General features: G+C 45.3%; 89 protein-coding genes, 1 tRNA gene, 1 pseudogene, 1 CRISPR repeat array and 1 other annotated feature (1 of these 93 cut by a window edge). Of the genes and pseudogenes, 69 read left to right on the top strand and 22 right to left on the bottom strand.

What is annotated here, in order from left to right:
* Positions 1-59: 59 nt before the first annotated feature.
* Positions 60-1,246: a CRISPR direct-repeat array (repeat unit 33 nt; unit sequence GTCACTCTCTGTATAGAGAGTGTGGATTGAAAT).
* 441 nt (positions 1,247-1,687) lie between these two features.
* The 3 genes from GDZ68_RS02325 to GDZ68_RS02315 form a co-directional block, all read right to left on the bottom strand.
* Positions 1,688-1,993 carry a hypothetical protein gene (locus GDZ68_RS02325; protein WP_153720654.1) on the bottom strand — a complete coding sequence of 102 codons (306 nt, stop codon included), beginning with the start codon at positions 1,991-1,993 and terminating at the stop codon, positions 1,688-1,690.
* 347 nt (positions 1,994-2,340) lie between these two features.
* Positions 2,341-2,475 (bottom strand): YjcZ family sporulation protein, encoded by a 135-nt coding sequence (locus GDZ68_RS02320; RefSeq protein ID WP_153720653.1) that lies wholly within the window; start codon positions 2,473-2,475, stop codon positions 2,341-2,343.
* Between the two features lie 35 nt (positions 2,476-2,510).
* On the bottom strand, positions 2,511-2,621 hold the full coding sequence (locus tag GDZ68_RS02315) for a YjcZ family sporulation protein (protein ID WP_153720652.1): 111 nt from the start codon (positions 2,619-2,621) through the stop codon (positions 2,511-2,513).
* Between the two features lie 264 nt (positions 2,622-2,885).
* On the opposite strand from GDZ68_RS02315, the gene GDZ68_RS02310 reads away from it, so the two are divergent.
* Positions 2,886-4,358 carry a methyl-accepting chemotaxis protein gene (locus GDZ68_RS02310; RefSeq protein ID WP_153720651.1) on the top strand — a complete coding sequence of 491 codons (1,473 nt, stop codon included), beginning with the start codon at positions 2,886-2,888 and terminating at the stop codon, positions 4,356-4,358.
* A gap of 389 nt (positions 4,359-4,747) precedes the next feature.
* Here the strand turns inward: GDZ68_RS02310 and GDZ68_RS02305 are convergent, their stop codons facing one another.
* On the bottom strand, positions 4,748-6,643 hold the full coding sequence (locus GDZ68_RS02305) for a methyl-accepting chemotaxis protein (RefSeq protein WP_194841023.1): 1,896 nt from the start codon (positions 6,641-6,643) through the stop codon (positions 4,748-4,750).
* Between the two features lie 315 nt (positions 6,644-6,958).
* On the opposite strand from GDZ68_RS02305, the gene flaG reads away from it, so the two are divergent.
* The 15 genes from flaG to GDZ68_RS02230 all read left to right on the top strand — a co-directional run bounded on the left by flaG (position 6,959) and on the right by GDZ68_RS02230 (position 22,408).
* Positions 6,959-7,333, top strand: coding sequence for a flagellar protein FlaG (gene flaG / locus GDZ68_RS02300; RefSeq protein WP_153720649.1), 375 nt, complete (start codon positions 6,959-6,961; stop codon positions 7,331-7,333).
* A gap of 19 nt (positions 7,334-7,352) precedes the next feature.
* Complete coding sequence (locus GDZ68_RS02295) at positions 7,353-8,918, top strand: flagellar hook-associated protein 2 (protein ID WP_153720648.1); 1,566 nt, start codon at positions 7,353-7,355, stop codon at positions 8,916-8,918.
* A 33-nt stretch (positions 8,919-8,951) separates the two neighbouring features.
* Positions 8,952-9,353 carry a flagellar export chaperone FliS gene (gene fliS / locus GDZ68_RS02290; RefSeq protein ID WP_153720647.1) on the top strand — a complete coding sequence of 134 codons (402 nt, stop codon included), beginning with the start codon at positions 8,952-8,954 and terminating at the stop codon, positions 9,351-9,353.
* Positions 9,350-9,703, top strand: a complete 354-nt coding sequence (locus GDZ68_RS02285) for a hypothetical protein (protein ID WP_153720646.1) — start codon at positions 9,350-9,352, stop codon at positions 9,701-9,703. Before fliS ends, GDZ68_RS02285 begins: the two co-directional genes overlap by 4 nt.
* A 68-nt stretch (positions 9,704-9,771) precedes the next feature.
* Positions 9,772-10,155 (top strand): PilZ domain-containing protein, encoded by a 384-nt coding sequence (locus tag GDZ68_RS02280; RefSeq protein WP_153720645.1) that lies wholly within the window; start codon positions 9,772-9,774, stop codon positions 10,153-10,155.
* A gap of 119 nt (positions 10,156-10,274) precedes the next feature.
* Entirely contained in the window at positions 10,275-10,832 is a 558-nt protein-coding gene (gene hpf, locus GDZ68_RS02275; RefSeq protein WP_153720644.1) for a ribosome hibernation-promoting factor, HPF/YfiA family, read from the top strand.
* Between the two features lie 492 nt (positions 10,833-11,324).
* The gene (gene secA, locus GDZ68_RS02270; protein ID WP_153720643.1) at positions 11,325-13,823 is read left to right on the top strand and encodes a preprotein translocase subunit SecA; all 2,499 of its coding nucleotides are present in this window, start codon (positions 11,325-11,327) and stop codon (positions 13,821-13,823) included.
* A gap of 270 nt (positions 13,824-14,093) precedes the next feature.
* Positions 14,094-15,195, top strand: a protein-coding gene (gene prfB / locus GDZ68_RS02265) for a peptide chain release factor 2 (RefSeq protein ID WP_194841030.1) whose coding sequence is annotated in 2 segments (ribosomal slippage) — positions 14,094-14,165 and positions 14,167-15,195 — 1,101 coding nt in all. Because the reading frame shifts where the segments join, the coding sequence is not laid out codon by codon here.
* A gap of 950 nt (positions 15,196-16,145) precedes the next feature.
* Positions 16,146-16,487, top strand: coding sequence for a cytochrome c551 (cccB, locus tag GDZ68_RS02260; RefSeq protein WP_153720642.1), 342 nt, complete (start codon positions 16,146-16,148; stop codon positions 16,485-16,487).
* A gap of 196 nt (positions 16,488-16,683) precedes the next feature.
* Complete coding sequence (gene ftsE, locus GDZ68_RS02255; protein ID WP_153720641.1) at positions 16,684-17,370, top strand: cell division ATP-binding protein FtsE; 687 nt, start codon at positions 16,684-16,686, stop codon at positions 17,368-17,370.
* The gene (gene ftsX / locus GDZ68_RS02250; protein ID WP_153720640.1) at positions 17,360-18,244 is read left to right on the top strand and encodes a permease-like cell division protein FtsX; all 885 of its coding nucleotides are present in this window, start codon (positions 17,360-17,362) and stop codon (positions 18,242-18,244) included. Before ftsE ends, ftsX begins: the two co-directional genes overlap by 11 nt.
* A 19-nt stretch (positions 18,245-18,263) precedes the next feature.
* Positions 18,264-19,589: a murein hydrolase activator EnvC family protein gene (locus GDZ68_RS02245; protein ID WP_228550970.1), complete on the top strand. Its 1,326-nt coding sequence runs from the start codon at positions 18,264-18,266 to the stop codon at positions 19,587-19,589.
* Between the two features lie 74 nt (positions 19,590-19,663).
* Entirely contained in the window at positions 19,664-20,320 is a 657-nt protein-coding gene (locus GDZ68_RS02240) for a hypothetical protein (protein WP_153720639.1), read from the top strand.
* Positions 20,317-20,907: a redoxin domain-containing protein gene (locus GDZ68_RS02235; protein ID WP_153720638.1), complete on the top strand. Its 591-nt coding sequence runs from the start codon at positions 20,317-20,319 to the stop codon at positions 20,905-20,907. The genes GDZ68_RS02240 and GDZ68_RS02235 overlap by 4 nt, the downstream gene beginning before the upstream one ends.
* 100 nt (positions 20,908-21,007) lie before the next feature.
* Positions 21,008-22,408: a S41 family peptidase gene (locus GDZ68_RS02230; protein WP_228550974.1), complete on the top strand. Its 1,401-nt coding sequence runs from the start codon at positions 21,008-21,010 to the stop codon at positions 22,406-22,408.
* Between the two features lie 197 nt (positions 22,409-22,605).
* On the opposite strand, the gene GDZ68_RS02225 is transcribed toward GDZ68_RS02230, so the two are convergent.
* Entirely contained in the window at positions 22,606-22,764 is a 159-nt protein-coding gene (locus GDZ68_RS02225) for a hypothetical protein (protein ID WP_153720636.1), read from the bottom strand.
* 151 nt (positions 22,765-22,915) lie between these two features.
* On the opposite strand from GDZ68_RS02225, the gene GDZ68_RS02220 reads away from it, so the two are divergent.
* Both GDZ68_RS02220 and GDZ68_RS02215 read left to right on the top strand, forming a co-directional pair.
* Positions 22,916-24,088 (top strand): PDZ domain-containing protein, encoded by a 1,173-nt coding sequence (locus GDZ68_RS02220; protein WP_194841022.1) that lies wholly within the window; start codon positions 22,916-22,918, stop codon positions 24,086-24,088.
* A gap of 14 nt (positions 24,089-24,102) precedes the next feature.
* Positions 24,103-24,354 (top strand): CsbA family protein, encoded by a 252-nt coding sequence (locus GDZ68_RS02215; RefSeq protein ID WP_153720634.1) that lies wholly within the window; start codon positions 24,103-24,105, stop codon positions 24,352-24,354.
* Between the two features lie 112 nt (positions 24,355-24,466).
* Here GDZ68_RS02215 and GDZ68_RS02210 read toward each other — a convergent pair whose 3' ends face one another.
* A complete protein-coding gene (locus tag GDZ68_RS02210; RefSeq protein ID WP_153720633.1) occupies positions 24,467-24,769 on the bottom strand; it encodes an AzlD domain-containing protein in 303 nt (100 codons plus the stop codon).
* Positions 24,769-25,494 (bottom strand): AzlC family ABC transporter permease, encoded by a 726-nt coding sequence (locus GDZ68_RS02205; protein ID WP_153720632.1) that lies wholly within the window; start codon positions 25,492-25,494, stop codon positions 24,769-24,771. The genes GDZ68_RS02210 and GDZ68_RS02205 overlap by 1 nt, the downstream gene beginning before the upstream one ends.
* A gap of 76 nt (positions 25,495-25,570) precedes the next feature.
* Here GDZ68_RS02205 and GDZ68_RS02200 point away from each other — a divergent pair, with 76 nt between their 5' ends.
* The 8 genes from GDZ68_RS02200 (at position 25,571) to GDZ68_RS02170 (ending at position 39,896) form a co-directional block, all read left to right on the top strand.
* Entirely contained in the window at positions 25,571-26,203 is a 633-nt protein-coding gene (locus GDZ68_RS02200) for a TVP38/TMEM64 family protein (RefSeq protein WP_153720631.1), read from the top strand.
* A 758-nt stretch (positions 26,204-26,961) separates the two neighbouring features.
* Entirely contained in the window at positions 26,962-30,450 is a 3,489-nt protein-coding gene (gene addB, locus GDZ68_RS02195) for a helicase-exonuclease AddAB subunit AddB (protein WP_153720630.1), read from the top strand.
* On the top strand, positions 30,437-34,144 hold the full coding sequence (gene addA / locus GDZ68_RS02190; protein WP_153720629.1) for a helicase-exonuclease AddAB subunit AddA: 3,708 nt from the start codon (positions 30,437-30,439) through the stop codon (positions 34,142-34,144). The genes addB and addA overlap by 14 nt, the downstream gene beginning before the upstream one ends.
* Entirely contained in the window at positions 34,141-35,328 is a 1,188-nt protein-coding gene (locus GDZ68_RS02185; protein WP_153720628.1) for a DUF418 domain-containing protein, read from the top strand. The genes addA and GDZ68_RS02185 overlap by 4 nt, the downstream gene beginning before the upstream one ends.
* A gap of 55 nt (positions 35,329-35,383) precedes the next feature.
* Positions 35,384-36,283, top strand: coding sequence for a fumarylacetoacetate hydrolase family protein (locus GDZ68_RS02180; RefSeq protein WP_153720627.1), 900 nt, complete (start codon positions 35,384-35,386; stop codon positions 36,281-36,283).
* A gap of 92 nt (positions 36,284-36,375) precedes the next feature.
* Complete coding sequence (locus GDZ68_RS02175; protein ID WP_153720626.1) at positions 36,376-36,750, top strand: YisL family protein; 375 nt, start codon at positions 36,376-36,378, stop codon at positions 36,748-36,750.
* 33 nt (positions 36,751-36,783) lie between these two features.
* Positions 36,784-36,912 (top strand): hypothetical protein, encoded by a 129-nt coding sequence (locus GDZ68_RS18285; protein WP_255425122.1) that lies wholly within the window; start codon positions 36,784-36,786, stop codon positions 36,910-36,912.
* A 1,532-nt stretch (positions 36,913-38,444) separates the two neighbouring features.
* Positions 38,445-39,896, top strand: coding sequence for an alpha-amylase family glycosyl hydrolase (locus tag GDZ68_RS02170; protein WP_153720625.1), 1,452 nt, complete (start codon positions 38,445-38,447; stop codon positions 39,894-39,896).
* A gap of 45 nt (positions 39,897-39,941) precedes the next feature.
* Here GDZ68_RS02170 and GDZ68_RS02165 read toward each other — a convergent pair whose 3' ends face one another.
* Together GDZ68_RS02165 and GDZ68_RS02160 are read right to left on the bottom strand one after the other, a co-directional pair.
* On the bottom strand, positions 39,942-40,796 hold the full coding sequence (locus GDZ68_RS02165; protein WP_153720624.1) for a DegV family protein: 855 nt from the start codon (positions 40,794-40,796) through the stop codon (positions 39,942-39,944).
* 25 nt (positions 40,797-40,821) lie between these two features.
* A complete protein-coding gene (locus GDZ68_RS02160) occupies positions 40,822-41,649 on the bottom strand; it encodes a Cof-type HAD-IIB family hydrolase (RefSeq protein WP_153720623.1) in 828 nt (275 codons plus the stop codon).
* A 176-nt stretch (positions 41,650-41,825) separates the two neighbouring features.
* Between GDZ68_RS02160 and GDZ68_RS02155 the strand changes: the two genes are divergently transcribed.
* The 4 genes from GDZ68_RS02155 to GDZ68_RS02140 all read left to right on the top strand — a co-directional run bounded on the left by GDZ68_RS02155 (position 41,826) and on the right by GDZ68_RS02140 (position 46,873).
* Entirely contained in the window at positions 41,826-42,605 is a 780-nt protein-coding gene (locus tag GDZ68_RS02155; RefSeq protein WP_153720622.1) for a prolyl oligopeptidase family serine peptidase, read from the top strand.
* A 43-nt stretch (positions 42,606-42,648) separates the two neighbouring features.
* Positions 42,649-42,960: a metal-sulfur cluster assembly factor gene (locus GDZ68_RS02150; RefSeq protein ID WP_153720621.1), complete on the top strand. Its 312-nt coding sequence runs from the start codon at positions 42,649-42,651 to the stop codon at positions 42,958-42,960.
* Positions 42,961-44,095: 1,135 nt separating this feature from the next.
* On the top strand, positions 44,096-44,575 hold the full coding sequence (gene rraA, locus GDZ68_RS02145) for a ribonuclease E activity regulator RraA (RefSeq protein WP_153720620.1): 480 nt from the start codon (positions 44,096-44,098) through the stop codon (positions 44,573-44,575).
* Positions 44,576-44,731: 156 nt separating this feature from the next.
* On the top strand, positions 44,732-46,873 hold the full coding sequence (locus GDZ68_RS02140) for an ATP-dependent Clp protease ATP-binding subunit (RefSeq protein WP_194841029.1): 2,142 nt from the start codon (positions 44,732-44,734) through the stop codon (positions 46,871-46,873).
* 50 nt (positions 46,874-46,923) lie between these two features.
* Here GDZ68_RS02140 and GDZ68_RS02135 read toward each other — a convergent pair whose 3' ends face one another.
* Positions 46,924-47,106, bottom strand: a complete 183-nt coding sequence (locus tag GDZ68_RS02135; protein ID WP_153720618.1) for a YjzD family protein — start codon at positions 47,104-47,106, stop codon at positions 46,924-46,926.
* Positions 47,107-47,284: 178 nt separating this feature from the next.
* On the opposite strand from GDZ68_RS02135, the gene GDZ68_RS02130 reads away from it, so the two are divergent.
* Together GDZ68_RS02130 and fabF are read left to right on the top strand one after the other, a co-directional pair.
* Positions 47,285-48,217: a beta-ketoacyl-ACP synthase III gene (locus GDZ68_RS02130; protein WP_153720617.1), complete on the top strand. Its 933-nt coding sequence runs from the start codon at positions 47,285-47,287 to the stop codon at positions 48,215-48,217.
* Positions 48,218-48,261: 44 nt separating this feature from the next.
* The gene (gene fabF, locus GDZ68_RS02125; RefSeq protein WP_153720616.1) at positions 48,262-49,497 is read left to right on the top strand and encodes a beta-ketoacyl-ACP synthase II; all 1,236 of its coding nucleotides are present in this window, start codon (positions 48,262-48,264) and stop codon (positions 49,495-49,497) included.
* 283 nt (positions 49,498-49,780) lie between these two features.
* On the opposite strand, the gene trpS is transcribed toward fabF, so the two are convergent.
* A complete protein-coding gene (gene trpS / locus GDZ68_RS02120; RefSeq protein WP_153720615.1) occupies positions 49,781-50,767 on the bottom strand; it encodes a tryptophan--tRNA ligase in 987 nt (328 codons plus the stop codon).
* A 716-nt stretch (positions 50,768-51,483) separates the two neighbouring features.
* Positions 51,484-51,698 (bottom strand) — a binding site (T-box leader).
* Positions 51,699-52,112: 414 nt separating this feature from the next.
* Here trpS and spxA point away from each other — a divergent pair.
* The 4 genes from spxA to pepF all read left to right on the top strand — a co-directional run bounded on the left by spxA (position 52,113) and on the right by pepF (position 57,182).
* Positions 52,113-52,511, top strand: a complete 399-nt coding sequence (gene spxA / locus GDZ68_RS02115) for a transcriptional regulator SpxA (protein WP_009765721.1) — start codon at positions 52,113-52,115, stop codon at positions 52,509-52,511.
* A gap of 227 nt (positions 52,512-52,738) precedes the next feature.
* Entirely contained in the window at positions 52,739-53,386 is a 648-nt protein-coding gene (gene mecA / locus GDZ68_RS02110; protein WP_153720614.1) for an adaptor protein MecA, read from the top strand.
* 781 nt (positions 53,387-54,167) lie between these two features.
* Positions 54,168-55,313 carry a competence protein CoiA gene (locus tag GDZ68_RS02105; RefSeq protein ID WP_194841021.1) on the top strand — a complete coding sequence of 382 codons (1,146 nt, stop codon included), beginning with the start codon at positions 54,168-54,170 and terminating at the stop codon, positions 55,311-55,313.
* A 51-nt stretch (positions 55,314-55,364) separates the two neighbouring features.
* Positions 55,365-57,182: an oligoendopeptidase F gene (gene pepF / locus GDZ68_RS02100; protein ID WP_153720612.1), complete on the top strand. Its 1,818-nt coding sequence runs from the start codon at positions 55,365-55,367 to the stop codon at positions 57,180-57,182.
* Between the two features lie 1,129 nt (positions 57,183-58,311).
* Here pepF and GDZ68_RS02095 read toward each other — a convergent pair.
* The 3 genes from GDZ68_RS02095 to GDZ68_RS02085 form a co-directional block, all read right to left on the bottom strand.
* Entirely contained in the window at positions 58,312-59,136 is an 825-nt protein-coding gene (locus GDZ68_RS02095; RefSeq protein WP_153720611.1) for a DsbA family protein, read from the bottom strand.
* The gene (locus GDZ68_RS02090) at positions 59,133-59,525 is read right to left on the bottom strand and encodes a globin domain-containing protein (RefSeq protein WP_153720610.1); all 393 of its coding nucleotides are present in this window, start codon (positions 59,523-59,525) and stop codon (positions 59,133-59,135) included. The genes GDZ68_RS02095 and GDZ68_RS02090 overlap by 4 nt, the downstream gene beginning before the upstream one ends.
* 129 nt (positions 59,526-59,654) lie before the next feature.
* Positions 59,655-60,326, bottom strand: a complete 672-nt coding sequence (locus tag GDZ68_RS02085) for a lytic transglycosylase domain-containing protein (protein WP_228550973.1) — start codon at positions 60,324-60,326, stop codon at positions 59,655-59,657.
* Positions 60,327-60,486: 160 nt separating this feature from the next.
* Between GDZ68_RS02085 and GDZ68_RS02080 the strand changes: the two genes are divergently transcribed.
* From GDZ68_RS02080 to GDZ68_RS02060, 5 genes are all read left to right on the top strand, one after another.
* On the top strand, positions 60,487-60,873 hold the full coding sequence (locus tag GDZ68_RS02080; protein WP_153720608.1) for a UPF0738 family protein: 387 nt from the start codon (positions 60,487-60,489) through the stop codon (positions 60,871-60,873).
* A 54-nt stretch (positions 60,874-60,927) separates the two neighbouring features.
* On the top strand, positions 60,928-61,761 hold the full coding sequence (locus tag GDZ68_RS02075) for an NAD kinase (RefSeq protein ID WP_153720607.1): 834 nt from the start codon (positions 60,928-60,930) through the stop codon (positions 61,759-61,761).
* Entirely contained in the window at positions 61,700-62,671 is a 972-nt protein-coding gene (locus tag GDZ68_RS02070; protein ID WP_330583157.1) for an RluA family pseudouridine synthase, read from the top strand. The genes GDZ68_RS02075 and GDZ68_RS02070 overlap by 62 nt, the downstream gene beginning before the upstream one ends.
* A 73-nt stretch (positions 62,672-62,744) precedes the next feature.
* The gene (gene mgtE, locus GDZ68_RS02065) at positions 62,745-64,121 is read left to right on the top strand and encodes a magnesium transporter (RefSeq protein ID WP_153720605.1); all 1,377 of its coding nucleotides are present in this window, start codon (positions 62,745-62,747) and stop codon (positions 64,119-64,121) included.
* Between the two features lie 91 nt (positions 64,122-64,212).
* Positions 64,213-64,611: a hypothetical protein gene (locus tag GDZ68_RS02060; RefSeq protein WP_153720604.1), complete on the top strand. Its 399-nt coding sequence runs from the start codon at positions 64,213-64,215 to the stop codon at positions 64,609-64,611.
* Between the two features lie 67 nt (positions 64,612-64,678).
* Here GDZ68_RS02060 and GDZ68_RS02055 read toward each other — a convergent pair whose 3' ends face one another.
* A complete protein-coding gene (locus GDZ68_RS02055; protein ID WP_153720603.1) occupies positions 64,679-65,275 on the bottom strand; it encodes a CotY/CotZ family spore coat protein in 597 nt (198 codons plus the stop codon).
* 127 nt (positions 65,276-65,402) lie between these two features.
* On the opposite strand from GDZ68_RS02055, the gene GDZ68_RS02050 reads away from it, so the two are divergent.
* The 7 genes from GDZ68_RS02050 (at position 65,403) to GDZ68_RS02020 (ending at position 68,529) form a co-directional block, all read left to right on the top strand.
* On the top strand, positions 65,403-65,795 hold the full coding sequence (locus GDZ68_RS02050; RefSeq protein ID WP_194841020.1) for a YhcN/YlaJ family sporulation lipoprotein: 393 nt from the start codon (positions 65,403-65,405) through the stop codon (positions 65,793-65,795).
* Positions 65,795-66,250, top strand: a complete 456-nt coding sequence (spoVAC, locus tag GDZ68_RS02045; RefSeq protein ID WP_153720601.1) for a stage V sporulation protein AC — start codon at positions 65,795-65,797, stop codon at positions 66,248-66,250. The genes GDZ68_RS02050 and spoVAC overlap by 1 nt, the downstream gene beginning before the upstream one ends.
* Positions 66,244-67,260 carry a beta-ketoacyl-[acyl-carrier-protein] synthase family protein gene (locus GDZ68_RS02040; protein WP_153720600.1) on the top strand — a complete coding sequence of 339 codons (1,017 nt, stop codon included), beginning with the start codon at positions 66,244-66,246 and terminating at the stop codon, positions 67,258-67,260. The genes spoVAC and GDZ68_RS02040 overlap by 7 nt, the downstream gene beginning before the upstream one ends.
* Complete coding sequence (spoVAE, locus tag GDZ68_RS02035) at positions 67,257-67,619, top strand: stage V sporulation protein AE (protein ID WP_153720599.1); 363 nt, start codon at positions 67,257-67,259, stop codon at positions 67,617-67,619. The genes GDZ68_RS02040 and spoVAE overlap by 4 nt, the downstream gene beginning before the upstream one ends.
* Before the next feature lie 67 nt (positions 67,620-67,686).
* Entirely contained in the window at positions 67,687-67,836 is a 150-nt protein-coding gene (locus tag GDZ68_RS02030) for a YjcZ family sporulation protein (RefSeq protein WP_153720598.1), read from the top strand.
* Between the two features lie 41 nt (positions 67,837-67,877).
* Complete coding sequence (locus GDZ68_RS02025) at positions 67,878-68,132, top strand: stage VI sporulation protein F (RefSeq protein WP_153720597.1); 255 nt, start codon at positions 67,878-67,880, stop codon at positions 68,130-68,132.
* An 82-nt stretch (positions 68,133-68,214) separates the two neighbouring features.
* On the top strand, positions 68,215-68,529 hold the full coding sequence (locus GDZ68_RS02020; protein ID WP_153720596.1) for a hypothetical protein: 315 nt from the start codon (positions 68,215-68,217) through the stop codon (positions 68,527-68,529).
* Between the two features lie 55 nt (positions 68,530-68,584).
* Here GDZ68_RS02020 and GDZ68_RS02015 read toward each other — a convergent pair whose 3' ends face one another.
* From GDZ68_RS02015 to GDZ68_RS02005, 3 genes are all read right to left on the bottom strand, one after another.
* Positions 68,585-69,025 (bottom strand): GNAT family N-acetyltransferase, encoded by a 441-nt coding sequence (locus tag GDZ68_RS02015; RefSeq protein WP_153720678.1) that lies wholly within the window; start codon positions 69,023-69,025, stop codon positions 68,585-68,587.
* 4 nt (positions 69,026-69,029) lie between these two features.
* Complete coding sequence (locus GDZ68_RS02010; RefSeq protein WP_153720595.1) at positions 69,030-69,545, bottom strand: YjcG family protein; 516 nt, start codon at positions 69,543-69,545, stop codon at positions 69,030-69,032.
* Positions 69,546-69,631: 86 nt separating this feature from the next.
* On the bottom strand, positions 69,632-70,354 hold the full coding sequence (locus GDZ68_RS02005) for an alpha/beta hydrolase (RefSeq protein ID WP_153720594.1): 723 nt from the start codon (positions 70,352-70,354) through the stop codon (positions 69,632-69,634).
* A 107-nt stretch (positions 70,355-70,461) separates the two neighbouring features.
* Here GDZ68_RS02005 and GDZ68_RS02000 point away from each other — a divergent pair, with 107 nt between their 5' ends.
* The 9 genes from GDZ68_RS02000 (at position 70,462) to GDZ68_RS01965 (ending at position 81,691) form a co-directional block, all read left to right on the top strand.
* Positions 70,462-71,016: a phosphatidylglycerophosphatase A family protein gene (locus GDZ68_RS02000; RefSeq protein WP_153720593.1), complete on the top strand. Its 555-nt coding sequence runs from the start codon at positions 70,462-70,464 to the stop codon at positions 71,014-71,016.
* 362 nt (positions 71,017-71,378) lie between these two features.
* Entirely contained in the window at positions 71,379-72,389 is a 1,011-nt protein-coding gene (locus GDZ68_RS01995) for a TAXI family TRAP transporter solute-binding subunit (RefSeq protein ID WP_153720592.1), read from the top strand.
* A 105-nt stretch (positions 72,390-72,494) separates the two neighbouring features.
* Positions 72,495-73,028, top strand: coding sequence for a DUF1850 domain-containing protein (locus GDZ68_RS01990; RefSeq protein WP_194841019.1), 534 nt, complete (start codon positions 72,495-72,497; stop codon positions 73,026-73,028).
* A complete protein-coding gene (locus tag GDZ68_RS01985) occupies positions 73,009-75,045 on the top strand; it encodes a TRAP transporter permease (RefSeq protein WP_228550969.1) in 2,037 nt (678 codons plus the stop codon). Before GDZ68_RS01990 ends, GDZ68_RS01985 begins: the two co-directional genes overlap by 20 nt.
* 371 nt (positions 75,046-75,416) lie before the next feature.
* Complete coding sequence (locus tag GDZ68_RS18035; protein WP_194841018.1) at positions 75,417-75,566, top strand: hypothetical protein; 150 nt, start codon at positions 75,417-75,419, stop codon at positions 75,564-75,566.
* 189 nt (positions 75,567-75,755) lie between these two features.
* A tRNA-Val gene (locus GDZ68_RS01980) sits at positions 75,756-75,828 on the top strand.
* Positions 75,829-76,359: 531 nt separating this feature from the next.
* Positions 76,360-77,256: an RluA family pseudouridine synthase gene (locus GDZ68_RS01975; protein ID WP_153720590.1), complete on the top strand. Its 897-nt coding sequence runs from the start codon at positions 76,360-76,362 to the stop codon at positions 77,254-77,256.
* Positions 77,257-77,442: 186 nt separating this feature from the next.
* A complete protein-coding gene (locus GDZ68_RS01970; RefSeq protein ID WP_153720589.1) occupies positions 77,443-79,545 on the top strand; it encodes a heavy metal translocating P-type ATPase in 2,103 nt (700 codons plus the stop codon).
* Between the two features lie 757 nt (positions 79,546-80,302).
* Positions 80,303-81,691 carry an aldehyde dehydrogenase gene (locus GDZ68_RS01965; RefSeq protein WP_153720676.1) on the top strand — a complete coding sequence of 463 codons (1,389 nt, stop codon included), beginning with the start codon at positions 80,303-80,305 and terminating at the stop codon, positions 81,689-81,691.
* Here the strand turns inward: GDZ68_RS01965 and GDZ68_RS01960 are convergent.
* Positions 81,668-82,741, bottom strand: coding sequence for a two-component system sensor histidine kinase NtrB (locus tag GDZ68_RS01960; RefSeq protein WP_153720588.1), 1,074 nt, complete (start codon positions 82,739-82,741; stop codon positions 81,668-81,670). The genes GDZ68_RS01965 and GDZ68_RS01960 overlap by 24 nt on opposite strands.
* Positions 82,742-82,912: 171 nt before the next feature.
* Between GDZ68_RS01960 and GDZ68_RS01955 the strand changes: the two genes are divergently transcribed.
* The 5 genes from GDZ68_RS01955 (at position 82,913) to GDZ68_RS01935 (ending at position 92,881) form a co-directional block, all read left to right on the top strand.
* Positions 82,913-84,403: a UDP-N-acetylmuramoyl-L-alanyl-D-glutamate--2,6-diaminopimelate ligase gene (locus GDZ68_RS01955; RefSeq protein ID WP_153720587.1), complete on the top strand. Its 1,491-nt coding sequence runs from the start codon at positions 82,913-82,915 to the stop codon at positions 84,401-84,403.
* 104 nt (positions 84,404-84,507) lie between these two features.
* Positions 84,508-86,082, top strand: coding sequence for a peptide chain release factor 3 (locus GDZ68_RS01950; protein WP_153720586.1), 1,575 nt, complete (start codon positions 84,508-84,510; stop codon positions 86,080-86,082).
* Positions 86,083-87,160: 1,078 nt separating this feature from the next.
* The gene (locus GDZ68_RS01945; protein ID WP_153720585.1) at positions 87,161-90,232 is read left to right on the top strand and encodes an efflux RND transporter permease subunit; all 3,072 of its coding nucleotides are present in this window, start codon (positions 87,161-87,163) and stop codon (positions 90,230-90,232) included.
* A gap of 396 nt (positions 90,233-90,628) precedes the next feature.
* Positions 90,629-91,387 (top strand): TerC family protein, encoded by a 759-nt coding sequence (locus tag GDZ68_RS01940; protein WP_153720584.1) that lies wholly within the window; start codon positions 90,629-90,631, stop codon positions 91,385-91,387.
* Positions 91,388-91,531: 144 nt separating this feature from the next.
* A complete protein-coding gene (locus GDZ68_RS01935; RefSeq protein WP_153720583.1) occupies positions 91,532-92,881 on the top strand; it encodes a TrkH family potassium uptake protein in 1,350 nt (449 codons plus the stop codon).
* 46 nt (positions 92,882-92,927) lie between these two features.
* On the opposite strand, the gene GDZ68_RS01930 is transcribed toward GDZ68_RS01935, so the two are convergent.
* A complete protein-coding gene (locus GDZ68_RS01930) occupies positions 92,928-94,691 on the bottom strand; it encodes a B12-binding domain-containing radical SAM protein (protein ID WP_153720582.1) in 1,764 nt (587 codons plus the stop codon).
* 198 nt (positions 94,692-94,889) lie between these two features.
* Here GDZ68_RS01930 and GDZ68_RS01925 point away from each other — a divergent pair, with 198 nt between their 5' ends.
* Entirely contained in the window at positions 94,890-96,296 is a 1,407-nt protein-coding gene (locus GDZ68_RS01925; protein ID WP_228550972.1) for an ATP-binding protein, read from the top strand.
* A gap of 44 nt (positions 96,297-96,340) precedes the next feature.
* On the opposite strand, the gene GDZ68_RS01920 is transcribed toward GDZ68_RS01925, so the two are convergent.
* Entirely contained in the window at positions 96,341-96,994 is a 654-nt protein-coding gene (locus GDZ68_RS01920) for a hypothetical protein (protein ID WP_153720580.1), read from the bottom strand.
* Positions 96,995-97,053: 59 nt separating this feature from the next.
* Positions 97,054-97,236 (bottom strand): annotated as a pseudogene (locus GDZ68_RS01915) (YkvS family protein); the annotation flags it as partial.
* 814 nt (positions 97,237-98,050) lie between these two features.
* Here GDZ68_RS01915 and GDZ68_RS18380 point away from each other — a divergent pair.
* The 6 genes from GDZ68_RS18380 to GDZ68_RS01885 form a co-directional block, all read left to right on the top strand.
* Positions 98,051-98,224 carry a Spo0E family sporulation regulatory protein-aspartic acid phosphatase gene (locus GDZ68_RS18380; RefSeq protein WP_153720579.1) on the top strand — a complete coding sequence of 58 codons (174 nt, stop codon included), beginning with the start codon at positions 98,051-98,053 and terminating at the stop codon, positions 98,222-98,224.
* A 181-nt stretch (positions 98,225-98,405) separates the two neighbouring features.
* Positions 98,406-99,275, top strand: a complete 870-nt coding sequence (locus GDZ68_RS01905) for an NAD(P)-dependent oxidoreductase (protein WP_153720578.1) — start codon at positions 98,406-98,408, stop codon at positions 99,273-99,275.
* A 105-nt stretch (positions 99,276-99,380) separates the two neighbouring features.
* Positions 99,381-99,611: a hypothetical protein gene (locus GDZ68_RS01900; protein ID WP_153720577.1), complete on the top strand. Its 231-nt coding sequence runs from the start codon at positions 99,381-99,383 to the stop codon at positions 99,609-99,611.
* Positions 99,612-99,749: 138 nt separating this feature from the next.
* The gene (gene cbpB / locus GDZ68_RS01895) at positions 99,750-100,190 is read left to right on the top strand and encodes a cyclic-di-AMP-binding protein CbpB (RefSeq protein WP_153720576.1); all 441 of its coding nucleotides are present in this window, start codon (positions 99,750-99,752) and stop codon (positions 100,188-100,190) included.
* A 139-nt stretch (positions 100,191-100,329) separates the two neighbouring features.
* Entirely contained in the window at positions 100,330-101,769 is a 1,440-nt protein-coding gene (locus GDZ68_RS01890) for an MDR family MFS transporter (RefSeq protein WP_194841028.1), read from the top strand.
* On the top strand, positions 101,756-101,863 hold the 5' portion of the coding sequence (locus GDZ68_RS01885) for a LysR family transcriptional regulator (RefSeq protein ID WP_153720674.1). Its footprint extends 780 nt past the window's final position; the window shows 108 of its 888 coding nt (coding positions 1-108); it begins with the start codon at positions 101,756-101,758; its stop codon lies off the right edge, out of view. The genes GDZ68_RS01890 and GDZ68_RS01885 overlap by 14 nt, the downstream gene beginning before the upstream one ends.

Raw genomic sequence — 101,863 nt, 5'->3', positions numbered from 1 at the left:
TGTATAGAGAGTGTGGATTGAAATCCCGAGAGCTTGCTCTCCGAGATTACTCAGCAGCGGTCACTCTCTGTATAGAGAGTGTGGATTGAAATAATATCAATAGTTATGTTACTATTTACGATTGTTGTCACTCTCTGTATAGAGAGTGTGGATTGAAATTCGAAATCGCGGTCAACAAGGTTATCGAGCATGAGGTCACTCTCTGTATAGAGAGTGTGGATTGAAATTTTTATAAACTTGGTTAAACAAGATTGGCCAGTTACGTCACTCTCTGTATAGAGAGTGTGGATTGAAATAATATGGCGACAGGCGTTTCACGGGGCGCTGCAAGGTCACTCTCTGTATAGAGAGTGTGGATTGAAATGGCATATCGCCGATGTCTGCGTCTTTGTCCCACTGGTCACTCTCTGTATAGAGAGTGTGGATTGAAATGATGTGCGCCGCTACTGCGTCGATAATGTCCGCTGCGTCACTCTCTGTATAGAGAGTGTGGAATGAAATAGACGATACTGCGCCATGCCGGCGTGGAAGAAGGTGAGTCACTCTCTGTATAGAGAGTGTGGATTGAAATCCTGCTGCTCTAATGAAAGAGCTACATGCCTATTGTCACTCTCTGTATAGAGAGTGTGGATTGAAATCATACCCTTAACAGATACAACGTGTCTGAGGCCGATTGTCACTCTCTGTATAGAGAGTGTGGATTGAAATCAGGAACTTACGGACAGTTTGTGCTGCTACTTTCGTCACTCTCTGTATAGAGAGTGTGGATTGAAATAATGTAATCTCTCCTTTAAATTTAGTTTAGGCTAGTCACTCTCTGTATAGAGAGTGTGGATTGAAATTGGTGAACGTTCGCTTGGGAATCGATCGTTTTATCGTCACTCTCTGTATAGAGAGTGTGGATTGAAATTTACCGACTCTAACAATATTTTTGCTGATACGAGTCACTCTCTGTATAGAGAGTGTGGATTGAAATTCCTGAAGTAGAGCAATGGAGAGCGCTAGTTGAAGTCACTCTCTGTATAGAGAGTGTGGATTGAAATTCCCCAGATCCGCATATAACTGATCGCCCTTTCTTCGTCACTCTCTGTATAGAGAGTGTGGATTGAAATAAAAAAAAGTGGAGAGACTTGTTACCTGAATATAGTCACTCTCTGTATAGAGAGTGTGGATTGAAATATAATAACTCAAGAGTTCACGACTGATAGACCTAGTCACTCTCTGTATAGAGAGTGTGGATTGAAATATTTTCGGAATTACAAATACCCATTCACGATTCGGTCACTCTCTGTATAGAGTGTGAATTGAAATCACGCACAGATGGGACAGAAACGATTTTTATATGTAGTCTCTCTATGCAGAGAGTGCGGGGCGATATAATTTATCTATATACTCAATATGCAAGAAAGCATCCAGTCTTAGACAAAGAAAGAAGAATTCTGCTATTAGGTGATTAACTATTGAGGAGTTTTACTACTAATCAATAGGTTGGTTTCTTTGAGTGGTTTTTAAGTCGTAGTGTAAAAGAACGTTTTACTGCTGCGGAAATAAAAAAATCTATCAAACCAAAAGAATTAGTTAAGATAAATAACTGGGATTAGGCTACGAAAAGCATTCCACTACGGCGAAATGCTTTTTAGCTCATATGGAAACTGCAAAATGGGGATTCGCCGAAAAAGAGAAGAAATTAATGTACGTGCTTTAGAAGTGCTTCATGCTCGATAGAACGTGAAGAGAGGACTGTGATGATTGCGTGCTGGCTGGTTTGTTTTTCTGACAGGTCTTTGACGTATTCATTTGTTTCTAAAACAGCTTGTTTAATTTGTGACTGCTCGTCCTGAAGGTTCTGGATATCTTGTTTCATTCCTGCGATATCCTGCTTCATTCCTGTCATTTCTTGTTTCATTCCCTGGATATCTTGTTTCATTTCTACAATGTCTTGTTTGATGCCACCGAGTTCTGATAAAATTTTCTTCAATAATTCTTCATTCATTTGTTTTACACCTCCTCTGTATTTCAACTATTATAGCATGTGATTCTTCATTCGCGAAGCAAATTTATATTGGAAACTTTATAAGACAAGAATTAAGAAATGAGGGGGAATAGGGAGAGTTGAGAAAGTGGAGAGAGAACGTTATGTGATGTGCCTTTTTATATGGATTCCTTAATAGACCATGGCCGTCAGCATAATTTTTGCTTTGATGGATTTGCACAAGTGGATTTCATTCTTTCCTGTATTATATGAGATAAATATTATTGGTTTAATAGCTTTTTTCTGAATATGAATGTCATACAAATACAAAAACCTGTCGAATTGCTCGACAGGTTTTTTCATGCTTTTTATAAGCAGGCTGCGCCTACGATGATCAGCAGGATGAATAATACGACGATCAAGGCAAAAACGTTGCCTGTGCCGCTGCATGGCCTTTCACACCCGGCTCCGCCACCGTGTCCGTATCCGCCGAATCCGAACATTTTGCCACCTCCTTTTCAATGAGTGCAAATCAATATCAGTATCCTAAGAATCCTGCTCCTACAATGATTAACAAGATAAACAATACAACAATCATTGCAAAACCAAATCCTCCGTTGTAACCTGCTCCGCCAACTGCTTCACCCATAGTTACTTCACCTCCAAATGTGGAACTACCCTTATCTTATGCAAGTATTTTCAGATTGCCTTGGCTTTAGGAAAAAAACCTTAGACTATTTTCATGTATCTTTGAGGATCACTCCTCTATATAAACTTTTGTACTTTGTAATCCTAATAAGAATAAATATGGAAAATAAGTTAGGTAAATGAAACTATATGAATGGTGATTCATTCATGATACCTTATGTATAGCAGATTGGAAATTATGTCAATATAGTTAGGGGGATGGAAGATGGATATTGTGAAACTAAAACAAGATGACTGGATACAGAAGAATAAAATCATGGGATTGGCTTTCGGAATTGCCGCGGGCCTCGGACTGCTGGCACAGTTTATTCAGGGGTCTTCATTGGAAATAATTTTAGCAGTTGCCATTCCTTTTGGGATCGCACTTGTCCTGTATTTCTACTTTTTACTGACAAAGCAAAAATTCATCACAAATGCTTTGCCGGTATTCTTGCTGCTCATGAATTTTGCGATTGCGATAGGTGTAATCCTTTTCTCTGAAGCGAATTTGGGATCAATCGGGATCATCATTCTGCTGCTCGTGCTGGGCGGAATCCACGGTAAAATGTCGATTATGGCATTCGGCTATGTGCTCAGTCTGATTGCGCTGCTGTTGAATAATGCCTATTTTGTCGAGCCTGAGTTAGTGGCGGCGAGCGGCAAGAATTTGGTTTTGCTTCATTTTCTCGGAGGAGTCGTGCTGTTTCTGGTCGTCCGGCAAAATGCCCGGAACTTCATGCAAGTGGAAGAGTATGCAGCGTTGACTACAGAAAAAATGCAGAAAGAGGAACAGATTGCACAAAAATTGGATCAGGCAGTTGAAAAAATCACGAGTAACTTAAGCCATCTGCAAGTGAGTTCGGAAACGTCCGTATCTTCGCAGCGTGAAATGCTTGTGGCCATCAATGAAGTGAGCAGCGCGAGTCAAAACCAGGCAGATCATATTATGGAAATTGCAGAAAGCACCGAGGAGACGCACAGTTCTGTCACACGGATTTCGAAACAGATGGGGGATCTGGCTGTTCAGGCAGACGAAGCCGGTTTGAAGGCAGAAAAAGGTACACGCCAAATCAATGAGTTGAAAGAGCAAATTGACCGTTTCTCGGCATTCTTTGAAGAACTGGATAAAACTTTCGCGATCTTGTCCAATAAAATTAAAGAAACCAATACCTTCGCGGGCACGATCAAAGAAATTACGGAGCAGACTAATTTATTGGCATTAAATGCAAGTATTGAAGCAGCCCGTGCAGGAGAAAAAGGCAAAGGCTTCGCGGTCGTTGCGGATGAAATTCGTAAACTGGCAGGTCTGACAGATGAAACACTGAAGAAAATCGATAGAAATTTATCGGAAGTAAACGCATTCAATGAATTGTCGGTCGGCAAACTGTCGGACGGCTTGAAGCAAGTGGCAGAGCAGGTAAAAGTCGCGGACGATTCGAATAAATCCTTCAACGATTTATTCGGCACGATGATCACGCTGCAGAATGCGCTGCATGCATTCATGGATGATTTCGAATCCATTGCCGCAAGCAGTGAAACTGTTTCAGAGCGCACTATCGAATTCGCATCGATCATTCAGCAAAGCACGGCAGCAGTCGAAGAAATGAACGCGACGCTGACGGAACTGACGAATGAACAGGAGCAGATTGCGCAGTATATTAATGAAACGCATGAAGAGGCTGTGCAGCTGAGAATGTAATGCTGGCGGTGGCTCGACCGGCGCAATGATCGCTTGTCTTGCGGTTATGATCACTTGGCAAGCCCGCATGATCACTCCGCAATGGTGAATGAGCGGCTGAAGTCAGCGTATGAGCGGTCAGCCGGGGTGTATGATCGCCTGCCGGTAACAAATGAGCATGGACAGAAGAACTGGGATGAAACTTCGGTTTTGTCACAGTTCTTTCTTGCGGCCGCGCGAAAAAGGCGGCTGAGCGAACCAAAAGAGGCGGTTGCCGCGCGTAACGTCAGCGCCAGTCAACCAAACTGCGCAACGAACGAACCAAACTCGCCCATGTCAAAACTGCCTGATGAAAAAAAGCCGTTCGACAAGCCGCAACATAACGTTGTGACTTGCCGGACGGCTATTCATTATACTTTAAATCGCTCAACTGCCAGACTTAAATCTTCACTCAGCTGTGTCAGTGTTTCAGCGGCATCTGCCACTGCTCCAATTGCCTGCAACTGTTCATCGGTTGAAGCATTCACTTGTTCACATGCTGCAGCCGATTCTTCTGTCGTCGACAGCAAGTTTTGAATTTGATCGGAGACGTCATTTTTATGGCTGTCCATTGCACGGAGATCGTCGCTTACAATGGTGATGCGGGACTGCATATCGCCCATGAATCCGGAAATCTTTTCGAAAATACCTTCCGTGTCCAGCACAACACCGCTTTGACGTTCAAACGTATCGCGGGTCCCGTTCATTTGCTGAATGACTTGCTGTGTATCTTCCTGTAATTCATGCACAGTCGAACGGACCTGATCGGCTGAACGGGCGGACTGTTCCGCCAGCTTGCGAACTTCCTCCGCCACGACCGCAAAGCCTTTGCCGTGTTCGCCGGCCCTGGCCGCTTCGATGCTCGCGTTCAATGCCAGTAAATTCGTCTGCGATGAAATATCCGTTATCGCATCAATAACTGAACTGATGGCCTTCACTTTATCCTCCAGTGTACCGATTACGCCGCCCATCTGCTGCAAATCCCGGTTCCAGTCGTTGAATGAATGTTTCAGGACGCCCATTTGCTTGCGTCCGTCTGCGTTGGCAGATACCGCTTCCGTTGCCAGTTTATCCATTTCCTCCGCCGTTTCATTGGCTTCGACGATCTGCTGATTCAGCAGGTCCGCACGGGTGGCGGCCGTTTCTGCATTTTCGGCTGATTTCGCGGAGCCCAATGTTATCTCCTGCAGGGCATGCGCAATTTCTTCACTCGAGGCATTTGTTTCTTCCGAGACGGCGCTCAGGTTTTGCGAACTCGCCAGCACGTTTGCTGCAGAGTGAGTGACGGTCGTAATCAGCGCGTTCATATGCTCCAGCATCTGATCAAACCCTTTGCCGAGTGCGCCGATTTCATCTGTCGATTGGATATTCGCACGGACTGTCAAATCGCCGTTCGAAACTTCCTCGATTTTTTCCTGCAGACGGAATATTGGTTTCAGCATACGGCTGATGAATCCGAACATGGCGGCCGCCAGAATGATCAGTGTGATGATTGCTGCAATGATCATCACGTTTCGCAGACCGGCTGCGAGCGCGTTCATTTCGGACACTTCATACACGACGCCGAGCTTCCAGCCGAGTTCAGGAATCGTGGTGTACATATCGACCTTTTCGGATCCCTCATTCTTGAAATTAAAATGGCCTTTTTCATCTTTGTACATCTTGGCGACATATGCCTGATCCATCAAATTTTCACCGACAGATTCAGGGTGCGCAATCACTGTACCTTCTGTATCCAGGAGGAAAGCATAGCCGTTATACGGAATTTCACTCGCTGAAATTTCGGCGGACATCGTAGCTAATTGGATATCGAGACCTGCAACACCAATCACATCGCCATTATTTCGAATAGCTTTGGAAGCGCTGATGACAGGTTCCCCGGTCGCTTCATCAATATACGGCTTCGTCCAATGAACCATGTCGGGATCTTCTACAGCGTTTTGATACCATTCACGGGTCGTCGGATCAAAGTCCGATAAATCGAGATAAGGACGAATGGTTGTTTCTTTCGTGGTAAAGGCCATATAGTTTCCTGATACGTTTGGATAGGTTTTCAGAACATTATCCAGCGCTTCCACAAGTTCAGACTGATCTTCAACAGTAGCCTGTGTGTAATTCCGGGACTCTGTCAGAATCTCCAGCCCTTTTTCATACTGCTGCAGTTCTTTCTCTATAGAAAGACGCATCTCATGCAGAATGAAATCGCTTGTTTCGATAATATTCTCTTCGGTCCGCTCTTTGACCAGCCAGCTGCTGACTCCTGTCATAGTTAGTATTCCTAGGGCTGCGAGAAAGATGACGAGTAGTGTGAGTTTAGTTTTAATTGAATGAAACATCAGGATTTTATGCTCCTTTTCTCTTATGTTTCATCTATCTTACAATACTTTTGGCCGAAGCGATATGTAATTAGTGTGAGAAAGGGAGTTTAATTATTCGGAATGATATATTTACTTCGTGGTATTTTCACTTCTAATTCTCTGTAATGAGTAAAAGAGAAGAAAATTGTATGACAACCTTAACATCCGCTGTTTAATTCCGATACTAGAAGTATAAATGTAGATAAAAAGACGGGGGGTTCCATTATGGTGAGCCGAATAGGCAGTGGTTCCGCGCCGCAACCAGTACAGACATCCTTTGACAGTGCGCCCATTGAAAACGAAAGACCAGTTGCAGAAGTGCAGGCAATCAAAGACCCGAGGCAGCAGCCGTCGCCTGAGGAACGCAAAGAACTGACGAAGAGCGAAGCAAAAAAGCTGACTGAAGGTATGAACAAGTTCCTCGAAAGTGTCAGTACACAGCTGCGTTTTAAATTTCATGATAAGCTGAATGAATACTATGTAGCGATCGTAGATTCAGAGACTGATGAAGTCGTACGCGAAATCCCGCCAAAGAAGCTGATGGATATGTACGCCTCTATGAAAGAATTTGTCGGACTATTAATCGATCGAAAAATTTAAGGAAAAGGTGTGAAGCCCTATGAGAATTGGTGGACTAGCATCCGGTATGGATACAGATCAAATCATCAGAGATATGATGAAAGCGCACCGGATCCCGCTTGACAAGATTACGCAAAAGAAAGCCTATACTACGTGGCAGATGGAAGATTACCGCAGCATCAACCGCGACTTCCGCAAAACGAGTGATAAGCTGTTTGATACGGTCATTAAGCAGGGGACGTATTTGCAGAAGAATGTTAACGTTTCGGATGACAAGGCGGTTAGTATTAAGTCTTTGAATGCTTCGAATGATTTTTCGGGGACTTTGAAGGTGACGCAGTTGGCTACTCAGGCTACCTTGCAGGGGGCCAGTATTAAGAATAAAGTGGAAGGTCTAGATCCTGCAATCACTAAACTTAGCCAATTAGGCGATATAAAATTTGTTGATGGCAAAGCTGTTTTAAAGATTAAAGTAGGCGAGACTGGATCGGAAAAAAGTATTGAGTTACTTCAGGATGACACAATTGAATCAGCTCTTAAAAAAATAAATAAGGATTCTGACGTGAATGCTTTTTATGATTCCTTCTCCGGTAGAGTTGCTCTTACAGCTAAAAATAGCGGTTACCATGAAATAAGTGTTTCTGATAGCTTGGACACGAATGTAGGGTCTTTATTGGGGTTGACAGCTACAAAAGCAGATCCAGGTGTTAATCCGGAAAAAAATCCAGACTTGGTGTTTTCAAGTGGCGGCCAAAATGCAATATTCACTTTCAATGGCCTTGAAACCCAGCGCGAATCCAATACCTTCCAAATTAACGGTTTTGAAGTAACACTAAAACAAGTAACCGATTCACCTGTCACATTTAGTTCTTCCGCCGACTCTGACAAAATCCTCGACTCTATCGTAGGATTCGTCAATGATTACAACGAAATGATTGAAAAACTCAATAGCCAAATAAAAGAAAAAAAATATCGTGATTTCCATCCGTTATCTGCTGAGGAAAAAGCAGATATGAAAGAAAAGGAAATCGAATTGTGGGAAGAAAAAGCAAAAAGTGGTACATTGCGCAACGACCCTGCAATTTCCAGTATGCTTACGAATCTCCGCGGGATAATGACTAAAAGTGTAAACACAACTGATGCCGACGGAAAACCAATGAAAATTAGTTTAAAAGACATTGGAATTGAACCATCAAAAAGCTATTCAGATAACGGTAAGTTAATCATTAATGAAGATAAATTACGCGAAAAAATCGCAGAAAATCCTAATGCTATATATGATTTGATCGGCCGTGATGCCAAAGATGAAGTCGGTGTAAATGATAAGCCAGGCTTAAACTCGGGTATCGCCCAAGACTTCCGAAAAGAGCTTACAGCAGCTCAAACAACAATCTCAGCAAAAGCTGGCTCATCAACAGCTGTCAACGACACTTTCGCCCTGGGACGTTCTCTGAAAAGCATGGACAAACAAATCGATCGCTTTGAAGATAAATTACAAATGATGGAAACGCGTTACTACAAACAATTCGCGGCGATGGAACGTGCAATCCAGAAAGCAAATGCACAATCCGCTCAGCTGATGCAGTCACTTGGCGGCGGAATGTAAATAAACTCGCAAGAAAAAAGGAGATTGACAGAAATGGCTAGTAACAATCCTTATGCAGCATATCAAAACAACTCGGTGACGACTTCTACGCCTGGCGAATTGACTTTGATGCTTTACAACGGATGCCTCAAGTTCATTCAGCAGGGGAAAATGGCGCTGGAAGAAGGTAAGCTTGAAGAAAAGAATACGGCAATCCAAAAAGCTCAGGCGATTGTGACAGAATTGATGTTGACGCTGGATACCTCCTATCCAGTTTCCAAGAATATGTTGGTGCTGTATGAGTTTGTCAACAGCCGTTTGATTGATGGCAACATCCAGAATGATCCGGCGCTGTTTGATGAAGCATCCGGCATCATTAAGGAATTCCGTGATACATGGAAGCAGGTTATCCAGGTCAACCGCACAAAACAGTATGCCAATGTGAGTGAAATATGATCCGGGCTGCCATGGCCATGTGGCGTGAACGTTCTCAGCAATTGATCGGGCTGACGAAACAGGTGGATGAAGAAGAGCGCGAAAAGGTGATCGAGCAAATCGAGCAACTGCTGGATGACCGCGATAAATTGCAGGCTCACATCGTTCAGCCATTCACGGCGGAAGAGGAAGAGGCGGGCAGAGAACTGGTTCAGCTTGAAAAAGAAGTGCAGTTGAATCTTGCGCGTTTTATGAAAGATATCCGCGTGAATATTGTGGAGGCTCAGGCAAAAAAAGAGAACATGAGCAGCTACGTGAATCCTTACGGGAATATAAATCAAGACGGCGCTTATTACGATACAAAGCAATAATGACCGGAAGAGAGCGCATCTCTTTCGGTTTTTTTACATAAAATTTTCATTAGAAGGGAGAATAGCATATGCGCTATAACCGGCATGATTATTTCCGGTATGAATTCGAGCCGCGTCTTCCTGCGAAGTTTCGCATTCAACTCGATGGAGAAGAAAAGAAATTATCGAATGAAGGGGAATGTGAACTGCTGGACATTAGTACGGGCGGCGTGAAATTTTTCACGTTCCTTGATTTGCCGCAGCAGTCGCAAAAAATTGAACTGCAATTAGAGTTCACTCTTCATCAGCATCCGTTTGAGCTGGCAGGTGTGGTGGTCTGGAAGCAAGAAGCGGAGCATGGTTTCCAGTACGGCTTTGATTTCGGTGAAGAACAGCAGGCGGATGCGCTGATTATTGAAGAATTGAAGCTGCGTAAACGTGCTGAAATCCAGACGAGGGAAAAAACTGAGTGAATTTCATTCAGCAGGCAAAGATTCTTGGTGTTTCAGCAAATTTCTCAAGTTTGTAAAAGGGTTTTACGGGTACTATGAAGAAGTATAGTAGTGAAGGTTCAATTAAAGGAGGAGTTCATATGTTAGACTTTAATATCCGCGGTGAAAACGTCGAGGTAACTCCGACGATCAGAGAGTACGTTGAAAAGAAAGTTGGGAAACTGGAGCGGTATTTCTCAGAAGAAGTAAACGCGTCAGCTCATGTAAATTTGAAAGTCTACAATGATAAGCAAACAAAAGTGGAAATTACGATTCCAATGAAAAATTTGACACTCCGCGCAGAAGAGCGTCATAACGATATGTATGCGGCAATTGACTTAATCGTCGATAAGCTGGAGCGTCAAATCCGTAAATATAAAACACGTGTCAACCGAAAATCACGCGAACGCGAAGGCGTAGCAGCTTACTTCCAATCAGTGGAAGACACGAACAACACAGTGGAAGAAGCAAATGACGAGGATTTCAACGTCGTGCGCACAAAGCAGTTCGACCTGAAGCCGATGGATCAAGAAGAAGCCATCCTTCAAATGAACATGCTCGGCCACAACTTCTTCATCTTCACTGACTCAGAATCAGACGGCACACACATCGTCTACAAGCGTAAAGACGGCAAATATGGCCTGATTGAAACAAACTAATTTAGTCAAGCAAGTGATGGAAGCCTTTTTGGTTTTCGTCACTTGTTTTATTTTCTTACATATGGATTTTAAGTTACTTTGTTCAATTAAAGAGAAATATGAGTGATGTTCTACATACTAAGGAACCAAAGCGGAAGACGGGCGACTCCGGGAGGATCAGACCGATAGGATGAGACAACTAAAGGGAGTGAAGCGAAATTAGCATGTAGAAGGAACCCTGTATTGCCTTAATTTCTGCAAAGGACGCAGAAATACGGCAAAGCGAACCCTTCGTTGTTCGCTTGGCTCACCAAGGTCCCTCCGGAAAGCGTCCCGTCTGCAGCGCCGGTTCCGCCCAAAACCACAAAACTATTCAGCAGACCATTTGCACCAGCCTATTGACAATGTTAAAATGGAGTGTGACTCAAAAATTACTGATACTTGCTGAAAAAGCCCCAACAACTTGCAGGAAACTGCTGCTTGATTGATGAAGTTAATGAGGATGTGACATAAATGCTTGGCGTATTGAATAAAATGTTTGATCCGAACAAACGGGACCTGAAACGTCTCGAAAAAATAGCAGACCAGGTCGAAGCATTGGCGACCGACATGGAACAGCTGTCAGATGAACAACTTACTTCGAAAACTGACGAGCTCAAAGCACGTTACCAAGAAGGCGAAACCATCGAGGACCTGCAAACCGAAGCATTCGCGGTCGTTCGAGAAGCCGCTAAACGCGTACTCGGTCTATATCCGTTCCGCGTACAGATCATGGGCGCAGCTGCACTAAATGAAGGCAACATCGCAGAGATGAAAACCGGTGAAGGTAAAACACTGACTTCCACACTTGCCGTTTATTTGAATGCACTGACTGGCAAAGGCGTCCACGTCGTAACAGTCAACGAATACCTGGCGAGCCGTGACGCTGAAGAAATGGGCCGTCTCTATGAATTCCTTGGCATGCGTGTCGGTCTGAACCTGAACAGCATGGGTAAAGACGAAAAGCGGGAAGCGTATGAGTGTGACGTGACGTACAGCACAAATAACGAACTGGGCTTCGACTATCTGCGTGACAATATGGTTCTTTACAATGAACACAAAGTACAGAAGCCGCTTCATTTCGCCGTCATTGACGAAGTGGACAGCATTTTAGTCGACGAAGCGCGAACACCGCTGATTATTTCCGGTCAGGCTGCGAAATCGCAGGAACTGTACCGCCTGGCGAACCGCTTCATCATTACATTGAAAAAAGAAGAAGACTATTCATTCGATGAGTCAACGAAAGGCGTTGTATTGACGGAGTCGGGGATTGAGGCGGCGGAGAAGGCGTTCAGCATCGACAACTTGTTCGATTTGCAGCACGTCTCACTCAACCACGCGATCAATCAGTCATTGAAAGCGCATGTCAGCATGCATAATGACGTAGATTATGTCGTCGAAGAAGGCGAAGTCGTCATCGTCGACTCCTTCACGGGACGTCTGATGAAAGGCCGCCGCTACAGTGACGGTCTGCACCAGGCGATTGAGGCGAAGGAAGGTCTTGAAGTCCAGAACGAGTCGATGACGCTCGCGACGATTACATTCCAGAACTATTTCCGTATGTACGAAAAACTGGCCGGCATGACCGGTACAGCGAAGACGGAAGAAGAAGAATTCCGTAATATTTACAATATGAACGTTATCGCGATTCCGACGAATAAACCGATTGCGCGTGACGACCGTCCGGACTTGATCTATGCATCGATGGACGGGAAATATAAAGCAGTTGCGGAAGACATTAAAGAACGTCATGAAAAAGGCCAGCCGGTATTGGTCGGTACGGTCGCTATTGAGACATCTGAAATTATTTCAGCATTCTTGAAGAAATACGGCATTCCGCATAACGTACTGAACGCGAAAAATCATGAACACGAAGCGGAAATCATTTTGGATGCCGGTAAAAAAGGCGCCGTGACGATTGCGACGAATATGGCGGGACGCGGTACCGATATTAAACTCGGCGATCATATTCAGGAAGTCGGCGGCCTTGCGGTCATCGGTACCGAGCGTCATGAGTCCAGACGTATCGATAATCAGCTCCGCGGACGTTCCGGACGTCAGGGAGACCCGGGTGTCACACAGTTTTACCTTTCATTGGAAGATGAATTGATGCGCCGTTTCGGTTCCGAACAAATGAAATCGATGATGACGAAGCTTGGTATGGACGATACGACGCCGATCCAGTCAAAAATGGTGTCACGTTCTGTAGAATCTGCGCAAAAACGTGTGGAAGGTAATAACTTTGATTCGCGGAAGCGTCTATTACAGTATGATGACGTGCTCCGCCAGCAGCGTGAAGTCATCTATAAAGAACGTAACGAAGTATTGAGTTCCGATAATATCCGTCCTATATTGGAAGGCATGCTCGAGTCGGCCATCGAACGCGTGGTAGCGCTCCATACCGATGAGAAGCAAGTGTTTGCAAAAGGATTGAAAGACTATCTCGAAGCAAACTTACTGCCGGAAGATTCAGTGACAGTTGAGGAGCTGGAAAATAAATCTCCTGAAGAACTGCAATCATTCATTCACGGATTGGTCATTGACCGCTATAATGAAAAAGAGCAGGAAATGTCCGAAGAACGTATGCGTGAGTTTGAAAAAGTTGTCCTGCTGCGCGCGATCGATACGAAATGGATGGACCACATCGACGCGATGGATCAGCTGCGCAACGGAATTCACCTGCGTGCATACGGACAGAACGATCCGCTCCGTGAGTACCAGGCAGAAGGATTTGCGATGTTCGAAGACATGCTCATGGCCATCGAAAACGATGCGACCAAGTACGTCATGAAAGCAGAAATCCGCAATAACTTGGAACGCGAAGAAGTAGCAAAAGGCCAGGCCAACAATCCGAAAGAAGGCAGCGAACCTGCAGCAAAAAAACCAATCCGCCGCACAGTCAACATCGGCCGCAACGACCCTTGCCCATGCGGCAGCGGCAAGAAGTACAAAAATTGCCACGGCAAAGCGTAAAAGGATTATATTCAGGTTACCAATTTAATACAGTCGGTTCCTTTGATAGTGAGAGGGAACCGTGTTGATCGGAGTGCAAGGCGGCGACTCTGGGAGGATCAGCCCGACAGGTGAGACAACTTAGGGGAGCGCAGCGACCAAGTTGGCTCACCGCGGGCCCTCCAGAAAGCGTCCGTCTGGAACGTAGATCAACACTGCCTTAACTGCAGACTGTTTTTAATTTGCTAATGCAAACACTTAGAAACAACAACCCAGGAGGAAACAATTATGATGGAATTATCCGATGTTCGGAACGAGCTCGACAAAACAGCTAAGAAATTAGCGGACTTTAGGGGGTCTCTTTGACTTAGAAAACAAAGAGGCACGAATGCAGGAACTCGACGAAATGATGCTCGAGCCAGGCTTCTGGGACGACCAGGACGGCGCGCAGAAAGTCATCTCCGAATCCAATGCACTTAAAGACATCGTCGGCGAATACAACGAATTGAACGAAGAACAAGAAAATCTCGAAATGACGCACGAACTGCTGAAAGAAGAAGCAGACGAAGAACTTCAGGACGAACTTGTTTCCGAATTAAAAGAGTTCAAAGGACGAATGGATAAATTCGATCTGCAAATGCTGTTAAGCGATGAATTCGATAAAAACAATGCCATACTTGAACTGCATTCAGGCGCAGGCGGAACCGAGTCTCAGGACTGGGCATCGATGCTGCTCCGTATGTACACACGCTGGGCCGAACACCACGGCTTCAAAGTCGAGACGCTTGATTATCAGGCGGGTGACGAGGCGGGTATAAAATCCGTAACATTGAGCATCAAAGGGCATAATGCATACGGTTATTTGAAAGCGGAAAAGGGCGTTCACCGTCTGGTCCGGATTTCACCGTTCGACTCTTCAGGAAGACGCCATACGTCGTTTTCATCCATTGAAGTCATGCCTGAATTCGACGGCGACATCGATTTAGATCTGAAGACAGAAGACATCAAGATCGACACGTACCGCTCAAGCGGCGCCGGCGGACAGCACGTCAACACGACTGACTCAGCCGTACGGATGACACACATCCCGACAGGCGCAGTCGTCACCTGTCAAACAGAACGTTCACAGATTAAAAACCGTGAGCGTGCGATGAATTTATTGAAGGCGAAAATTTATCAGATCCGAGTAGAGGAAGAAGAAGCACGCCTTGCGGAAATCCGCGGCGAGCAAAAAGAAATCGGCTGGGGCAGCCAGATCCGCTCCTACGTTTTCCACCCGTACTCCATGGTAAAGGATCACCGTACCAATGAAGAAACAGGCAACGTCAGCTCCGTAATGGACGGCGAACTGGGCCCATTCATCAATGCGTACTTGCGTTCAAGAATATCCTAATCAAAAAAAGTGCAGAAATGCACTTTTTTTGTATGAAATTTTATAAGTGAAGTATGCTACTTTGTGTAGTGAGATGTAGTTTAGTTCCGTTTCTCGACTTTGCAGGAAGTTTACACAGGGAACGTTTTGCAGTTTAAACCCGCTTCGGCGCTGGGGGATTGCTTATAGGCGCGACTGCCTGCCAAAGAAAGCTTGGGATGATCATAGTATCCCCCCAAGCGCTCATAGCCTAGCCTCAGCCGCTCATACATACCGGCCAAGTGATCATTAGGCTTGGCCGCGTGATCATACTGCAACCAACCGTGATCATTGAACCGGCCTTCGCGCTCATAGCCACTCCGCAGTTGCGCCTTCGCTGGTGTTGGAGAAAGTATATTATGCTGTTTTTTCGAAGAGTGCAGATTTAGTTGGTATACGCTCCAGTTTCGCGACTTTGCAAACGCATTGATCACAAGAATCTTTGCCTTTGCAGAATAATAAGTATTGCATGAAAAACCTTACCTATTGTAATAGCCCAAAATACCATGCTCATACTGCCAGCTCACACAAAAAGTCTTGAAACACCAGCTTAGTGTACCGGAGTGGAACGCGGCGACTCCGGGAGGATCAGCCCGACAGGTAAGACAACTTGCGGGAGCGAAGCGACCAAGTTGGCTTACCGCGTTCCCTCCGGAACGCGTCCGGAGGGAACGCAGGGAAACGGTCTCCCTATACATACCCGCTCTCCACAACACAAACTCTCCACAAAAACTTTCAAAAACCATGTTTAACTTCCACACAAACGGTCAATACTATACAGTGTACTCACCACAAATCCGCCCAAACCACAAAAAGCACCGGCAGCGCCTCAATATAATTTGAAAACTTGTCAATTCTGCTCGATGTGGGACGGAAAAGGTTTGGTATACTTAAGGATGTTAGAAAATAATTAGCAAGAGGGAGGATATTGCATGAAGAACAAATTATTAGCAACACTATTCGGAGCAGCATTAGTACTCGGCGCATGTGGCGGAGGCGATGACAACGCATCTGACGCACCGGCTGACACAAACGACAGCGGAGCTGAAACATCAGGTGTAGATGCAGAGAAAGTCGTACAGACTAGCTGTGTATCTTGTCACGGATCTAACCTTGAAGGACAGGGCAACGCTCCATCCATTGCGAAAGCAGGCGCGACTCACTCTGAAGAAGAAATCCATGACATCGTAACCAACGGTAAAGGCGCAATGCCTCCAATGCTAAAAGGCGATGAAGCAGACGCAGTAGCTGCCTGGTTAGCTGAAAAGAAATAATCCTGTAATAATCGGCCATTCTTAAGACTCTCTTAAGAATGGCTTTTTCGTTCGTGGCGAGCATTCGGCACGTTTTTCTATTAATACACATGCTTTGACCATTTGATACATAACTGTAATACTTGCTATGTCGAATCATGCTATAATTGAAATGGCGAATATGAAGAGAAAACAAAATTCAGGTGGTTAAAACTGTATGATTGTTATGAAGAATGTGTACAAAAAGTACCCGAATGGCGTTGTTGCCTCTAACGGAATCCATGTAGAGATTGCGAAAGGCGAATTTGTTTACGTCGTCGGGCCGAGTGGAGCAGGAAAGTCCACTTTCATTAAGATGATGTACCGGGAAGAAGTTCCTTCCAGCGGTACGATATATTTCAACGGTACAGATTTGACGAAAATGCGCAGCAAAGAAGTACCGTACTTGAGAAGGCAGATCGGTGTGGTCTTCCAAGACTTTAAATTACTTCCGAAATTAAATGTTTACGAGAATGTAGCCTATGCGCTGGAAGTAATTGAAGAGACTCCGAGTGTCATTCGAACAAAAGTGACAGAAGTGCTCGAACTGGTCGGACTGACACAGAAAGCGAGAATGTTCCCGAATGAACTGTCAGGCGGCGAACAGCAGCGGGTGTCGATTGCCCGGTCGATCGTCAATTCACCGAAACTTGTGATTGCGGATGAGCCGACAGGAAATCTCGATCCGAATACATCATGGGAAATCATGAGTATTTTTGAACGGATCAATCAGCATGGCACAACCATTGTCATGGCTACGCATAACAAAGAAATAGTAGATACACAGCGGCACCGTGTTATTCAGATCGAAGGCGGCCTCGTTACCCGCGATGAGTATGAAGGAGAGTACCGCTATGAAATTTAGAACCTTGAAACGTCATTTGCGGGAAAGCTTTAAGAGCCTCAGTCGGAATAACTGGATGACATTTGCATCGGTCAGCGCCGTCACGGTCACGCTGCTGCTAATAGGCGTGTTTTTTGTCATCATGATGAACTTGAATCAGCTGGCAGACAATATCGAAAATGACGTGGAGATCAAAGTGGTTGCAGATCCCGGAGCCGATGAAACAGCAGTCCGGCAGCTTCTGGCAGAAATAAAAAAGACGCCGGGTATAGAAGAAGTGGTTTATTCAACGCGGGATCAGGAACTTGAGAAAATGATCCAGTCATTCGGGGATGAGCTTGCGCTGTATAAGCAGAGCAATCCGCTCGGTGATGCTTTTTATATTAAAGCAGCCGATCCGAAAAATACCGCAGCAATCGCCAAGAAACTCGGTACATATGAGCATACATACGATGTGGAATACGGAGAAGGCAAGGTCGAAAAATTGTTCAATGTCCTGAAAATTGGACGCAATGTTGGACTGGGACTGATTCTCGCTTTATTGTTCACCGCGATGTTCCTCATATCCAATACGATCCGTTTGACGATTGTCGCGAGACGGACAGAGATCGAGATTATGAAACTCGTAGGTGCAACGAATAGTTTTGTACGAATTCCATTCATGCTTGAAGGAGTGTGGCTCGGGATTTTTGGTGCGATTTTACCGATGATATTGGTAACGGTCGCGTATTCTCAGCTATTTAACTTATGGGAATCCAAATTGCAGAATGAACTGTTTCATTTGCTGGAACCGATGCCGTTTTTATTGCAGCTGAATGGGTTGCTTCTGTTCATCGCAGTATTCATTGGCGTGTGGGGAAGCTTTATGTCCGTACGGAAATTTTTGAAAGTGTAATGGAAGGGGGAACTGGGATTTGAAAAAGCAACACCGAATCATCTCAGGTGTTTTGTCGGTCCTGCTGCTGTCGACAGTAGTTGGCGGTGCAGGCGTTTCGGCAAGTACACTGAAGGATCTGCAAAATGAGAAAAATGCGGTAGAAAATAAAAAGAACAGTTTAAATTCCACGATTCAAAAGAAAGAAAATGAGATTCAGGTCAAGCAGACGAGAGCAGAAGAGCTGATGGGCCAGATCAAGAAGCTGAATGCAAAAATTGATGAAACGAACAGCAATATGAATCATTTGATTGCAGAAATGGATCAGACGAAAAAAGAGATTAAAGAGCTGAAAGAGTCCATTAAAGAACTGGAAATTCGTATTGCAGAGCGCGATGAAGTCTTGCGTGAGCGTGTACGGGTAATGCAGATCAAAGGCGGAAAGGTCAGCTATCTAGACGTGCTTCTCGGTGCGAATAGTTTCTCGGATTTCATTGACAGATTCTCGGCTGTGACGACATTGATGGATGCAGACCGAAAGATTATCCGCCAGCAGGAAGAAGACATAGCGCAGCTTGAAGATGAAAAGCAGCAAGTCGAGACAAAGCTGGCAGAGCAAGAAGAACGCAAGAAGAAAATCCAGGCAATGAAAGATGAACTGGATGCGAAGAAGAAAGAAAAGAATACGCTTGTCAATAAACTGCAGGCGGAGCAAGAAAAGCTTTCAAAAGAGAAAACAAATTTAGAAGAAGAATACAATGATGCGATTGAAATCAGTTCCGAGCTGGAAGGACAGATCGTGGCTGAGCAGAACCGTTTGGCTGAAGTAGCGCGTAAAGCGGAAGAAAAACGCCGTGCAGAAGCGGCAGCCAAGCGCGAACGTGAGCAACAGCAAAGTCAATCGAGCGGTGGTTCATCCGCTTCTCCAGGCAATCTGCCGGCAGTATCAAGCGGATTCTGGACAAAGCCGACGAACGGCCGATACAGTTCAGGATTTGGATGGCGTACGCATCCGATCACTCATGCGAAGAAACAGCACCGCGGTATGGATTTAGCGGCACCAATGGGAACTCCGGTTGTAGCAGCCGGGGATGGCGTCGTATCGTATGCGGGCTCCATGAGCGGATTCGGTAATGTCATCATGATTACTCATTCTGTCGATGGGAAAATCCTGACGACAGTGTACGGACACTTGTCATCGATCAGTACAAGCTCCGGTGCGCATGTCTCTAAGGGACAATATATTGGAGCCGTAGGCACTACAGGCTTCTCTACAGGACCTCACCTGCATTTTGAGTTACACGTAGGTAACTTCTCTGCGTCCGGTCCAAGCGCGGTCAACCCTTTGCATTATGTGTCTTTTTGATATAGCATCAAATGAAAAACCTGCCTTTCATACGGCGGGTTTTTCATATGTAAACAGATGGGAGAGACTTGGCGATGCCTGTAACACAGTATTATCCGATTGGCTCCATTACCGTGCCGTCATCCTGGATCGCAGTCATTGCGGGTTTCGTCATGACCTACCTTTTCATTCGCATATACTTTGGGAAAGCGGCGGGCGAGCGGATCGGAAATATTCTTTTCAACCTTGTGATCATTTGGAAACTTTCTGTGATTCTGACCGATTTTTCAACAGTCATTCATTATCCGCTGTCTATTCTGTATTTCCACGGCGGGACAGTCGGCTGGATACTGGCCATCCTCATCACAGGTTTATTGACGCTCCGGCAGAATAAAAGAGAGAAATGGCAATACGAAGAGCAATGGTCGCTGCTGCTCGCATTCGTCAGCTGGCAGGCGGTATATCAGATCGTCATGGTTTTCTTAAATGAAGGAAGTCTTCTGATAAAAAGTATGACCATTATTTTATTCGCGCTGCTATGGGTGTTCGTTTTCTGGATTTATAAGAAACGCACCAACACTGTCAGTGATATATCGATCATTTGGATTGCATTGCATCTGATGGTTTCCGCATTGCAGCCCGGAGTTTTTATAAGTCTGCCGCTCATCACGTCAATCAGCGGAGGAGTGCTGCTCGTTCTGGTGCAGCAGTTTGCAGGGAAATCGCTACATAGAGAGGAAGAATTACGATGAGTAAAAAAATGATTGGCTATATTGTGAGTGCGCTTGTAGTCGGCACGCTTGTTTTTCTCATGGTGAAAAATACAGTGGGCAAGCCTGAAATTGAACCGATTGATACGTCGCAGACTGCGGCAGACCTGCCGGGGCAGCAGGCAGAAGAAGAGGGGCTGGAGCAGTATTCGCCGGCGCCTGATTTTACGCTGGAGACACTTGCCGGTGAAACGGTGACACTTTCTGAATTAAAAGGGAAGAAAGTCATCCTGAATTTCTGGGCCACTTGGTGTCCGCCATGTAAAGCAGAAATGCCGCATATGGAAAGTTTTTATTCGAAACTAACAGAAGAAGATCAGGTCGAACTGATCGCTGTCAATGTGACGGAATCTGAGAAACTCGGCATTAGTGAGGTGGAGAATTTTGTGGAGTCCTATAAGCTGAGCTTCCCGATACCACTGGATGAAACGGCGCAGGTGACGCATACGTACGGTGTATTCTCGATGCCGACGACATTTATGATTGATACAAAAGGACGCATCGCCCAGAAGGTTATTGGGCCGCTGGATGAAAAAACACTGAATGAATTAGTCGATTTCATGGACTGAAAAAAGAGTCTGTTCCTGTGTCGTAACTTCTTGTCTGCCTTCATATAGTGGAGGGAGGAGGGGTTGCATGCGTAGGAGCAGGCTTTTTTTAGTGGGAATTATGATGTTACTCGGCGTTGTGCTGTTCGGATTGAACGGATGTGGAAAAACGGAGTCTAAGCAGTCGCAGTCGGTCAGTAAATATCCTGTGATCGATGAGGCGTATGAAGCGATACAGGAGAAAGCAGTTTATCCGGTTGAAAAGGACATGCTGATTGAAGGGGCGCTCCGCGGAATGACGGATACGATCGGTGATCCCTATTCGACGTATCTGACCGAACAGGAAGCAGCGTCGCACCGGGAATCGCTAGCCGGCTCAAGGGTTGGAATCGGGGCGGAAGTAACGCGGACGAACGGCAAGTATATTATCGTGTCTCCGATTAAAGGCGGGCCGGCAGAAAAAGCGGGACTGCAGCCCTATGACGAAATTGTGCGGGTAAACGGTGAACGGCTGGGCAATGAAACGCTGCAGGAAGTCGTGAATTCGATCCGCGGTAAAAAAGGGACCGAAGTGAAGCTGACGATTTTCCGGCCAGATGCGGATAAGCATATGGAATACACGATTGAGCGCGATACGATGCCTGTGCAATCGGTCAATCATCAGCTGCTTGAGGAACGGGGTGCTAAATTGGGATACATAGCACTGACAATGTTTGGTGAAGAGACGGCGAAAGAGTGGCAGAAAGCGACGTCTGACGTCATAAAGCAAGGCGCGCAGGCGGTCATTATTGATGTGCGCGGCAATCCGGGCGGCTATTTGATGGCGGTGTCCGAGATTTCTGCGAGCTTACTCGAAGAAGATCAGGTGTTTGTAGTGATGCAGGATGCCAAGGGCAGTCTGGCGCCGATCGTGACAGAGAAGTCGGAGAAACTCGAGTTGAATGAACGGCTTAAGCAGATTCCGATAGTGGTGTTGCAGGACACAGGCAGTGCGTCTGCCAGTGAAGTGCTGAGCGCTGCGCTGAAAGACTTGAAACGCGGAACTTTGATTGGCACGACGAGTTTTGGTAAAGGTACCGTGCAGGAAACGATGGAATTATCGAACGGCGGCGAACTGAAACTGTCGACGAATAAATGGCTGACGCCGAAAGAGAAGTGGATTCACGGCAAAGGGGTCGCCGCAGACATTGAGGTGAAGCAGAGCGTCCTGTTCACGGAGCACTTGCAGATGGTGACGGAGACGTTCAAAGAAGGGCATTTCAATGAGCAGATCGCTTATGCACAGCGGATGCTGAAGGCGCTCGATTATCAGCCCGGCCGCACCGACGGCTATTACGACAAAGATACCGCTGCGGCAGTCCTTGCATTTCGCGCAGACCGCCAGATTGCAGAAAGCAAATCGATGGACCGCATATTTTTTATCGCATTGAAAGAGACGGTCGAAGAGTTCCGCAATGAACCGAAGAACGATAAGCAGCTGCGGATGGCTGTCGATTTTCTGGTGAATGAATTAGGGGAATGATAAAAGGGAGGGCTGCCGGGGAATTTGCGGCGGTCTCTTTTTTGATTGGATGTGGGGGCAGATGCAGCTGGGTGCTGGATTGGTTCGCCGGGAGGCCGGATGCGTGCGGTTATGGTTGTGAAAGGTTCGCTGCCGGCTGCTTTTGGCTCGCTTCAGTGAGTTTTTCGCGCGGCGGGGGCGAATGGCACGGCTGCAAGTCAAGCTGCGGGCAGCGTGTGATCATGAAAAGTCCTCTGGTGATCATTAGCCTCGTTCGAGTGATCATTGGCCCCGTCCAAGTGATCATGCCGCCGTGCCAGCCGCTCATACTCCTGGCTCAAGTGATCATACGCCAATGAAACTCGCTCATACAGCATCTGCAGCCGCTCATAACAGTAAAAATTCTGCAGAACTATTTACTCATCTCTATCAAAATAGCCATTTTCAGCAAGTAGGCATTCGCTATTTGCTTTCATTTTTTGTACAATGGGTAAAAGAGTTGTTTGGACGAGCGGGAAGGTGATCATCATGTCTAGTGAACTACTGAATAACATTACAGAAGCGATCCTCTATTTCGTTTTGAATCCGGTGTGGCTGGCGGCAGTGCTTGCTGCTGTTTTGCTTGGCTATGTGCGCGTGAAACGGGAGCGGCGGGACTTTACAATTCGTGTGCTTTCCGGATTGACTGAAATGAAACATGCGATTTCATCCGGCTGGCTATACGGGCTTGTGCTGTCGATCCTGATTGCCGGCGCCGGACTCACTGTAGATTTCAACTGGATTGTCCTTTTATCTGTTGTCATGCTGCTCGCCATTATTTCGTTTTCCTATAAACTGGCTTCACCGGTCTATTACGCAGCGATTGCGTTTTTTGGATTGTATGCGCTAGATCGCTTTGCATCAGGCTTTTCGGTAAAGGATTGGTTTGTGCAAGAAGAGCTGGACTTTTTCGGCACGATGGCCGTGACGGTCCCTGTCATCGCAGGACTGTTCTTAGTGACGGAAGGATTATTGATCAGGCGCTATGCCAGCCGCCATGCTTCACCGTTCTTAACGCCTACGAAACGCGGATTGCGTGCAGCGGTCTACCAGGCTAAATTGCTGTGGATTGTTCCGATCGTGCTGGTTGTGCCTGGTCATATGCTTGCGGAATACGTACCGTACTGGCCGCAGTTCACGCTCGGTTCGGAGAGTTTTTCATTGATTCCGGTTCCGCTGGTCATCGGCTTTTCACAAATGGCGCGCGCTTCGTTCCCGGACATCCTGTTCCCTAAAATAGGTGCGGCCGTTGCGTGGCTTGGCATTGCGGTTGCGGCTGTAGGCATCGGTGCAATTTGGATGCCGGTTCTCGGCTGGGCAGCGCTCATCGCAGGCGTCGTATGCCGGATTTTCCTGTCCATTCTCCTGTCGATTACCGAACGAAAACATGCGCTTTTATTGGTTCCTCAGTCAGAAGGGATTTTCGTTGTTTCCGTTCTGGAAGATTCACCGGCAGAGAAAATGGGGATCATTCCCGGCGATCTCATCAAGTCGGTCAACGGCATTACGATTCACAATGAAGATGAACTATATGATGCGATTCAAATAAACGCTGCTCACTGCCGCCTGCAAGTCATCGGACGGGACGGCGAAGTGCGATTGAAACAGCAAGTGCTGTACCGCCACGATCATTTCCGTCTGGGCATGCTGGTCGTGCGGTAAAAGGAGAGAGTGCGATGCAAGATTTTGAAACGAAGCTTCTGCTGGCGATTTTTCTGCCTGGGCTGTTAGTTGTGTTTTTCACCAGAGTGACTTTTCATCATGTCGTCGGCCTCGTTCTGACGCTAGCGCTGATTGCGGCTTCGGTTTATGCAGGGTATACGCATAACTGGCTGCTGTATGTGGCGGACGCCGTTTCATTGACGGTCGGATTCTGGTTTGCATCGCGCATGGTGAAGAATGCACGGGAAAATCAAATCGAAGAATAAAATAAGCGGTTTTCAAAGGAGAGTCCCTCTTTGAAAACCGCGTTTTTGTTCCGTAAATCAAGCTTTGCTGTTTTAGCAGGCGGGGATTTGGGAATCATTATAATAAGTACTATCAAAATAAACTGTAGACCGCCAGAACGGCGATGGTTCCGATCACAACGAACATGACATCCAGCCCGATAAAAGATAAAATAAAAGCAGTAACCGCTCCGATCACGCCGAATAGCACATTATCCTGGATATGCAGAATTGCAGGAAAAATCAGCGCGCCGAGCACAGCAAACGGAATATTACGCAGCACGCCGCTGACAATCGGCGGGAGCTCTTTGCCGTCGAGAAACGTTAAAGGAATCATCCTGGGCAGATAAGTGGCGACCGCCATCCCAAGAATCATCCACCAATATACTGGTCCCATTATTGATCCGCCTTCCTTTCTGTCGTCCATCGATCTACATTTTTATTCGCTTTAACATATAAAAATTCTACTAGAACCGCGGAACCGAGCGTCGCCACAAGAATGGACCATCCGGTTGACAGCAGGTTCGAGTAATACAATGCGCAATGAATACCAGCGCCGATTACAGCCAGCAGAACAACTTTCCGGTTGCCTTTCATGGAAGGAACGAGCAGTCCGATAAACATCGCATACAGTGCAACGGACATGGCCTCCTGTAAAAATTGCGGCAGATTGGCTCCGATGACATGTCCTACCGCTGTAAAAACGACCCAGCTGCTGTAGGCAATCAACGCAACGCCAAACGTAAACGCTGTTGCGATCTTCCCGCCTTTTTGCGTAGAGAGGACGGAAAATGATTCGTCCGTAATACCGAAAGCATAAATCGCTTTCATCCACTTCGGTGCCGGCGCAACATTTTCGCTCAGTGAAGCGGTCATTAAAAAGTGGCGGATGTTGACGATGAATGTATTCATCACGATGAGCCAGGGGGCTACACCGGTGGCAATCAGGCTGAGCGCCATATATTGCGAGGCGCCGGCATAGACGAGCAGGCTCATGGCAGTCGCTTCAAAAATGGACAGACCGGTTGTTTTGGCAAGCAGTCCGAATGTCAGGGCGACAGGGAAGTAGCCGATCGCAATGCTCGTCCCTGCTTTTACGCCTTGAGAAAAGGTTGTGTTCATCTGGCAGCCCATCTTTCTAAAGGAATCTGTCTGCTATTATACTATAAGTTAATTCGAAACGGTGAGGGTGTTTGCGATGAATGAATGGCTGTCGATCGATAAAGTAGAAGAACTGGCTGAACAATATGAAGCGATTGGACTGTATATGGGTCTGCTGCCCCCTTTCATTGAGGCCTTTTTGCCGTTCCTGCCGCTCGTCGTATTCGTGATCGCCAACGCCATTGCATTCGGCTTCTGGTATGGATTTCTGCTATCCTGGGCGGGAACGGTGGCGGGATCGTACGCAGTGTTTCTGCTGGTGCGCTATTACGGCCACAATCGTTTTTTCTCCTTTCTCAAAAGACCGGCGAAAGTGCAGAAACTGATCCACTGGGTCGAGCGGAACGGTTTCGGACCGCTGTTCATTCTGATCTGTTTCCCGTTCACGCCGTCAGCGCTCGTCAATCTGGTGGCAGGTCTGTCGAATATGAATAAGAAGAATTATTTGTTCGCTCTGATGCTCGGGAAGCTTGTGATGATTATTATGATTACGTATATCGGCTACGATGTCCGTGCTTTGTTTACGAATCCAATCCGGACGCTGATTATGCTAGTTGTGATCTTCTTGCTGTGGCTGGTGGGAAAATGGTTCGAGGGTAGGCTCAACAAGAAAGTGGAACAAGATTTTAAAAGCTTCTCCACTTTAAACAAGTCAGACAAAGAAAATTAAAATATTTCCTGTCTCTCCTCTCTTTCGGTACAATGGAAGAAAGGGCGGGGACGGGATTTTTTGTTGTTGCAGGATGTTTGAAGTTTAAGAGCTTAAGAGCTAGTTAGTGAGCAGTATGGGATTTTCGCTGCGGGTTGGGGCGCTTTCCCGAGGGCGTGGCTTGAGCCTCCTCGTCCGCTGGCGCTACCTGCGGGGTCTCAAGGCGCACGCTGATCCTCCGGGAGTCGCCCCACCCTACGCTTCAATCCTAATTATGTTTGTGAATGGCTTTAGTAAGTTCATTGCAATTGTCTAACATCTGGGAAGCTTTGTAATTCAAGTAGTATATAAAGTATTCATGTCTCATTGGCTAGATTTAAAGAAGGACTAGCATTAAACAATATTCTTAAATCAAAGCAAAGTCATTTTCTTGCTGGTTTTTGACATTGAACTCATGCTGTGGAATTGATAAAGCAAAAATAGAGAAAAGTCGCGTTACTTATTGTAATGCCGGGACTTTTTACCACATAATAATTCCTGAAAAACAAGCCAGTGTACCGGAGTGGAAGGCGGCGACTCTGGGAGGATCAGCCCGACAGGTGAGACAACTTGCGGGAGCGCAGCGACCAAGTTGGCTCACCGCGGGCCCTCCAGAACGCGTCCGCCTGGAACGCAGGGGAACGGTCTCATTCCGCATACCTGTTATATAGATCACAATAAACCACTTACCTTGATCTGATATATTTTATGAATTAGCAACACGAAAGGAGCACAAAACCATGTCACTGCGTTTCATAACTGGCCGATCAGGAACCGGCAAGACACACTTCATTGAAAAGGAGATTGCTGAAGAATTGAAGCAGCGTCCGATGGGGCCGCCGATTATTGTCATCGTGCCGGACCAGCTGTCGTACTCCATGGAATACAGCCTCTCCGTCAAATTCGGGCTCAGCGGCATGATCCGCGCCCAAGTCCTGACGTTCAAACGGCTCGCCTGGCGCGTGTTGCAGGAAGTCGGCGGCATCACACGCGAAGAAGTCGACAGCTTCGGCTATCGCATGCTGGTCCGCAGCGTCCTTGAGGAAAATAAGGAAGACTTCCGTCTGTTCAAGCAGGCCGCTTCGAAACACGGCTTCGCCGAACAAATCAGCGATGTCATGAAAGAATTTAGCAAATACTGCATCGACCAGCAAGCATTCTCGGCACTCACGAGCTCCTTGGAAGACACGCAGGCACCGCGCATCCTGCAGGATAAAGCGCATGATCTGCAGCTGCTGCTCGGAAAGATTGAAGAACGGCTCGGCACAACGTATATGGACAGCGAAGGCCAGCTGAACGCCCTCGCCATGCAAATTCCGCATGCAGAGTGGCTGAAAGATGCCTCCGTTTACATAGACGGCTTCGGTGATTTCACGACACAGGAATATAATATTATCTCTCAATTAATGAAATATACAAAGCGTGTCAATGTCGTGCTGCCAATGGAAGATTCCCAGCACAGCGGCGAGCATGAATTATTCTATACTGCTGAACAGCAATTTGCGACGCTTCAGCAGCTGGCATACAGCGATTCAGTGCTGCTCGATGAAACCGTTCATTTGACCGGTCTGCAGCGTTTCATGAATGAAGAGCTGCGCCATCTGGAAAGACAATTTGATCGTTATCCGCCTGACGCAATTGAATCAGAAGGACATATCCGGCTGATTGAAGCGACAAACCGGCGCGCAGAAGTACATGCGGTCGCTCGTTCGATTCGCAAAATGATGCGTGAAGGCAAGCGTTACCGGGATATCGCTGTGATTTACAGACAGCCGGAAGAATATGATGAACTGCTTCAGATGACTTTTTCGCAATACGATATCCCGGTGTTCATCAGCAGGAAAAAGCCGATGCTGCATCACCCGCTTATCGAATTTGCGCGTTCATTGCTTGAAGCAGTGCGTACGGACTGGTCGTATGAAGCGGTATTCCGCGCGGTCAAAACAGACCTCTTTTTCCCCGCCAATGAAAGCAAACAGGTGTGGCGGGAGCGAGCGGACCGGCTGGAAAACTTCGTACTCGCAAAAGGAATTCACGGCAGCAAACGCTGGCTGGATGAAGAGCGCTGGATTGTCAGCCGCTACAGAGGGCTGGAGATGGTCAAAAAAGTCCAGACAGACGAAGAACTTGCGATGCAGGCGGAGTATGCAGAAACACGCGATTTGATCCGTCTGCCGCTGCTTGAACTTGAGGAGAAAATGAAACAGGCGAAAACCGGCCGTGACGTTGCGGAAGCACTGTTCTTTACAATGGAATCGCTGCATGTCTACGATAAAATGGTCGCTCTGGAAAAAGAGGAGCAGGAAGAGCACCGGCTGCGTGCGGCGGCTGAACATGAGCAGGCGTGGAACGGCTGGATCAATGTGCTCGATCAGTTTGTGCTGATGTTCGGCGACAAGGAGCTGCCGTTTACAGAAGCCATAAAAATACTGGATGAAGGGTTTGACACGCTCGAATTTAAACTCATTCCTCCATCGCTCGATCAAGTGACGGTGACGACAGTCGAGCTGTTTAATTCGATGGATGTCGATTGTGTATTCGTGCTCGGCGCGAATGAAGGCGTACTGCCTTTGCGCAATGATCATGAAGGATTGCTGTCAGATAATGACCGGGAGCTGTTCAGCGAGCTGGGCATTACGCTGGCGCCAACTTCAAAAACCCAGCTAATGCGGGAGTCGTATATGGTGTACCGTGCCTTCACGGGGGCGAGGGAGCGTCTGACGGTCAGCTATCCGATTGCAGATGAAGAAGGAAAAGCATTGATTCCGTCGCTGTATGTTCCGAGACTGCAGCAGATTTCCCGCGGGATGCCGGTAGAACTGGCAGTGATCGAGCCGACGGAGCTGCCCGGCACAGAAGATAAAATGCCTTATATCGAGCACCCGGAAGTGTCATTGTCCTATGCAGTGCGCGTTATGCGCCAGGCTAATTCACACGAGGAAATGGGGCCGGAGTGGCAGGCGGTGCTCGCTTATTATAAAGAAGATCCGCTGTGGTCATCGATCATTCAGTCGATTGTCCAGCCTGCATTGAAGCGGCAGAAAACGGAGATGCTCGATCCGCATCTGACTGCCGGGTTGTACGGCAGCTCCTTTACGACCAGTGTGTCGCGGATCGAATCGTATTACAGCTGTCCGTTCCAGCATTTCACGACCTATGGCCTCGGCCTGCAGGACCGCATGGAATTCCAGCTGGAAGCACCGGATATCGGTGATTTATTCCATGCTGCGTTGAAATGGGTATCCGATGAAGTGATGCGCCAGGGGCTGTCATGGGCAGAGTTGACGAGAGAGCAATGCTGGCAGCTCGGCCGTGATGCGATCGACGCGCAGACGCCGAAGTTTTTCCACAAGATTTTGCTGTCGAGCCGGCGGTATGCGTATATTCAGCGCAAACTCATGCAGATTATTCAGCGGACGATCCGCGCCCTGCAGTCGCAGTCGCGCAATTCGAAGTTCACGCCGATTGCGATCGAAGCAGGATTTGGTCCGAATGAAGCCATCCCGCCGCTTGAGATTCAATTGAAGCAAGGGCAGCAGATGCGCATCAGGGGCCGGATCGACCGGGTGGATACGATGAAGAAAGGTGATCAGACATTTCTGCGCGTCGTCGATTATAAATCATCCGCGCGTGCACTTGATCTGACCGAAGTATATTACGGACTGTCGCTGCAAATGCTGACATATCTCGACGTGGCGCTTGAGCATGCGGATGACTGGCTTGGCGTGCATGCAGACCCAGCCGGTGTATTGTATATGTACGTCCATAATCCGATGCTGCGCCTGACGAAAGAACTGGCGGACGATGCAGTGGAAAAAGAACTGATGAAATCATACAAAATGCAGGGCTATATACTGGAAGATGCAGAAGTGGCGCTCGCGATGGATGATAATCTGGAGAGTGAGTCGCTCATTGTTCCCGCTCGGCTGAAAAAAGACGGTTCGTTTTATTCGACGTCGAAAGTATTGCCGACGGAAGATTTGAACATGATGCGCAGTTTCGTGCGCAAGCGGCACAGACAGGCGGGCGACGGCATGCTGGCGGGTGATACACGGGTTTATCCGTACCGTTTGAAAGACCATATGCCGTGTCAGTTCTGTTCGTATCAGTCGATCTGCCAGTTTGACAGGACAGATCCGACGCAGCCTGAACGGAATTACACGCCGCTTAAACCGGAAGAATCATTAGAGAAAATGCGGAAGGAGATAGATCCGAATGCGAATTCCTGAAAAACCGGCACATGAAACCTTTACGGATGAACAATGGAAAGCCATATATGCGTCCGGCAAAGATATTCTCGTCTCTGCCGCAGCGGGTTCTGGAAAAACGAAGGTCCTGATCACCCGGATGATAGAAAAAGTGCTGAATACAGAAAATCCGATTGACGTCGATCAGCTGCTCGTTGTGACCTTTACGAACGCGGCAGCTGCGGAAATGCGTCACCGGATGGCGAGTGCGCTCGAGGCAGCGATTGCGAATGATCCGGCTTCTGTTCATTTGCGCAGGCAGCTGAATCTGCTGAATAAAGCGCAGATTTCTTCCCTGCACTCCTTCTGTCTGCAAGTGGTCAGGCAGTATTCCTATGTACTGGATATCGATCCGGGATTCCGGATTGCGGATCCAGCAGAGGCATCCATTTTACGTGACGATACTGTCGCCGCAGTCCTAGAAGATGCATACAGCCGGCCGGATCCTGAAGCGATCTACCGTCTGAGTGACAGTTTCACGGCGGACCGCAATGACCAGGCGATTGAGACCTTGATCGATAAGCTGTACGACTATTCGCGGGTGCATCCAAATCCCGCCAAGTGGCTGGAAATGATTCCGCAGCAATATGAAATTGGCGATGACTCGGTGATTGACGGTTTATCGTTCATTGGGCCGCTGAAGCTGGCGATCAAACATACGCTCGATGAAGCGAAGACCATTGCGCAGGATCTGCAGCGGCTGGCGGAGATGAATGAAGGCCCGCTGCCGCTGCTGGATACGGCCAAAGCAGATGAAGCCTGGCTGAATCAGGCGATGGACTATGTGACGAACGGCAAGTGGGAAGATGCGTATGCCTATTTCCAGACGCTAACCTGGGTGAAAGCAGGCATGATTAAGAAGGATTCCTGTGATGAAGAGCTGGCGAAACGCGGAAAAGATATGCGTGACTCAGTGAAAAAGATCGTCAATAAGCTGAAGGAAACATATTTCACACGGACGCCTGCACGTTTGCTGGAGGAAATACGGCTGATGGCTCCGCTTATGCATACGCTTGTGGAGCTGGTCGAAGATTTTTCGGCACGTTATCAGGCAGTGAAGGCAGAGCGGGGGCTTGTGGACTTTTCTGATCTGGAACATTACGCGCTGCAGATTTTATCAGCCGAAGAAGATGGCCAATTAACGCCGTCGGATATCGCGCTCGATTATCAGGCGCGCTTTGCGGAAGTGCTGGTCGATGAATACCAGGACACGAATTTCCTGCAGGAAGCGATTTTACAGCTGATCAAGCAGGGAGCGGAAGCGGACGGCAATCTGTTCATGGTCGGCGACGTCAAACAGTCGATCTACCGTTTCCGCCTAGCTGAACCGGGGCTGTTTCTTGGGAAATATGACCGCTTTCTTGATGACTCATCAGAGCAGGGATTGAAAATTGATTTGAATGCAAACTTCCGGAGCCGCAGAGAAGTGCTGGACGCAACAAACTTCATTTTCAGGCAGATCATGGGCACGCGTGTCGGAGAGATTGAATACGATGAGGCGGCCGCGCTCAAATATGGTGCGCAGTATCCTGATAAAGAAGCGGCGGCAGGTCTGACGATTCTGTATGAAAATGAAGAAAACGAAGAGCTTTCGGAAGAACAGGAAGCGCAGCAGGAATTGAAGAAATCTCAGGCGGAGGCCCGTTTCATTGCACAGAAAATCAAGCAGTGGCAGGCGGATCAGGCGCAGACGGCGGATGCGTTCAGCGGCAGGCAGCGTCCCATTGAATACCGGGATATTGTGATTTTGATGCGGTCCATGACGTGGTCGAGTGAAATTGCCGATGAATTAAAAGCAGCAGGGATTCCTGTTTATGTAGAGCTTTCTTCAGGCTATTTTGACGCCATCGAAGTGATGATCATGCTCAATACATTGCGTGTCATCGACAATCCGTATCAGGATATTCCGCTCGTATCGGTGCTGCGCGCGCCGTTTGTCGGCCTGACGGAAAACGAGCTGGCGGAAATCCGTCTGGCGAAACCAAATGCGCCGTTCTATGAAGCCGTACAGCTATTTGTCCAGACAGGCGGAGCGGGAGTGAGTCCCGCGGCACAGAAGAAGCTGCAAAAGTTTTTCATCCGCCTGGAAGACTGGCGCAATATGGCTCGGCATGGTTCATTGTCCGAATTAATCTGGAAGGTCTATCAGGATACGTATTATTATGAAATGGTCGGTATCCTGCCGAACGGCAAACAGCGTCAGGCGAATTTGCGTGCTCTGCATGACCGGGCGATGTCCTATGAGAAAACGTCTTTCCGGGGGCTGTTCCGCTTCTTGCGTTTTATCGACCGCATGCGGAAACGGGGCGATGATCTCGGCGAAGCCCGTTTTATGAGCGAGAAAGAAAATGTAGTGCGGATTATGACGATTCACTCGTCGAAAGGTCTCGAGTTTCCGTATGTATTTCTCGCAGGGATGGGGCGTCCGTTCAATAAAATGGATTTCCATAATCCGTATTTATTTGATCAGCATTTCGGACTCGCGGTGAAAGCGATAGATCCGGAAAAACGCATTACGTTCACATCGCTGCCGTTTTTGGCGGTGAAAGAGAAAAAGGAACTGGAAATGCGTGCCGAAGAAATGCGTGTGCTGTACGTGGCGATGACGCGTGCGAAAGAACATTTGGAGCTGATTGCATCGGTCAAAGATATCGAAAAGACGATCAGTCAATGGCAGGAAGCGCAGCTGCTGGATGAAACAGCACCTCTGCCCGAATATAAACGTTCGCGCGCGGCGGGTTATTTAGACTGGATCGGGCCTGCTGTAGCGCGTCACATGGATTTTGGCAAGTTCGGCAAAGCGGCCGGCGGCGAGTTGATGGATGATGCGTCGGTATGGGAAATCAATGCCTATCCGTTCTCTGCTTTTCATTCGCCAGACAGCACGGAAATCGACGACTGGATCCCGCTGGACAATGAAAACTTACAGGCTGATCCGCAGCTTGTTGAAATGATTACGCAGCGTTTTGAGACGCGCTATCCGTATAAATATGCAGTTGAATTGCCGTCCAAGCAATCGGTCAGTGAGCTGAAGCGCATTGCTCTGCTGGAGCTTGAACGGGGGGACGCGGATCCGTTTGAAGAACGCTCGTCTGACTTTGCGAATCGTCCTTCCTTCCTGCATGACCGCCCGTCGTTTTTACAGAAACGCCAGCTGACGAAAGCAGAGGTCGGCACCGCGATGCATACTGTCATGCAGCATATCGATTTGAAACAGCCGCTGGATATTGCGGAAGCGGAATACTTTATCGCAGAGCTTGTCGGGCGTGAATTGCTGACGAAGGAAGAAGGGACTGCCATTAAGGCTTCAGACATCGTGAAGTTTTTTGCAGCGCCTCTCGGTGAACGGATGAAGCGAGCGGATGAAGTGCTGCGCGAAATGCCGTTTACTTATGCGCTGCCGGCAGAGCAGGGGGAATTCCAGCTGCTGCAGGGGATTGCAGACTGTCTGTTTCACGAAGACGGGGAGTGGGTGCTTGTCGATTACAAAACAGATTATACAGGCAATTTTCATTCGCAGGAGGAAGTGGCGAATGAAATGCAGAAACGCTATGGCACGCAGCTGAGTCTGTATAAGAAGGTGCTGCAGTCCATTTTAGGAATTGACATCAAAGAGATGCTTCTGTACTTATTTGACGGAGCGAAAACAATCAGTTTACAGGAGGAATTAGTTTGAATTTGACTCCTACGCCGCTGAAGGACCGGGTTGAAGGACTCGATTTTCTGCGGGGCATCGCGCTATTAGGGATTTTCATTGCGAATATGCTGCATTTTCATTCGCCTTACGCGTATATGGACCCGTATTCGTGGTTTTCTGCGCCGGGCGAGCAGGCGGCATTTCATTTTATCGATGTATTTGTAGAGGCCAGTTTTTATCCTCTGTTTGCGATGCTGTTTGGCTACGGCATCAATATGCAGTATGAGAAATCATTGCGGAATGGGACGCCTTTTGCGCCATTCATGGCACGCCGTATGAGCTGGCTGCTGGTGTTTGGCGTCCTGCATGCCTTGCTGATCTGGTTTGGTGATATTTTATTCACCTATGCGTTAATGGGCTTTCTCATGATCGCCGTCGTGCGCATTCCGAAAAAATGGCTTTTATCGCTGGCTCTCGTGCTGTATATCGTACCGGCGGGACTGCTGTATGGTTTTCTCGTGATCGGACGGAAAATCAATCCGAACTCGCTGCTGGACGGCTTTGTCGACATTCAGAAAATTGAACTGGCAATTTCGGCTTATGCCCACGGCTCGTTTGCAGAGATTTTCCTGTTCCGTCTGCAGGAGTGGCTGATGTTCGGCGTAACCGGCCTGATTACCTCCATATTTGCGATTTTGCCGCTTATGATGTTCGGCGCAGCACTTTCTAAATGGAAGATCGTCGAGCGGATGTATGAAATGAAAGGCAGGCTGGCAGCTGTCATGATTATTTTCATTTCATTCGGTGTCCTGCTGAAAAATATTCCGTATGTGGATGGACCGAAGTTTGAGAACATTTATCTCGTACAGTCGACGTTTGGCGGAGCGGTCTTGACAATTGGCTATGCTGCACTATTCTTGTTGCTGTGGCAGATTCCGTTTCTGAAAGTGATCACGAAACCGTTCGCAGCAATTGGCAGAATGGCGTTTACGACCTATATCTTGCAATCTGTCATTGCGACGCTGATATTTTATTCATATGGAGCGGGACTCTATGGTAAAGTAGATATCATAACAGGTACGTGGCTCGCCATTGGAATCTTTTTCATTCAGCTGATTGCCGCACAGATCTGGCTGTCCAAATTCCGTATGGGACCCTTGGAATCTATTTGGAGAAAGTTATCTTACGGAAAGAATTTCGGCATTAAAGAGGAAAAAGTATAGAATTTGTCGTAACATAGTAGTATGTGAATACACATGGGAAGGGTTGGGCATTCAAATGAAACTATTGTCATTCCGTTACGAAGGACAGACGTTATTCGGTACAAAAGTGAAACGTGAGGAAGCAGTGTGGGACGTGCTTGCAATGGCAGAAGCGCAGGATCAGCCTGATTTTCCTAAAACGATGATCGAGGCTGTGTCCCTTGGCATGGATTTTGTGGAAATGGTTCGTAAATTAGTGGAGAAAACAGAAACAGAAGAAAATGCGGAGCAGTTTAAGCACGCGTTTACGGATGTGGAGTGGCTGTCACCGATTCCGCGTACCCCTAAGAACGTCATATGTGTCGGGAAGAACTATGCCGACCATGTAACTGAAATGGGAGGCGAAGCACCGCCTGAAAAAGTTGTGGTGTTTACGAAATCTCCTACATCCATCGCAGGGGACGAGCAGACTTTGCCGATCCACAGTGATGTGACGGATTCATTGGATTATGAAGGGGAATTGGCTGTTGTCATCGGCAAGAACGGAAAAAATATCCCGAAACAGCTGGCCTATGACTATGTATTCGGCTATACGATTGCGAATGATATTACAGCACGCGATGTGCAGGCTGATCATAAGCAGTTCTTCCTCGGCAAAACACTGGATGGTTCATGTCCGATGGGCCCTTATGTGGTGACGAAGGACGAGATTCCAAATCCGCATAATCTTTCTATCGTGACAAAAGTGAATGATGATGTTCGTCAAAACGGCAATACTTCTTCCATGATGTTCAAAATTGATGAATTGATTGCAGAAATCTCTAAGTATGTAACGCTTGAAGCGGGCGATGTCATTTTGACAGGCACTCCGGCCGGCGTAGGAAAAGGCATGACGCCGCCGACATTCCTGAAAAAAGGTGATACGGTAAAAGTGTCTATCGAAGGCATCGGCACATTGGTCAACCGATTCGAATAAATTTTTGGCGGTTAACTGCAGGCAAGAGAATAGTAGTCTTTTGGAAATTATGGTAACATAGCAAACGACTATAGTAAAATGAGGTGGCAAGTTTGGGATTTTTAACGGATACAACCCATTTTCATATTTTGACGTGGGTAGTGGGGATAATTCTATTCCTCGTTTCTGCGAGCATGGCGGCAGGCACAAAAGGTAAGAAGATCACTCACATGATTTTGCGCTTGTTCTACGTTTTAATTATCATTTCAGGAGCGACGCTGTTCTTCACACATATGGGACTGAACGGCATGCTGTACGGCATTAAATTTGTACTTGGTCTTCTGACGATCGGATTTATGGAAATGACGCTGATCCGCGGCGGAAAAGGAAAGAACACGGGTCTTATGTGGGTCTTGTTCATCGTATTCCTTCTGGCAACTCTGTTCGTCGGATTCAAGCTGCCGCTCGGTTTTGACTTTTTTGCTTAATCAGGTGATGTAATATAACGAGGAGGAATGCAGATGGCAAGTCAGACAGGATGGATTTTTATAGCAGTGGTCCTGTTACTGATGGCGCTGTTTGCAGTGTCCGTATTCGTAACCGCCCGCAAGCAGAAAGATCCAGACTTTTTTCTGGATGAGGAAGAGTGAATAGGTATTAGCTTTTATAGCAGAGGAAGGAATGAAACTCATTCTTTCCTCTTTTTTGTGCTGGAGATTTCATATTTCTGTGGCTTGGTTTAAGGCTTAAAAGAAGTGTTGGTCATGGGATTTTCGCTACGGGCGGGGCGCTTTCCGCGGGCATGGCTGGAGCCTCCTCGTCGCTGCGCTCCTGCGGGGTCTCCAGCTCATGCTATTCCCGCAGGAGTCGCCCCGCCCTTCGCTTCAATCCTACCTTGGATTTATGTATGTATTTAGAAAGCTTACTGCCATCTTCTAAAATCTAAGAAGTTTTGTGTTTTGCGTAGTATATAAAGTACTCATGTCCTATTGCCTTGGTTTAAAGCAGGCTTGTATCCAGCAGTAACTTCCAATTGTGAGAAGTGTGAGTTTGCAGTATAAACCCGCTTCGGCGCTGGGGGATTGCCTTATACCATGAGCCTACTGGCGAAAGTCGTGGCTATCTGCCAAAGAAACTTCGCGAATGATCATAGTACCCGCTCAAGCGCTCATAGCCCAGCCTCAGCCGCTCATATACACCGGCCACGTGATCATACAGCATCCATCCGTGATCATTCAACCCGCCTTCGCTCTCATAGCGGCCTCGCAGTTGCGCCTTCGCTGGTGTTGGTGAAAGTATGACATGCTGCTTTTGCAGGGTGTGGATCTAGTCTGGTGTCGTTCTGGTTTCTTGACTTTGCAAGAAATATGAATGAGGTGTAGGTTTGCAGTTTTTGCAAATACATTAATCACAAGGAACTGAGTCTTTGCAGTATGATAAGTATTGCATGAAACGCGACACCTATCGTAAAAAACTCAAATAGTATGCTCATACTCTCACTCAAATAAAAAGTATTGAAAAACCAGCCAGTGTACCTTCGTTCCAGGCAACCTAAGTACGCCGCGTCCTGCGGCAACGGTTGCATGACTCACTTCGTGTGAGCCCGCGGCTAAAAACACTCTGGGAGGATCAGCCCGACAGATGATGACAACTTAGGGGAGCGAAGCGACCAAGTTGGCTCACCGCGGGCCCTCCAGAACGCGTCCGTCTGGAACGGAAATCAACGGTACTAGGTAATTTGTAGAATGCTTATTTATTAATTCAACTTATATAGTAATTGTATTGGTTTTGTACTTTGAGCTCTTGTTTCAAATTGAAACTCTATCAACTTATTATCTTCAATGAACTACACTTAATCTTTCACCATAAAAACTAGGGATTGAAGCGGAAGACGGGGCGACTCCGGGAGGATCAGCCTGACAGGATGAGACAACTAAGGGGAGCGAAGCGACCAGTTGGCTCACCGAGGGCCCTCCGGAACGCGTCCCCGTCTGGAGCGGAAATCCAGGCTGCAACCCAAGGTCATGTTAATAAGTTTTCAGTATACCCAAACACAAAGCAAGCAATTCACAGGATTGCCGTATTTACAGGCGAGAGCTGAGTAAATGAGAAGAAAGGATGGCGCGGGGTTCTGGCGTTTGATAAACTGATAAAAGAGTTTGCGTAAGGAGGATTTACTAAATTGAAACGAATCACCGGACTACTGGCAGCTTGCATGCTCGCCCTATCTATAGCACAACCGGTCACTTATGCAGAAACAGAAAAGACCTTCAGCGATGAAAGTATTTATGATCTGCTCGTCGACCGTTTCAACAACGGCCTGGGAACCAACGATTTTGACGTCAATGCCCGGGACTCCTATGCTTTTAACGGCGGAGACTTTGCCGGTATCAGCAACAGGCTGCAGCACTTGATTGATATGCATTTCACCATGATCTCCATCGGGCCTGTTTTCAAAACTGCTACATATGACGGCAATCAAGTACTCGATTATACAGAGCTTGAACCGCATTTTGGAACGTCAGAAGAACTCACACAACTGCTTTCAGAAATGCATGAGGCAGACTTTAAAGTCATGGCGGATTTCCCCCTAGGAAACGTCAGTGCCGATCACATCTGGGCTGATAAACTCGCTTCTGCTCCAGCTGAAGAAGGTACAATTGATTGGGACTTGGGCAACACAGAAGTGCAGGATCAGCTGATCAGTGCAGCTGTACAATTTGTCAAAGAGTACAAGCTGGACGGACTCCGTCTGACGAAGCTGAAGCAAGCGGACACAGCATTCCTGGACCGGATGATCGAAGCGCTTAAAAATGAGCGTGAAGGTCTCTATGTCATTACCAATGAAGCAAGTGACGCTTCATTCGACAGCATGCCTGCTACTGATCGCAGTGACGCGATACAAGAGTCATTCGTTCAGGTAGACCCGGACTCTTCCGCAATGGATCAGTTCTCCAATGAAAATGCGAATAAATTACTTCAATTCGATGATTTGACAGGGCCGCGTTTCACTTACAAAATGGTGGAAATGCGACAGTTCCCGCCAACACGCTGGAAAGTGGCGACAGCAGCACAATTCATGCTGCCGGGTGTGCCGCTTGTGCCGTATGCGACAGAAATTGCTGTAAACGGCAAAGAAGCGCCTGAGTCACATCCTTTCTTTAATTTTAAGACGGATATGGAATTGCATGAGTGGATCGGGGATCTTAATACGCTTCGGAATGATTCGGATACGCTGCGCAACGGGGACTTCCGTATGTTGCACAATGAAGGCGGGTTCACGGTATTTGAGCGTTCATCCGAAAAAGAAAAATGGATTATTGCCATCAATAATACTTCCGAAGTGCAGAGCTTAGAAATTGATCCGGCTGAAATCGGGGAGAAGAAAAAGCTCCGCGGTGTTCTCGGTCAAGATTTAGTAAAAGAGACAAAAGACAATGTGTTCCACGTCGTGCTGGATCGTGAGCTGGCAGAGATTTATATCGTAGAAGAGGATGAAGGGTTTAACACGGCCTATTTAATCGCTTCTATTTTAGTATATGTATTCTTCCTGTCATTCCTGTTTGCCGTCTTCCGTAAAGGCAGACAGCGCAAAAAAGATGAGAAACTAAAAAGACAGCAGGAAACTAAATAACAATGAGAAAAGCCAGTCCACTTTAATTTTGTGGACTGGCTTTATTTATTGACTTACTTTATTTAAGAAAAACAGTGCAATGGTGCCGGGTCCTGCATGTGAACCGATAACTGAGCCGATTTGATGAATTTCAATCGCTTTTGGCTGAATGACTTCTTCAATCATTGCTTTGAATTCCAGCGCAGTTGCCTCGTCGTCACTGTGGCTGATGGCGAGTGTCTGCTCCTCGAGATTGCTGCCGCGTTCTTCCATCACTTCGATCATGCGGCGCAGTACTTTTTTCCGTCCGCGGAGTTTTTCGATCGGCACGAGTTTTCCGCCTTCGACGTGAAGCAAGGGTTTAATATTGAGCAATCCCCCAAAAAATGCGCTCGCTTTTGAAACGCGTCCGCCTTTTGCCAGGTAATCCAAATCTTCTACGGTAAATAAATGTTCCATATGTGAGGCCATCGCACGAATCTTTCGTTCGATTTCCCGTACATTCAATCCCTCTTCGCGCAGACGGACCGCTTCTTTTACGAGAAGTCCATAGCCGAGTGAAGCACAGCGCGAATCAATGAGCACCAGATTCATCGACGGATTGCCTTCTTTTACCTGATCGCTCGTCATGACGGCTGTCTGGTAAGTTCCCGAGAGCTGCGAGGAGAAAGCGATATAGAGGCCGTCTTCTCCAGACGCTGCAAGCTCTTTCCATGTTTTCATCAGCAAATCAGGTGAGACTTGTGAAGTTTTCGGCTGCTGTCCCTGGCGGATGGCATCAAACACTTCTTTAGAATTAATTTCCACGATATCATCATATTCTTTTCCGTCGAGCAGGACACTCAGCGGAAACAGTTCTACATCGTTTTCCTCAAAGTAAGATTGAGGCAGATCACTGGCGCTGTCAGCAAAAATTTTCATTGGAAGTCCCCCTTGGACAAATATTCTATTGATTGAGTATGGATTTCTTCAAATTAAGACGCTCTTCGAGAATTAAAGAGATGCCGTCCTGATTATTTGTATCGGTTACTTCATTTGCAATAGATTTGAGACGGTCTATGCCGTTGCCCATTGCAACGCCCACTCCTGCATAGTCGATCATTTCCAAGTCATTATCTTCGTCGCCAAACGCGATAATCCGCTCTTTCGGGATATTCATCCACTTGGAAACCGCGTCAATGCCAACTGCCTTGTTCAGACCATGGCGAACGATTTCGACGATATTGAATGGCGCTCCCCAGCGTCTGTGGTCAATCACTTCCGCATGTATATCTTCCAAATGGCGGCGGATCGGATCGACTGTCTGATCATTGGCCTGGATCAGCAGACTGGTAGGATCCGTTTTTAATGATGTCCGAATATCGCCTTCTGTGATGATTGGATTGCCGAAGCCCAGGATATCGAGGAAACGTTCATCATGATACTGTGCGTAGACATCGTCCATTACTTCCGCCACAATGTTGTCCACTGAAAAATCCTGCATGGCTTCGACCACTTCTTTGACAATCGGCAGTGCGATCGTTTCGTGCATCGTTTTCCATGACGTATCAGTCGGATGATGAACGAATGCTCCATTGAAATTGACAATCGGTGTAGTCAGGCCAAGCTGACGGTAGTATATTTCACTCGCACGGTATGGCCGGCCTGTTGCAATCATGACATGATGTCCTTGCGAAACAGCAAGCTGCAGCGTTTCTTCCGTTTTAGGAGAAATTACTTTTTCATCAGTTAATAATGTTCCATCTAAGTCCAAAACAATCAAATGTGGTTTCAAAGTATCCTCTCCTATTGCTTTATAATATGTTTCAGTCTGCTCATTATATCTTCATAGTTTAGCGCTAATGAGGCGGGTAAGTCAAAAAAACGCGAATAAGGCGAACTTTTTGTTTTCTGGCTGAATTGTTGCTATCCTAAAATAACACTAAAGATCGCAGGAAAAGGGGAATTCGTATGATTATTCGTTCGGAACATTGGCAGCATATCCCGGTGCTTCATATCGTGGAGGAATCCAAGGAACAGGAACAGCTTCCGGTGGTACTGTTTTTTCATGGGTTTACGAGTGCGAAAGAGCATAACTTGCATTACGCCTATAATTTGGCGAAACAAGGAATCCGTGTAATTCTGCCAGATGGCATGCTTCATGGAGAACGGGCAGAGGATCTGGATGAATTTCATTTGGCGCTGAAGTTTTGGGAAATTGTTTTATCCAACATTAAAGAAGCAGGAATTCTGTATGAAGAGCTGAGAACTAGAAATCTGATTGATGGCAGCACGCTGGTTGGTATGGGTGGCACTTCGATGGGCGGACTGACGACATTCGGCTGCCTGGCGAGCTATGAATGGATCAGTGCAGCTTCCGTCATGATGGGTTCACCGGCGTTCGTCAAACTGGCGAAAGGACAGATTTCCTACGCAGAACGAGGCGGACGGGAATTGCCGGTTACGCCGGAAGAACGCGAACAGCTTTTTGCAGCACTTGGCCGAGTCGATCTGTCAGAAAATCCGGATAGACTGAATGAACGCCCGCTGTTCATGTGGCATGGGGAGCAAGATACATTGGTGCCGTTTGAATTAACGAAGGAATTTTATTTGGAGATTCAAAAAAATTATGCGGGTCATCCAGGGCGTCTGAAGTGGATGCCTGATGAAGAGGCGGGGCATTCTGTTTCGCGTCCCGGGATGCTGGCTTCTGTTGATTGGCTTGCGCAGCATTTGCTTGCAGGAGTGTAAGTTGGTAAGATGAAATCAGAACATAACAGAGAGGAGCATTCCGATGAGCGAAGAAGAAATCAAAGAGTACCTGTTTGGCGCGTTGGAGAATGTTATTGATCCCGAGCTGGGCATTGATATTGTGAACTTAGGTTTAGTCTATAACGCAGAGCTGCTTGACGAAGGTGTGGCTAAGATTACGATGACGCTGACTTCCATGGGCTGTCCGATGGGTCCGCAGATTGTAGCGAATATCAAGCAGGAACTGATGGAGCTGCCTGAGGTGAAAGATACAGAAGTAGATATCGTCTGGAACCCGCCATGGTCCAGAGAAAATATGTCACGCTATGCTAAAATGGCGCTCGGCGTACGATAATAAGCAATCCAAACCATACTCTTCGGGGTGTGGTTTTTTTGTTTTGAATGAAATGGAAAATATATAGCGTTCGTCATGGGATTTTCGCTTCGGGTTGGGGCGCTTTCCGCGGGCACGGCCTCAGCCGCTTCCCTCGCTTCGCTCAGTCCAGGGTCTTCGGCTCGTGCTGTTCCCGCAGGAAAAGCCGTAACGAAGAACGGCTTTTGCGAGCATAAGCGAAGCGTTGGGAGCACATCTTTGCATGTCGCCCCGCCCTCCGCTTCAATCCTACCTTTTGTCTGTAAGTACATGGCAAACTCATTGGCGCTTTCTAATATCTGAGAAGGTTTGTGGATTACGTAGTATATAAAGTATTCATGTCTCATTGGCTTAAGAGCTTAAAAGAAATATTCGTCATGGGATTTTCGCTTCGGGTTGGGGCGCTTTCCCGAGGGCGTGGCTTGAGCCTCCTCGTCCGCTGGCGCTACCTGCGGGGTCTCAAGGCGCACGCTGATCCTCCGGGAGTCGCCCCACCCTCCGCTTCAATCCTACCTTTTTTCCGTAAGTACATAGCAAACTCACTGGAGCTTTCTAACATCTGGGAAGGTTTGTGGTTCACGTAGTATATAAAGTATTCATGTCTCATTGGCAAAGTTGAAAACTAGAAGCAACTTATTATCCCTAACTGGTTCAGAGATTAATGCAATATTGTCTTTCTATTTTTAATAGAGCATTTTACAAATCAAATCTTATCAGAATGCATGAAATACCGCGCCTATCAAATTACCTCAGATACTATGCTCATACTGCCTGCTCACACAAAAAGTATTGAAAAACCAGCCAGTGTACCGGAGTGGAAGGCGGCGACTCTGGGAGGATCAGCCCGACAGGTGAGACAACTTGCGGGAGCGAAGCGACCAAGTTGGCTCACCGCGGGCCCTCCAGAACGCGTCCGCCTGGAACGCAGGGAAACGGTCTCCTTCTACTTACCATTCTATACTGCGCACTCAGAGTTAACTCTCAAACTGCTGTTATCAGCTTAGTAACTACAGTGAGCAAGGCTTTGGTTTTCATTTTAAAAAAGAAGGAAATGCCAAACTTTGTCGAATACTTACTAATGGATGGTGAAACATTATTCAATAGGGGGAATAGGAAAATGTCAGTTAAAACAGCGGATTTATGTGATGATTTCATTGAAGAGCTGCAGGTTTGTACGGTGGAGTTCAAATCGTACGGCAAGCACAAGCGGTTCTCGGGGCCGATCTCAACCGTCAAAGTTTTCGAAGACAACGTACTCGTCAAAGAAGCTTTGGAGACCATCCCGGAAGGCAACGTGCTGGTGGTGGACGGGGGAGGTTCGAAGCGCTGTGCATTGATGGGGGATATGCTCGGCGAAATCGCGCAGGACCGAAAACTTGCGGGTATTATTATTTATGGGTGCGCCCGGGATACAGCGGATCTCGGAACGCAGGAGATCGGTGTGATGGCGATTGGCAGCATGCCGGTGAAAAGTATTAAGCGCGGGGAAGGTCAAACAAACGAAGTGCTTCATTTCGGAAACGTGGAATGGGTGCCGGGTTACTACGTCTATGCAGATGAAGACGGGGTAGTCCTAGCACCGCGAAAATTAGTCTGAGCCTTACAGCCACTTGCCTTGTGTGAGTGGTTTTTTGCAGGAAACCATCCCATTATATCCGAAGCAAAACAATTTACTTTCATCTGAGGATGAATTATAATTGAATTAATCAAAGATAGTCAAAGTCAAACAAATGAAAGGTGGATGTTTATGCGTATGGACGGAATGCAGGAAGACCAGCGCTCGCCTCTGGAGCAATTTGGACGTAATCTTGTAGATGAAGTAAAGAATGGAAAAATGGATCCGGTCATTGGTCGGGATGAAGAAATACGGAATGTCATTCGGATTTTATCGAGAAAAACAAAAAATAATCCCGTATTGATCGGGGAGCCGGGTGTCGGTAAAACGGCCATCGTGGAAGGACTCGCGCAGCGTATTGTCAAAGGTGATGTGCCGGAAGGATTGAAGGACCGCCAGATTTTTGAATTGGATATGAGTGCTTTGATCGCGGGCGCCAAGTATCGGGGAGAATTTGAAGAGCGGCTGAAAGGCGTATTGAAACAAGTGAAAGAGAGTAATGGAGAAATCATTTTATTCATTGATGAAATCCATACAATAGTCGGAGCGGGGAAAACGGAAGGCGCGATGGATGCGGGGAATATGCTGAAGCCGATGCTTGCCAGAGGGGAATTGTACTGTATCGGTGCGACAACGCTTGATGAGTACCGGATGTATATCGAGAAAGATGCAGCGCTTGAACGCCGGTTCCAGCAAGTATTGGTGCGTGAGCCGTCTGTGGAAGATACGATTTCGATTTTGCGCGGATTGAAAGAACGTTTTGAACTGCACCACGGCGTACGGATTCATGACAGGGCGTTAGTTGCGGCGGCAACACTGTCGGACCGCTATTTAACAGAACGTTTCATGCCGGATAAAGCGATTGACTTGATTGACGAAGCAAGTGCAATGATCCGGACGGAAATTGATTCGATGCCGCAGGAGCTGGACGCGGTGACACGGCGCATCATGCAGCTTGAGATTGAAGAGCAGGCGCTGCGCAAAGAGAAAGATACGATGAGTCAGACCCGTCTTGCAGCTTTGCGTGAAGAATTGCAGGAACTGAAAGATTCTTCGAAAGATATGCGCGAGCAGTGGGACAGTGAAAAAGCTTCATTAAAAGAAGTGCAGAGCAAGCGGGAAGAACTGGACCGTTACCGCAGAGAACTGGAAGAAGCGGAAGGCCGTTTTGATTTGAATAAAGCCGCTGAATTGCAGTACGGCAAGATTCCTGTTTTGGAAAAAGAGTTGAAAGCATTGGAAAGTCCGCTGGAAGACAGTAAAGAACTGCGGTTATTGCGTGAAGAAGTGACAGAGGAAGAAATTGCTTCAATTGTGGCACGCTGGACAGGCATTCCGGTGACGAAATTGGTGGAAGGCGAGCGGGAGAAATTGCTTCGTTTGCATGAAACGTTGAAAGAACGTGTCATTGGGCAGGACAATGCGGTACAGCTGGTGACTGAAGCAGTCTGGCGTGCACGTGCAGGAATTCAGGATCCTAATAAACCGATCGGCTCGTTTCTGTTTCTGGGGCCGACGGGTGTCGGTAAGACGGAACTTGCGAAGACATTGGCTGCGACGCTGTTTGATTCGGAAGATCATTTTGTGAGGATCGATATGTCGGAGTATATGGAGAAACACAGTGTGTCGCGTCTCGTCGGGGCACCTCCCGGATACATCGGCTATGAAGAAGGCGGTCAGCTGACGGAAGCAGTTCGGCGCAATCCATACGCTGTTGTGTTATTGGATGAAATCGAAAAAGCGCATCCGGATGTCGCAAATATTCTGCTCCAGATTTTAGACGACGGACGGATTACAGACAGTCAGGGACGATTGGTGAACTTTACGAATACGGTCATCATTATGACATCAAATATCGGCTCGGCTTATTTATTGGAAGGGAATCTGGATGAGGAAGACCATGCAAAAGAAGATTTGATCATGGCGGAACTGCGCCGTCATTTCAAACCGGAGCTGCTGAACCGGATGGATGATATCATTATCTTCCACTCTTTGACGAATGATTCATTTAAAGCCATCACTCGGAAAATGCTTGGCGATTTGGTTGCGCGCCTGGCCGAACAAGATGTGCTGTTAGTGTATGACGATGAGGTGCTTGACTGGATTGTCAAAGAAGGAGCGGATGCAGATTTTGGTGCACGTCCGCTGAAACGTTTCATCCAGCGCCATGTGGAAACGAAAGTGGCGAAAGAAGTCATTAAAGGCGGCATGCAGGAAGGCGAACAAATTCATTTACTGATGAAAGACGGGGAATTAGTTGTTCAGGTTGGACAAGTGTAACCATATAAAAAAGCGTAGGCACATAGGTGCTTACGCTTTTTGGCCGTCTATTACACGTCTGCCGGTGACTCGTCTGGAATAACTGCTGTGATAATCAGAACCAATACAGCTAATACGATGGAGACGGTAACGCCCGCCATGAAGTCGAATTCAGTACCTACAATTGAACCAGCAACATAGTTCAACATGGAAACTAATAAGAACGACCAAACAAATGTCATAATATATTGCATGATTTTCACCTCGGTTAGTCTATTTCAAAGTACATCATACCATAGCCCATCCAAACGATGAAATGATAATATGATCTATTTTTGACGAAAAAGTGTCCTTGTATTGAAAAACGTCCGATTTTCTTCTATAATTAACACCAGGTACTAATAATAGATGATAAGGAACGGAGTAGATGAGATGAGAGCAGGATTGTTAGGAATGGGAAAATATAATCCGCCGCAGATCGTAACCAATGAAGACTTGGAAAAACGCATAGATACATCTGATGAATGGATTCGTTCACGGACGGGGATAGAGGAACGGCGAATTGCTGATGATATGATAAATACTTCCGACATGGCATTTGAAGCAGCGAAGCAGGCATTGGAATCAGCTGAAATCAGTGCAGATCAGCTTGGCTTGATTCTCGTTGCGACGGTAACGCCCGACTATTCGTTCCCTTCTGTTTCTACGATGATACAAGAACGTTTAGGTGCAAAACATGCGGCGGCAATGGATATATCAGCAGCTTGTGCAGGATTTATGTATGGTGTTGTAACTGCCAAGCAGTTCGTTGAATCCGGCACCTATGATTATGTACTGGTAGTAGGCGTTGAAAAACTATCAAAGATCACAGACTGGGAAGACCGCAATACGGCTGTTCTTTTCGGTGACGGAGCCGGTGCAACAGTTGTCGGTAAAGTGAGCGGAGACAGAGGAATTCTTTCATTTGAGCTGGGTGCAGACGGAACGGGCGGAAAGCATTTGCGCCACGATAAATTCATTGAAATGAACGGCCGTGAAGTATTTAAGTTTGCTGTTCGCCAGATGGGTGAGTCTGCGCTGTCTGTTACAGAGAAAGCAGGTTTGACGAAAGATGATGTGGACTATTTAATTCCTCACCAGGCAAATATCCGTATCATGGAAGCAGCGCGAGAACGACTGGGACTGCCGGTTGAAAAGATGTCAAAGTCCGTTCATAAATACGGCAATACATCTGCTGCATCGATTCCGATTTCATTGGTCGATGATCTGGCGGAAGGCCGCGTCAAAGATGATGATGTAATTGTCATGGTTGGATTCGGCGGCGGCTTGACTTGGGGCGCGCTATGTATAAAATGGGGTAAGTAAAGAAAAATAAACAATAAAGTTAACGATAGAAAGGAAGTTTGAACTTGGAAAAACGACGTGTAGTGGTTACAGGTATCGGCGGTGTGTCACCAGTAGGAAATACAGCTGAGGACTCATGGAATGCAGTAATTGAAGGGAAATCAGGCATCGATATCATGACCCGTCTGGATCAGGAGAAATTCCCGGTGCGTGTGATGGCTGAGGTCAAAGATTTTGATATCGAGCAGTTTGTTACACGTAAAGATGCGCGTAAGATGGACCGCTTTACACACTATGCGGTCGCTGCGTCATTGATGGCAATGAAGGATGCTGATCTGGAGCTGGATGATGAGACTGCACTCCGCACAGGTGTGTGGATCGGTTCCGGAATCGGGGGCATGGAATCACATGAAACACAATTCAACACGTTTCTTGAAAAAGGCTATCGCCGGGTCAGTCCATTTTTCGTTCCGATGATGATCCCGGACATGGCGGCAGGACAAGTATCCATCTTCACCGGTGCAAAAGGAATCAACTCTTGTTCAGTTACGGCATGTGCTTCCGGTACAAATTCTATCGGTGACGCATTTGAAGTTATTCTTCGCGGAGACGCAGATGTGATGATTACAGGCGGGACAGAGGCGCCGATTACGTCACTTGCTGTTGCAGGTTTCATTGCAAGCACTGCGCTTTCATTGAATGAAGATCCCGTGAAAGCATCCCGTCCATTTGATAAGGACCGCGATGGCTTTGTCATGGGGGAAGGCGCCGGGATCTTAATTCTGGAAGAGTATGAACATGCAGTAAAACGCGGGGCAAAGATCTACGCAGAAATCGTAGGCTACGGTTCGACTGGAGACGCGCATCATATTACGGCTCCTGCACCAGGCGGAGAAGGCGGCGCGCGTGCGATGGTCCAGGCGCTGCAGAAAGCGGACATCGAGCCGAATCAAATCGATTATATCAATGCGCACGGAACAAGTACGCCGTATAACGATTTATTCGAAACGATGGCGGCTAAAACAGTATTCGGTGATCATGCCTATAAACTGATGATGAGCTCGACAAAATCGATGACAGGCCATTTGCTTGGCGCTGCCGGCGGAATCGAAGCAATCTTCACCGTGAAAGCTCTTCAGGAAGGCATCATCCCGCCGACCATCCATTATGAAACTCCGGATCCGGAATGTGATTTGGATTACGTCGTAAATGAAGCGCGTAAATCAAATATTACTTATGCGATGAGCAACTCGCTTGGGTTTGGCGGTCATAACGCTTCATTAATATTTAAAAAAATATAATAAAAAACGGAAAGGGCCACTGCGGCTCTTTCCGTTTTTTGCATGCTCGTCTAAAGTGGGCTCCTCCACACATATAATGAAAGAAAACAAGAAAAGGCGAGGATCAGTGTGACACGTTTTCTGGCATTTATCTGCAGTTATTGTGTGATTGTCGTATCAACGGCTAATCTGCTTTTCTACTTAAACTACTCTGCGATGGGCTATACCTATCAACAAATCCTGCTGTTCATGCTGCAATCGGCGGATTTCACTTTCCTGCTGATCGCGAGTTTTATATTGCTGCTTACCGTCTGCGTCCCAAGCCCATTGCGGCTTCCATTCTCTTAAGAGTAGCAGAAGCGATATCGTTGGCTTTTTCAGCTCCGCGGTCCAAAATAGCGTCCAGCTCAGGAGAATCAATCAGCTCGTAATACCGCTTTTGGATCACAGCTAAATGTTCATTAATTGCTTCTGCAACGCCGGCTTTAAACGCTCCATAGCCTACACCCTTATATTTTTCCTCTAATTCAGCGATGGTCTTTCCGCCTAATGAAGATTCGATGATCAACAGATTGGAAACACCCGGTTTGTTTTCCACATCGAACTTCACAACGCCTTCCGAATCTGTCACCGCACTTTTGATTTTCTTTTCTATTTCTTTCGGCGTGTCCAAAATGGTGATCGTTGCCTTTTTATTCGCATCCGATTTACTCATTTTCTTCAGTGGATCTTGTAAAGATTTTATGCGTGCGCCATTTTTAGGAATACGAACGGCTGGAATGGTCAATACTTTTCCGTAGCGGCTGTTAAAACGTTCCGCTAAATCGCGCGTCAGCTCAAGATGCTGCTTCTGGTCTTCGCCGACAGGAACGATGTCGGTGTTGTACAGAAGAATATCAGCAGCCATTAAAGGAGGATACGTAAGCAATGCGGCCGATACACCTTCCGCACCATCTGATTTATCTTTGAACTGTGTCATGCGCTCGAGTTCTCCGATGTAGGAGACGCACTGCATGATCCAGCCGGCCTGTGCGTGTGCCGGAACTTCGGACTGGATGAAGAGTGTGGACTTCTCCGGATCGATGCCGCTGGCAATGTACGTGGCTGCGAGGGCTCTGATTGCTTTCTTCAGCTCATCCGGTTCCTGCTGGACAGTGATAGCATGCTGGTCAACGATGCAGAAGATGCAGTCTTCGTCGTTTTGCAGCTCGACGAATTGACGGAATGCACCGATGTAGTTGCCGAGTGTGATGACGCCTGTAGGCTGAACGCCTGAGAATATAGTTTTCATTTTTGTTTCCTCCTGGTTTTATGTTGTTTTAAAAATGTACGCATATAAGGTTTTGGGCATGGGGATTTTCGCTTCAGACGGTACGCTTTCTGGAGGGCCCGCGGTAAGCCGACTTGGAGAGCAATGACGTGCTCCTAACGCTGCGCTTTTACTCGCAAAAGCCGTTCTTCGTTACGGCTCTCGCTTTGCTCCCCTAAGTTGTCATCACCTGTCGACCTAATCCTCCCGGAGTCGACCGTCTTCCGCTTCAATCCCTAATTTTTTGTGGTGAAATACTTAGTTTAGTTCGCTGTAGCTATTATGCATATAAATTCTCAAATCTAAAGATGAAGTTAAAAGTTCGAAATCAATCCAAACTTGCATCGATATGATTCAAGACTGCAAACAAGTTAACTTTTGGATTTAAAATATGCTAATGAGACATGAATACTTTATATACTACGTGATCCACAAAACTTCCCAGATGTTAGACGGCTGCAGTGAGTTCACTACATTCCCTCACAACAAAACATAGGATTGAAGCGGAGGGTGGGGCGACTCCCGGAGGATCAGCGTGCGTCTTGAGACCCCGCAGGCAGCGTCAGCGGACGAGGAGGCTCAAGCCACGCCCTCGGGAAAGCGCCCCACCTGCAGTGAAATCCCAAACTGGATAATAATTAATCCAAACCCGAATTAAGACTGAAAAACGGCATAAAAAAACATCAGTCCTCCCTGTAAATAGGGACGATTGATGTTGGGAACCGTGGTACCACCCGAATTGCTTTTGTAAAAAGCCGCTCTGTTCCGTTAACGCGGAAGACGTGATGGAGTACTTGTGTTCATCCATCAGGCTCGGGATCCCATTCTTTTTGGGCGATTTTGCTTGCTCACACCTTGTACAAGCTCTCTGGAAAAATCGCGGCAAAAATACTTTTTCCTTCAATGCCGTTGTTTTATTACCTAAAAGTATATCGGCTTGCGCTGATAATTGCAACTTCCTGAAAGTATTTCTGATTATAATGAAACCTTTCAGTACATCTGTACGTACTATAAGAGAGAGAAGCAGCAGCAGATGAGAAATCTAAATGAGAATCCTACTAATTTTATTCAGCAGGTTTAATTCAAATCAGTATGGGGTATAAAAAGAGAAGATGTTCATTTATTGCTGAAAACATCTCGATTTATCGAAGGTCCATTAAAAAATATCCAATGCAAAAAATCCTCAAAAGTTTTTTTGAAAAACTATATTAATTGAGAATGAATATGTGTATAATGAGCAGTATCAACATAAATTATAATAATTCTAATTAGAAATTTAAACATATCAAATCTAAATGAGCGTAAGCCGGGAAAGGACGTGTCAGGAATGGGTGTAACACTTTATACATCGCCTAGTTGTACATCTTGCAGAAAAGCAAAAGCATGGTTGGAGGAACACGAGATTCCTTATACAGAGCGTAATATCTTCTCTGAACCATTGAATATTCAGGAAATCAAACAAATTCTTCGCATGACGGAAGACGGGACAGATGAAATTATCTCTACACGATCTAAGATTTTCCAAAAGTTGAATGTCGATGTAGAAAGCCTTCCGTTGCAGCGTTTATATGAATTAATTCAAGAACATCCAGGTCTTTTGAGAAGACCAATCATTCTAGATGAAAAAAGACTTCAAGTAGGGTACAATGAAGATGAGATTCGTCGTTTCCTACCGAGAAAAGTTAGAGCCTATCAGCTGCTCGAAGCGCGGCGTATGGTAAACTAATCTAAATACAAAAGCTGATAGGGATGACACACTGGATACATTTGTGCCTATCAGCTTTTTTGAATTGAATTTCCCTTGGATTCCTCTAGGATTTTCGCTTCAATGCTTAGGCAAATGAAATAAACCCTTTCGAATTCGGTTTGGCAGACATATAGTAGAGTAAGCATTGCATGCGAGTAAATTATATAACAGGGGAAGGCCTGTTTTACAGAAGGGAGAGATAAGGGATGGAAATAGAGAGAATTAATGAGAATACGGTAAAGTTTTATTTATCATATGGAGATATAGAGGACCGCGGCTTCAGCAAAGAGGACGTATGGTACAACCGCGAAAAGAGCGAAGAGCTTTTTTGGGATATGATGGATGAATTAGGGGACGACACAGAGTTTGAAGTGGAAGGTCCGCTATGGATTCAAGTCAATGCGATGAATGAGGGAATTGAAGTGATCGTTACCCGGGCGCATCTGCCGAAGAACGCTGAAAGTTCGCAATTTCCTTTTGGCATTGAAGATCCGGAAGAGTTATTTGATCCAATTTTTGACGCAATCAATGAAACAGAAGAGGAAAATGAAGAAGTGCAGCTGACGGACCGATTGTACATGTTCCATGAATTTGACGAACTGATTCCTCTTGCGGCTAAGATGATCTCTTTAGAAGACGAGTTCGAAACTCAGCTATATGCTTTCGAAAATCGTTACTATCTTAACTTGCGTTTTGATTACTCTCTCATCGAAACGAAACGTGCCAAAGATATTGCCAGCATGATTTCAGAATTCGGTTCACCATCTAAATTGACGATACACCGTTTAGAAGAATACGGTACTTCCGTCATGGCGTCTGATGTATTCAAACAAGTTGATAAATATTTTGCATAATACACTGAAAAGCTACCAATATACTGGTAGCTTTTTTTAGTCTTCATCAAAACATGTGCTTGGCAGTTTATTTCATGAGCAGTTTGAGATTTGACTGTGACAGCGCAGTATAGGACGGTAAGTGGGAAGATACCGTTTCCCTGCGTTCCAGGCGGACGCGTTCCGGAGGGCCCGCGGTAAGCCAACTTGGTCGCTTCGCTCCCGCAAGTTGTCTTACCTGTCGGGCTGACCCTCCTGAAGTGGTTTTGCCGCGGGCTCACACGAAGTGAGTCATGCAACCGTTGCCGCAGGACGCGGCGTACTTAGGTTGCCTGGAACGAAGGTACACTGGTTGGTTTTTCAGGGCTTTTTATGTGAGCGGGCAGTATGAGCAAAGTATCTGAGGTTATTATAATAGGTGCGATGTTTCATGTAATACTTAGTATTTTGCAAAGGAGTTAGATTCTTGAACTTCCTGCAAAGTCGAGAAACAAAACTATGCCAACTAAATATACACTCTGCAAAAGAGCAGTATGACATACTTTCTACAATACCAGCGAAGGCGCAACTGCGGGGTCGGCCGTTGCTATGAGACAACTGGCGCGGTCTTTGCCAGCTGGCTCATGGCGTAAGGCAATCCCCCAGCGCCGAAGCGGGTTTAAACTGCAGCAGGGTTTTCGCAATACACATTTGAAAGGTTGTCAAGAACAGACTTTGGTGTTGAGCCTTTTTTTAGTGAAATAAAATGCTTGCTAAGTAATCTGAAAATTTGTAAGATAAAGTGGAGAGGAGAGTGAAGTCCTTGTTGACAGCTCATACAGCTGAAGGGGAACTAGTCATCCTAACTAGAAGTCAATCCCTGGAAAGCTTGAGAGAACGGCGTAAACAAGAATCCTTTTATTGTCCCCAATGTAAAGAACAGTTGATTTTGAAAGTCGGTGATCTGGTTATTCCGCATTTTGCCCACTATCAGCAGTCATCCTGCCGAAATAGCTTTTCGGAAGGTGAATCTCCGGCACACTTGCTAGGTAAAAGTCAGCTGTATGAATTTTTCTCGCACCATACACCCGCTGTGAAGCTCGAACCGTTTCTGCCAGACATACAGCAGCGGCCGGATTTGCTCGTCGTGTGGGGCGATACAGAAGTTCCGGTTGAATTTCAATGCAGTACCATTTCCACTTCGCTGGTACGGCAGCGAAATGCAGGCTATTATCTATTGAATATGCTTCCTGTCTGGATCATTCTGACACCCCAGTCGATCCAAACTTCTACTGCTGACATTCTTACTCTTCGATTATCTTCATTTCTTCAATTTTTTATTCGGCAGATCCCTAACCGAATGTCCGTCCTTCTTACCTATCATCCTCAAAGTGAACGATTCTACTATCTCAGCCCGATTATTCATTTACAAGGTTCGACATATGCTGCCCGGCATCTGACATTGTCATTGCATAAACAGACCGTTCCGTTTTCCCTTCCTTCGTCTCCCAGCCAGACAGATATCCGCGAGCTTGCCCTTCATTATCAGTCTGCCCGCCGAAAATATTTGCGTACCGTCATTGCATATAATCAAAAGGGCATACACAATCAGTTTTTACGGGCATGTTATGAAATGCGCATTCAGCCGGTTCAACTGCCTGCCTGGATCGGAGTGCCTGTCCAAGGTCAGGAAGCATTCAGGCAATCGGACTGCGAGTGGCAATTATTATTTGTCGCAGCTGTCCGAGAAACGAGAAAGTCACCTGATCAGCTTAATACGTCATTTTTTCATACATTCATTAAGCAATTCGATGGCGAACCCGACGATCTGCTGGCTGCCTGCCGCTCATATGGAGACTTTTTGCGCGAAGAACGCATAGATATCTACCGTATGGATCGATTTACAGATGGGGATTTTGTTTACGAGGTCCTTTCAGGGCGATTTCTTGCAATGTATGCAAAGAATTGAGAAAATATAATGGATTGGAATTACGTTGAATAGGCTGAAGGAGGAATTTGATTGACGAATGATAATAAGGTATTGACTCGCGATGAAGTGGCAGAGGAAGAAACATGGCGTTTGGAAGATATTTTCAATTCCGATGAAGCATGGGATAAAGAATATCTGAAAGTAGAAGAAATGGTGAATGAAGCCGAAGAATACAAAGGAAAACTCGGTGACGGTGCCAGAACGCTTTTCGAAGCACTTACTTACCGTGACAAATTAGCGGAGCGTCTGCGCAGATTGTACACGTATGCTCATTTGAAGACGGATCAGGATACAACGAATAGCTATTATCAGGCGATGGACGGCCGTATTAAGACATTGGTTGTCAAAGTCTCCACAGCACTTTCTTATTTCACACCCGAATTACTTTCTATTGATGAAGAGCAGCTGAATCAAACGATTGAATCCCATGAAGGTTTGCGTTTATATAAGCAGGAGTTCAAAGAATTGAATGCAGAACGCGCACATATCCTTTCATCAGAACAGGAAGCATTGCTTGCGCAGCTTTCAGAAGTGACGGGAGTGCCCGCTGAAACATTCAGTATGCTGAATAATGCCGATTTGACGTTTGGCATGGTGAAGGACGAAGACGGCAGCGAAGTACAGCTGACGCATGGCCGTTACTCACGTTTCTTGGAAAGCAAAGATCCTAAAGTACGGGAAGCTGCTTTCAAAGAGATGTATTCAAGATATGGAGAGTTCAAAAATACATTCGCTTCTACATTAAGCGGAAATGTCAAAGCGCATAACGTCAACGCAAGAATCCGAAACTACAGCTCTGCACGAGAAGCGGCGTTGTCAGGCAATCATATTCCGGAACAGGTATATGAGAACCTTGTGACAACAATCAATAAAAATCTGGATTCACTGCACCGCTATGTTGCTTTGCGCAAAAAAGTTTTGCAGACCGATACACTTCATATGTGGGATATGTATACGCCGCTCGTAGAAGATACGGAAATCAAATACACCTATGAAGAAGCGAAAGAGACGATGCTTGAGAGCTTCCATCCGCTTGGCGAGAACTATAAGTCCATTGTCAAAGAAGGACTGGAGAATCGCTGGGTGGACGTGCGCGAGAACAAAGGTAAGCGTTCAGGCGCCTATTCTTCAGGTTCATATGGTACGAATCCGTATATCCTCATGAACTGGCAGGATAATGTGAGCAATCTATTTACGCTGGCACATGAATTCGGGCACAGTGTACACAGTTATTATTCCCGTGAGAATCAGCCGTTTATCTACAGCGGTTATTCCATTTTTGTAGCAGAAGTAGCTTCTACAGTGAATGAAGCATTGCTGAACGACCACTTATTGAAAGTGACAACAGATGAAGATCAACGTATTTATCTGCTGAACTATTGGCTGGACGGATTCCGTGCAACCGTATTCCGTCAGACGATGTTTGCAGAGTTTGAACAGTTGATTCATAAGCTGGATCAAGAAGGCGTGCCGTTAACGGCTGAAAAATTAACAGAAGAGTATTATGCTCTGAATAAGAAATATTATGGAGAAGCGATAGTTAGTGATGAGGAAATCGGTCTGGAATGGGCGCGTATCCCTCACTTCTACTATAACTATTATGTCTATCAGTATGCGACTGGTTACAGCGCGGCCGTAGCATTGAGCAAACAGATTCTGGAAGAAGGCCAGCCGGCAGTCGACAGGTATATCACCAACTTCCTGAAGGCGGGTTCCTCTGATTATCCGATTGAAGTGCTGAAAAAAGCAGGAGTTGATATGACATCTGAGCAGCCGATCGAAGATGCATGCCGTGTATTTGAAGAGCGTTTACATGAACTGGAACAGCTTTTGGCTAGAAGAGGGTAATAGGTTCCGGGGCATTCGCTAGGTCTTGTCGAAAGGTGGGACATGCGAAGGAATACGGGCTTAATTTGTTGAAGTTATATGCAATTTGTGATATGGTATGGGTGTGGAATAAATCACATACCAAACATACACCCCTTTTGTTTGAACGTGAACATTTCTCCCATTCCCTTTGAAAAAGAGCATTCACTCCCCCCCAGGAGTGAGTGCTCTTTTCTTTTGATCCGGAGAATTTATAACATGCTGGTTTGTTTGCAGAGTGTAGAATTAGTTGGTATGGTTTCGTTGCTCGACTTTGTATTATGTTTGAGCGAAGTGTGAGTTTGCAGTATGAATCTGCTTCGGCGTTGAGGGATTGCCTTACGCAGTGAGCCTACTGGCGAAGAGCATGCCAGCAGTCTCACAGCCACGGCCGACCCCGCAGTTGCGCCTACGTTGGTGTAGGGAATGTATGACATACTGCATTTTTACAGAGTGTGAGTTTAGTTAGTGTTGTTCCCGGTTTCTCGACCTTGCAAGAAGTTTGAATGGGGGATGTGTTTGCAGTTTAAATCCGCTTCGGCGCTGGGGGATTGCCTTACGCTGTGAGCCAGCTGGCAAAGACCACGCCAGTTGTCTCACAGCACCGGCTAACCCCGCAGTTGCGCCTTCGCTGGTGTGGGGAATGTATGACTTGCTGCATTTTTACAGAGTGTGAGCTAAGTTAGTTTTGTTCCCGTTTCTCGACTATGCAAATGCATTGATCACAAAAATCTTAGCCTCTGTAGAATGATAAGTAATGCATGAAAACAGTACTTATTATAACAATCTAAGACGGTATGCTCATATTGTCACTCACATAAAAAGTTCTGAAACATCAGCCTAGTGTACCGGAGTGGAAGGCGGCGACTCCGGGAGGATCAGCCCGATAGGATGAGACAACTAAAGGGAGCGAAGCGACCAGTTGGCTCACCGAGGGCCCTCCGGAACGCGTCCGCCTGGAACGCAGGGAAACGGTATTCTACATCACAACCATCCTTTAGACTGCGGCTCTAATTTGATAAATAAATACATATTTTGTAAACAGGACCTACTATCAAACAAAAAAATACCCGGGATAATAAACAAATATTATCCCGGGTTTGTATAAGTGCTATTTAATTAATGAACAATTCGGCTGCTTCTTGCGCCAAAGGGTCCGGTCTTGAAAAGGGATACGTTCAATTTGCTGCTTCAATAAGCGCTTCTTTAACTCACGCTCAGCTTCTTTTTCTGAAATGTGATAGATTTCCGCAACTTCTTTTGTCGTCAGCAGATCAAAGCGATTGAACAATGAACTGATCGGCGGCGGGATATCCGGTAAAATCTGCTGGCCAATTAACTCCTCTAAGATTTGCTCATAGATTGGATAATCGTAAAGACCGCTCACTTTCAAGCCCTCATCTTCAATATTGCTATTAAAGAATACGAAAGTCGGCGCTTCATCCACTTCCATTTCATTTCCTAGAAACATATCGACCTGCAACGCGCGGCGTGTCTCTTCGGATGTAAAATCAACGATAAATTCATCGACATCCAAATTAATTCGTGCTGCTATTTCTACCAGAACAGAAAAAGATGCCACATCACGATTCTTCATGAAAGAATATTCCAATAAGCAGGAAAGATAGCGAAAACCGGCACGCTTTCCCTGAAATTCTGCAGCTTTCACGGCAATGCTTGGAAAGCATGGGTTTGAACGCTTCGATGAAGAAGGATCATTTGTGTCGGCAAGCTGAGGTATATTCAATTTATTCATGGGCGTGCGCAGTGCGATTCTAAGCGTAAAATAATGATCATATTCGACTTGCAGTTTACGCAGAAGCGGTTGGAGCGACCAGCAGTCTTTGCAGTAAGGATCCAAAAATACATAAAGTTCAATCGGTTTAGCTGAAGCAGAATAGTGTAACGTATCATCAATAACAGTTAGATAGTTCACTGGTCTTCCTCCTCGTTCCTATTTACCATATGGTTGGCTGTTAAGACAAGGCGCTGATAATAGACATTTCGAAGCGGTCCCTCCAGTCCCACTTCATCCATTGCTTCTTCCATGCACGCAAGCCAGGCTTGGGAGCGGGCAGGCGTTATGGGGAAAGGCATATGTCGAGCTTTCATCATGGGATGGCCATGTTCATCTGTATATAAGTTAGGGCCGCCTAAATATTGTGTCTGGAATTGTTTTTGTTTCCGAACAGTTTCGGATAAATCGTCAGGAAATATCGGGTAGAGATCCGGATGTACCGCGACTTTTTCATAAAAGCGATCAATCATTTCATGTAACCTTTTTTCGCCAATCTCTTCGAAAGGGATAACAGGTTTTCGGGTCATTACATTCACACCCTTTCGTTCTTCTGTCTCCTTATTCTATCAACGAACGATTTTCTATACAAATAAAAGAACTTATTCGTGCGCATTGTTATATAGCAGACGCTGGCTGTTTGACGTACAACGATGCCATTACACCATCTGTCCGTAATAGTTCATGACTTTTTTGACGTATTGCTGTGTTTCTTTAAATGGAGGGATACCGCCGTATTTTTTAACGTTTCCCGGACCTGCGTTGTAGGCAGCCAATGCTGTTTCGACATTGCCAAATTGATTCAGCATATTTTTCAGATATTTGGCGCCGCCCATAATATTTTGTTTCGGGTCAAAACGATCCGTTACACCAATGAATTTCGCCGTGCCGGGCATGAGCTGCATAAGTCCTGCCGCACCTGCGTGACTGGTGACATTATTGTTGAAATTGGATTCTTGCTTGATGACAGCTGCAATCAGCTTTTCCGGCAGCTGATATTTTTCCGCCGCCTGCTTAATAATATCCTCATAACGCCCATTATATGTCCCACCTGCCGCTGGCTGTGCAGTAATCGCGGACAACGGATTCTGCATAGGAACGGCAGGCATCGAAACAGGCGAATACACTGGATTTGAGCCCTGATAAAGCAGGCTTTCAGGCAGTGCCGCCACTTCAGAGCCAAGGGCTCCGCCACTGTCCACCATAAGCTGCGCGAGCATAGACTGGAACTCATTCGAACTTCCGGAAGATTGTGTACTGAAGGATTGAACCGCTCCGAGAGTTTGAATAGCGTTTATTTCCAGAAGCATCCGCATATTTTGTGTGTCCAGGTTCATACTTTCTCCCCCTATTTTGTATTTCAATTAAAGTTTATTGGTCGATTATATCCATTATAACAACTTCTAACCCAGAATGTACAATAACAAAATGCAACTGAGTGTGTCATATGGTAGACTGAACGTAAAGACATCAATTAAGGAAGTGATCCCTGTGGATAGTAAAAATAAAATAATAAAAACGGTACAGCAGGACAATGAGATGCAGTTCATTTTAGCCCCGGAAACTGAGTGGCCGTTAGGTTCGCCGACTGGAAAAATGCTGACCGACACAGACCGACAATCTTTCGTTTATGTATTTGATCATGAGTCGGGCTATCGTTATGCGTATTTTCAGCAGGACAGCTGGAATGGTCTGGTGGAAATGCTGCTGAATAAGTACGATCCCGTTATCGTATGGAACGATGAGAAAATTCATTTAGATGGTGCGTTTGAAGAATTAGAGGCTTTAGTAATGAATATTGAGGGAAATGATAATTATGGTGAGACATTCAGTGCGGCCGTTGAAGAAGTTTTCCGGCCTGTGCTAGAACAGGTATAATTGCGAATGGTAATGGAATATCAGAAATCACAGAAAAAGAAAGGAAGTGACTTAATGAAATTCACTATTCAGTCGCGAAACGATGAGATTTCGAATAAATTAATGAAGGAAGCGCGCGTATATTTGCGGGATTTCGGCTTAAAGTATGACGAGGAGGAACCGGATATCGTGCTGTCGATTGGCGGTGACGGAACCTTGTTGCATGCTTTCCATAAATACATACACCGGTTAGACAAAACATCATTCGTAGGGATCCACACAGGGCATCTTGGATTTTACGCGGATTGGAAGCCTTCAGAGATAGAGAAATTAGTCATTTTAATCGCAAGACAGGAGTATGAAGTCATCGAGTATCCGCTGATTGAGGTGACGATCAATTATCGTCATTCCGAAAAAAGTGCTTCTTATCTGGCTTTGAACGAGTCAACAGTTAAATCGCCTGAAGTCACGCTGGTGATGGACGTTGAATTAAACGGCGAGCATTTCGAACGTTTTAGAGGAGATGGTCTGTGCATGTCTACGCCATCGGGTTCTACGGCTTACAGCAAATCGCTTGGCGGCGCGATCATCCATCCGTCATTGCCGTCCATGCAGCTGACTGAAATGGCATCGATCAATAACCGGGTTTTCCGTACGGTCGGTTCTCCGCTGATTTTGCCTGATCATCATATTTGCACGCTGACACCGGTAAAAGGACCGGATTTCATGGTAACCGTCGATCATTTGCAATTGCTTCATAAAGACGTAAAATCGATTGAGTACAAAGTTTCGAATGAAAAAATGGGCTTTGCCCGTTTCAGACCTTTCCCATTCTGGAAGCGCGTCAATGAATCATTCGTGGCGAGTGATCTGCGTTTTGAACGTGAAGACGATGAAGCAAAGAACTGACCGTTTATTTCAACTCGAATTTGAAGCTCGGGAAGAAATGCTGCTGCGTGAATTCCTGTCGAAAAATGATATTTCAAAAACCACATTAACAGCCATAAAATACGAAGGCGGACAGATTTTAGTGAACGGCGAGGTCCGGAACGTCCGCCATTCTTTGCAGCCCGGCGATCGAGTCACGGTACAGTTTCCACCCGAACAACTAAGTGAAGGTCTGAAGCCCGAATACGGAAAACTGTCGATTTTATATGAAGACGAAACGATCTTATTGCTGGATAAGCCAGCAGGCCAGAGTACGATACCTTCTCGTAATCATCCGACGGGAACGCTCGCTAATTTTGTTTGCGGTAAATTTGAATCAGAGGGAATTTTATCGACTGCCCATATGGTGACAAGACTGGATACAGATACTTCTGGTGTAATTTGCGCAGCGAAAAATCGGCATATTCATCATTTATTGGGCAAGCAGATGAATCAGCAGCTGTTTCACCGTAGTTATACAGCATTTGCAGAAGGGGCCGGATTTCCTGCCTGGATGACAATCGAGCAGCCGATCGGCAGAAAAGAAGGCAGTATTATCGAGCGGACAGTACGGCAGGATGGGCAGTATGCAAAAACAGATGTTAAGTTTTTGGGTAATTATGTAAGAGAGTCATTTCCTTTTTCGGCAGTGGAATTAACACTGCATACGGGGAGGACTCATCAAATCCGCGTTCATCTGCAGTGGGCGGGCCATCCCTTAGTCGGCGATAATCTATACGGGGCTGTGAATCACTTATTTCCAAGGCAGGCGCTGCATTGTTCATCAATCAGTTTCCTTCATCCGCTAACGAATGAAAGGATGAAATTTGATAGCGCATTACCGGAAGACATGCAGCATTTTTTACAGAGCAGTGAGAGTATTCAGCTGTAAAAAGAATTAATTTCCCGGGGAATAATAGAAGAATATAGTGTAAACTGTAAATGCGGAAGGGAAGGTGTGCCTCATGACCAATCAACCAGAAGAAATGAAAAACGAAGTGGTCTTTGATGAAGATAGCTTGCGTGAATTACTTTTAAAAGAAGATATCCAGTCATTTAGACAAGAATACTTAGCCCTTCATCCATATGACAGAGCAATTTTTTATGAAGAAGTCAGTCCCGAACTTCGAGAATTGATGTATTTTTACTTATCACCAAAAGAACTTGCTGAGATTTTCGAGACAAGTGAAATTGAAGAAGACGAATACAAAGAGTTCCTTGAGGAGATGGACGCGACTTATGCCGCAGAAATGATCTCGTATATGTTTGTGGATAATGCGGTTGATGTCCTGAAAGAACTTGATAAAAAGCAAGTCGTCAGCTATCTGACACTGATGGATCAAGAGGCGGCAATTCAGATTAAAGCCCTTCTACATTATGAAGAGTACACAGCCGGATCGATCATGACGACAGAATTTGTTACGGTTCCTGAGAATTCAACTGTACGTTCTGCTATGACGATTCTGCGCAGTGAAGCACCCAGTGCGGAGACTATTTACTATGTCTTTGTCGTCGATGATCATCAGCGTCTGAACGGCGTTGTGTCATTGCGTGATCTCATTATTGCAGATGAAGATACGATTATCCGTGATATTATGAGCGACCGAATTGTCAGTGTATCTGTTTCGGATGATCAGGAAGATGTAGCCAGAACAATTCAGGACTATAATTTCCTGGCCGTTCCTGTTGTCGATTTTCAGCAACATATTTTAGGAATCATCACAGTCGATGATATTATTGACGTCATAGACGAAGAAGCTTCCGATGACTATTCCAAACTTGCCGGTGTATCGACAATGGATACATTTGATAAAAACTCTCTTTCCGCAGCAAAGAAAAGGATTCCTTGGCTGATTACATTGATTGTACTCGGCATGCTGACGGCAAATTTAATTGATTTATTTACGGAAACTATTTCTCAAGTAGCTCTGCTGGCAGTCTTTATTCCGCTGATTGCGGGTACTGCAGGGAACAGCGGTACGCAGTCGTTAGCCGTTGCTGTCCGGGGTATTGCTACACGGGATATTGAAGATGAAAGCAAGCTGAAATTACTGATAAGAGAAGCAGGCACCGGGCTGATTACGGGGTTAGTCTGTGCAATATTTGTTGTATTGCTGATATTTGTGTGGAAACATGAATTAGTCATTGCTCTGCTCGTAGGTACAGCTACACTAGTGTCGATCTTTGTTGCTACAATATCGGGATCATTCATTCCGCTGTTCATGCATAAGATCAAAGTTGATCCGGCAGTGGCCTCCGGACCCTTTATCACCACATTGAATGACGTTATCAGTATCATCATCTATTTAGGCCTGGCTACAGCATTTATCAGCTCCTTGTGAGCGGTAAATGCTTTTTTTATGGTGCAGGATTTCGCAACCGGAACGTTAGGCTAATTGCTTACATATGCTAAACGAAAAGGATGTGAATGATATGCGTAAGGAAGAACCGCTGCTGTTTATTCAGAACCCGGTCATTCGAAAATTCATCTATACGCCTGCAGTGGAAGAAGAAAGCACGTCAATTTTTGAAATGGAGAATGTACGGGAGGATGTGCAGGAGGACGTTCGGCCGGAGACTGAAGAGGTAATAGAAGAACAGCCGTCTGCAGTCAATTTGAATATTCAGCACAGCTTGGATTTTTTGAATCATTCATTTCGTAAAGAGCTCTACCAGCCGATTGAAATCGTAACAGAAGAAGGAGTCAATAAAGGGAGGATTCTTGAAATAAAGGATGGATACCTGTCCATGCAGGAAAATGATGAGACAATTTCAATTGAGATCAAGGACATTCAAGAAATAAAATGGAAACAGCAATCATTCGTTATATAACAAGTAAAAGGCGAACCCATTACGGGTTCGCCTTTTGTATCGCATTGCAAGCGGTACTGGTTAAGAATTAATCTTCGTCACAGAAATCAATAAAGACGTCATCTATACATTGGACACCGCAGAAACAGTTCAAGTCGACAGTTAAACAAGTATTAGTTGGTCCGAAACCGTCTACTTGGCAAATTTTCTCATAACAAATTTTTCCGTTGTTAGTGATGTCGAATGGACGATTGTTTTTCAAAGGCTGTAAAACTTGAATCGTAGCACAGCAAGAGTCGAATACTTTCTGCACTCGGAAGAACACAGATACACAGCTTGTTGATGCCGGCTGAGGATTTGGTCTTCTGCCGCCGATTTCATCATCAGCTGAGCCTCTTGGATTTGGAGGATATGGACGATTGCTTTTACCGCCGCGGAATACCGCTTTAAAATAATCTCCATTGCCTGTCAATAAACTGAACACACGCGTATTGACGCGGCCGCGGGCTGGGCTGACTAAACTGCCGAGCGGAGCCATAAAGCAATCCGTATCACATTCTACACAATCCACCTCCGGACTAGTACTCTGGACGCGCTTGATGAAACGTAATACCTCACAAATACAATTGGACTTACTGCAACAGCCGTGATGATCTCTTCCACTTTCTGTTCTTTCACATCCCACTAAATCCACCTCCTGTTTGTCTTTCTCTATACTTTATGCCTGGTGGAGCAGGATGACAGGGCGTTTGCACAGGGATGCATAAATCAACTTGATTTATTCCATACTGTCTGGAAAGGAGGAGATATCCTTGAAACGAATAAATTTACTGCTCATTGTACTCATTTTATTGGCGGGATGCAGTGAACTTGGAACGAAAGTGGAGAATAATACGGATTATCAGAAGGAGCAGCTGGAGAAGATTTTGAAAGCGGATGATCATGTTAAATTGGCGGTTGCCCTTATTCATGAAAAAGAGATTATCGCAGGCATACGGGTGAATACTTTTTCCCGCTTCCAAAAGAAAAAAATTGCCGCTGATTTGAAGAAGAAGATTGAAAAAGCGTACCCTGATTTGAATGTCACTGTTTCCGCAGACAGTAAAGTGCTTCTAGAGACAGAAAAACTGATGGATAAAAAGGAAAAAGATCAATACGGAAAGAAGATAAAGGAAATTAAATCCATTGTAAAGGAGCAAACTTGATGGAACAACAAAAGTATGCCCATTTAGAGAAAGAACTATCACCCAAAACACCTCTTCTTAAAAATATCGTCAGGGCTTTTTTGACAGGCGGATTGATTTGTCTTATCGGCCAATTTATCGCTCTCTTCTATATAACCTATTTTGATTTTACCGAACGCACGGCAAGTAATCCGACTGTAGCGACTATGATCTTTATTTCCATGCTGCTGACCGGGTTTGGTCTGTATAAAAAGATTTCGCAATTTGGCGGAGCGGGCGCAGCTGTCCCTATTACGGGTTTCGGCAATGCTGTCGTCTCTTCTGCGATTGAGCATAAGTCGGAAGGATACGTGCTCGGAGTTGGCGGAAATATGTTCAAACTGGCGGGTTCCGTCATTTTATTCGGCGTATTCTCGGCGTTTGTAGTGGCACTGATTAAAACTATTTTAGTGAAATTTGGTGTCGTGTCATGGTGAAGAATGGCACGCTGACTTTTTCAACTAAACCAAGCATTCATTCAGCCGGGGTGACAGCAGGTCCTTTAGAAAATAAGAAAAGCATTTTTGCCAAGCAATTTGATAAAGTGTACGAAGATGAAAGATGTGATTTACCGACCAATGAAGACGGCCACAGTCAATTGATGTACGATGCAGTAATGATTGCGCTGAGCAAAGCTAAAAAAGATGTGCAGAAAATAGACTTCTTTCTGACGGGTGACTTAGTAAACCAGATGACTCCTTCGAATTTCACGGCGCATTCACTGGAAATCCCGTACATAGGATTATTTTCGGCCTGTGCTACGTCTGTTTCTTCCATGATTACAGGCGCGCTGTTCACAGAAGCGCAGCAGGCAAACTGGATAGTGGCCGGTTCTTCAAGCCAGCATAATGCAATCGAAAGGCAGTTTCGCTACCCTTTGGAGTACGGTTCTCAAAAAGGAGCGACTGCCCAGTGGACGGTTACGGCAGCAGGAGCTGTGCTGATCGGTAAAAACAAACCCGGATTTCCGTCAATTACATGTGCAACAGTCGGAAAGGTAGTAGATATGGGAATGACGGATCCCTTGAATATGGGATCGGCGATGGCGCCTGCGGCAATGGCTACATTATCCAGTCATTTGACGGGTCACGGAAAAACCATTGACGACTATGACACGATCATTACAGGTGATTTAGGCAGCAACGGTTTCAAAATCTTTAAAGCTCTGGCGAATGAAGCCGGACTGCCGCATACGAAAAACTTCCGGGATGCCGGAGAAGAGTTTTATGGAAAAGACCCTTCATTTATGGCCGGTGCCAGCGGATCAGGCTGTTCGGCTGCTGTTTTCTTTTCCGATGTCTATGGAAAGCTCTGTGCAGGCGAGTATCAGCGGGCACTTCTGATAGCAACAGGTGCACTGCTGTCCCCGTTGTCCTATCAGCAAGGTGATTCGATTCCTTGCATCGCGCATGCAATAGAAATAACTGCAGGCGAGGTGGCGGAATGATATCCATTTATATTACCTCTTTTATAGTAGGAGGCTTAATTTGTGTCATTGGACAGCTGCTGATGGATGTGGGGAAACTCACTCCTGCCCATACATTATGTACGCTCGTCGTCACGGGATCGATTCTTGACGGAATTGGCTGGTATGAGCCACTGATTGATTTTGCAGGTGCCGGTGCAACTATTCCTATCACTTCATTTGGCAATGCATTGACACACGGCGCGCTGGCGGAAGCTGAAAAACATGGTTTAATCGGGGTAGTCACCGGCATGTTTGAAGTAACCAGTTCAGGTATCAGCGCAGCGATTATTTTTGGTTTGATCGGCGCCCTGCTTTTTACGTCAAAAGGAAATGTATAAATACAAAACGCCCTCTCCATTTCTTACTTCTCTGCATACGATAGAGAAGAAGGAAGGAGGGGTTTTTATGTTTGGTTGCTATCCATCTTACGGTCCGGGTCAAGGTCCAGGTTATGGCGGCGGAGGCTGTGGAGAACGGTATGGCGGTTCTTCATTCGTTTTAATTGTCGTTTTGTTTATTTTGCTGATCATCGTTGGCAGAAGTTATTTCTGCTGATTATCGCGGACAAAAGCGGTATCTAAGGAGGAGTTCTGAGAATGAATGATTCATTTTTTCGCAAAATAGAATCCAAGACAGGCGTCCCGATGGAAGAAGTATTTGCTTTAGCCAACGCTATTCAATTTGCTGATTTTAAGGATGAACACCAAGTACGAAAGATCGTACAAAAAGTGGGGCAGGTAGCGAGAAAAGATGTACCGCAGCATGTCGAAGATGAATTGGTCAACTCGATCATCCAAAGCGGAAAAGGACTGAATATGAACGATATAACGAAGATGCTCGGCGGCAATTAATTAAATTTTCAAAAACAGGTTTAAGGCCGATATGAAATGGATATACTATAAACAAAGAATACATTCTTAGGAGGTGCACGTCATGGGATATATTTTACCGATCCAGCCGTTTCAGTCACAGCAATACGCCGAACGAATGAATAATGAACGTCATAACTTTGCTTATATCGGCCGGGTAAGTCCGGTACGTCTTCAAAATGAAGAATCAAGCTATTGGGAAGACATATTAGAAGACGAGGATCGACAGCGTAGAGAACAAATGGAAGAACGGAACATGAAGCGTCGTGTACCTCGACCATTAGTGAAAAAAGGACCCATAGCTCCCAATCCAGCTCAATTATCACCAGAGATTGCTGAAGTGGTCGGAAAAGGTCTAGCCGTAAACGCGTATGTGTGAGAAATCTAAAATACCCCTGTCAGCTGCTTGCTGACAGGGGTATTTTAGTTTCTTTTCAGTCGTATTTCAGAATTTTTTCCATAGCACGATGGGGGATATCAGCATCCATGAACTCCGGTGAGGTCACGGCATATCCTAGTTTTTCATAGAAAGGCACGGCATAGGATTGTGCGTTCAGCAGAAGTTTTTTCATGGAGTTTTCCCTCGCATGTTCTTCCAGCGTATTCATAATCATATTACCGAAATGTTTGCCGCGGTGTTCCGGCAGTACGCATATTCTTTCGATCTTGCCATGTGCATTGACGAGACCCCGCATACGGCCGGCACCAATCGGTTGATCTTTTTCATCATATACGACAAAATGTGTTGCGTCTGTATCATACTCGTCCAATTCTAAATGCAAAGGCACTCCCTGCTCATCCACGAAAACTTTTCTGCGGACAGCGAATGCATCCTGCCTTCCCTGCTCATCTGTAACGATCTTCACTGTAATCAGCAAATCAAGCATCCCGGTCCAGTCGGAAAGTTTCATACACTGTCCATGAACCATCCTCCAGTTGATAGAGTAAATGGATCCGGTCGATAACTTCAGAATAATCGACACCAACCATTTTTAACTGGTTGATGACATCATCGTGCTCGCCTGAAGTAAGATTTTGTGCAATCGTAACATGCGGTACAAAGGCGTAATTGGATTCAGCGTGATAGAAATTGGAGTTTAAGTCTTTGTGTAAATTAAGCAACTCATCGTTCGGCGTAACCTTGAAGTAAATCGTATTCGTAGTCGGAGCGAATGAGCTGACTTTTGTAACATTTAACTCAAAAGGACTGTTTTTAATCGTAATTTCTTTTAAAGCCTTTGCTACTTCTTCAATTTCCTCGTCATTCGCTTCAAACGGTTCTTTCAGCGTCATATGCGGTGTGATGAGTGAGTAATGCGGGTCGTACCGCTTGCGGTAGCCGTTTGCCAAGTCTTGAAGTTTCTTTGTAGGAAATGCAACAATACCGTATTTCATTTAAGATTACCTCCTCGTGAATTGTTTCATTTATAGTCCATCTATTCCATTATATCAGAAAATAGCCTAACTTGTCTTCAATAACTCTAGATACTGTTAATTTGTAAGAGTGCGCGGCGGATGTCAGGCTGCCAGGATTTCCATGTGTGACCGCCTTCAAGTTCCTCATAGAAATAAGGAAACCCCTTCTTTTCGATCAGCTCGTGAAGTTCGCGGTTCGGAGTTAAAAAGTCCAGTCTGCCGTCTGCGGTTGTCGGGACGTAGGTCTCTTCTTTTCCGATTACATGATAAATGGACAGGGCTGCCGGATTTTTTATAGATTCTACTGCTTCGAGTATCTGTTCATTCACAAATGGGGAATGCAGCACAACTTTGCCGAAACAATTAGGATACTTTGCAGCTGTCAGCAGAGAAATGGAAGCGGCCAATGAATCACCGATCAGCATCCGGCCTGCACCCATTTGGTATGTTGGATAGCTTTCATCAATATACTGAATTAACTCATGTGCAAGGAAACGGATATAAGCTTGGTGGCGGTCGCCTTCCGGATGATACATTCGTCTGCGTTCGGCAACTGTTTTATAAGGAATCCCCACGATGATAGCCGGTTCAATCAATTCCTCCTCCATTAATTCATCTGCGACACGTCCGATTCGGCCAAGCTGAAAATAATCCTTTCCGTCAGATGCGATGATGACATTATGCTTGTATAAAGGGGAGTAGCGGGAAGGTAAATACAGCAGCAATTCCATTTCTTCCTGCAGTTCCTTGCTGTAAAAGCGAATTTCTTCTATCTTGCCAGGGTTCATTTTGTACGACCTCCAGAAATAATGTACACTAAGTAGATATCATACCGATAACTAACAGTGAAATGCCAGTGAAAAAAGTTATTGGCAGGAAAGAGAGGGGATATTATATGGTTGCAGGTAAAAATATTGTTCATTCAGATATCGTAACGGCTGCTGCGAAGGATGCGTTGATCCGCCGGGGAGTCAAAATTGAGGATATCGCAAAAATCGTTTATGAAATGCAGGTGCCTTATAATAAAGGGCTGTCTTTGGATCAGTGTATTGATTCGGTTGAAAATGTTTTGCGCAAGCGGGAATTACAGCATGCAATTCTGGTCGGCGTAGAATTGGACGAAATTGCGGAAAGAGGCCAATTATCTGCCCCGCTGCAGCAAATTGTGGAGTCGGATGAAGGTCTGTTCGGAGTAGATGAGACGATTGCGCTGGGAGCGGTTTATACATACGGCTCTATCGCAGTTACGACTTTCGGTCATCTGGATAAGAATAAAATTGGTATCATTAATGAACTGGATACGAAAAAAGGAATTGGTATCCACACATTCCTGGATGATCTGGTGGCAAGTATAGCAGCGTGTGCAGCTTCAAGAATTGCGCACAGAACCCGCGATTTGCAGGAAGCCGGACTGACTTTCGAAGACGTCCGGAACGGTGACGGTCAATAATCAAATGAACGCACAGGCGCTGCCCAATGCAGATCTGTGCGTTTTTTATATAGGCATCAGTAATAATAGTTCTTCAACAGCTGCTCACAGCGTACGTCGATCTATAGCACCGAAGTGAGTTCAAACTGCAAACACACACCTCATTCAAACTTCCTGCAAAGCCGAGCACCGAACCCACGCTAATTAAATCCATACTTAGAAAAAACTGAATGACATTTATTACACTGCGCCTCGAAAGGACAACTGCAAGGAAGTCGAACTTATTAACTATGAAATTATGAAATATATTGACATTCTGAAGCGCTTTCATGGTAGAATGAATTTGTCTATGACGACTACTAGAAAAAAGGGGAGATTGTGACATGAAGAAAAAATCTATTCGCCTTTTGGCACTGGTTTCTATGCTTGCTCTTCTTGTTTTAGCAGCTTGCGGTACCGACAAAGCAGCTGACGGAGACAAGGACACGAGTGCTGGAGATGGAAACAAAGATGAAGGCAAGACCGAACAAGAATACAAATTCCTGAGCTTGTTAACAGGCGGAACACAAGGAACTTATTATCCATTAGGCGGTTCATTTGCTGAATTTATCGGAGAAGAAACAGGCATCAAAACAACAGCTGAAGTTTCTCAGGCATCAGCTGCAAACATGACAGCGCTTAAAGACGGCGACGCTCAAATCGCGTTCGTTCAGACTGATATCGCGTATTATGCTTCAAAAGGTGAAATGATGTTTGATGGAGAAGTAATCGACGAAGTATCTGCAGTCGGTAACTTATATCCTGAGACTGTTCAATTGGTTACATTGAAGAAGAACAACATCACAACATTTGAAGATTTAAAAGGTAAAAGTGTTTCTGTAGGAGCTCCAGGTTCAGGTACTTACGCGAACGCTGAGCAATTACTTGAAATCCACGGTCTTTCAATGGACGACATTAAGCCTCAGAACCTGGACTTCGGTGAGTCACAGGAAAGTCTGCAGGCTGGCCAGATCGACGCTGCATTCATCACTGCAGGTACGCCAACAGGTGCGGTTGAAGGTTTGAACGCAGTTGCTGAAGTATTCATCGTACCAGTTGAAGATGCAAAAGCAGACGAGTTAATCGAAAAATATCCATACTATGCAAAAGAAGTTATCCCGTCCGGAACTTACGGTTCAACGGAAGATACTCCTGCAGTTTCTGTAGGTGCAATGCTTGTCATGCAAAATGATATTTCTGAAGAGCTTGGCTACCAGATCACAAAAGCAATCTATGAGAATGCTTCTAAGATCCAGCACGCTAAAGGCGCTTTGATCAAAGCGGAAAACGGTTTGGACGGTATTGGTATTCCAGTACACCCGGGCGCACAGAAGTACTTTGATGAAGTAAAATAAGCGAACGTATCAGGTGTTTGAGATGAGGGACAGGGACGGTAAAGCAAAATGCTTTGTCCGTCCCCTTCTTCATTCTTAATTGTGAAAATAGGAAGGGATAAGCGGATGAAATCTCTGAAAAACATTCTTCTGCTGGCGGCCCTGCCGGTTGGTGCCGGGTTGATTTTTTTGTTTTATCCATTTAAAGAAGTAATTGTACTTGAAGAAGTACGGAGCGAAAAACCGACATCTTACTTTCTTTCATTACATACAGACCGCCATTTCCAAGTAAATTATATTCACTCCATTCACTTGTCCAATGTGAAAGAGCAATATAAAATAACTGAAAATGAGAAGCTCCGTTTCGAATTTATGCAGTATGAAGACGTAGCCATCGGATTGCCCGGTTACGCAGAAAAAGGCGAAACTTTAGAGGTTGAAGATGGTATTTATACGCTTACATTCGAAGATCGTGTGATTGATTCTTTTGTTCTGTATGTAGGCAGAGTGAATACCGACTTGTCTTTACGCTACGAACAGAGGGATTATCACTTAAAGGATCATCTTCAAAAAGGTCAATCCTATGATTTTCATGTAACAAAAGTATCGAATTTTGAGTGGTTGAGAGGAGTCAGAATAGATGGCGAGAAACAAGGATAGGGAAGAAGAAATTTCGAAAATGTCTGATGAAGAGATGAGTACGCTTTCAGAACAGGAACAGCTGGAAATTCTTCAAAAATATGATCCTGAATCCAATACACGAGATTTAAAAGGAATTTTAAGCAAAATAGTGTTTTTTGGCTTACTGGCATTTTCTATTTTTCAGTTATACACAGCGATCGGTAAACCATTTACTGCGCAAATCCAACGTTCCATTCACTTGGGATTTGCGTTGTCGCTAATCTTTTTATTGTTCCCTGCGAGAAAGAAAATTGGTATACGCCGTGATAAAGTGCCGTTTTACGATATTATTTTATCATTGCTCGCTATTGTTGTGGGCTTATACTGGCCTTTATTTATGGATGATCTAGTTTACCGTGTCGGGCGGGTGTCCGATATTGATTTGATTATAGGTATACTGGCAATACTATTGACACTGGAAGCAGCAAGACGTGCTGTAGGTCTGCCAATCACGATAATTTCCGTTGCATTCTTGATCTATGCTTTCTTCGGTCCGTACTTCCCAGGGTTCCTAGCCCACCGAGGACAAAGTGTAGAAAACCTGGTCCAATTAATGTTCTTTACAACAGACGGAATCCTCGGTACACCGATCAGTGTATCCGCGACCTTCATTTTCGTATTCCTGTTGTTTGGGGCCTTCTTGGTGAAGACGGGAGTAGGGAACTATTTCAATGATTTGGCGGTTGTGTTAGCCGGCCGTCTGACCGGGGGACCTGCAAAAGTTGCCATCTTCTCCAGTGCCCTGCAAGGAACGATTTCGGGTAGTTCTGTAGCGAACGTTGTCGGGTCCGGTTCTTACACGATTCCAATGATGAAAAAGCTTGGTTACCGCAAAGAATTTGCCGGCGGAGTTGAAGCGGCAGCTTCGACAGGCGGACAGATTATGCCGCCGATCATGGGGGCAGCAGCATTCCTGATGGTTGAGTTCATTGGCGGAGTAACATACTGGGAAATTGCGAAAGCAGCAGCGATCCCGGCGTTATTGTACTTTACAGGAATTTGGATTATGACGCACTTTGAAGCGAAACGTGTTGGATTGGCGGGAATGGATGCTTCCCAGATTCCAAATAAGAAAGAAACGCTGAAGAAAATATATCTGCTGCTTCCGATTCTAGGGATTATCGTGTTTTTATTAGCAGGTATACCTACGATGAAAGCGGCGTTATTAGGTATCGTTTTGACGATTGTTGTCAGTTCAATCAGTAAAGAAACGAGAATTGGAATTCGTGATATGATTCAGGCGCTTGTTGACGGGGCACGAACAGCATTGGCTGTCGCAGCTGCGACTGCTTGTGCGGGGATCATTGTTGGAGTTGTCGTGAAAACAGGGTTGGGATTAAGTCTGGCAACCGGTTTGATTTCAGCTGCCGGCGGTAATATATTCCTGACGTTATTCTTTACGATGTTAGCTGCGATCATTTTAGGAATGGGATCGCCTACAACTGCAAACTATGTTATTACGTCTACAATTGCAGCACCGGCAATTATTACCCTGCTGATGCTTGATATGCCGCCTGGCGCAACTGTGCCAATCGTGGTGGCTGTCTCTGCACACTTATTCGTGTTCTATTTCGGTATCATTGCCGATATCACGCCGCCGGTGGCACTTGCCGCATTTGCAGCGTCTGGGATTTCGGGCGGAGATCCGATCAAGACAGGTGTGACATCTGCGAAACTGGCAATTGCCGCCTTTATCATTCCGTATATGTTCGTATTTAATCCCGCGATGCTGATGCTGGATTCGAGTGTTACGGAAATTGTATGGGTGACCTTTACAGCGATTGTGGGAATGGTGGCGATTGGAGCCGGGATGATTGGTTTTTGGTATCTTAAATTAAACTTGATCATGCGAATCGTGACAGTAGGTACTGGGATGCTGTTGATTTATCCAGAAACCTTAACAGATATTATTGGTTTAGTGCTATTCGCTATCTTGATGGCATGGCAGTTTATTAGTCATAAAAAACAAAACCCGTCCAATATGGTAACGGACTAACATAAAAAACTTGTCTGATTAACTGAAAAGTTGAGCAGACAAGTTTTTTTATCAATTGAAATACGAAGTATCTGAATAAATAAATAAGCGCATAAATTAATTTGTGAGTATTGAACTATTTACGTTAATACGTAAGATAGCTTGCTAGTCTAGTTATGTCAGCTGTAAAGTGGAAACGAATGAAATCAAACATAATAATGTATGAAAGTCAACAAGCCGAAGGTCTATAATTAACTAAATTCATTTTGGACTAATTACGCAGTTTTGCCCAAGCTGATTCTGTCTATACTATATATAAGCAAAACGATAACAAATACTGAACTACATACCGCCAATGAAAAAAAGCTTTTTAAAAAAGGAGTGTATCAACTATGGAGAATCAAGACATCTGGTTTGAAAATTTATTTGAAGGTCATTTAGCACACGGGATTAATAAAGAACGAATCAGCGAGTTGGATCATGAAGAATTTTTGTATTTTGAGCAGGCGCAGTCAGAAGAATCTGTAACACATATGCAGTAAGCGAAAAGGAGTGTTTCAACTGGCAAATGTAAAAGTGGTATATGAAAGTCGGTAATTTTTCTGCGCAGATCAGGGAAATTACCGATTTTTAATTTGTCTATTTACAATGAATGAAGAAGATGCTATTATAGTATTTGTGCTTATACAAGATGACTTGTTTATCACAGTATGCACATAGCAGTTCAATTCGATTCCTTAGCTCAGCTGGGAGAGCGCCACCTTGACAGGGTGGAGGTCGCTGGTTCGAGCCCAGTAGGAATCATAGGTGCCAAACCTAAGTTAATTACCGTCGGAACAACGGTTTTTAACAATAAGAGACCCTATTAGGCCGGATGCCTAGGGGTCTCTTTTCTATATTATAATGAAAAAATTATTGTTCCTCAAAATAAAATCTGCACAAAAAACGGTTCTCGACTAATTAGGGGTTTCGTTGCTCGACTTTGCAGGAAGTTTGAATGAAGTGTGAGTTTGCAGTTTAGACCTGCTTCGGCGCCGGGGGATTGCCTTACGCTATGAGCCTACTGGCGAAAAGCGTGCATCACTGCCTTAATTTCTGCAAAGAACGCAGAAATTAAGGCAAAGCGAACCCTTAGCTGTTCGCTTGGCTCACCGAGGGCCCGCAGGACACGCGTCCGCCTGGAACGCAGGGAAACGGTCACTTCCCACTTACCATATACTCTACAATTACAGTCAAATCTCAAACTGCTCAGGTAATAGAATGTCAACCACATGTATTGGTAAAGAGCCTTAATTAAAAAATGTATAAAACATTTCCACGTCGGAGGTTAATTTTATGAAAAGAAAACAACAAAAATCTAACACAACGGAATACACTGTTCAGGAACAGGCCGAGCTGCTGCCGTTTTTACTGCAAGTTATGTCAAAAAGCAGCCGGAATTCTGTTAAATCCGTTTTGACGCGCGGTCAGGTCATGGTGGACGGCCAAACAGTAACACAGCACAATCATTCTTTACAGCCGGGCCAGAAGGTTGAAATACAAAGTAATAAAGCCGCTCTCAACGTGTCCAAATTAGCAGGCGTATCCATTCTGCATGAAGATGACGATATCATCGTGATCAATAAGGAGGCGGGAATGCTTTCTGTTGCTTCTAATACAAGAGAACAGGAGATGACCGCATATCGGCAGGTAACGGAATATGTACGTAGAATTCATCCTGAAAACAGGATTTTTGTGGTGCACAGACTGGATAAAGACACATCAGGCGTGATGATGTTTGCCAAGAATGAAAAAGCTCAGCAAACGCTGCAAAATTCTTGGAATGAGTCAGTAAAGGAGCGGATGTATACCGCGCTGGTACAAGGCAAAGTGAGGAGTGCTTCAGGCACAATCGATTCCTGGTTAACTGAAAACAGTGCGTTCAAAGTCTATTCGAGCCAGTATGATAATGGCGGACAGCGCGCAATCACTCATTATAAAAGAATTCAGGCTAATAAAGAGTGTTCATTGCTGGAAGTTTTGCTTGAGACAGGACGGAAAAATCAAATTCGCGTGCATATGGAAGAAATAGGTCACCCTGTGTTGGGCGATAAGAAATACGGATCAACGAGTAATCCGCTGCGAAGATTAGGTCTTCATGCGACGGCATTGTCCTTCCTGCACCCGCGGACTGGTGAATTAGTTCGATTTGAAGCGGCAGTCCCGGCGATGTTTATCACTCGATCAAAATAAATATTTCACATTGCAGTCCTCGCAGAAGATCTATGCCTGCGAGGACTTTTTTTTATCGCGTTATTCAAATAATCATTTGATTAACCTGATTGACAATAATAATTGGATTGAATATACTGAAAGTAATCAATCAAACGAGTGATTGAATGTTCTTTGTAACTGAGCATGGATGGAGGGGCTGGTTGAATGGCTACTGAGAAAAACGTATATCGTCTGCAAAATTTATCATGCACAAGCTGTGCGGCGAAATTTGAAAAGAATATTCGGCAGATCGTTTCAGTGGAAGATGTGCAGCTTAATTTTGGAGCATCCAAACTGACTGTTGCCGGAGATGCTTCGATTTCGCAGTTGGAAGAAGCGGGCGCATTTGATGGTATTAAAGTATTCCCTGAAAAACAGCGGATTATTAAACAGCATGTGCCGTTTTGGCAGAAGCGTGAAAATCAGACGACGATTGCCGCGCTTGTTCTGCTGGTGGCAGGATATGCTGTTTCTTCAGTCAATGGAGGGAATACGTGGCTGTCAATCGGACTTTTTGCGCTGGCGATTCTAATCGGCGGCTATAGTCTGTTAAAAGAAGGGCTGCTGAACCTCACTAAGTTAGAGTTTGACATGTCAACATTGATGACGATTGCGGTTATCGGGGCGGCTTTAATTGGTGACTGGGCAGAAGGAGCCGTTGTCGTATTCCTGTTTTCAGTCAGTGAGGCACTAGAAAGCTATTCCATTGATAAAGCGAGAAGTTCCATCAGCTCACTTATTGAAATTGCTCCTTCCACAGCCACCGTGCTGCGAAACGGCAAGGAATTTGAAGTGGAAGTAGAAAATCTTCAAATCAATGATGTGATTCTGATTAAACCGGGTCAAAAGATTGCGATGGACGGCGAAGTGATACAAGGAGATTCATCTGTTAATCAGGCGGCTATCACCGGAGAATCCGTGCCGGTGCATAAAGTGCCCGGTAATGAAGTTTTCGCCGGCACGCTCAATGAAGAGGGGTCGCTGCAAGTGCGAGTGACGAAGCTCGCGGAAGATACGACGATTGCAAAAATCATTCATTTGGTGGAAGAGGCACAGGCGGAAAAAGCACCGACACAGCAGTTTGTCGATCGCTTTGCAAAATATTATACTCCGGCTATCCTGGTGATTTCTTTATTGATTATGATTATTCCGCCGCTGGCAATGGGCGGTTTATGGAGCGAATGGTTCTATAAAGGCCTTGTCGTTTTGGTAGTCGGCTGCCCATGTGCGCTGGTCATCTCGACTCCTATCGCCATTGTCACAGCGATAGGGAATGCGGCGCGCAACGGTGTGCTGATTAAAGGCGGTATTCATCTGGAGGAAACGGGACAGATTACAGTCATCGCATTTGATAAGACAGGGACTTTGACAGAAGGACGCCCCGAAGTGACGGATATTGTATCGGTTTCTTCATTGACAGAAGAGGAACTGCTGTTGCAGGCAGCTTCTATCGAAAAGTTTTCTCAGCATCCGCTTGCCACATCCATTATGCGTGCAGCGGAAAAGTTGCCGAACCGCCTGACAGAAGCAGAAAACTTCCAGTCGATTACGGGCAAAGGCGCAAAAGCAGATCTGGACGGCAGGCTGGTCTATGTCGGCAGTCCAAATCTGTTCAAAGAGCTGAATGAAATGGAATCAGTTTATGAACAACAGATACTTGAGCTGCAGCAGCAAGGCAAGACGGTCATGATGGTCTGGTCGGAAACAGGTCTTGACGGCATGATTGCTGTGGCGGATCAGGTCCGCAAAAGCAGTCTGTCAATCATTGAAAAGCTGCATCATATGGGGATTGAAAAAACCGTCATGCTGACAGGCGATAATCAGTCCACTGCTGCCGCAATCGGCAGACAATTAGGGCTGTCTGAAGTGAAAGCAGAATTGATGCCGGAAGATAAGGTAGCGATGATTCACTCACTTGGGCAATACGGCAAAGTGGCAATGGTGGGAGACGGAGTCAATGATGCACCTGCTTTGGCGAGTGCGAATATCGGAATCGCCATGGGCGGTGCAGGAACAGATACAGCACTCGAGACGGCAGATATCGCATTGATGGCGGATGATCTGGAAAAACTGCCGTACACGATTGAACTCAGCAAGCGCACAAGGCAAGTCATTCTGCAGAATATCTCAATAGCACTCGGTTTAAAAGTAATCGCTTTATTGCTGATCATCCCCGGATGGCTGACATTGTGGATGGCGGTAATGGCTGATATGGGCGCTACGGTGATTGTTGTATTAAATTCTTTACGCTTGATGAGAAGCAAATGATAACAAAACATCTGCGCTAAAATCTGTGCTTGGCAACCCGTCACGTGCAGCAGTGTGTGGATTTAGTGGCGTGGTGACGATGCACGACTTTTTATGTAGTTTGAATGAGGTATGAGTTTGCGGTTTAGCCCTGCTCCGGCGCTGGGGGATTGCCTTACGCCATGAGCCTACTGGCGAAGAACGCGCCAGCAGTCTCATGGCAACGGCCGACCCCGCAGTTGCGCCTTCGCTGATTTGAAGTATGAACATCATGCTGCCTTTTTACGGAGTGCGAGTTAGTTGGTGTGTTTTTGTTGCTCGACATTGCAAATGCAATGATAAGAATCTAAGTCATTGCAGATTAAAAAGAATCGCATGAAAATCATACCTTTTATAATAGTCTCAAATAACATGCTCATACTGCTACTCACATAAAAAGTCCTGAAAAACCAGCCTAGTGTACCGGAGTGGAAGACGGCGACTCGGGGAGGATCAGCCCGATAGGATGAGACAACTAAAGGGAGCGAAGCGACCAGTTGGCTCACCGAGGGCCCTCCCGAAAGCGTCCGTCTGAAACGCAGGGAAACGGTCTCCTCTCACTCACGCTAAATTTCGCAATCACAATAAATCTCAACCTGCTCATCAATTAAACTGTCAAGCACACGTTTTCATGAAGACCGCTGACAAAGAACTCCGGACATTTTACATCGTTCGGAGTTTTTTCTTTTGGCCAACATGTTAGAATGAAGGAAGTACGAAAATGAGGAGCGTGGATGATGTGTGCATGACAAAAGAGTACTTGGATATCATCATGAGCAAACAGAAAGCGTATTATGTTTCGGGTGTGACACGCAGTATATCTTTTCGAAAAATGATGTTGCAGAATTTATACGATGCGATTCAGCGTAATGAAAAGAAGCTGATGGAGGCATTGCATAAAGATTTGCGAAAGCCTTCTTTTGAAGCATATGTGACAGAAATCGGATTTGTGTTATCGAGTATTACCCATACTATGAATCAACTAGAAGAATGGATGGCGCCTGAAAAAGCAAAAACGCCGATTCATCTGCAGCCTGCTACCAGTTTTATTGTGAAGGAGCCTTACGGGAGTGTTCTGGTAATTGCGCCTTTCAATTATCCGTTTCAGCTGCTGATTGATCCGTTGATCGGTTCCATTGCAGCAGGGAACTGTACCGTATTGAAACCATCTGAAGATACACCGCATACGTCTGAAGCTGTGGAAAAGTTGATCACGGATACGTTCCCATCTGACTATATTCACCTGGTGCAGGGCAGAAAAGAAGAAACACAGCTATTGCTGCAAGCGCCATTTGACTATGTGTTTTTCACAGGCAGTGCAAATGTCGGTAAAATCGTCATGAAGGCCTGTGCGGAGCGTCTGACGCCTTTAACGCTTGAACTGGGGGGGAAGAGCCCGGCGGTGGTCGATCATACCGCTGATATTAAGAAAGCGGCAGAAAAAATCGTCTGGGGAAAATTCCTGAATAATGGACAGACGTGTGTTGCGCCTGATTATGTTCTTGCAGACACTTCCATCTACAATCAGCTGCTGGAAGAAATGAAGAAGGCGATTAAAAGATTTTACGGTAAAAATGCACAAAACAGCGCAGACTATGGTCGTATCGTCAATGAACGCCATTTTCACCGACTGGCAAACATTCTGGAGGAAGATCAGTCTTATATCTTAGAAGGCGGGCGCACAGATGCGGAAGATTTGTATATCGAGCCGACGATTTTGGGTATATCCGGTTGGGACCGGGCGAGTATGCAGGAAGAAATTTTCGGACCCATTCTCCCGCTTATCCCTTACGATGATCTGGGAGCAGCAATTCAGCAGATCAGCATGCAGCCAAAGCCGCTTGCTGCTTATTTCTTCACAGAAAACGACAATGCCGCCGATCACTTCATCGAGGCACTGCCGTTCGGCGGAGGGTGTATAAACGATACGATTTCACATGTCGGCAATATTCATCTGCCGTTTGGAGGCGTCGGTCCGTCCGGTATGAATCAGTACCACGGAAAAGCAAGTTTTGATACGTTTACTCATTCAAAATCTATGATGAAGAAAAGTACTTCCGTGACGCTGCCGATCGGCTATCCGCCATATAAAGGAAAATTGTCTTTAGTGAAGCGCGTGATCCGATAACGGCAGTGTAATCGTAACGGTGGTTCCCGTACTCTGGAGACTGTCGACCTCCAGAGTGCCTTTATGATCAACAATAATCTTTTTAGAAATGATCATTCCGAGTCCTGTGCCTTCTTCTTTTGTGGAGAAAAACGGCTGGAAAATATTTTCAAGGGTTTCTTTGTCCATTCCTTTGCCGTCGTCCTGGATGCGTATGGAAATTGTATCCTCGCGTACATGCAGCGAAAGATCGATAGTACCCTCCTGCTCAATTGCATCACAGCTATTGGATAAGACATTAGAGAAAACTTGCTTTATTGCAGATTCATTGCCATAAAATGAAAGGTCTCGTTCCGGTAATGAAATGGTCTGCGCGATATGGCGCAGCTCAAATTCTTTTTGAAATTCTTCTATCGTTGTTCTGAGCGTATTTGTTATAGAGAAATAGGTCTGCTTGTGAAGAGTCGGTTCTGACAAGATTAGAAAATCTGACACGATTTGGTTTACTCGCTTGATCTCCATTTCCATAATTTGAGTGAAAGATGTGTAAGGATTCGTTGAGTCCTGATTCATCATTTGAATGAAACCGGTAATCGCTGTCATCGGATTGCGGACCTCATGTGCCACGACAGCTGCAATCATACTCATTGTCTGCAGTCTTTCGATTTCTAATTTATTCTGCTCCAGCTGAAGTCGAGACGTAATATCGCGAGTGACATAGGAAAATGCCATCACTTCATCCTGTTCATTGAAAATCGGCGTCATGCTGATTTCTGCCTGAAAGATTGTTCCGTCCTTCCGCTGTTCTATAACTTGTTCATCAGTGAAGGATTCACCTTGTTTTAATAATTCGCATCGCTGTCTAACTTTTTCTAATTCAGATTCGGGATAAAATTGTATTTTTTTACCGACGCATTCCTCTAATGTCCAGCCGTACAGCTTTTCGAAAGCAGGATTTCCTGTTATCACCCGGTTGTCCAAATCAAAAACAGAAATAGCATCTTGTGATTGTTTGAAAAAAAGGTCAAAATAGTTATAATAACGAGGTTCGTTGATATACTGTGCAGGCATTTTTCTATACCTCCCGAAATATAATCAAAAATTCATCTTATGAAAAACTTTTACATGTAAACAGCAAAGATGATAAAAATTGGTTATATATATTTTACTTCATTTGAAGCTAAAATACATTTATTTTTTGTAGTTATCACGTTTATCTAACAATCTATTGGAGGAAACTATATGAATACGATTGAACTTTTATCCGTCCTGCCTGTTAAAACGATTATAGGAACTGTCCCGGAAACAGTGACAGACTTGGCGGTGGACTCGCGTGCGGTGCAGGACGGAGGGGCGTTTGTCTGCTTGAAAGGCTATACGGTGAACGGCCACCAATTTGTCAAGAATGCATTATTGAGCGGAGCCCGCCTGATTATCGCGAGCGAACCGATTACGGTAGATGAGGAGCGGACAGCTGTCGTTTATGTAGAAGATTCGTCAAAAGCCATTCAGCTTCTAGCGTCCAAGTTTTACGGCTATCCTTCGAAACAAATGAAAATGATCGGCGTAACCGGTACGAACGGCAAGACCAGTGTCGGGAATATTATTCATGATATGCTGCGGCAGTCCGGAGAGGAAACCGCGGTGTCCGGCACGATCGGTTTCAAATTAAATGATATTCTGTATGAAACGGAAAATACAACAACTGACGTGTTAACAACACAGCAAATGATTGCACAGGCTGCGAATGAAGGCTGTAAGTCCATGACAATGGAAGTATCTTCTCACGGTTTGATTGAAGGAAGACTGGCGGGAACAGAATTTGATATTGCCGTTTTTACAAACTTAACGCATGATCATTTGGATTATCATAAAACGATGGAGAATTACAGTGCCGCAAAAGCTTTGTTGTTCGCGCAGCTCGGTCAGCAGCTTGATCAGCAGAAGTTTGCTGTTGTTAATGCGGACGATCCGTGGAGCAGCAAAATGACGGAAGTGACTTCTTTTCCTGTTTTGACGTATGGAATTCGTGTCAAGGCGGCATTTCAGGCAACCTCTATCAACATGTTCTCTGACCGTACAGAGTTCGTGTTGCTTGCGCCGGACGGTACATACCCTGTGACAATGCCGTTAATCGGCGAGTTTAATGTCTATAATGCGCTGGCTGCTGTGGCAGCTCTTTATGCGAAGGGAATGACGTGTGAGGAAATATTGCCTCTGCTCGCTGGCATCTCCACAGTGAAGGGACGTTTAGAGAAAGTCGAAACCTCTTTGCCGCTGACCATTTTCATTGATTATGCTCATTCACCCGATGCGATTGAAAAAGCGATTGCGACGGTGGAACCATTGAAAAAAGATGGCAAACGCCTGCTGTTTTTAATTGGCACGGGCGGAAACCGCGACCGTCTGAAGCGCCCTATAATGGGAGAAAAAGCTGCGGCGGCTGATTATGTAGTCTTCACGACTGATGATCCACGCGATGAGCCGTATGAATCGATTGTTTCCGAATTAAGTGCGAGTATGCCGCATGATCAATATGCGTGCATCGGTGACAGGGAAGAAGCGGTGCGCCACACAATTGAGATGGCAAATGAAGGGGATATCATTATTTTTGCAGGAAAAGGGCATGAAGACTATCAGATTATCGGCCATACGAAATATCCTCATTCCGACGCGGATATTGCATTGGATGAAGCGCGTAAAAAATTCGGCGGAACTTCCGTTAATTCATAAGGTAAGGGCGTATTGATTTTTTTGGCAAATCAGTGAAAAAACATTGATTTGCCGCAGTATACTCTCTATGATAGAAAACGTAAACATAAAGGAGAGTTCCCACGATGGAAAATAAGATTCAAGATGAAATAAATTCACGGCGCACCTTTGCGATCATTTCGCACCCGGATGCCGGTAAAACAACTATTACAGAAAAACTTTTATATTTTGGCGGTGCGATTCGTGATGCCGGAACAGTAAAAGGTAAGAAATCCGGTAAATTTGCGACTTCGGACTGGATGGAAATCGAGAAGCAGCGCGGAATTTCGGTTACGTCTTCTGTTTTGCAGTTTGATTATGATGGAAAGCGCGTCAATATTTTGGATACACCCGGCCACGAAGACTTCAGTGAAGATACGTATCGTACACTGATGGCGGTAGATGCGGCAGTCATGATGGTGGATTCTGCAAAAGGTATCGAACCACAGACGATTAAACTGTTTAAAGTCTGCCGGATGCGCGGTATTCCGATTTTTACTTTCATCAATAAAATGGACCGTCAAGGTAAAGAACCGCTTGAATTGATGGAGGAATTGGAAGAAGTACTCGGCATCCAGTCCTATGCAATGAACTGGCCGATCGGGATGGGGAAAGAATTTCTCGGTATTTATGACCGCTTTAATCAGCGTGTCGAGCTGGCGCGTCCTGATGCTGAGGAAAGATTTCTGCCGATCACTGAAGACGGCGGGCTTGCTGTTGAGCATCCGATGACTGAGACTTCTTATTATAAGCAGGCTCTTGAAGACGTTATGCTGTTAAACGAAGCCGGAAATGATTTTGATGAAGAACGCATAGCAGTAGGTGAATTAACACCTGTATTTTTCGGAAGTGCATTAACTAACTTCGGTGTTCAGACGTTTCTTGAGACATTCCTGCAGTTTGCTCCGACGCCGCAGCCCAGAAAAACACGTGAGGGGGAAGATGTTGAACCGGAATCCGAAGTGTTCTCAGGTTTTATCTTTAAGATCCAGGCGAATATGAACCCTGCACACCGTGACCGGATTGCATTTGTGCGAATCGTTTCCGGACATTTTGACAGAGGTATGACGGTTACTGTGCCGAGACTGTCTAAAAACTTCAAGCTGTCTCAGACGACACAGTTTTTGGCGGATGACCGTGAAACTGTCAATGAAGCAGTGGCGGGTGACATCATCGGTCTGTATGATACAGGAAACTACCAGATCGGCGATACCGTAATCGGCGGAAAAGCCAACTTCCAATTTGAAGCACTGCCTCAGTTTACACCGGAACTGTTTGTCAGAGTCTCGGCGAAGAACGTCATGAAATCCAAGCAGTTCCATAAAGGGATTCTGCAGCTCGTGCAGGAAGGTGCGATTCAGTATTACAAAACGCTGCACACGGAAGAAGTAATTCTAGGTGCAGTCGGACAGCTTCAATTTGAAGTGTTTGAACATCGCATGAGAGCGGAATATCATGTGGATGTACAGATGGAGACAATGGGCTCAAAAGTAGCACGCTGGATCGAGAACGAGGAAGAGGTTAAAGAATCCATGGCCGGCCAGCGTGCTTTGCTGGTCAAAGACCGTTACGACCGAAAAGTATTCCTTTTCGAAAATGATTTTGCGATGCGCTGGTTCCAGGATAAATTCCCGGACATTAAATTGTATAATCAGCTTTAAATATATTGCCAGCAGACCCGGTAGGATTCGTTAATATCCAACCGGGTCGTTTGTTAAAATGGCTGCATTGTGCGGTTCCGCTGCCCGACTTTGCTAGCGGTTTGAATGAAGTGTGAGTTTGCAGTTTAAACCCGCTTCGGCGCTGGGGGATTGCCAGAGAAGTTTCGCGGATGATCATTGTATCCGCTGAAGCGCTCATAGTCCGGCTCCAGCCGCTCATACAAACCGGCCGCGTGATCATTCGACTCGGCCGTGTGATCATACTACAGCCCGCCGTGATCATTGAACCCGCCTCCGCGCTCATAGCCGCTCCGCAGTAGCGCCTATGCTGGTATGTGGAATGCAGGACATGTAGTTTTCCGGTATGTAGTGGATTTAATTGGTGTGGTTTCGTTGCGCGACCTTGCGGGAGGTTTGAACGAAGTGTGAGTTTGCAGTTTAAACCCGCTGCGGCGCTGGGGGATTGCCTTACGCTGTGAGCCAGCTGGCAAAGATCACGCCAGTTGTCACACAGCAACGGCCGACCCCGCAGTTGCGCCTTCGCTGGTGTGGGGAATGGACATCTTGTTACCTTTTTACAGTGTGAGAGTATAATTGGCGTCTTTTCGTCTCTTGATTTTGCAAACGCATTGATCACAAGAACTTTTGCCTTTGCAGGATGATAAGTATTGCATGAAAAATCTTCCCCATTGTAATTGCTCCAAATAGTGTGCCCATACTGCCTGCTCTCACAAAAAGTCTTAAAACACCAGCCAGTGTACCGGAGTGGAAGGCGGCGACTCCGGGAGGATCAGCCCGACAGGTAAGACAACTTGCGGGAGCTAAGCGACCAAGTTGGCTTACCGCGGGCCCTCCGGAACGCGTCCGCCTGGAACGCAGGGAAACGGTCTCTCTACACTCACCCGCTCTTCACACTGCATAATATAAGTTTTTAAGTTAGCACAATACAGCAGTCAAAGAATTTTCAATTGTTGTAATTTGATTTGATTTCTCCTAGTTCCCATGATGAAAGTAATAGTGACAAATGGTATGGTAGGAAGGTATAAACTTTTCAAAAGTGACAGAGAGGAATAGATGTATGAAGATTAGCAGCTTTTCAATAAAACGCCCTGTATTTACATTAGTCACGATGTTTTTAGTCATCATTTTGGGAGCCGTCTCGTTCTTCAAAATTCCGATGACGCTCATACCTGATTTGAACCCGCCGGTCGCAGTAGTTGTCACCAATTATCCCGGTGCCTCTCCGACAGAAGTAAGTGAGAAAATCACCAAACCACTGGAAGAAAGTTTATCTACCGCTCCTGGTTTGAAATCGATGCAGTCTTCGTCGCAGGAAGGCGCCAACTTAATTTTCCTGCAATTTGACTGGTCTTCCTCAATTGACGATGTGCAGATGGATATTCTGCAGCGAATCGATCAGGTACAGGTTCCAGACGGGGCAAATAAACCCCGCTTCATGAAGTTTGACCCTTCTCAATTCCCGGTTATTCAACTGTCACTGCGTACAGATGATGCCAAAGCGGATATCAGAAGTATCGCTGAGGACTTGGAGAAAGAACTGCGCCGCATTGACGGTGTCGCCAGTGTTAACGTCTCAGGAAAAATCATTGAAGACGTACAGGTGATTTTAGATCCTGATAAATTGAAAGAACATGGTCTTGGACAATCGGAAGTTGTACAAATGATCCAGGCAAGCAATGTATCGATGCCAGGTGATCCGATTGACACCAATGACGGCCGAACATTAACAACTAGAATTATCAGCTCCCTGCAGAGCATTTCGGATATCCGTGACATTCAGCTTGGCGCGAATCCATTTACCGGAGCAAAAATAAAAGTTTCAGATGTGGCAGACGTAGCTATGCTTGAACCGAAAGCGCAGACAGAAACACGGGCCAATGATGAACAGGCCGTTCTAATGTCAGTGTTGCAAGAATCAGGCGCCAACACGGCAACTGTTTCAAAAGAATTTAAAAAATCCTTGGATGATTTATTGAAAAAGGATGCCTATAAGAGCATTGATTCCAATATACTTTTTGACCAGGGAGACTATGTAAAGCTGGCAATCGGAAATATCGGACAGTCACTGATTCTCGGCGGTGTGTTCGCAATGCTAGTGCTGTTCTTATTTTTGCGCGGAATCAAAAGCCCGATAATTATCGGTGTAGCCATTCCTTATTCTGTCATCGTCACATTCGTTCTGATGTATTTTGCGAACTTCTCGCTGAATATCATGACGCTCGGTGCGCTGGCGCTTGGAATCGGGATGCTTGTCGATAACGCCATTGTCGTAATAGAAAATATTGAACGGCATCTAGCCATGGGCAAAGATCCGAAAGTTGCCGCGAATGAAGGCTCGAAAGAAGTGGGAGGCGCGATTACCGCTTCCACACTGACAACTCTCGCTGTATTTGTACCGGTTATATTCATCAGTGGATTAATTGGGCAGATATTTACTGAATTCGCTTTGACGATTTCATTCAGTTTAGCGGCTTCATTAGTTGTGGCATTGACAGTTGTACCGATGCTTGCGAGCCGTATGCTGAAAACGCCGAATAAAAACCTTGATGCCAGAAAACGCCGTTCGAAAAAATGGCAGACATTTGAAACGACAGTCAAGTGGGCGCTTGCACACCGAATTGTTGTCCTGGTTTTAACGACTGTGCTGCTGGGAGCAAGCGGATTCGGTCTATTCAAAGTTGGTACTGAATTCCTGCCAGCAACAGATGAAGGATTCTTCAGTATTAATGTAAAATTGCCGAACGGTTCTTCTCTTGATTCGACAAATGACGTTGTAAAACGCATTGAGGATAAAATCAAGAAAGAAAAAGATGTGGAAGTGTATGTCAGCTTAGTGGGAGGCACACAGCAAAGCATGGCGCAGGGCGGTTCGGAAGGTAATATGGCCGAGATTTCCGTCAAATTAGTGCCGCTTGATGAACGTGATCGTTCTGTCTTCGAATTTGTCGACAAAGTGCAGCCTAAAGTATTGGATGAAATTGGAGAAGATGCAGACGTCAGCTTCAATATGCAGACGGCGGCAGGGTCCAGCCCGAACACGCTGAACTTCTCGCTGCATGATACCGATGAAGCGCGTTTGGATGAAGCCGTCACTAAGCTTGATGCTGAACTGCGGAAGATGGACTCCGTTACAGAAGTCAAAAATGACTTAGTTGATACAGTTGAAGAAGTGAAAGTGGAAGTAGACCGTCAGAAAGCGTCGGATGCGGGATTGGCGCCATATCAAATTGCGCAGACCGTCAGTGACGTGACACGCGGGGTTTTCGCTACACAGATTGTTTGGAAAACAGGAGAAGTAATTGGCGTGAATGTCAGTTACGATGAAAGCTTCCGCAACGGTGTAGATAAATTGAAAGAGCTTGAACTGAAAACGCCGCTCGATACGTATGTGAAACTGAAAGATGTAGCCAATGTGAAAATTGCTGAAGGCCCTGTGGCGATTCAGCGGGTTGATCAGGCACACTCCATTTCCTTCACAGTGAAGTATCTGTCGGATGAATCTCTCGGTGAAATGACGAAGCGGGTAAACGATCTGGTAGACGATCTGAACTTGCCGAATGAAGTGGAACTTTCATACGGCGGAGACCGCGAACTATTCGAAAGCGCGATTAATGATATGCTGATGGCCATCATCCTGGCTGTTGTCTTAGTTTATATCGTGATGGCTGCACAGTTCGAATCGTTTAAATATCCATTCGTCATCATGTTCTCCGTACCTTTGATGATCATCGGGGTGTCGCTCGGACTTCTGGCGACCAGTACACCGGTCAGCGTGACAGCAGTCATTGGAGTGCTCATACTCGTCGGGATTGTAGTCAACAACGGGATTGTACTTGTTGATTACATCAACCAAAGAAAAGAAGCGGGACTCAGCTCATATGATGCGATTATTTCTTCAGTCAGAGACCGTGTTCGCCCGATTCTTATGACGGCACTCACAACGATTCTGGGGCTCCTGCCATTAGCACTGGCACTGGGCGAAGGAACGGAAATGAATCAGCCGATGGGAATTGCAGTAATTGGCGGACTTATCAGCTCAACATTCCTGACACTCTATATTGTGCCAGTAATTTATAGCTTATTCGATCGTGAAACAAGACGCAGCGCCAAAGAAGTAAAAGCTAAATAATTGAAGCGGACCGGCAGAGAAAGATTTATTCTCCCTGCCGGTCTTTTGTATACAACGTATTGTTGAATAATTCACTGCAGCGGGAAGTATAATGGCATGGATGACATATGGTACGGTTTATGTCTGCGAATATGAATAGACGGCACCTGCACTATTTACAATGCAGAGTTATTATGTTATTATACTTTAAAAGTATCCAATAACTTAATAACTTTTGACGCAATGTCAAGGGGGAGTAGCTATAGGGAAACCTATTTCATAATCGTCAATACATGGCTGTTACGGGCCATCGGTTATGATAGCTGGATTTTGCACGTTAAATTCCGACTTAGCGAGACCTTTGCCTATTATTAGGTGAGGGTCTTTTTATATTGTAAAAAACAGGGAGGAATACCGTTGGATCCGATTTTATTAGAATATGCATGGGTACTCGTTGTACTGATTGTTCTCGAAGGCTTACTGGCCACAGACAACGCCGTCGTGATGGCGGTCATGGTCAAACATTTACCAAAACCGCAGCAAAAGAAAGCACTGTTTTACGGCTTAGTCGGGGCGTTCGTTTTCCGCTTCACTGCATTGTTCATGATTACATTCCTCGTGAAATTCTGGGAAATCCAAGCGATCGGTGCAGCTTACTTGCTAATCATCGCCGGTAAAAATATATATGATAAGCTGACCCATCATCAAGCGAATCATCCAAACAAGAAGCCCAAAAAGCAATCAGGTTTCTGGATGACCGTAGTAAAGGTGGAATTAGCAGATATTGCCTTTGCTTTAGATTCCATGCTGGCGGCAGTCGCGCTTGCCGTTACGTTGCCTGAACTGGGGACTTTCCATATCGGCGGCATCAACGGCGGACAGTTTGCGGTTATGCTTCTTGGCGGAATGATCGGCCTGATCATGATTCGTTTCGCAGCAAAGCAATTCGTCGTGTTGCTCGAGAAATATCCGACACTCGAAACGGCAGCATTCTTAATTGTCGGCTGGGTAGGGGTAAAGCTGGTCGTCTTAACACTTGCACACCCTGCATTGCTGATTATTCCGGAGTCATTCCCGCACTCTACTTTGTGGAAATCAATATTCTGGGTAGTATTGCTGGTTCTGGCAGGCGGAGGCTATTTGCTGGCTGTTGCGAAACACAAAATAAAAAAATAACTTTAGGCAGTCCCTTCTTTTGCGAAGGGGCTGTTTGTTTGTAAAACAGTAATAGTGTAAAATACTTGCTAATGCTATCTTTTCTTCAAAGCTTTTGATAATGTAGGAAAATGGAGTTTCCGTAATGAAAGGAATATGAAAAAGATGAGGCTTTCCAGGGAAGTTTTACATAAATTCACACCGGCACAAATCATTGTGTTCTATTATTTCTTAGCTATCGCTTCCTCGTTTCTGCTGTTGAATCTGCCTGGCGTTTATAAGCCGGGTGTAAAAGTTGCATTCATTGACAGCCTGTTTACTGCTGTGAGTGCCGTCAGTGTTACCGGGCTGACTCCAATCAGTATAGGGGAGACGTACTCTGTATTTGGCCTTTGCATGCTCATGCTCGTACTGCAGCTAGGTGGAATCGGCATCATGTCAATAGGCACATTCTTCTGGCTGCTGGTTAAAAAACGTATTGGCATGCGGGAACGTCAGCTGATTATGGTCGATACAAACCAGTATTCACTGCAAGGGCTCGTCCAGCTGATACGCCATATCATTCAGCTGATTGTTGCGATTGAGCTGGTAGGCGGAGCAATCTTGACATTATATATTTATCGTTTTTATGACTCCTTCAGTGATGCGCTATTGAACGGAATGTTCATGGCGGTATCCGCTACGACCAATGCCGGATTTGATATTACCGGTCAGTCGATGATGATTTATAAAGATGATTATTTTGTTCAGTTGGTACTTATGGTTTTAATTGTGCTAGGGGCAATCGGATTCCCAGTGCTGATTGAAGTTAAAGCATTCTTTTCAAAAAAAGTGCCGCATTTCCGTTTTTCTCTTTTCACTAAAATTACAACTGCTACATTTGGTTTACTGCTGGTTTTCGGTACCCTGATGATTTGGCTTCTGGAGTCTTTTCATTCGTATAAAGGCATGAGCTGGCATCAGCAGCTGTTTACTTCTTTATTTCATTCCGTATCTGCGCGTTCAGCGGGACTGGTCACATACGACGTGACGAATTTCAGTGAAGCAACAGACATATTTGTCAGCCTGCTGATGTTTATCGGTGCATCGCCGAGTTCGGTAGGCGGCGGAATCCGAACAACAACTTTTGCGATTGCCCTGCTGTTTCTTATTAACTTTGCCAGAGGGAATGACGTCATCCACATATTCAAGCGTCAAATTAAATTAATTGATGTATTCCGTTCATATGCGGTGATATTGGTTGCTTGTTTTATGGTAATGGCTGCGCTGTTGCTGCTTCTGTTGACTGAACCGGGCATACCGGTTGTCCCTTTGCTGTTTGAGATTACTTCCGCTTTTGGAACATGCGGCATGTCGCTCGGTGTCACTTCCGAATTATCAGCCATAGGGAAGCTGATTATCATGGTATTGATGTTTATTGGACGGGTCGGCTTAATTTCATTTATCTACACTTTAGGCGGTAAAACGAATAAAACACCGTATCATTATCCTAAGGAACGTGTAATTATTGGGTGATACTTGAAAAAGCAGGATTGGGAGAATAACATCCCAATCCTGCTTTTTATGTGAATTGCTGTTGCAGTGATGCAAACGTCTTGTCAGACAGATGGTAATACCGCGCTTTCTGACCTGGTGTGTATTGTACAACCAGATAGCCGGGGATCGCTGAAACAGTGAAGTCTTCTTCTAACTTAGCAGCCGTTTGCGTGATGAATACTTGTTTTCGGATCGTTCGGTCGGTATGGCCGAGTGATTCAAAATTCTCTCCCAAAATATGCGGAGAGCGGACAAGCAGCTGGTTGATTTCATTCAATTGATCTTCTGCCAGCTCCGAATTCCACCAAATTTTTCTCGGCAGGAATTTCTGATGCAGTAAATAATCTATTTTCAGCAAACTGACTGCGATTTGTGTATCGACCTTCAGTACTTCTTTCAAAAAACGTTCCAGCCGGGTGAATAAATCTTCAAATTGATGACCGATCCGAGACCACCCCTGCTTTTCCCAAAATGCGCCAAACAGCTGAAAGAAGTCGAACGGTGTCTCGACCAATTCGGTGACAATATACTCCATCGAATGAATAAAACGACCTGAATTCCAATATTTCTCCAAAATATCTTCTGTTTGTTTGATTCGCAGCATATCATCAAAAGACAGTACATTGTTGGAGACAATTTCATAAGGAGCTGTGTCGATATAACGATAGCCGAATTCTTCAGCTTGAATACGTAAGCCTGTTCCGCGTAAAAGCTTTAAAAAGCCGAGCTGAAGTTCTTCCGGACGCAATGCAAATACTTCATTGAACGTATCCCGGAATGAGCTATAATCCTCTTCGGGCAGTCCCGCTATCAAATCGAGATGCTGTGCGATTTTGCCGCCTTCTTTAACCATGGTGACAGTGCGTGAAAGCTTCGTGAAATTCTGGCGTCTCTTTACAAGTTCATTTGTTAGATCATTTGTCGATTGAACTCCAATCTCGAACCGAAACAAACCAGGAGGTGCTTCTTGGTTAAGAAATTCGATCACTTCGGGACGCATGATATCTCCCGTAATTTCGAATTGGAATACGGTTCCAGGCAAATGTTCATCAATCAAGAACTGGAAGACTTCCATCGCGTAACTGCGGCTGATATTAAATGTGCGATCGACGAATTTGAATGTCTTGACTCCGTTCTTCATTAAATAACGTATGTCATCCTTAATTGCTTCACGATTGAAATAACGCACGCCGACTTCTATGGAAGAAAGGCAGAATTGGCACGAGAAAGGACAGCCCCGGCTCGTCTCGATATACATGACGCGTGTAGACAGTTGGGGTAAGTCTTCTACGAAACGGAAAGGGGACGGCAATGTGCGCAAATCCAGTTTTGGACCGGGTGCAGTGATTTTCAACGTTTCATTTTCCCGATAAGCAATACCCTGCACGCTCGATAAATCTTTTTTTTCGTCAATCGCGGTTAAAAGATCTTTAAATGTCTGCTCTCCTTCGCCAATGACTATATAATCAATTTCTGGAGTCCGCTCAAGCCATTGGTCATAATCGTATGAGACTTCCGGTCCGCCGCAGACAATAATAGTTTCAGGTCTTGTAAGTTTCAGTAAGCGAATAACTTTCAGGGTTTCTTCTATATTCCATATATAAACACTAAATCCGACAACATCCGGTGAATGTTGATACAACTCAGAAACGATTGATAATGTCGGATCGTTTATCGTGAACTCAGCTAGAATGCATGAATACTCTGGCTCTGCATAAGCTTTTAAATAACGGATTGCGATATTTGTATGTATATACTTGGCATTTAGGGTGGATAAAACGATATTCATGGTAAAACTCCTTATTCCTTTGTAATAGTATAAATAGTAAATTAAAGGTGACTAAGTACCTATTTTTTGTATTTTGAATATGTGACATAATGTTACTTAACAGTTTATATTTCCAATTTTGAAAAACTTCTACTAGGAAACTTTACGACTTATCATCAGTAACGGTTAAGATCTGAACGAGGGGGTTGTAATTTGGTAATGCATTCAGTGGGTATCGATAAATTTCTGGAAAGTTCTCTTTATAAGATCATGATCAATAAACACGGCGACATTCTCGGCATGACTAATGCATTGAAAGGTTTGACGAATCAAGATAATGAGCCGAAACACATTTCAGATTTATTTGATGTTGACCTTCTTGAAAAAATTGAACTGCACCTGTTGGATCGAGATTTTCAGCGCGGGCATCTCCAAAATGGATTAACCGGAAAGCTTCTTCTTAAGAAAAAAACTTTTGCATCTTGCTATATTATATACCAGCCGCAAAGCGAAAGGGCAATTATCACGATAAAAACTTCAGAGCAAAAAAGGGAATTTTTTAAAGTATATGAAAATGCTTTTCAGGAAGCAGATATTCCTATGGGTATCTTCAATGAATGGGGTTTATTTGTATCGGTCAACGATCGGTTTAAAAAACTGGATTTTTATCGTGATACAGGTTTACTGCATCTTAAAACTTTCCTTAAAGCACTTCATCATGAAAATGAATTTTGTATTGCGACCCATATACGCAATACACGTAAAAATGGTCTAACTCAATCGAGATGGGCATATCATGGCAAAAATCAAACCTGCTATTATAATATCACCACGCAATTAGATCAAGCGACAGATTTATTTGTCATAAAATTGATTGATGTGACCGAAGAGGAAAATTTATTACGGTTATTGGCCCACTCAGACCAATTATCCACGACAGGTGAAATTGCAGCGAGCGTGGCACATGAAATTAGAAATCCTATGACAACTCTACAGGGATTTCTTCAGTTATTAGAGCATGAAGTAGAAGGAAATGCACAGAAATACGTCATGATCATTCAAGAGGAAGTTAAGCGAATGAATGATATTCTCAATGAAATGCTGAGTCTCTCGAAGCCTTCCACAGACGTAATGAGTCTGTTCTCCTTAGATTCGCTAGTTGATGAAGTACTGCTTTTATTGCGTCCAAAAGCCTTACTCGACCAAATTAATCTAGTGTATGAAAATTTTATCGAAGAACCTTTGCTGATAAAAGGCAACCCAAACCGTATAAAGCAAATATTCGTCAATCTTATTAAGAACTCAATGGAAGCGATGGATTCCAGCGGTACGCTCACTGTGAACTTGTATGAAGGGGATGCCAAAACTGTGGATGTGATGATCGCTGACACGGGGACCGGCATGAGTCCGGAAATACTGGAAACTATTTTTTTACCATTCGTTACTTTGAAAGAAGGAGGGACCGGCTTAGGACTCCCTTTTGTTAAAAAGACAGTGAATGAATACGGAGGAAACATTTCTGTCAAGAGTGAGGTAGGCAAAGGTACAGAATTTCTCATATCTTTTCCGCGTGCTATTTTAGCATCTGAGAGCGAGTTAGAAGACAAGATCATATCCTTTTCCTGAACATATTATAAAAACCCGATCACCAGGTGATCGGGTTTTTACTATTACTTAATTGTAGAAGCCATTTTTCTGAACTTTTCAATTTGTTCATTGTTTTCTTCTGCATAAATAGTCACTCGAACTAACTTATCTTCACGTTCCATGACATAGCCTTCAAAATAACCTTCTCCAGACTCAGCTTTGGCTCCTTTAACGCTAAGGAAGCCTTCGCCTTTAGGAAGATCAGCTTCCTCTGTCAATTCTGTGATGTCTGTCCCATCGCTGGACGCTTTTAAGAGTTCTTCCATGTTTTCATACCACTCATCAAAACTGAAAGCTTCTCCGCCCTTTTCAGACGTTTCAATACGCATGAATGTTGCGCTGTCTTCGTCAGAATACAAGCTGTCTCTTCCGGGTTCTTCACTTGTTAATGAATAACCGGGGATGACCATGATGGAATAATCCTGTTCATCGCTTTTTGTTTCGACTGCATCTTTAAGCAAGTCATCTTGTTCAGTGCTGTCTGCCGCTGCATCTTTATCGACAGCAGCGTCAGTATCTTCCTCGATATCTGTCTCCGGCTCAGCTGCAGGTTCTTCTACAGGAGCCTCGTCGTTCGCATCTGTTTTTCCATTGTCATCAGCGTCGGAAGTCCCGCATGCTGCGAGAAGTAAAGATGCTGCCAATGAAGCGGAAATAATACCCCATTTGATGTTCATATTGTGACACTCCTTTATTTACGATTCTACTAATTGGACGGAACAGCAGAGAGAAGGTTTCATTCTTTTGCGCTGTGTATGATCGTATAGCGTTTATGGTTGATTACAGTTTTCTCTTCCATCTCCAGCTCGTTGAAATCCTCCATGTATGTTAAATCCACAATAACGGAATTTTCATTGACCTTTTCTACAATTCCCTGTAATCCTTCTTTGAACTCAATAATATCTCCGACTTCTGCAATTGTCATCATGTAACTTCCTTTCTATCTTCGTGAATTACTCTCTATTAGTAGAGCAGTGAAAATTTTTTCTTGAGAATTACTTTCTAGTTTGCCTGAAAACTTACAAAAGGTAAAGAGTTATCTACTAAAAGTTATGAGTCTGCCCTAAAAACTGTTCTTGACAACTTGTCCTGTACGTACTGCGAAAATCATACTGCATTTTGCATGGTGTGTATTTGCAGTTCAAACCCGCTTCGACGCTGGGGAATTGCCTTACGCTATGAGCCTACTGGCGAAGAACATGCCAGCAGTCTCACAGCAACGGCTAACCCCGCAGTTGCGCCTTCGCTGGTATTGGAGAAATTATGTCATACTGCTCTTTTGCAGAGTATGGACTTAGTTGGTATGGTTTTCGTTTCTCGACTTTGTAAACGCATTGAACAAAAGAAGCTAAGCCTTTGCGGAATGATAAGTAATGCATGAAATTCCACACTTCTTATACCAATCTAAGACAGTATGCTTATACTGCCCACTCACATAAAAAGTATTGAAAAACCAGCCAGTGTACCGGAGTGGAAGGCGGCGACTCTGAGAGGATCAGCCCGACAGGTGAGACAACTTGCGGGAGCGAAGCGACCAAGTTGGCTCACCGCGGGCCCTCCAGAACGCGTCCGCCTGGAACGCAGGGAAACGGTCTCCTTTCACTTACCTTTCTATACTGCAAATTTAAATAAAAGACGAAACTGTCGGAATATGTCGATAACTTTATAGCGCATTTCGTTCATGTTTTTAGTATAATGAAAAGTAATGCTACTTGTGATGGAAGGTGTAAGAGGTGGAGTGTAACTGTGAGCTTGAAATTGAACGTCTCAGAGCGCAGCTGTTGAAAGTTGCAGAAGATGAAGGCTTAGACTCTGAGCGTACTGTGGTACTGAGTCGGGAACTGGATTTACTGATTAATGAATTCGAAAAACACAAAGCAGAAAATGTTATAAAAAAAATTTTATGATTTAGGTTTATATAGATGCCAATCGGGGGATAATATAATCGAACACAGCAACATTCTCATTTCCCCCTTTTGTGGATCGATCATATAACTATGGTCGGTCCTCTTTTTTTGTTTGGTTCGTTGTAAAAATATTTCAACTTCGATACGATAGTACATAGAAACAGCAAAAAGGAGTGGTATGATGAATCAAGAAAAAATTGCGTTTATTGGAACCGGTGTCATGGGTGCCAGTATCGTAAAACATTTATTGAAAGCTTCTTATGACGTATCCATTTTTACGAGAACGAAATCTAAAGCAGATCCGCTTGTTGAATTAGGCGCGAAGTGGGCGGATACGGTGGGAGATGCTGTAAAGGGAGCAGATATCGTCTTTACGATGATCGGTATGCCATCCGATGTGGAAGAAGTCTATTTTTCGGAGAATGGTATTTTTTCTAATGGCCACCCATCTCAAATTATCGTGGATATGACTACTTCCAGCCCTGATTTAGCTGTCAAGATCGCAGAAAAAGCTGAAGTGCTTCAAATGAAGTCACTCGACGCTCCGGTTTCCGGCGGCGACGTAGGAGCCCGCAACGGCACGCTGTCCATCATGTGTGGCGGGGAGAAGGCGCTTTTTGATCGTTTATTGCCTGTGTTATCTGTGTTCGGCAAGCAGATTGTCTATCAGGGACCTGCGGGAGCGGGCCAGCATACAAAAATGTGCAATCAAATTATTGTTGCAGGAAATATGATCGGTGCCTGTGAATCATTGGCTTACGCGATGAAGTCGGGTTTAAACCCGGATACCATGCTGCAGTCAGTCATGTCCGGTGCAGCGGGCTCGTTCTGTTTATCTAATCTCGGTCCGCGTATTATAGAAGGAGACTATGAACCGGGATTTTTCGTAAAACATTTCGTTAAAGACTTAAATATTGCATTGCAGGAATCAGAAAGACTCAACTTGGACTTGCCGGGCCTGAAGCTGGCGCGCAAAACGTATTCAGAGCTGATAGAGCAGGGATATGGCGAAAAAGGCACCCAGGTTTTGATTAAACACTATATCGATTGATTTGAACGGCAGAAGTAAGAGCTGCTGCTAAAACTGATATCTTCACATAAATTTCAACATGCTGCACATCCTATTATCAATAATGATGCAGAGGAGTGATCGAGCATGTTCGATATTTGGCTATGGCCCATGGTATTTGTCAGTGCCATCATGCTGGCGATTTGTTTAGCAGGACTCAGAAAATCAAGCCGTGCGCTGCAGCTGAGTGAAAGAGATCAAATTCCCAATGCTGCAGCAAACCATCCATTTACAATGAATCCGCTATTATGGATTATACTTGTCGCATCTGTCTTTACCTTCATTGTCATATTTTATTACTGGGCCTCTTTCTATTAACGAAAGAGGTTTTTTGTTTGTGGAAACTATCCTTCTTTTGAGGTTAAAAAAGGCTAATTGTGGTATGATGGAATGGATACAGGCAGACGAACTTTTAGACATTTTGTATTTGATGATGAACAGAAGGAGCGATTAGGTATGGTTTCTATAAATAATAAAGATTTTCTCTTTGCACCAATAGCCGATCAGATCATTTCTTCGGAAAAAGTTGCCCATGTACAAATCGGCAATAACGCAGAACACGCTCTTCTCGTTTTAACGAAGACAGGTTATTCTGCCATTCCTGTGCTGGACCATCAGTATCATTTAAAAGGTTTGCTCGGGATTGGTATGATAACAGATTCCATATTGGGGATGGAACGCATTGAATATGAACGGCTGGAAGATATTAAAGTGGATGAAATTATGGATACTTCACTTCCTACTATTCGTGTGACGGATCGGTTTCAGCGTGCTATGGATCTATTAATTAATCATCCGTTTCTTTGTGTGACAGAAGAAGACGGTACATTTGCGGGGATTTTAACAAGACGAGTGATTTTAAAAGAATTCAAGAAATATATTTATAGCTCTCAGTAAAAGAGAATTGCAGACTAGCAACAAATTTCAAGAGTAGATTTATACAAAAGGCTCCCTTAATGGAGTCTTTTTCTTATAGAAAGGAGTCAGAAGGGACTTGCAAAAAGAAACTAAAAAGCCGCTTGTACTTGCCGCCGTTATGCTTGCAATGTTTGTCAGTGCAGTGGAAGCGACCATCGTTACGACTGCGATGCCGACAATTGCTTCAGAACTTGGCGGCTTTTCGCGCTACAGCTGGATTTTTTCATCTTACTTGCTAATGAGCACGGTCACTGTCCTCATTTATGGAAAACTTGCGGATATTTTTGGCAGAAAGCCTGTTTTCTTTATCGGATTGGCCATCTTTTTACTGGGTTCAGTCCTTTGCGGCTTTGCAGTTTCAATGGAACAGCTTATTGTCTATCGTCTGATTCAAGGACTGGGTGCCGGAGCGGTTATGCCGATAGCGACAACAATCGTAGGCGATATTTACACAACAGAAGAACGCGCAAAAATCCAAGGCTATCTGTCAAGCGTGTGGGGGATTTCCGCAGTATCGGGTCCGGTCATCGGCGGATTGCTGGTCCAATACGTCAACTGGCAGTTTGTATTTTGGGTCAATGTGCCGCTTGGACTTCTGTCAATGGCAGGGATTTACCTGTTTCTGCATGAGCCGAAAAGGACTCAGAAAGCCTCCATCGATTATAAAGGTGCCTTCCTGTTAACTGCAGGTTTATCTTCAATTCTGATCTGGCTTGTGGAAGGAGGTCAGGCTTTCGGCCGTCTGTCAGCCATCAGTTTACTGCTGCTGTCACTGTCAGCTGTTATGTTCTTTTTGTTTTTCAGTCAGGAAAAAAAGGCTGCAAATCCTTTGATTTCATTCAGTATATGGAAAAACCCTGTAATTCTGTATGCGAATCTGGTGTCTTTAACAACTGGTATTATTCTAATTGGAATTTCATCTTATCTTCCCACCTATGTTTCCGGAGTGATGGAGCAGCCGGCAATTATTGCCGGATTTACACTGACTACTATGTCGATCGGCTGGCCTTTAGCTTCTTCAATGGCCGGACATTTATTGTTGCGGTTCGGTCCGTTTCTTGTATCTTTTGCAGGCGGTATTTCATTAGTGATTGGTGCACTGATGTTCGTTTTCATGACTGCTGTTTTGGGGCCTGTCTGGGCAGCTTGTTCCAGTTTCTTTATCGGGGTCGGAATGGGTCTGACGAATACTTCTTTCATCGTTACCATACAAGGAGCCGTGCCCCGCGAGCAGAGAGGTTCAGCAACAGCTGCAAATATGTTTATGAAAAACTTTGGCAATACAATTGGCGCATCTGTATTCGGTGCAATATTGAACGGCGCTCTGCTGTCATACTTCGCTTCTAATCAGCTGACGAACACAGTTGACGATGTCAATACGATGCTGACGAATGAAGGCCGTAAATCTATTCCGTCTCATGAACTGGTGAGTTTGCAGGAAGGTCTGGCAAATTCCCTGCATTGGGTCTACCTGGCAATATTCGTCTTTGCGCTGATCAGTCTTTTGCTGATTTTACGAATTCCAAGAGGAAAGGTGTATGAACATGTCAACAACTGAGCTTGATATTATAAAAGCATTAGCGGAAGAAGGAAATATGCGCAAAGCTTCAGAACGTCTGCATTTATCGCAGCCTGCCTTGTCACAACGTCTG

This window comes from Sporosarcina cascadiensis (assembly GCF_009650995.1).
GTDB lineage: Bacteria > Bacillota > Bacilli > Bacillales_A > Planococcaceae > Sporosarcina > Sporosarcina cascadiensis.
The sequence above is the reverse complement of the archived record's forward strand: the minus strand, read 5'-3'. Positions and strand labels throughout refer to the sequence as shown.

Bases quoted from the DNA above. Each gene is read 5' to 3' on its own strand.
- ftsE (WP_153720641.1), top strand. From the start codon at position 16,684: ATGATTGTTATGAAGAATGTGTACAAAAAGTACCCGAATGGCGTTGTT.
- GDZ68_RS02210 (WP_153720633.1), bottom strand. From the start codon at position 24,769: ATGGGACCAGTATATTGGTGGATGATTCTTGGGATGGCGGTCGCCACT.
- GDZ68_RS02225 (WP_153720636.1), bottom strand. From the start codon at position 22,764: ATGCTGTATGAGCGAGTTTCATTGGCGTATGATCACTTGAGCCAGGAG.
- GDZ68_RS02305 (WP_194841023.1), bottom strand. From the start codon at position 6,643: ATGACAGGAGTCAGCAGCTGGCTGGTCAAAGAGCGGACCGAAGAGAAT.
- GDZ68_RS01975 (WP_153720590.1), top strand. From the start codon at position 76,360: ATGAAAAGAAAACAACAAAAATCTAACACAACGGAATACACTGTTCAG.
- GDZ68_RS02025 (WP_153720597.1), top strand. From the start codon at position 67,878: ATGAATGATTCATTTTTTCGCAAAATAGAATCCAAGACAGGCGTCCCG.
- GDZ68_RS02060 (WP_153720604.1), top strand. From the start codon at position 64,213: ATGCGTAAGGAAGAACCGCTGCTGTTTATTCAGAACCCGGTCATTCGA.
- GDZ68_RS02285 (WP_153720646.1), top strand. From the start codon at position 9,350: ATGATCCGGGCTGCCATGGCCATGTGGCGTGAACGTTCTCAGCAATTG.
- GDZ68_RS01945 (WP_153720585.1), top strand. From the start codon at position 87,161: ATGAAGATTAGCAGCTTTTCAATAAAACGCCCTGTATTTACATTAGTC.
- GDZ68_RS18285 (WP_255425122.1), top strand. From the start codon at position 36,784: ATGGCAAGTCAGACAGGATGGATTTTTATAGCAGTGGTCCTGTTACTG.
- spoVAC (WP_153720601.1), top strand. From the start codon at position 65,795: ATGGAACAACAAAAGTATGCCCATTTAGAGAAAGAACTATCACCCAAA.
- GDZ68_RS02150 (WP_153720621.1), top strand. From the start codon at position 42,649: ATGAGCGAAGAAGAAATCAAAGAGTACCTGTTTGGCGCGTTGGAGAAT.
- cccB (WP_153720642.1), top strand. From the start codon at position 16,146: ATGAAGAACAAATTATTAGCAACACTATTCGGAGCAGCATTAGTACTC.
- mecA (WP_153720614.1), top strand. From the start codon at position 52,739: ATGGAAATAGAGAGAATTAATGAGAATACGGTAAAGTTTTATTTATCA.
- GDZ68_RS01990 (WP_194841019.1), top strand. From the start codon at position 72,495: ATGAAATCTCTGAAAAACATTCTTCTGCTGGCGGCCCTGCCGGTTGGT.
- GDZ68_RS02200 (WP_153720631.1), top strand. From the start codon at position 25,571: ATGAATGAATGGCTGTCGATCGATAAAGTAGAAGAACTGGCTGAACAA.
- trpS (WP_153720615.1), bottom strand. From the start codon at position 50,767: ATGAAAACTATATTCTCAGGCGTTCAGCCTACAGGCGTCATCACACTC.
- GDZ68_RS02005 (WP_153720594.1), bottom strand. From the start codon at position 70,354: ATGAACCCTGGCAAGATAGAAGAAATTCGCTTTTACAGCAAGGAACTG.
- GDZ68_RS02090 (WP_153720610.1), bottom strand. From the start codon at position 59,525: ATGACCCGAAAACCTGTTATCCCTTTCGAAGAGATTGGCGAAAAAAGG.
- flaG (WP_153720649.1), top strand. From the start codon at position 6,959: ATGGTGAGCCGAATAGGCAGTGGTTCCGCGCCGCAACCAGTACAGACA.
- GDZ68_RS02295 (WP_153720648.1), top strand. From the start codon at position 7,353: ATGAGAATTGGTGGACTAGCATCCGGTATGGATACAGATCAAATCATC.
- hpf (WP_153720644.1), top strand. From the start codon at position 10,275: ATGTTAGACTTTAATATCCGCGGTGAAAACGTCGAGGTAACTCCGACG.
- GDZ68_RS02010 (WP_153720595.1), bottom strand. From the start codon at position 69,545: ATGAAATACGGTATTGTTGCATTTCCTACAAAGAAACTTCAAGACTTG.
- GDZ68_RS01935 (WP_153720583.1), top strand. From the start codon at position 91,532: ATGAGGCTTTCCAGGGAAGTTTTACATAAATTCACACCGGCACAAATC.
- GDZ68_RS02165 (WP_153720624.1), bottom strand. From the start codon at position 40,796: ATGAAAATTTTTGCTGACAGCGCCAGTGATCTGCCTCAATCTTACTTT.
- GDZ68_RS02240 (WP_153720639.1), top strand. From the start codon at position 19,664: ATGCCTGTAACACAGTATTATCCGATTGGCTCCATTACCGTGCCGTCA.
- spoVAE (WP_153720599.1), top strand. From the start codon at position 67,257: ATGATATCCATTTATATTACCTCTTTTATAGTAGGAGGCTTAATTTGT.
- GDZ68_RS02000 (WP_153720593.1), top strand. From the start codon at position 70,462: ATGGTTGCAGGTAAAAATATTGTTCATTCAGATATCGTAACGGCTGCT.
- spxA (WP_009765721.1), top strand. From the start codon at position 52,113: ATGGGTGTAACACTTTATACATCGCCTAGTTGTACATCTTGCAGAAAA.
- GDZ68_RS18035 (WP_194841018.1), top strand. From the start codon at position 75,417: ATGGAGAATCAAGACATCTGGTTTGAAAATTTATTTGAAGGTCATTTA.
- GDZ68_RS01930 (WP_153720582.1), bottom strand. From the start codon at position 94,691: ATGAATATCGTTTTATCCACCCTAAATGCCAAGTATATACATACAAAT.
- GDZ68_RS02180 (WP_153720627.1), top strand. From the start codon at position 35,384: ATGAAACTATTGTCATTCCGTTACGAAGGACAGACGTTATTCGGTACA.
- GDZ68_RS02140 (WP_194841029.1), top strand. From the start codon at position 44,732: ATGGACGGAATGCAGGAAGACCAGCGCTCGCCTCTGGAGCAATTTGGA.
- mgtE (WP_153720605.1), top strand. From the start codon at position 62,745: ATGACCAATCAACCAGAAGAAATGAAAAACGAAGTGGTCTTTGATGAA.
- GDZ68_RS02155 (WP_153720622.1), top strand. From the start codon at position 41,826: ATGATTATTCGTTCGGAACATTGGCAGCATATCCCGGTGCTTCATATC.
- GDZ68_RS01905 (WP_153720578.1), top strand. From the start codon at position 98,406: ATGAATCAAGAAAAAATTGCGTTTATTGGAACCGGTGTCATGGGTGCC.
- GDZ68_RS02205 (WP_153720632.1), bottom strand. From the start codon at position 25,494: ATGAACACAACCTTTTCTCAAGGCGTAAAAGCAGGGACGAGCATTGCG.
- GDZ68_RS02215 (WP_153720634.1), top strand. From the start codon at position 24,103: ATGCAAGATTTTGAAACGAAGCTTCTGCTGGCGATTTTTCTGCCTGGG.
- GDZ68_RS02220 (WP_194841022.1), top strand. From the start codon at position 22,916: ATGTCTAGTGAACTACTGAATAACATTACAGAAGCGATCCTCTATTTC.
- GDZ68_RS02040 (WP_153720600.1), top strand. From the start codon at position 66,244: ATGGTGAAGAATGGCACGCTGACTTTTTCAACTAAACCAAGCATTCAT.
- GDZ68_RS02020 (WP_153720596.1), top strand. From the start codon at position 68,215: ATGGGATATATTTTACCGATCCAGCCGTTTCAGTCACAGCAATACGCC.
- GDZ68_RS02130 (WP_153720617.1), top strand. From the start codon at position 47,285: ATGAGAGCAGGATTGTTAGGAATGGGAAAATATAATCCGCCGCAGATC.
- secA (WP_153720643.1), top strand. From the start codon at position 11,325: ATGCTTGGCGTATTGAATAAAATGTTTGATCCGAACAAACGGGACCTG.
- GDZ68_RS01955 (WP_153720587.1), top strand. From the start codon at position 82,913: ATGAATACGATTGAACTTTTATCCGTCCTGCCTGTTAAAACGATTATA.
- addA (WP_153720629.1), top strand. From the start codon at position 30,437: ATGCGAATTCCTGAAAAACCGGCACATGAAACCTTTACGGATGAACAA.
- GDZ68_RS02030 (WP_153720598.1), top strand. From the start codon at position 67,687: ATGTTTGGTTGCTATCCATCTTACGGTCCGGGTCAAGGTCCAGGTTAT.
- GDZ68_RS01950 (WP_153720586.1), top strand. From the start codon at position 84,508: ATGGAAAATAAGATTCAAGATGAAATAAATTCACGGCGCACCTTTGCG.
- GDZ68_RS02135 (WP_153720618.1), bottom strand. From the start codon at position 47,106: ATGCAATATATTATGACATTTGTTTGGTCGTTCTTATTAGTTTCCATG.
- fliS (WP_153720647.1), top strand. From the start codon at position 8,952: ATGGCTAGTAACAATCCTTATGCAGCATATCAAAACAACTCGGTGACG.
- GDZ68_RS02325 (WP_153720654.1), bottom strand. From the start codon at position 1,993: ATGAATGAAGAATTATTGAAGAAAATTTTATCAGAACTCGGTGGCATC.
- GDZ68_RS02280 (WP_153720645.1), top strand. From the start codon at position 9,772: ATGCGCTATAACCGGCATGATTATTTCCGGTATGAATTCGAGCCGCGT.
- addB (WP_153720630.1), top strand. From the start codon at position 26,962: ATGTCACTGCGTTTCATAACTGGCCGATCAGGAACCGGCAAGACACAC.
- GDZ68_RS01925 (WP_228550972.1), top strand. From the start codon at position 94,890: ATGCATTCAGTGGGTATCGATAAATTTCTGGAAAGTTCTCTTTATAAG.
- GDZ68_RS01900 (WP_153720577.1), top strand. From the start codon at position 99,381: ATGTTCGATATTTGGCTATGGCCCATGGTATTTGTCAGTGCCATCATG.
- GDZ68_RS02230 (WP_228550974.1), top strand. From the start codon at position 21,008: ATGATGTTACTCGGCGTTGTGCTGTTCGGATTGAACGGATGTGGAAAA.
- GDZ68_RS01985 (WP_228550969.1), top strand. From the start codon at position 73,009: ATGGCGAGAAACAAGGATAGGGAAGAAGAAATTTCGAAAATGTCTGAT.
- GDZ68_RS01995 (WP_153720592.1), top strand. From the start codon at position 71,379: ATGAAGAAAAAATCTATTCGCCTTTTGGCACTGGTTTCTATGCTTGCT.
- GDZ68_RS02070 (WP_330583157.1), top strand. From the start codon at position 61,700: ATGAATCATTCGTGGCGAGTGATCTGCGTTTTGAACGTGAAGACGATG.
- GDZ68_RS02320 (WP_153720653.1), bottom strand. From the start codon at position 2,475: ATGTTCGGATTCGGCGGATACGGACACGGTGGCGGAGCCGGGTGTGAA.
- GDZ68_RS02310 (WP_153720651.1), top strand. From the start codon at position 2,886: ATGGATATTGTGAAACTAAAACAAGATGACTGGATACAGAAGAATAAA.
- GDZ68_RS02075 (WP_153720607.1), top strand. From the start codon at position 60,928: ATGAAATTCACTATTCAGTCGCGAAACGATGAGATTTCGAATAAATTA.
- ftsX (WP_153720640.1), top strand. From the start codon at position 17,360: ATGAAATTTAGAACCTTGAAACGTCATTTGCGGGAAAGCTTTAAGAGC.
- GDZ68_RS02235 (WP_153720638.1), top strand. From the start codon at position 20,317: ATGAGTAAAAAAATGATTGGCTATATTGTGAGTGCGCTTGTAGTCGGC.
- GDZ68_RS01960 (WP_153720588.1), bottom strand. From the start codon at position 82,741: ATGCCTGCACAGTATATCAACGAACCTCGTTATTATAACTATTTTGAC.
- GDZ68_RS01890 (WP_194841028.1), top strand. From the start codon at position 100,330: ATGCTTGCAATGTTTGTCAGTGCAGTGGAAGCGACCATCGTTACGACT.
- GDZ68_RS01920 (WP_153720580.1), bottom strand. From the start codon at position 96,994: ATGAACATCAAATGGGGTATTATTTCCGCTTCATTGGCAGCATCTTTA.
- GDZ68_RS02315 (WP_153720652.1), bottom strand. From the start codon at position 2,621: ATGGGTGAAGCAGTTGGCGGAGCAGGTTACAACGGAGGATTTGGTTTT.
- cbpB (WP_153720576.1), top strand. From the start codon at position 99,750: ATGGTTTCTATAAATAATAAAGATTTTCTCTTTGCACCAATAGCCGAT.
- rraA (WP_153720620.1), top strand. From the start codon at position 44,096: ATGTCAGTTAAAACAGCGGATTTATGTGATGATTTCATTGAAGAGCTG.
- GDZ68_RS01970 (WP_153720589.1), top strand. From the start codon at position 77,443: ATGGCTACTGAGAAAAACGTATATCGTCTGCAAAATTTATCATGCACA.